The 112298-nt window shown below is 57.3% G+C and carries 111 protein-coding genes, 1 tRNA gene and 1 riboswitch (2 of these 113 only partly in view); of the genes, 51 read left to right on the top strand and 61 right to left on the bottom strand.

The features are described from left to right. From ccmB to yajC, 7 genes are all read right to left on the bottom strand, one after another. Positions 1-375, bottom strand: the 5' portion of a protein-coding gene (gene ccmB / locus AC2FJW_RS06255) for a heme exporter protein CcmB (protein WP_282021834.1). The gene continues 282 nt to the left of window position 1, outside the view; only the first 375 of its 657 coding nucleotides appear in the window; its start codon is at positions 373-375; its stop codon lies beyond the left edge, outside the window. Further along, positions 372-986 (bottom strand): heme ABC exporter ATP-binding protein CcmA, encoded by a 615-nt coding sequence (ccmA, locus tag AC2FJW_RS06250; protein WP_142633088.1) that lies wholly within the window; start codon positions 984-986, stop codon positions 372-374. The genes ccmB and ccmA overlap by 4 nt, the downstream gene beginning before the upstream one ends. A gap of 113 nt (positions 987-1099) precedes the next feature. After that, positions 1100-1453, bottom strand: a complete 354-nt coding sequence (locus AC2FJW_RS06245) for an Mth938-like domain-containing protein (protein WP_142635082.1) — start codon at positions 1451-1453, stop codon at positions 1100-1102. A gap of 9 nt (positions 1454-1462) precedes the next feature. Continuing rightward, on the bottom strand, positions 1463-2209 hold the full coding sequence (locus AC2FJW_RS06240) for a sulfite exporter TauE/SafE family protein (protein WP_496676192.1): 747 nt from the start codon (positions 2207-2209) through the stop codon (positions 1463-1465). After that, complete coding sequence (gene secF / locus AC2FJW_RS06235) at positions 2202-3176, bottom strand: protein translocase subunit SecF (protein ID WP_496676195.1); 975 nt, start codon at positions 3174-3176, stop codon at positions 2202-2204. Before secF ends, AC2FJW_RS06240 begins: the two co-directional genes overlap by 8 nt. A 1-nt stretch (position 3177) precedes the next feature. Next, a complete protein-coding gene (gene secD / locus AC2FJW_RS06230; RefSeq protein ID WP_496749517.1) occupies positions 3178-4839 on the bottom strand; it encodes a protein translocase subunit SecD in 1662 nt (553 codons plus the stop codon). Between the two features lie 33 nt (positions 4840-4872). Then, on the bottom strand, positions 4873-5160 hold the full coding sequence (gene yajC, locus AC2FJW_RS06225; protein WP_142633080.1) for a preprotein translocase subunit YajC: 288 nt from the start codon (positions 5158-5160) through the stop codon (positions 4873-4875). A gap of 202 nt (positions 5161-5362) precedes the next feature. Between yajC and AC2FJW_RS06220 the strand changes: the two genes are divergently transcribed. Both AC2FJW_RS06220 and serS read left to right on the top strand, forming a co-directional pair. After that, positions 5363-7024, top strand: a complete 1662-nt coding sequence (locus AC2FJW_RS06220) for a mechanosensitive ion channel family protein (RefSeq protein WP_496749516.1) — start codon at positions 5363-5365, stop codon at positions 7022-7024. Positions 7025-7096: 72 nt separating this feature from the next. Further along, a complete protein-coding gene (gene serS, locus AC2FJW_RS06215; protein WP_496749515.1) occupies positions 7097-8389 on the top strand; it encodes a serine--tRNA ligase in 1293 nt (430 codons plus the stop codon). A gap of 57 nt (positions 8390-8446) precedes the next feature. Here serS and AC2FJW_RS06210 read toward each other — a convergent pair whose 3' ends face one another. The 5 genes from AC2FJW_RS06210 to AC2FJW_RS06190 all read right to left on the bottom strand — a co-directional run bounded on the left by AC2FJW_RS06210 (position 8447) and on the right by AC2FJW_RS06190 (position 13722). Continuing rightward, on the bottom strand, positions 8447-8986 hold the full coding sequence (locus tag AC2FJW_RS06210; protein ID WP_496692365.1) for a helix-hairpin-helix domain-containing protein: 540 nt from the start codon (positions 8984-8986) through the stop codon (positions 8447-8449). A gap of 39 nt (positions 8987-9025) precedes the next feature. Next, entirely contained in the window at positions 9026-10012 is a 987-nt protein-coding gene (locus AC2FJW_RS06205; RefSeq protein ID WP_496749514.1) for a fatty acid desaturase, read from the bottom strand. A 165-nt stretch (positions 10013-10177) separates the two neighbouring features. Then, entirely contained in the window at positions 10178-11641 is a 1464-nt protein-coding gene (gene der, locus AC2FJW_RS06200) for a ribosome biogenesis GTPase Der (RefSeq protein ID WP_142633070.1), read from the bottom strand. 48 nt (positions 11642-11689) lie between these two features. Then, entirely contained in the window at positions 11690-13012 is a 1323-nt protein-coding gene (locus AC2FJW_RS06195) for a PQQ-like beta-propeller repeat protein (protein WP_496749513.1), read from the bottom strand. Positions 13013-13050: 38 nt separating this feature from the next. Then, positions 13051-13722 carry a hypothetical protein gene (locus tag AC2FJW_RS06190; protein ID WP_142633066.1) on the bottom strand — a complete coding sequence of 224 codons (672 nt, stop codon included), beginning with the start codon at positions 13720-13722 and terminating at the stop codon, positions 13051-13053. Between the two features lie 225 nt (positions 13723-13947). Between AC2FJW_RS06190 and AC2FJW_RS06185 the strand changes: the two genes are divergently transcribed. After that, the gene (locus tag AC2FJW_RS06185; RefSeq protein ID WP_496700555.1) at positions 13948-15180 is read left to right on the top strand and encodes an efflux RND transporter periplasmic adaptor subunit; all 1233 of its coding nucleotides are present in this window, start codon (positions 13948-13950) and stop codon (positions 15178-15180) included. Next, positions 15177-18956: an efflux RND transporter permease subunit gene (locus tag AC2FJW_RS06180; protein WP_496749512.1), complete on the top strand. Its 3780-nt coding sequence runs from the start codon at positions 15177-15179 to the stop codon at positions 18954-18956. The genes AC2FJW_RS06185 and AC2FJW_RS06180 overlap by 4 nt, the downstream gene beginning before the upstream one ends. Before the next feature lie 32 nt (positions 18957-18988). On the opposite strand, the gene AC2FJW_RS06175 is transcribed toward AC2FJW_RS06180, so the two are convergent. The 3 genes from AC2FJW_RS06175 to AC2FJW_RS06165 form a co-directional block, all read right to left on the bottom strand. Beyond that, positions 18989-19393 (bottom strand): DUF2147 domain-containing protein, encoded by a 405-nt coding sequence (locus tag AC2FJW_RS06175; RefSeq protein ID WP_496692368.1) that lies wholly within the window; start codon positions 19391-19393, stop codon positions 18989-18991. A 51-nt stretch (positions 19394-19444) separates the two neighbouring features. Continuing rightward, positions 19445-21250: an ABCB family ABC transporter ATP-binding protein/permease gene (locus AC2FJW_RS06170; protein WP_496692369.1), complete on the bottom strand. Its 1806-nt coding sequence runs from the start codon at positions 21248-21250 to the stop codon at positions 19445-19447. Positions 21251-21327: 77 nt separating this feature from the next. Next, on the bottom strand, positions 21328-22581 hold the full coding sequence (locus AC2FJW_RS06165; protein WP_496749511.1) for a LysM peptidoglycan-binding domain-containing protein: 1254 nt from the start codon (positions 22579-22581) through the stop codon (positions 21328-21330). A gap of 126 nt (positions 22582-22707) precedes the next feature. Between AC2FJW_RS06165 and AC2FJW_RS06160 the strand changes: the two genes are divergently transcribed. Further along, positions 22708-23271, top strand: a complete 564-nt coding sequence (locus AC2FJW_RS06160; RefSeq protein ID WP_496749510.1) for an LOG family protein — start codon at positions 22708-22710, stop codon at positions 23269-23271. 36 nt (positions 23272-23307) lie between these two features. Here AC2FJW_RS06160 and AC2FJW_RS06155 read toward each other — a convergent pair whose 3' ends face one another. The 3 genes from AC2FJW_RS06155 to AC2FJW_RS06145 form a co-directional block, all read right to left on the bottom strand. Then, entirely contained in the window at positions 23308-23760 is a 453-nt protein-coding gene (locus tag AC2FJW_RS06155; protein WP_271947746.1) for a host attachment family protein, read from the bottom strand. Positions 23761-23970: 210 nt separating this feature from the next. After that, positions 23971-24852 carry a metallophosphoesterase gene (locus AC2FJW_RS06150; protein WP_496749509.1) on the bottom strand — a complete coding sequence of 294 codons (882 nt, stop codon included), beginning with the start codon at positions 24850-24852 and terminating at the stop codon, positions 23971-23973. Positions 24853-24856: 4 nt separating this feature from the next. Then, entirely contained in the window at positions 24857-25456 is a 600-nt protein-coding gene (locus AC2FJW_RS06145; RefSeq protein WP_142633050.1) for a superoxide dismutase, read from the bottom strand. A 102-nt stretch (positions 25457-25558) separates the two neighbouring features. Here AC2FJW_RS06145 and AC2FJW_RS06140 point away from each other — a divergent pair, with 102 nt between their 5' ends. Both AC2FJW_RS06140 and AC2FJW_RS06135 read left to right on the top strand, forming a co-directional pair. Then, complete coding sequence (locus AC2FJW_RS06140; protein ID WP_496749508.1) at positions 25559-26320, top strand: FkbM family methyltransferase; 762 nt, start codon at positions 25559-25561, stop codon at positions 26318-26320. Between the two features lie 101 nt (positions 26321-26421). Then, a complete protein-coding gene (locus tag AC2FJW_RS06135) occupies positions 26422-26820 on the top strand; it encodes a hypothetical protein (RefSeq protein ID WP_496749507.1) in 399 nt (132 codons plus the stop codon). A 42-nt stretch (positions 26821-26862) separates the two neighbouring features. On the opposite strand, the gene AC2FJW_RS06130 is transcribed toward AC2FJW_RS06135, so the two are convergent. From AC2FJW_RS06130 to AC2FJW_RS06115, 4 genes are all read right to left on the bottom strand, one after another. Further along, the gene (locus AC2FJW_RS06130; protein WP_496749506.1) at positions 26863-27429 is read right to left on the bottom strand and encodes a sarcosine oxidase subunit gamma; all 567 of its coding nucleotides are present in this window, start codon (positions 27427-27429) and stop codon (positions 26863-26865) included. Beyond that, complete coding sequence (locus AC2FJW_RS06125) at positions 27422-30436, bottom strand: sarcosine oxidase subunit alpha family protein (protein WP_496749505.1); 3015 nt, start codon at positions 30434-30436, stop codon at positions 27422-27424. Before AC2FJW_RS06125 ends, AC2FJW_RS06130 begins: the two co-directional genes overlap by 8 nt. A gap of 43 nt (positions 30437-30479) precedes the next feature. Then, complete coding sequence (locus AC2FJW_RS06120) at positions 30480-30809, bottom strand: sarcosine oxidase subunit delta (protein WP_142633040.1); 330 nt, start codon at positions 30807-30809, stop codon at positions 30480-30482. Between the two features lie 88 nt (positions 30810-30897). Beyond that, complete coding sequence (locus AC2FJW_RS06115) at positions 30898-32142, bottom strand: sarcosine oxidase subunit beta family protein (RefSeq protein ID WP_271947765.1); 1245 nt, start codon at positions 32140-32142, stop codon at positions 30898-30900. Between the two features lie 195 nt (positions 32143-32337). Between AC2FJW_RS06115 and ccmI the strand changes: the two genes are divergently transcribed. The 3 genes from ccmI to AC2FJW_RS06100 are packed head-to-tail and all read left to right on the top strand — an operon-like array spanning position 32338 to position 34272. Next, complete coding sequence (gene ccmI, locus AC2FJW_RS06110; RefSeq protein ID WP_496749504.1) at positions 32338-33561, top strand: c-type cytochrome biogenesis protein CcmI; 1224 nt, start codon at positions 32338-32340, stop codon at positions 33559-33561. Continuing rightward, positions 33558-34022, top strand: a complete 465-nt coding sequence (ruvX, locus tag AC2FJW_RS06105; protein ID WP_142633033.1) for a Holliday junction resolvase RuvX — start codon at positions 33558-33560, stop codon at positions 34020-34022. Before ccmI ends, ruvX begins: the two co-directional genes overlap by 4 nt. 16 nt (positions 34023-34038) lie before the next feature. After that, positions 34039-34272: a DUF1289 domain-containing protein gene (locus AC2FJW_RS06100; protein WP_142633031.1), complete on the top strand. Its 234-nt coding sequence runs from the start codon at positions 34039-34041 to the stop codon at positions 34270-34272. 257 nt (positions 34273-34529) lie between these two features. Here the strand turns inward: AC2FJW_RS06100 and AC2FJW_RS06095 are convergent, their stop codons facing one another. The 5 genes from AC2FJW_RS06095 to AC2FJW_RS06075 all read right to left on the bottom strand — a co-directional run bounded on the left by AC2FJW_RS06095 (position 34530) and on the right by AC2FJW_RS06075 (position 38669). Further along, complete coding sequence (locus AC2FJW_RS06095; protein ID WP_496700567.1) at positions 34530-35258, bottom strand: SpoIIAA family protein; 729 nt, start codon at positions 35256-35258, stop codon at positions 34530-34532. A gap of 35 nt (positions 35259-35293) precedes the next feature. Continuing rightward, a complete protein-coding gene (locus AC2FJW_RS06090) occupies positions 35294-36049 on the bottom strand; it encodes a hypothetical protein (RefSeq protein WP_496749503.1) in 756 nt (251 codons plus the stop codon). Between the two features lie 23 nt (positions 36050-36072). Continuing rightward, positions 36073-36897: a sulfite exporter TauE/SafE family protein gene (locus AC2FJW_RS06085; protein WP_281971883.1), complete on the bottom strand. Its 825-nt coding sequence runs from the start codon at positions 36895-36897 to the stop codon at positions 36073-36075. 38 nt (positions 36898-36935) lie between these two features. Continuing rightward, the gene (dusA, locus tag AC2FJW_RS06080) at positions 36936-37931 is read right to left on the bottom strand and encodes a tRNA dihydrouridine(20/20a) synthase DusA (RefSeq protein ID WP_496749502.1); all 996 of its coding nucleotides are present in this window, start codon (positions 37929-37931) and stop codon (positions 36936-36938) included. 126 nt (positions 37932-38057) lie between these two features. Continuing rightward, positions 38058-38669: a TetR/AcrR family transcriptional regulator gene (locus AC2FJW_RS06075; RefSeq protein WP_496749501.1), complete on the bottom strand. Its 612-nt coding sequence runs from the start codon at positions 38667-38669 to the stop codon at positions 38058-38060. 139 nt (positions 38670-38808) lie between these two features. Here AC2FJW_RS06075 and AC2FJW_RS06070 point away from each other — a divergent pair, with 139 nt between their 5' ends. The 6 genes from AC2FJW_RS06070 to AC2FJW_RS06045 all read left to right on the top strand — a co-directional run bounded on the left by AC2FJW_RS06070 (position 38809) and on the right by AC2FJW_RS06045 (position 46303). Further along, positions 38809-39273 (top strand): (2Fe-2S)-binding protein, encoded by a 465-nt coding sequence (locus tag AC2FJW_RS06070; RefSeq protein ID WP_142633020.1) that lies wholly within the window; start codon positions 38809-38811, stop codon positions 39271-39273. A gap of 3 nt (positions 39274-39276) precedes the next feature. Beyond that, positions 39277-41463, top strand: a complete 2187-nt coding sequence (locus AC2FJW_RS06065; RefSeq protein ID WP_496749500.1) for a molybdopterin cofactor-binding domain-containing protein — start codon at positions 39277-39279, stop codon at positions 41461-41463. Positions 41464-41574: 111 nt separating this feature from the next. Continuing rightward, positions 41575-42894 carry a glutamine synthetase family protein gene (locus tag AC2FJW_RS06060; RefSeq protein WP_496749499.1) on the top strand — a complete coding sequence of 440 codons (1320 nt, stop codon included), beginning with the start codon at positions 41575-41577 and terminating at the stop codon, positions 42892-42894. Between the two features lie 59 nt (positions 42895-42953). Next, complete coding sequence (locus AC2FJW_RS06055) at positions 42954-43634, top strand: type 1 glutamine amidotransferase (protein ID WP_496749498.1); 681 nt, start codon at positions 42954-42956, stop codon at positions 43632-43634. Further along, a complete protein-coding gene (locus AC2FJW_RS06050) occupies positions 43634-44992 on the top strand; it encodes a glutamine synthetase family protein (RefSeq protein ID WP_496688525.1) in 1359 nt (452 codons plus the stop codon). Before AC2FJW_RS06055 ends, AC2FJW_RS06050 begins: the two co-directional genes overlap by 1 nt. A 6-nt stretch (positions 44993-44998) precedes the next feature. Continuing rightward, complete coding sequence (locus AC2FJW_RS06045) at positions 44999-46303, top strand: NAD(P)/FAD-dependent oxidoreductase (RefSeq protein WP_496749497.1); 1305 nt, start codon at positions 44999-45001, stop codon at positions 46301-46303. Positions 46304-46324: 21 nt separating this feature from the next. Here AC2FJW_RS06045 and AC2FJW_RS06040 read toward each other — a convergent pair whose 3' ends face one another. Continuing rightward, on the bottom strand, positions 46325-47302 hold the full coding sequence (locus AC2FJW_RS06040) for a formylglycine-generating enzyme family protein (RefSeq protein WP_496749496.1): 978 nt from the start codon (positions 47300-47302) through the stop codon (positions 46325-46327). A 212-nt stretch (positions 47303-47514) separates the two neighbouring features. On the opposite strand from AC2FJW_RS06040, the gene AC2FJW_RS06035 reads away from it, so the two are divergent. After that, positions 47515-48729, top strand: a complete 1215-nt coding sequence (locus AC2FJW_RS06035) for a DegT/DnrJ/EryC1/StrS family aminotransferase (protein ID WP_496749495.1) — start codon at positions 47515-47517, stop codon at positions 48727-48729. Positions 48730-48791: 62 nt separating this feature from the next. Here the strand turns inward: AC2FJW_RS06035 and phaR are convergent, their stop codons facing one another. From phaR to AC2FJW_RS06020, 3 genes are all read right to left on the bottom strand, one after another. Then, positions 48792-49346 carry a polyhydroxyalkanoate synthesis repressor PhaR gene (gene phaR / locus AC2FJW_RS06030; protein ID WP_496749494.1) on the bottom strand — a complete coding sequence of 185 codons (555 nt, stop codon included), beginning with the start codon at positions 49344-49346 and terminating at the stop codon, positions 48792-48794. A gap of 136 nt (positions 49347-49482) precedes the next feature. Further along, complete coding sequence (locus AC2FJW_RS06025; protein WP_142633002.1) at positions 49483-49929, bottom strand: phasin family protein; 447 nt, start codon at positions 49927-49929, stop codon at positions 49483-49485. 134 nt (positions 49930-50063) lie between these two features. Next, positions 50064-51866, bottom strand: a complete 1803-nt coding sequence (locus AC2FJW_RS06020; protein WP_496749493.1) for a PHA/PHB synthase family protein — start codon at positions 51864-51866, stop codon at positions 50064-50066. Positions 51867-51977: 111 nt separating this feature from the next. On the opposite strand from AC2FJW_RS06020, the gene phaZ reads away from it, so the two are divergent. Further along, entirely contained in the window at positions 51978-53249 is a 1272-nt protein-coding gene (phaZ, locus tag AC2FJW_RS06015) for a polyhydroxyalkanoate depolymerase (RefSeq protein ID WP_271947865.1), read from the top strand. Between the two features lie 5 nt (positions 53250-53254). Further along, on the top strand, positions 53255-53839 hold the full coding sequence (locus AC2FJW_RS06010) for a DUF6151 family protein (RefSeq protein ID WP_496749492.1): 585 nt from the start codon (positions 53255-53257) through the stop codon (positions 53837-53839). On the opposite strand, the gene AC2FJW_RS06005 is transcribed toward AC2FJW_RS06010, so the two are convergent. The 4 genes from AC2FJW_RS06005 to AC2FJW_RS05990 form a co-directional block, all read right to left on the bottom strand. After that, positions 53830-54546, bottom strand: coding sequence for an alpha/beta fold hydrolase (locus AC2FJW_RS06005; RefSeq protein ID WP_142632994.1), 717 nt, complete (start codon positions 54544-54546; stop codon positions 53830-53832). The two genes, AC2FJW_RS06010 and AC2FJW_RS06005, sit on opposite strands and share 10 nt — an antisense overlap. Positions 54547-54630: 84 nt before the next feature. Then, entirely contained in the window at positions 54631-55245 is a 615-nt protein-coding gene (locus AC2FJW_RS06000; RefSeq protein ID WP_496692460.1) for a hypothetical protein, read from the bottom strand. 28 nt (positions 55246-55273) lie between these two features. Beyond that, positions 55274-56254, bottom strand: a complete 981-nt coding sequence (locus AC2FJW_RS05995; protein ID WP_496749491.1) for an alpha/beta hydrolase — start codon at positions 56252-56254, stop codon at positions 55274-55276. Beyond that, entirely contained in the window at positions 56254-57003 is a 750-nt protein-coding gene (locus tag AC2FJW_RS05990; protein WP_496749490.1) for an alpha/beta fold hydrolase, read from the bottom strand. Before AC2FJW_RS05990 ends, AC2FJW_RS05995 begins: the two co-directional genes overlap by 1 nt. Before the next feature lie 218 nt (positions 57004-57221). Here AC2FJW_RS05990 and thrS point away from each other — a divergent pair, with 218 nt between their 5' ends. The 5 genes from thrS (at position 57222) to AC2FJW_RS05965 (ending at position 61909) form a co-directional block, all read left to right on the top strand. Further along, the gene (thrS, locus tag AC2FJW_RS05985) at positions 57222-59180 is read left to right on the top strand and encodes a threonine--tRNA ligase (RefSeq protein ID WP_496749489.1); all 1959 of its coding nucleotides are present in this window, start codon (positions 57222-57224) and stop codon (positions 59178-59180) included. A 221-nt stretch (positions 59181-59401) separates the two neighbouring features. Further along, the gene (locus AC2FJW_RS05980) at positions 59402-59704 is read left to right on the top strand and encodes a BufA1 family periplasmic bufferin-type metallophore (protein WP_142632987.1); all 303 of its coding nucleotides are present in this window, start codon (positions 59402-59404) and stop codon (positions 59702-59704) included. A gap of 74 nt (positions 59705-59778) precedes the next feature. After that, positions 59779-60636 carry an MNIO family bufferin maturase gene (bufB, locus tag AC2FJW_RS05975; protein ID WP_496749488.1) on the top strand — a complete coding sequence of 286 codons (858 nt, stop codon included), beginning with the start codon at positions 59779-59781 and terminating at the stop codon, positions 60634-60636. Then, positions 60633-61394, top strand: a complete 762-nt coding sequence (locus AC2FJW_RS05970; RefSeq protein ID WP_496749487.1) for an HvfC/BufC family peptide modification chaperone — start codon at positions 60633-60635, stop codon at positions 61392-61394. The genes bufB and AC2FJW_RS05970 overlap by 4 nt, the downstream gene beginning before the upstream one ends. Further along, positions 61391-61909, top strand: a complete 519-nt coding sequence (locus AC2FJW_RS05965; protein ID WP_496695928.1) for a hypothetical protein — start codon at positions 61391-61393, stop codon at positions 61907-61909. Before AC2FJW_RS05970 ends, AC2FJW_RS05965 begins: the two co-directional genes overlap by 4 nt. Position 61910: 1 nt before the next feature. On the opposite strand, the gene AC2FJW_RS05960 is transcribed toward AC2FJW_RS05965, so the two are convergent. Further along, positions 61911-62279, bottom strand: a complete 369-nt coding sequence (locus AC2FJW_RS05960) for a hypothetical protein (RefSeq protein WP_142632981.1) — start codon at positions 62277-62279, stop codon at positions 61911-61913. Between the two features lie 41 nt (positions 62280-62320). Then, a complete protein-coding gene (locus AC2FJW_RS05955; RefSeq protein WP_496749693.1) occupies positions 62321-62638 on the bottom strand; it encodes an ArsC/Spx/MgsR family protein in 318 nt (105 codons plus the stop codon). 216 nt (positions 62639-62854) lie between these two features. Between AC2FJW_RS05955 and AC2FJW_RS05950 the strand changes: the two genes are divergently transcribed. Next, positions 62855-63061 (top strand): cold-shock protein, encoded by a 207-nt coding sequence (locus AC2FJW_RS05950; protein WP_496749486.1) that lies wholly within the window; start codon positions 62855-62857, stop codon positions 63059-63061. Between the two features lie 435 nt (positions 63062-63496). On the opposite strand, the gene thyX is transcribed toward AC2FJW_RS05950, so the two are convergent. Then, the gene (thyX, locus tag AC2FJW_RS05945; protein ID WP_281971864.1) at positions 63497-64408 is read right to left on the bottom strand and encodes an FAD-dependent thymidylate synthase; all 912 of its coding nucleotides are present in this window, start codon (positions 64406-64408) and stop codon (positions 63497-63499) included. Positions 64409-64583: 175 nt separating this feature from the next. Between thyX and AC2FJW_RS05940 the strand changes: the two genes are divergently transcribed. The 3 genes from AC2FJW_RS05940 to AC2FJW_RS05930 are packed head-to-tail and all read left to right on the top strand — an operon-like array spanning position 64584 to position 66438. Then, positions 64584-65012 carry a VOC family protein gene (locus tag AC2FJW_RS05940; RefSeq protein WP_142632976.1) on the top strand — a complete coding sequence of 143 codons (429 nt, stop codon included), beginning with the start codon at positions 64584-64586 and terminating at the stop codon, positions 65010-65012. After that, on the top strand, positions 65009-65713 hold the full coding sequence (locus tag AC2FJW_RS05935) for a DUF1194 domain-containing protein (RefSeq protein WP_281994409.1): 705 nt from the start codon (positions 65009-65011) through the stop codon (positions 65711-65713). Before AC2FJW_RS05940 ends, AC2FJW_RS05935 begins: the two co-directional genes overlap by 4 nt. Then, positions 65710-66438 (top strand): DUF1194 domain-containing protein, encoded by a 729-nt coding sequence (locus AC2FJW_RS05930; RefSeq protein WP_496749485.1) that lies wholly within the window; start codon positions 65710-65712, stop codon positions 66436-66438. Before AC2FJW_RS05935 ends, AC2FJW_RS05930 begins: the two co-directional genes overlap by 4 nt. On the opposite strand, the gene AC2FJW_RS05925 is transcribed toward AC2FJW_RS05930, so the two are convergent. The 3 genes from AC2FJW_RS05925 to AC2FJW_RS05915 form a co-directional block, all read right to left on the bottom strand. Further along, positions 66432-66929, bottom strand: coding sequence for a MarR family winged helix-turn-helix transcriptional regulator (locus AC2FJW_RS05925; protein ID WP_271947897.1), 498 nt, complete (start codon positions 66927-66929; stop codon positions 66432-66434). The genes AC2FJW_RS05930 and AC2FJW_RS05925 overlap by 7 nt on opposite strands. 77 nt (positions 66930-67006) lie before the next feature. Next, on the bottom strand, positions 67007-67264 hold the full coding sequence (locus AC2FJW_RS05920) for a succinate dehydrogenase assembly factor 2 (protein WP_496749484.1): 258 nt from the start codon (positions 67262-67264) through the stop codon (positions 67007-67009). Next, the gene (locus AC2FJW_RS05915) at positions 67264-67653 is read right to left on the bottom strand and encodes a helix-turn-helix domain-containing protein (RefSeq protein WP_142632968.1); all 390 of its coding nucleotides are present in this window, start codon (positions 67651-67653) and stop codon (positions 67264-67266) included. The genes AC2FJW_RS05920 and AC2FJW_RS05915 overlap by 1 nt, the downstream gene beginning before the upstream one ends. Before the next feature lie 92 nt (positions 67654-67745). Between AC2FJW_RS05915 and AC2FJW_RS05910 the strand changes: the two genes are divergently transcribed. Both AC2FJW_RS05910 and AC2FJW_RS05905 read left to right on the top strand, forming a co-directional pair. Then, positions 67746-68948 (top strand): pyridoxal phosphate-dependent aminotransferase, encoded by a 1203-nt coding sequence (locus AC2FJW_RS05910; RefSeq protein WP_496749483.1) that lies wholly within the window; start codon positions 67746-67748, stop codon positions 68946-68948. A gap of 11 nt (positions 68949-68959) precedes the next feature. Next, entirely contained in the window at positions 68960-69361 is a 402-nt protein-coding gene (locus AC2FJW_RS05905) for a hypothetical protein (RefSeq protein ID WP_271947903.1), read from the top strand. 7 nt (positions 69362-69368) lie between these two features. Here AC2FJW_RS05905 and AC2FJW_RS05900 read toward each other — a convergent pair whose 3' ends face one another. Together AC2FJW_RS05900 and ppk2 are read right to left on the bottom strand one after the other, a co-directional pair. Next, positions 69369-70733, bottom strand: a complete 1365-nt coding sequence (locus tag AC2FJW_RS05900) for an MATE family efflux transporter (protein WP_496705857.1) — start codon at positions 70731-70733, stop codon at positions 69369-69371. A 104-nt stretch (positions 70734-70837) separates the two neighbouring features. Beyond that, positions 70838-71764, bottom strand: a complete 927-nt coding sequence (gene ppk2 / locus AC2FJW_RS05895) for a polyphosphate kinase 2 (protein ID WP_142632960.1) — start codon at positions 71762-71764, stop codon at positions 70838-70840. Between the two features lie 110 nt (positions 71765-71874). On the opposite strand from ppk2, the gene AC2FJW_RS05890 reads away from it, so the two are divergent. Continuing rightward, entirely contained in the window at positions 71875-72750 is an 876-nt protein-coding gene (locus tag AC2FJW_RS05890; RefSeq protein WP_496749482.1) for an alpha/beta fold hydrolase, read from the top strand. 3 nt (positions 72751-72753) lie between these two features. Here AC2FJW_RS05890 and AC2FJW_RS05885 read toward each other — a convergent pair whose 3' ends face one another. Both AC2FJW_RS05885 and AC2FJW_RS05880 read right to left on the bottom strand, forming a co-directional pair. Beyond that, positions 72754-73362 carry a carboxymuconolactone decarboxylase family protein gene (locus AC2FJW_RS05885; protein WP_496749481.1) on the bottom strand — a complete coding sequence of 203 codons (609 nt, stop codon included), beginning with the start codon at positions 73360-73362 and terminating at the stop codon, positions 72754-72756. A gap of 162 nt (positions 73363-73524) precedes the next feature. After that, entirely contained in the window at positions 73525-74013 is a 489-nt protein-coding gene (locus AC2FJW_RS05880) for a hypothetical protein (RefSeq protein ID WP_271947912.1), read from the bottom strand. 234 nt (positions 74014-74247) lie between these two features. Between AC2FJW_RS05880 and parE the strand changes: the two genes are divergently transcribed. Then, complete coding sequence (parE, locus tag AC2FJW_RS05875; protein ID WP_496749480.1) at positions 74248-76206, top strand: DNA topoisomerase IV subunit B; 1959 nt, start codon at positions 74248-74250, stop codon at positions 76204-76206. A 284-nt stretch (positions 76207-76490) separates the two neighbouring features. Here parE and AC2FJW_RS05870 read toward each other — a convergent pair whose 3' ends face one another. The 10 genes from AC2FJW_RS05870 to AC2FJW_RS05825 form a co-directional block, all read right to left on the bottom strand. After that, positions 76491-77096, bottom strand: a complete 606-nt coding sequence (locus AC2FJW_RS05870; protein ID WP_496749692.1) for a DUF3644 domain-containing protein — start codon at positions 77094-77096, stop codon at positions 76491-76493. A gap of 396 nt (positions 77097-77492) precedes the next feature. Then, positions 77493-78257, bottom strand: coding sequence for an alpha/beta hydrolase (locus AC2FJW_RS05865; protein ID WP_496749479.1), 765 nt, complete (start codon positions 78255-78257; stop codon positions 77493-77495). Between the two features lie 59 nt (positions 78258-78316). Beyond that, positions 78317-79462: an iron-containing alcohol dehydrogenase gene (locus tag AC2FJW_RS05860; protein WP_496749478.1), complete on the bottom strand. Its 1146-nt coding sequence runs from the start codon at positions 79460-79462 to the stop codon at positions 78317-78319. Next, on the bottom strand, positions 79459-80841 hold the full coding sequence (locus tag AC2FJW_RS05855) for an aldehyde dehydrogenase family protein (RefSeq protein ID WP_496749477.1): 1383 nt from the start codon (positions 80839-80841) through the stop codon (positions 79459-79461). The genes AC2FJW_RS05860 and AC2FJW_RS05855 overlap by 4 nt, the downstream gene beginning before the upstream one ends. Positions 80842-80971: 130 nt before the next feature. After that, positions 80972-82333: a glutamine synthetase family protein gene (locus tag AC2FJW_RS05850; protein ID WP_271947924.1), complete on the bottom strand. Its 1362-nt coding sequence runs from the start codon at positions 82331-82333 to the stop codon at positions 80972-80974. 57 nt (positions 82334-82390) lie between these two features. Further along, complete coding sequence (locus AC2FJW_RS05845; RefSeq protein ID WP_496749476.1) at positions 82391-84076, bottom strand: Na/Pi cotransporter family protein; 1686 nt, start codon at positions 84074-84076, stop codon at positions 82391-82393. A 146-nt stretch (positions 84077-84222) separates the two neighbouring features. Beyond that, complete coding sequence (locus AC2FJW_RS05840; protein WP_496749475.1) at positions 84223-85257, bottom strand: TRAP transporter substrate-binding protein; 1035 nt, start codon at positions 85255-85257, stop codon at positions 84223-84225. Between the two features lie 52 nt (positions 85258-85309). Beyond that, a complete protein-coding gene (locus AC2FJW_RS05835; protein ID WP_271947929.1) occupies positions 85310-86629 on the bottom strand; it encodes a TRAP transporter large permease in 1320 nt (439 codons plus the stop codon). Further along, complete coding sequence (locus AC2FJW_RS05830) at positions 86626-87198, bottom strand: TRAP transporter small permease subunit (protein ID WP_496749474.1); 573 nt, start codon at positions 87196-87198, stop codon at positions 86626-86628. The genes AC2FJW_RS05835 and AC2FJW_RS05830 overlap by 4 nt, the downstream gene beginning before the upstream one ends. An 8-nt stretch (positions 87199-87206) precedes the next feature. Further along, on the bottom strand, positions 87207-87962 hold the full coding sequence (locus AC2FJW_RS05825; RefSeq protein WP_496749473.1) for an N-formylglutamate amidohydrolase: 756 nt from the start codon (positions 87960-87962) through the stop codon (positions 87207-87209). Positions 87963-88118: 156 nt separating this feature from the next. Between AC2FJW_RS05825 and AC2FJW_RS05820 the strand changes: the two genes are divergently transcribed. Continuing rightward, on the top strand, positions 88119-88988 hold the full coding sequence (locus AC2FJW_RS05820; protein ID WP_142632930.1) for a MurR/RpiR family transcriptional regulator: 870 nt from the start codon (positions 88119-88121) through the stop codon (positions 88986-88988). Between the two features lie 838 nt (positions 88989-89826). On the opposite strand, the gene AC2FJW_RS05815 is transcribed toward AC2FJW_RS05820, so the two are convergent. Then, positions 89827-90501: a TIGR04283 family arsenosugar biosynthesis glycosyltransferase gene (locus AC2FJW_RS05815; protein WP_496749472.1), complete on the bottom strand. Its 675-nt coding sequence runs from the start codon at positions 90499-90501 to the stop codon at positions 89827-89829. A 73-nt stretch (positions 90502-90574) separates the two neighbouring features. On the opposite strand from AC2FJW_RS05815, the gene ygfZ reads away from it, so the two are divergent. Together ygfZ and AC2FJW_RS05805 are read left to right on the top strand one after the other, a co-directional pair. Then, entirely contained in the window at positions 90575-91312 is a 738-nt protein-coding gene (ygfZ, locus tag AC2FJW_RS05810) for a CAF17-like 4Fe-4S cluster assembly/insertion protein YgfZ (RefSeq protein ID WP_496749471.1), read from the top strand. A 106-nt stretch (positions 91313-91418) separates the two neighbouring features. Further along, positions 91419-92357 carry an ABC transporter transmembrane domain-containing protein gene (locus AC2FJW_RS05805; RefSeq protein ID WP_271947939.1) on the top strand — a complete coding sequence of 313 codons (939 nt, stop codon included), beginning with the start codon at positions 91419-91421 and terminating at the stop codon, positions 92355-92357. A gap of 63 nt (positions 92358-92420) precedes the next feature. Here the strand turns inward: AC2FJW_RS05805 and efp are convergent, their stop codons facing one another. Beyond that, positions 92421-92984, bottom strand: coding sequence for an elongation factor P (gene efp / locus AC2FJW_RS05800; protein ID WP_142632922.1), 564 nt, complete (start codon positions 92982-92984; stop codon positions 92421-92423). 218 nt (positions 92985-93202) lie between these two features. Between efp and AC2FJW_RS05795 the strand changes: the two genes are divergently transcribed. Next, positions 93203-93523 (top strand): DUF6280 family protein, encoded by a 321-nt coding sequence (locus AC2FJW_RS05795; protein WP_108785849.1) that lies wholly within the window; start codon positions 93203-93205, stop codon positions 93521-93523. 204 nt (positions 93524-93727) lie between these two features. Then, a complete protein-coding gene (locus AC2FJW_RS05790) occupies positions 93728-95185 on the top strand; it encodes a cobyric acid synthase (RefSeq protein WP_496749470.1) in 1458 nt (485 codons plus the stop codon). Positions 95186-95188: 3 nt separating this feature from the next. Here AC2FJW_RS05790 and AC2FJW_RS05785 read toward each other — a convergent pair whose 3' ends face one another. The 3 genes from AC2FJW_RS05785 to AC2FJW_RS05775 all read right to left on the bottom strand — a co-directional run bounded on the left by AC2FJW_RS05785 (position 95189) and on the right by AC2FJW_RS05775 (position 98148). After that, positions 95189-95905 (bottom strand): hypothetical protein, encoded by a 717-nt coding sequence (locus AC2FJW_RS05785; protein ID WP_496701428.1) that lies wholly within the window; start codon positions 95903-95905, stop codon positions 95189-95191. Between the two features lie 75 nt (positions 95906-95980). Continuing rightward, positions 95981-97399, bottom strand: coding sequence for a TolC family outer membrane protein (locus AC2FJW_RS05780; RefSeq protein ID WP_496749469.1), 1419 nt, complete (start codon positions 97397-97399; stop codon positions 95981-95983). Between the two features lie 95 nt (positions 97400-97494). Continuing rightward, on the bottom strand, positions 97495-98148 hold the full coding sequence (locus tag AC2FJW_RS05775; RefSeq protein WP_142635071.1) for a protein-L-isoaspartate O-methyltransferase family protein: 654 nt from the start codon (positions 98146-98148) through the stop codon (positions 97495-97497). A 228-nt stretch (positions 98149-98376) separates the two neighbouring features. Here AC2FJW_RS05775 and AC2FJW_RS05770 point away from each other — a divergent pair. From AC2FJW_RS05770 to cobJ, 8 genes are all read left to right on the top strand, one after another. Beyond that, positions 98377-98450, top strand: a tRNA-Cys gene (locus AC2FJW_RS05770). A 351-nt stretch (positions 98451-98801) separates the two neighbouring features. Continuing rightward, a riboswitch (cobalamin riboswitch) is annotated at positions 98802-99008 on the top strand. Positions 99009-99102: 94 nt separating this feature from the next. Beyond that, complete coding sequence (locus AC2FJW_RS05765) at positions 99103-99477, top strand: DUF1636 family protein (protein WP_496749468.1); 375 nt, start codon at positions 99103-99105, stop codon at positions 99475-99477. A 2-nt stretch (positions 99478-99479) separates the two neighbouring features. Next, positions 99480-100535, top strand: a complete 1056-nt coding sequence (cobW, locus tag AC2FJW_RS05760) for a cobalamin biosynthesis protein CobW (protein ID WP_496749467.1) — start codon at positions 99480-99482, stop codon at positions 100533-100535. Positions 100536-100538: 3 nt separating this feature from the next. Further along, on the top strand, positions 100539-103832 hold the full coding sequence (gene cobN / locus AC2FJW_RS05755; RefSeq protein ID WP_496749466.1) for a cobaltochelatase subunit CobN: 3294 nt from the start codon (positions 100539-100541) through the stop codon (positions 103830-103832). Next, on the top strand, positions 103829-104956 hold the full coding sequence (cobG, locus tag AC2FJW_RS05750; protein ID WP_496749465.1) for a precorrin-3B synthase: 1128 nt from the start codon (positions 103829-103831) through the stop codon (positions 104954-104956). The genes cobN and cobG overlap by 4 nt, the downstream gene beginning before the upstream one ends. Further along, a complete protein-coding gene (locus AC2FJW_RS05745; protein ID WP_496749464.1) occupies positions 104956-105585 on the top strand; it encodes a precorrin-8X methylmutase in 630 nt (209 codons plus the stop codon). The genes cobG and AC2FJW_RS05745 overlap by 1 nt, the downstream gene beginning before the upstream one ends. Next, positions 105582-106310 carry a precorrin-2 C(20)-methyltransferase gene (locus AC2FJW_RS05740; protein ID WP_496749463.1) on the top strand — a complete coding sequence of 243 codons (729 nt, stop codon included), beginning with the start codon at positions 105582-105584 and terminating at the stop codon, positions 106308-106310. Before AC2FJW_RS05745 ends, AC2FJW_RS05740 begins: the two co-directional genes overlap by 4 nt. Then, positions 106307-107059, top strand: a complete 753-nt coding sequence (cobJ, locus tag AC2FJW_RS05735; protein ID WP_496749462.1) for a precorrin-3B C(17)-methyltransferase — start codon at positions 106307-106309, stop codon at positions 107057-107059. The genes AC2FJW_RS05740 and cobJ overlap by 4 nt, the downstream gene beginning before the upstream one ends. On the opposite strand, the gene AC2FJW_RS05730 is transcribed toward cobJ, so the two are convergent. Continuing rightward, positions 107032-107781 (bottom strand): cobalt-precorrin-6A reductase, encoded by a 750-nt coding sequence (locus AC2FJW_RS05730; protein ID WP_496749461.1) that lies wholly within the window; start codon positions 107779-107781, stop codon positions 107032-107034. The two genes, cobJ and AC2FJW_RS05730, sit on opposite strands and share 28 nt — an antisense overlap. Here AC2FJW_RS05730 and cbiE point away from each other — a divergent pair. The 6 genes in view from cbiE to cobF are tightly spaced (each overlapping or abutting the next) and all read left to right on the top strand, a layout consistent with a single transcriptional unit that may run on beyond the window. Next, positions 107780-108979 carry a precorrin-6y C5,15-methyltransferase (decarboxylating) subunit CbiE gene (cbiE, locus tag AC2FJW_RS05725; RefSeq protein ID WP_496749460.1) on the top strand — a complete coding sequence of 400 codons (1200 nt, stop codon included), beginning with the start codon at positions 107780-107782 and terminating at the stop codon, positions 108977-108979. The two genes, AC2FJW_RS05730 and cbiE, sit on opposite strands and share 2 nt — an antisense overlap. Beyond that, complete coding sequence (locus tag AC2FJW_RS05720) at positions 108976-109344, top strand: cobalamin biosynthesis protein (protein ID WP_496749690.1); 369 nt, start codon at positions 108976-108978, stop codon at positions 109342-109344. Before cbiE ends, AC2FJW_RS05720 begins: the two co-directional genes overlap by 4 nt. Next, entirely contained in the window at positions 109341-110135 is a 795-nt protein-coding gene (gene cobM / locus AC2FJW_RS05715) for a precorrin-4 C(11)-methyltransferase (protein WP_496749459.1), read from the top strand. The genes AC2FJW_RS05720 and cobM overlap by 4 nt, the downstream gene beginning before the upstream one ends. Next, positions 110122-111444 carry a cobyrinic acid a,c-diamide synthase CobB gene (locus tag AC2FJW_RS05710; RefSeq protein WP_496749458.1) on the top strand — a complete coding sequence of 441 codons (1323 nt, stop codon included), beginning with the start codon at positions 110122-110124 and terminating at the stop codon, positions 111442-111444. Before cobM ends, AC2FJW_RS05710 begins: the two co-directional genes overlap by 14 nt. Further along, a complete protein-coding gene (gene cobA, locus AC2FJW_RS05705) occupies positions 111441-112169 on the top strand; it encodes a uroporphyrinogen-III C-methyltransferase (RefSeq protein ID WP_496749457.1) in 729 nt (242 codons plus the stop codon). The genes AC2FJW_RS05710 and cobA overlap by 4 nt, the downstream gene beginning before the upstream one ends. Next, positions 112162-112298 carry the 5' portion of a precorrin-6A synthase (deacetylating) gene (gene cobF, locus AC2FJW_RS05700; RefSeq protein WP_281971820.1) on the top strand. 607 nt of this gene lie beyond the right edge of the window, so the window shows 137 of its 744 coding nt (coding positions 1-137); its start codon is at positions 112162-112164; the stop codon falls past the right edge of the window. The genes cobA and cobF overlap by 8 nt, the downstream gene beginning before the upstream one ends.

Below are 112298 nucleotides of genomic sequence, written 5' to 3'. Positions count from 1 at the left end.
GAAAAAGCCGGGCAAAGGCAAATTAAGCAGAACGCCCAGGAAGGGCGCGGCCAGAACCAGTGGCAAGCCCGTAGTCAGCCAATGCGCCAAAGACTTGATCGTTACGACCGCTTCTAACGGCAGGGGCGCCGTCGCCAATAGGTCGAGCGAGCCGTCCTCCCAATCCAGCGCAAGCAGCCGGTCAAGTGACAGAAGGCAGGCCAAAAGTGCCCCCAGCCACAGCACGCCAGGTGCAATCGTGGACAACAATGCGGATTGCGGGCCAACTGAAAAAGGCACCAGCACGGTGACGATAAGAAAAAACGCCAGGCCAAGGCCAAACCCTCCGCCCGCACGGAAGGCCAGTTTCAAATCACGTAATAGCAGGGCGATCACAGGAAACCTCCGTCGAGATCATCGACAGGTTTCGGTTTAGCCTTGTAGGGCCCCACATCCAGGACCTCTCCGTCCAGACCAAGGTCGATATGGGTGGCAATCAGGGCAGACCCACCCTGCCCCAGATGCGCGCGCACCGCGTCAGCAAACATCTGCACTGCATTCTTATCCAGCGACACAGTGGGTTCATCCAACATCCAGATCGGTCGTTCGGTGACCAACATCCGCGCCAACCCCAATCGACGTTTCTGGCCTGCCGACAGATTGCCTGCATGGCGATCCGACAGCTCAGTCAAAGCAAACGCGTCCAGGGCCGGTTGAATGCTGTGACTGCCGAAGACCTGCGCCCAGAACGACAGGTTTTCCACCACGGTCAGAGTCGGCTTGAGTCCGTCGGAATGTGAGGCATAGGCGATCCGGTCCTCAGCCCCGTCGATCTGCCCCTCAAGCGGAGGCTGCAGGCCTGCCAGCGTTCGCAGCAGCGTTGTTTTACCGATCCCGTTCGGCCCGCGCAGGATAAGCGCCTTTCCGGGCTCCAGCGAAAAGCTGAGATTTTCCAGCACAGGAACGCCCCCTCGGGCGATCGACAGGTCGGTCACGGTCAATGTCATGAATCCCGCTTATCCTATTGCCGTCAGAGGCAAAAGGCGGGATTTGCCGCAGCATACCGACAGCAACGTATTTGGGTGGCATCTAAGCGCAAGGCCAGAGGAAAAGAATCCGATCAGACCGGTAGCAGCGCCAGTGCAATACGGCGCCCTTCGGATAACAGGATATTGTATGTGCGGCACGCGGACGGAGAGTTCATGATCTCAACCCCGATCCCCGAATCTTCCAAGGCGGCGCGCAGATCAGAAGGAATATGGGCCAGCTCAGCGCCGGTTCCAATAAACAGCACATCGACCTGACCCGCCAATTTCAACAGACCATCCCTGTCGTCGTACCCGCCCCATTTCGCTGATCCTGCAGGGCCGGTCAGCACCGACCCGTCATAGACCTGACCACCGATGCGGAAAAATCCAGGACCATATCCGTCAACAGGGGCCGCATTGTCATAAGAGATTTCATTCATACGCATAGGGGGCATCTAGCCCCAAAGCGGTAGGCCCGACAAGGCTGCAAGCGCTATCGCCAGATACGCAGCGGCACGATACAGCTTTTCCCGCTCGGGCCGGAACATCCAACCACCCAGCCAATTACCAGCCAGATTGGGGACCGCCAGAGCCAGACCCAATATCACAGCAGGCAGCGTAATACGGTCCATGCCAGTCAGGTACCCGAGCAGCAGAAAATCAAAGGCGAACAGGTATAACAGGATCGTCGCACGGATCACGGCCACGGGCAGAGGTCGAGACATATAGAACAAGATAACGGCCGGTCCCGGCAGGCCCGCGACACCGCCCAAAAACCCACCAGCGCCTCCTATTCCCAAAACCATTTTGCGGCTGACATGACCGTGATAGCGCAGACCGAACACCAGAATAGCCAGCATAAGAAACGCCAACAGGCTAACGGTATAGCGAAATACGTGTGGATCGACCGTGGTCAGCAACCACAGCCCCAATGGCAGAGCGAGTGCGCACCCTCCCACCAGACGGACCAGATCACCCCTGTCGACCTCGCGCCAGGCCCGGCGAAGGTTGGGCAGCGGGCCCAGAATATCCATGATTGTCAGGCAGGTCAGCGCCTTGAAAGGATCAAGGAATGGGGTTGCGATAGGCAGGAAAATCAGGGCGGTCCCAAATCCGGAAAAGCCGCGCACAACACCGCCAAGAAAGGCAGCAAATACTATGATGGCCAGCCCTGTGGGGGACTGGCCAAAATACTCAGGCATCGATGTTGGCAAACTGGTTGCCAGAGGTGTTTGATGGCTTGGACCAGTCGCGCTTGACGCCCAGCCACAAAAGGATGGTTGATGCCACAAAGACGGACGAATAGGTACCTACGATCACACCCCAGATCATAGCAAAGACAAACCCGCGGATCACATCCCCGCCCAGAACATAGAGCGAAATCAACGCCAGCAAGGTGGTGACAGAGGTCATGACTGTCCGGCTGAGCGTTTCGTTGATCGAAAGGTTCAGAACCTCCTTTAGGTCCTTTTTCTTGTATTTCCGCAAGTTCTCGCGCACCCGGTCGAACACGACCACCGTATCATTCAACGAATAGCCCACGATGGTCAGCAGCGCAGCGATGATCGCCAAATCAAAGCGGATCTGCAGTTCGGAAAAGATGCCGATAGTCAGGATGACGTCATGCACCAGCGCAGCGACAGCCCCCAGCGCAAACTGCCATTCAAACCGCAGCCAGATGTAGACAAGCACCGCCCCAATGGCGAGCACCACCGCGATCACGGCGGTCTGGATAAGCTCTCCCGAGACTTTGGGTCCAACAGATTCGACGCTTTCGAAGGGCAGTTTCAACCCAGGGTCCGCTGCGGCAAGAGCTTCACCAATTTGTTTAATCGTGGCCGCATTGACAGCCTCAGCATCATCCTGCGCCTGAATGCGGATCATCGCGACATGTTGATCTGGCCCGAAGCTCGGATCGAAAATCTCGGTGATCGTCACGTCGCCAAGTCCAAGCGGCGCAATAGCGTCACGATATGTGCCGACATCGATTTCCTGCGCGCTTTGGGTCCGAATGGTGGTCCCTCCACGGAAATCAATGCCGAAGTTCAGGCCCTGCAGCATGAAGGACGTAAACGCGACAATCATCATCAAGGCCGAGATACCCAGCCAGATCTTCCAGCGACTGAAGAAATCGAACGAGGTATTCTGGGGTACGAGTTTCAGTCTCATGTCAAACCTCGATCGTTTTCGGACGGCGGCGTTCGAACCAAATCACGATCATCAGGCGCGTCACGAAGATCGCGGTGAAGACCGAGGTCAGAATACCCAGACCCAAAGTGATTGCGAACCCGCGCACTGGCCCGCTGCCCATAGCAAACAGGATTACAGCGGTAATGAAGGTGGTCACGTTGGCGTCCAGAATGGCCGACAGCGCTTTTTCATAACCCAGCTCAATCGCGCGGGCAGGACCTTTGGCAGATTTCAGTTCCTCTCGGATACGCTCGAAGATCAGTACGTTGGCATCCACCGCCATACCTACCGTCAGAACGATCCCCGCGATCCCAGGCAGGGTCAACGTCGCCCCAATCAGGGAAAGCAGACCGAACAACAGGCCAACGTTGATGATCAGCGCAATATTGGCGAAGATACCAAACAGGCCATAGCTGAGCGCCATGAATGTCAGCACCGCGACAAAGGCCACGATGGTTGCCACCTTACCCGCGTCGATACTGTCCTGGCCCAGCTCGGGACCGATGGTTCTTTCTTCCAGAAACTCCAGCCCGGCGGGCAGTGCCCCTGCGCGCAACAGGACAGCCAGATTTGTACTTTCCTCAACGGTGAAATTACCGGTGATGATACCAGACCCACCGGGGATATGACTTTGGATCACCGGGGCTGAGATCACTTCGTCATCCAGAACGATGGCAAAGGGTGCCCCGATGTTTTCCAGCGTGTAATCACCAAATTTGCGCGCGCCTGAGGTGTTAAAGCGGAAACTCACCGCCGGGCGGCCATTCTGGTCAAACGCGGGCTGCGCATCGACCAGTTCCTCGCCCGTTACAACAGGCGCGGCATCCAACGTGTAATAGACGCCATTTTCGTCAATCGACGGCACCACCTCTTCGCCAACGCCCGCTATCGCATCGGGGTCGGTTCCGCGCCCAACGACGGGGTTAAAGGTCAGTTGCGCGGTCGTGCCGATGATCTCTTTCAACTCTCCTGCGCTGCCGATACCTGGCACCTGGATCAGGATACGGTCGGTGCCTTGCCTTTGGATGGTCGGCTCGCGGGTGCCCACCTCGTCAATCCGGCGGCGAATGATTTCCAGCGATTGACGCACGGTGCGGTCGTCTGAGGCCAGCTTCTCGGCCTCAGAAAGTTGCACAATGATCGTATCACCTTCGGCGCGAGCCTCGATATCCGTGGCCCCTACACCGCTGAGGGTCTGCACCTGACGGGCCAGACCGCGGACAACCTCCAGCGCGCGGGACATGCCCTCGGGCTGACTGATGCGAAGGCGAATCTCAGCAGGCGCCGAGTCCTGGCGACGGATGGTGCCCACGGTGGCACGTTCGTCCCGCAGCGCATCCCGAATTTCGGGCCACATGGCGTCCATGCGGGATTCGTAGACGTCACCCACCCGAACTTCGGCCAAAAGATGCGCGCCACCACGCAGATCCAGCCCTAGATTGACCAGCGACGACGGCAGCCAGTTCGGCCATTGCGCCGCCTCGGCCTGCATTTCAGGAGTGTCGACGCCAAGCTCAATCGCCGCCTTGGCGTCATTGGATTGTTCAACGCGCGTATAAAACGCATTCGGCAGGGCCATCAGCAAGCCAGTCACGCAGACCAGCCAGATCAGAACCCGCTTCCAGGTATCAATTTGCAGCATTACCCTGCCTTTTCAAGGGATTATATCGCGAAGTTACTTCGCCGGCTCAGTCTTGTTCAGAACCTGCGAAATGGTCGATTTAACCACGCGGACTTTGACTCCCTCGGCGATTTCGACTTCGATCTCGTTATCGCCTTCTTTGACCTTGGCCACTTTACCAATCAGCCCACCCTGGGTAACGACCTGATCGCCCCGGCGCACGGCCTCGACCATGGCTTGATGTTCCTTCATTTTCTTCTGCTGTGGACGGATCAGCAGGAAATACATGATCGCAAAAATCAGGATCAGCGGGAGAAACTGGGCGATTGCGCCACCTTCCATGGGATATTCCTTTTGGTTTGGTACTGCGAAAATGCTCCGCAAATTTTGCGAGAACCTATTCTCTGAACCACCTGTTTGCAAGGAATGGCAGCACAGGTTTTTACAATGATTGGCTCATAATGATCAAAGAAATACGCCGGGGTCGCAGATCGGTCCTTTGATCCGGGCTCGGCTGGGATATAGTTGGCCGGCAGGAGGACCGATGATTCAATTAATCCAAACGCTTGGCACGCTTTCGCGCATCTGGTTCACGCTTGTCTGGATTATGTTCAGCACAGCGATGGCGCTAGCACAGGATGCGCCAATCGAAACGCCTGAAACCTCTGAACAATCAGAGAATTTCAAAGCACCGGTCATCATCGACGGCGAAAGCCTGTTTTTCCTGCGCGGATCCAGCGCCCTGCCCGCGCCCGAACGGGCCGAGACCGTTCAGAACAACATTATCCAAGTGGCCCTATCCTCGGAAAATCCTGAGGTTACCGTTACTTATGAGGATACGGAACTGGGCACGCGTATTTTAGTTGATGGCGTGCCGGTATCGACGGTCACCGTCGCCGATGCCGAAATGGACCAGATGGAGCTGGACGTCATCACCTATCTCCATGGCTCGGCCATCCATGATGCGATTGTCGCCTACCGCGCAAACCGAACCGAACAGGCGCGTGTATCCGGCGCGTTTGAGGCTTTGGGCTGGACGTTGGGGTTTGCCGTATTCATCGCCTTTATTCTGTGGCTGCACCGGCGCATCAGACGGCGTACCCTGAAATTCGTATCGCGCCATCTGAAGGACGTGGAAACGGCAACAGCCAAAAGCGTTCAAGCCGAAGCCATTGCAGCCCTCGTCAGTTACGGTCTGAACTTCATATTGCTGGTCGTCTTCTTTCTGGGCTTTTACTACTACCTGTCTTTTGTTCTGCTTTCCTTTGCCGAAACCCGGTATTTCGCTCAGCTGTTGCTGACCTATCTGACCGAACCGGTTCTGCTGATCTTCAAAGGAGTGGTCAGCTATATCCCCAACCTTATCATGCTGGCGCTGATCGCCTGGTTGGCGATGTATATCATCAAAGGGATGCGCGTGTTCTTTGACGCGGTCGAGGCCGGCACATTCGAGCTGGGCGATTTTGAAAGCCATTGGGTAAACCCGACATTCAACATTGCCCGCGTTTTGGTCATCCTGATCGCATTGGTGTTTGCAGTACCCTATATCCCAGGCTCGGATTCCGCAGCGTTTCAGGGGCTGACTATTCTGGTGGGTGCGATGCTATCGCTTGGTGCGAATTCGGTGGTCTCCAACATGCTGGCTGGGCTGTTTGTGATCTACCGCCGCTCAACCTCGATTGGCGATCGCATCCAGATTGGCGACCACATCGGCGACGTTGTACGGATCAAACTGATGGAGACCCACCTGAAGTCTATCAAGAACGAGTTGATCTCGATCCCAAATGCGCAGTTGATGAATTCGGATGTGATCAATTTTTCAAAGAAAACAGATGGTAGCGGGCTGTTGCTGCATACGACTGTTGGTATCGGCTATGAGGAACCTACGGAGAAGGTCGAAGCGATGCTGATCGAAGCCGCACGCCGGACAAAGGCAATCAAGGCAAAGCCAGAACCATTCGTTTTGTGGACCGCCCTGGCCGATTATGCGATCAACTATCAGATCAACGGCTATACCACACGGGGCAGCATCATCCCGAAAATCCGGTCAGACCTGCATCGCAATATCGTGGCCGTGTTCAACGAGAACAATGTGCAGATCATGACCCCGTCTTACATCGCCGATCCACCCGAGCCGAAAATCCCCACTGAAGGCTGGGATGGCCATCTGGCACATGAAGCACACGAGGGAACGGATAAGTCGTAACCGGTGCTACACCCTGCCTTTCATATGGTGCATAAGCAGGTTCAGTGATTCACGCATTTAAGGACCTGAACCATGCACGACATCCGCGCCATACGCGAAAACCCAGCCGCTTTCGACGCCGCCCTAGCGCGCCGTGGGGACGCGCCGGTGTCGTCGGACCTGTTGCGCCTGGATGAAAGCCGCCGTGCCAAGATTCTGGCCGCCGAAACCGCTCAGGCCGAGCAGAACAAAGCCTCCAAAGAGGTGGGTGCGGCCAAGGGTCGTGGCGATGAGGTCGAGTTCGAGCGCCTGCGCGCGCTGGTCGCCGAGAAAAAGGCCGAGATTGCCCAGATGCAGACCGAGGCCAAGGATCTGGACGCCCTTCTGACCGATCAACTGATCCGCATCGCCAACCTGCCCGCCGAAGATGTGCCCGAAGGCGCGGATGAAAACGACAATGTCGAAGTCAACCGCTGGGGCACTCCGCCCACGCTGGATTTTGCGGCCAAAGAGCATTTTGAGATCGAAGCCGTCCAGACCGGTATGGATTTTGAGACTGCCGCGAAACTGTCCGGCTCGCGTTTTGTGCTGCTGTCCGGTGGTATAGCCCGCATTCACCGCGCATTGGCGCAGTTCATGCTGGACACACATATCAACGAAAACGAACTAACCGAGGTCAACGGCCCGGTTCTGGTTCTGTCCGAAATGATGCAGGGCACCGGGCAACTGCCGAAGTTTGGCGAGGACAGCTATCAGACCCGTGAAGGCTGGTGGCTGATCCCAACCTCCGAAGTGTCGCTGACCAATATCGTCAATGAAACGCTGATCGAAGAAAGCTATCTGCCCCGCCGCTATACCGCGCATTCCCTGTGCTTCCGGTCCGAGGCTGGCAGCGCTGGCAGAGACACCCGTGGGATGCTGCGCCAGCACCAGTTCGAAAAGGTCGAGATGGTCTCGGTCACCCATCCGGATAAATCGGATAAGGAACAAAAGCGCATGTTACGCTGCGCCGAAGGTATTCTGGAAAAATTGGGCATACCCTATCGCACCGTGATCCTGTGTACGGGCGACATGGGCTTTGGCGCGCGCCGTACCTATGACATCGAGGCATGGTTGCCCGGACAGGATACCTATCGCGAGATCAGCTCGGTCTCGACTTGTGGTGATTTTCAGGCCCGCCGCATGAACGCGCGGTTCCGCCCCGAAGAGGGTGGCAAACCGGAATACGTCCATACACTGAACGGCTCCGGTCTGGCTGTCGGTCGTTGTCTGATCGCCGTACTGGAAAATGGTCAGAACCGCGATGGCACCGTGACCTTGCCCAAGGTTCTGTCCCCCTATCTTGGCGGCAAACTGACCTTACAGCGGGACGGCACGCTGGCATAAGAAAACCGGCGCTAACCAACTGCGCCGGTCCTGAGAAAATCAAAAGGTGGAGGAGGTCTACTTCTTCGCCTTTTTCTTATCTTTTTTCTTACTCTTCTTCTTGCCGACTTTCTCTTTGGCGTCCTGTTTCTTTTGATCTTTTTTCTTGTCGTCCTTTTTGGACTTTTTATCCTTTTTGGCTTTGGCTTTCACCTTGTCCTTTGCCTTTGAGAATGCGGCCTCCATTTCCAGAAGCTTTTTGGCAGCTTTCTCAGCCTTGGCTTTTGCCTTGGCCTTTTTTCGCGCTTTGGCTTCAGCAGCGGCTTTCTCTTCAGCAGCCTTCTGGGCGGTTTCCTCAGCCCGCTTCCGGGCGGCGGCAGTAACGCCCTTCCGAGCAGCTGGGCGCTTGGTTGCCGCGCGCGCAGTCGTGGTTTTGGCTGAAACAGCTGCTTTCGCCGCCGCTATAAGAACCGGTGCCCGTGCCACACCAATGCGGGGAACTTTGACGAGCTCTGCGGGTTTCGCGCTCGCAAGGTCTTCTGCGGTCTTGAAGCCATTGGCAATCAACGCTTGCCCAAGCACCTCGCCTACACCCTTTACATCGGTCACTGCGGTCATCAGAGTTCCTTTCCTTCTCACATCGGGCCGGAATACCGGCTAGCTGCTATGGGCCAGCCCCCGGGATTGATCCTTAGGAGGGAAAGGCACAAGCCGTTTGTTGTCCTCATCCCAAAGTTTCAGATTCAAAGCCGCTACCGCCTCGGGGAATTTGATCCGGCGCGGCGTATACTCGGACGGGAGGTTATAGTGGCATTCCCGCAGCCGGTAAGAGGGGATGCGCGCGTTGAAGTGGTGTATATCGTGCAATGTGATGCAGGCCACCGCATTATCAAACCACCAGCCGAAATCCAGCGCCGACGACCCCTGCAGCGCGGCCAATTTCGGATCCAGATCTGGGCGACGGTCCCAGTATGTGTCTTCGAAATTATGCTGAAGATAGACTAGGAAAACTCCCAGCATCCCGCCAAGGAAGGAAAAGGCCACCCAAACCAAAATACCGGTCGCACCGGCGATCAGATACAGCAGGCCCAGGAAAATCAGGATCGACAGGTTGTGCAGCAGCACGCCTTTGACGCCGAACCGCACCGTATTCTTGGGCCAGCGGTAGCGAATGAAATAAGTAAACAATGCTCCGACCGGTACCAGCACAAAAGGGTTGCGGTATAGGCGATAATACAGCCGCGACCACCAGTTCGCCGCATTCCATTCCCTCACGGTCATGGTATGAATTTCGCCGGTCTCACGATGTTCCAGATTGCCGATGCCGGAGTGATGCAGGTTGTGGTTTTGCTTCATCACTTCGAATGGAGCGAAAGTGAACGGGGACAGCCCATGCCCTGCCCATTCATTCTGTGCACGCGTTTCAAATAGCGAATGATGCCCGCAATCGTGCTGCAGCACGTAAAGGCGAACAGCGGAAAACGCGAAAACCACCCCGGCCGGCATCATGACATACCAGCGGTCCACATAGATGATGGCTAATGCCAACGATGAGAAATAAACCGCGAAAGTCCCAAAGTAGCTGATCGCGGCCAATCCATTATCCTGAACCGCGTATTGACGTGTGTATTCTCTCAAATCCATTCCGTCGGCTCCCCACAATGGCCCGTTGCAATGTGATTCTAAAAATGGGTGCGGTCTTCCCGCAAACAAGCGACACGCTTGGAAACAAAAGCGCGCCAGCGAATGCTAGCGCGCCATCAAAGGGCTGTCACGCCCCGAGATGAAAAATGCAACAGATTGGCGCAGTTACGCGCGTCCCTTCAAATGTTTGGCCAAGGCACCTGCGTTTTTCTTACGCCGTCCCTTATAAGGGTTCTTGTCTCCCTGTCCGCGCAAGGTCAGTCGGATGGGGGTCCCGGGCATATCGAAACTCTCACGCAGGCCGTTGACCAGATAACGGTTATAGCTTTCAGGCATCTTGTCGGGGTGCGAACACATAACCACGAATCCAGGGGGGCGGGTTTTGGCCTGAGTCATATACCGCAGCTTGATCCGGCGACCCTGCGGCGCTGGCGGCGGGTGCTGTTCCAGCATTGCGATCAACCAACGGTTCAAAGCAGCAGTCGGCACACGTCGGTTCCAGATATCATGGGCGCGTAGGATAGCAGCTCGCAGGCGCTCAAGCCCCCGCCCTGTTTTGGCCGAAACCGTGACCAGTGGCGCGCCGCGCAACTGCGGCAGAAGACGTTCGAACGATTCTTTCAGATCGCGCAGTTTTTCCTGCTTGTCCTCTTCGATATCCCATTTGTTAATGGCGACAACGACGGCTCGGCCCTCGCGTTCGGCCAGATCCGCGATGCGCAGATCCTGCTGTTCAAACGGAATCGCCGCATCCAGCAACACCACCACAACCTCGGCAAATTTTACTGCACGCAAACCATCCGATACAGAAAGCTTCTCAAGTTTTTCCTGTACCTTGGCTTTTTTGCGCATCCCCGCCGTATCGAAGATCCGCATCGGCGTGCTTTCACCCTCGGGGTCGGCCCAGTCGATCCGCAGGCTGATTGCATCGCGTGTGATCCCGGCCTCGGGTCCGGTCAATAAGCGATCTTCGCCAACGATCTTGTTGATCAGGGTGGATTTTCCGGCATTCGGGCGACCAACAACGGCAACTTGCAACGGCTTGGCGTCAGTGATCAACGGGGTTACGGCTTCGCCGTCTTCATCAAGCTCGATATCAGTTACGGGCGCTTCTTCGATCGCTTTTTCCGCAGCAGCATCCGCCAGAGGCATCAGATGTGCGTAAAGATCGGTCATCCCCTCGCCATGTTCACCCGACAGGCGGACCGGCTCGCCCAGACCCAGGTTATAAGCTTCGAGCACACCGGCATCAGCCGCCGAACCTTCGGCTTTGTTGGCCGCAAGGATCACGTGTTTCGATCGTTTGCGCAGAATCTCGGCAAACATCTCATCTGTGGGCGTCAACCCCACACGCGCGTCGATCATGAACAGGCACACATCAGCCATGTCCACGGCGCGCTCGGTCAGGCGTCGCATCCGTCCTTCAAGGCTGTCGTCTGTCGCATCCTCAAGACCCGCCGTATCAATAACGGTAAAGCGCAGATCGCCCAGACGCGCTTCGCCTTCGCGCAAATCGCGCGTAACACCTGGCTGGTCGTCGACCAATGCCAGTCGTTTGCCGACGAGGCGGTTGAACAAAGTGGATTTGCCCACATTGGGGCGCCCCACGATAGCGAGGGTCAGGGACATGTTACTCAACTTTCAAGACTCAGACGCGCCCTTTAGCGCATCTTGTCGTCAACGGAAAGCGTGCAGTTCACCTTTGGTCGAAACGACGTACAAGGTTTGCCCGGCAACAACTGGCGCCGTAGTGGCACCGCCGGGAACCTCGACGCGGTGAACCAGCGTGCCGTCGAGCGGGTTATAGAACCTTAGATAACCATCGTTCGATGCGACAACGATACGCCCACCAGCCATGATCGGCCCGTAATGCGCATAGATTGCGCCACGCCGACCGGGCTTGTCCTTGACGAATCCAGGCAAGTCCTGCGCCCACACAATCGAGCCATCCGAGGCATCCAGACGCACCAACTGACTGCGGTCACTAATCAGGAAGATGCTGTTTCCAGCCGGCCAAACCGTATCAACGGCACCTTCATCCGCGGTCCATCTCCGCTCACCCGAAGTGGAATCGAATGCCACGGTGCGGCCCGAATGGTTGCCGATATAGATGGTATCGCCGACCACCATCGGGCCGCCTGTTACGTCAACGATCTGCGCTGCGGCGCGCCCGCGACGCCCACCAGCAACCGACGCGTTCCAGCGGCGAATACCACCTCTGCGGAACGTTGCAGCTATATCGCCCGAGCCAAATGCAAACACCGAGAAATCCGAGGCAATCACCGGCGCAGGCGCGCCCAACACATTGCCAACGCTTGGGGTGCCCTGAACCTGCCAGAGGATGCGCCCATCTTTTGTATCAATCGTCCATCCGATTTCATCTCCGGCGACAAGATACAGCAGGCCATCATTGATCAGAGGTGAGCCGCTGCCCGTAGCATTCAGGCGCTTTTGCCAACGAATGGCACCGGTTTTGCCATCCAGAGCGGTCAGGCGACCAAAACCAGAAGACACATAAAGAACGCCATTGGCATAGGCCAATCCACCGCCGGTTGCATCTGAATCCCCGTCGGTGCCAGGGATTAGATCTGTACTCCAGGCAACCTGCCCCTGCGGTGAGACCGCTGAAACGGTCGCTCCGGAATCCAGCGTGTAGACCAAACCACCTGCAACGACCGGCTCGGCCGTGATGCGCTGCTTGCGCGAATCTCCATCACCGATCGACGTTGACCACAGTTTCTGTGGAGTATTACGCAAAGAGGCATTTGTCGTCCGATACGCCGCGGTTCCCGGGCTTTGTGACCAGTTGGCATTGGCCGTCTGGGCAGGAAGGCTGATCGGCTTGGCCCCCTGGGTCTCAACCGTTTCATTGTCGGATGTGGGTCGGATGTCCTCACGAGCTCCGGGCAGGATGACCTCGGGTTCCTGACAAGCCGCCAGCAATGTCAGGGAAACAACCGCGACCGGCAACCCAATACGGGGGAAGAGACTAATCAACATGATACTCCGAACTTGCCTGTCATTTATTTTCTACCGGTTCAGCTTTGCCGTGCGACCAGCGGTTCCGGTTCACCACCCAACGCAACAATCAACTGTGTTGCGCGTTGCTGCAGATCTACGCCGATTTCAGCGTCCTGCCGCATTGCCTGCAAACGGGAAATGGCGGCATCGACTTGACCTTCGGACACTTCGATCAGTGCCAGTTGCTCCTCTGCCAGCAACCGCAATGGGGCTCCCGGCACGGCCAGCGCTTCGAATTGCTGACGCCGGTCTGCTACCGGCATTGTCTCGCTTTGCAGCAGCAAAGCCTTGAAGGTCGCGATGGCCCGGTAAATTTCAGGCAGATCACCCTGAACCGCAATGGCGTTCAGACTCTCAACAGCGCCCTGCCCGGACTCGATTTCGGTCTGCGAGGCAGAAAGCAGCATCTTTACAATCGCATCTCCACCGGGTGTTGGTGCAGGTACCAAGGCAAGATCATCGGCACGATCGGCGGACTCATTCTGTGCCATAGCGGCCAGAATCGCATCTCCCAGATCCTGTGCCTGACTGGTTGCGCGCGCTTTGCGCAGTTCGTTGAACGCGGCACCACCAACGATCAGAACAACCGCCACTACGCCAACCCAACCCCAACGGCGCAAAAGCAAGAACAGACGGTCGCGGCGCACCTCTTCGGTCACCTCATCAATGAAACTGTCGACGTCGCTCATCCCTGCTCCCCGGGCTTGTGTTCTTTGATATTGGGCAATGTCATACCCCGCTGCCATTGCCAAGCCAAGGGTCCGATTTCATACAATTCCCCCACCTGCGGATACCCTTGCAGAAAAAAGTGAACCGAACTATTCAGTTTAGTGTGGAAAAGATGAGGCCCCGCCCCCATTTCTAAGCATGCGCGCCGAGGGACAGTCGGCAAAGAATTCTGGGAGAGACCCTGTATGCGTTTGATTTCATTCGTAAACGCCTTTTTGGTGATTGTTGCCTTATTCTATTTGGTATTCGAAAGGGATGCATTATTAGCATTCGCCGGCCGCGATGATTCAAACCCGGGCACTACGTCCGAGGCAGAATCTTCTGAAATTCCCGCAGAGGATCGGCACGTAATCCGTGTAGTTGCACAGCGCTCTGTCGCCCGCGAAGTAGACAGCGCAGTGACTCTGCGTGGACAAACCAGAGCAAACCGCGAGGTCGAAGTTCTGGCCGAAACGACGTCAACTGTCGTATCAGAACCCAAGCGCAAGGGCAGTTTTGTCGAAGCCGGTGATTTGTTATGTGAGCTGGATCCAGGCACCCGTCCGGCAAGCCTGGCCGAAGCAGCAGCCGCCAAGCTTGAAGCCAAAAGCCGGGTGCCCGAAGCCGAAGCGCGTCTGCTGGAGGCACATGCACGCGTAGCCGAAGCCGAAATCAACTTGAAAGCCGCACGAAAGCTATCAGAGACCGGTTTTGGGTCGGAAACCCGCAGGATTTCCAGCGAGGCAGAAATGAGTACAGCCCAGGCTGGTATCAAAAGCGCCGAAGCCGGGCTGGAAGCAACACGCGCCGGTATCGAAGCGGCATCAGCCGAAGTCGAGGCCGCCGAACGTGAAATCGAACGCCAGACGATCGAAGCTCCATTCAAGGGTCTGTTAGAAAGTGACACAGCTGAGCTTGGAAGCCTTATGCAACCAGGGTCGCTGTGTGCGACTGTGATCCAGTTGGACCCAATCAAGTTGGTCGGGTTTGTTCCCGAGGCAGATGTGAACCGGATCATCGTAGGGTCCGAGGCTTCGGCCCAGCTGATCTCGGGGCTTCAGGTCTCTGGGCGGGTCACCTTCCTTAGCCGGTCGGCCGATGAGACCACCCGGACCTTTGAGGTCGAGATTACCGTTCCTAACCCCGACCTGACAATTCGGGACGGTCAGACTGCGGACATCCGAATCTCGGCTGAAGGGACCAAGGCACATCTGTTGCCTCAGTCCGCACTGACGCTGAATAACGATGGCAAAGTTGGTGTACGGACCGTTGGAAATGGGAACATTGTGGATTTCCTGCCGGTCACTTTGTTGCGCGACACTTCCGAAGGTGTCTGGGTCGACGGGTTGCCGGAAACGGCGGACATCATCATCGTCGGGCAAGAATTCGTGACTCGCGGCGTGATGGTTGAGCCAACTTATCGGGATGCAGCGCAATGACCGGAATAGTAAGCTGGGCCGCTGGCCGAGCCCGAATGGTTCTGGCATTTATCGCGATTTCCTTGATCGTAGGTGGATACGCCTATGTTGGCCTGCCGAAAGAAGGTGAGCCGGATATCGAAATCCCTGCGCTTTTCGTCTCGGTTCAGTTCCCCGGCATTTCCGCTGAAGACTCGGAAAACCTGCTGGTCAAGCCGATGGAAACCGAGCTGGCTGATCTGGACGGTCTCAAAGAAATGACGTCGACGGCTGCCGAAGGCTATGCCGGTGTCGCGCTGGAGTTCGATTTTGGATGGGACAAGACGGCGATCATGGCCGATGTCCGCGACGCCATGAACAGCGCCCAGGCCGATTTTCCTGAAGGGGCTGAGCAATATACCCTGACCGAGATCAACTTTTCTGAATTCCCTATTGTGATTGTCAATCTGACCGGGGCTGTTCCTGAAAGAACAATGGCCCGTGTCGCCAAAGACTTGCAGGATGATCTGGAAGCATTGGATTCCGTGCTTGAGGCAGGGATAGCCGGCAATCGAGACGAATTGCTAGAGGTGATCATCGACCCGCTGCGGCTGGAAGCGTATAACGTTACCGCCGCCGAGCTGATCAATGTTGTTCAGAACAACAACCAGCTGATCGCCGCTGGTGAGGTGGAAACCGATCAAGGCACCTTCTCGGTCAAGATCCCTTCGTCTTTCAAGACCGCCCAGGACGTGTATGACCTACCCGTCAAGGTCAATGGCGACCGCGTCGTGACCATGGGCGAGCTGGCGCAAATCAACTATACTTTCGAAGATCGCGAAGGCACCGCCCGCTTCAACGGCGAGGCCACCGTGGCACTGCAGGTCGTCAAACGCAAAGGCTATAACCTGATCGACACGGTCGACGAGGTCAAAGCCTCTATCGCAGCGGCCCAATCCAAATGGCCAGCCGAGATGCAGGCGGCGATCAAACTGGGCACCTCGAACGACCAGAGCCGGATCGTAGGGTCGATGGTCAGCCAGCTTGAGGGTTCGGTTCTTACCGCTATTGCGCTGGTTATGATTGTCATTCTGGCCTCGCTTGGGACCCGTGCCGCCCTGCTGGTGGGTTTTGCGATTCCAACCTCATTCCTGCTGTGCTTTGCATTCCTTGCGGTGATGGGGGTCAGCATTTCGAACATCGTCATGTTCGGTTTGATTCTTGCGGTCGGAATGCTGGTCGACGGGGCCATCGTGGTGGTTGAATATGCCGACAAGCGGATCAACGAGGGCGTGGGTCCCATGCATGCCTATGTCGAAGCCGCACAACGGATGTTCTGGCCGATCGTATCCTCGACAGCTACGACATTATGCGCCTTCTTGCCTATGCTCTTTTGGCCGGGCGTTCCGGGCGAATTCATGGGGATGCTGCCAGTTACGCTGATATTTGTTCTGTCGGCATCGTTAATCGTTGCACTGATCTACCTGCCCGTGATGGGCGGCGTTTCCGGCCGCCTCAGCCGCGTGTTTGACCGGTCGTCGAACTGGCTGAGGGCGCGAACAGCCTGGTGGGTTCGGGCAGCGATGGTTCCCCCGTCGTTATACCTGATCTTCCTGGGGGCGATGCAGACACTGAACCCTAATTACCTGGTCGATTCAGGTAGTTCGGTTCTTGGAATGATCCTGTTCATGCTAGGTGCGTTTGCCGGGTCGGTCACCCTGAGCGCGGCAAAAATCGAACGCGCCCCGGTTGAGCATGTGCAGACCAGCCGCGAACACACACGCTTTGGGCATGTGGTGAAGTTCCTTGTGGGCAACCCGGTCATGCCGCTTGTGTCAATCCTTGTGATTGGCTTCGCCGTGTATCTGGTCATGACGGCATTTGGGGAAAACAACCGCGGAGTTGAATTCTTCGTTGAAAGCGAACCAGAGCAGGCCACGGCCTATGTCCGAGCGCGCGGCAATATCTCTTTGGCCGAAAAGGACCAGATGGTACTCGCCGCAGAAGAGATTATCAGTGCGCACCCGGCTGTTATCAACGTCTTTGCATTCGCTGGTGAAGGTGGTTTGGACACCGGTGGACCTGGTGGCCAATCCCCGGCGGATACCGTTGGTCAGGTTCAGTTCGAAATCATCCCTTGGGAAGACAGACCGAACGTCTCGGAACCGATTTTCGGAGGATTGTTGGACCGGCACACAGTGGCGCCAGACTATGACGGCGACTATGTTCTGGAAGAGTTGAACAGGGAGCTTGCGCAGCTACCGGGGATCATCGTTGAGACCTTGCCGCTTGAGCAAGGGCCAGGCTCTTCCAAACCTGTCCATCTGCGGATCAAGGCCGATGGCTGGCAAGAGCTGACATCAGCCACTTTGGCCGCACGTGAGGCATTCGACGCCACCCCGGGCCTTATTAAGATCGAGGACACGCTGCCCCTGCCCGGTATCGATTGGCAGATTGACGTTGATGTCGCCAAAGCAGGCCGGTTTGGCGCAGACGTAGCCACCGTCGGTGCGATGGTACAGCTTGTTACGCGTGGCCTTTTGCTGGGCGAAATGCGCCCGGACAACGTGGATGATGAAATCGAAATCCGTGTTCGCCTGCCTGATCAGGATCGTGTCTTGTCAACGCTTGACACGCTCAAGGTCCGCACGGTCGATGGTTTGGTGCCACTGTCCAACTTTGTCTCGCGCAAACCAGTCGCCAAACTGGCCGAAATCAACCGTGTCGATCAGGAACGTTATTTTGACGTGAAGGCGGATGTTGAGCCCGGCCTGAGCAATGTTGTGGTCACAGGACCGGATGGCGCCGATCAAAGATTGGCAGTGGTGCGCGAACTCGCAGAGGATGAAAGCCCCACAGCTAGCGCATTGGCATTTCCCGATGGCACTCAGTTCGAACTGATCATGCTGACCGAGGCAGAAAGCACCGATGCTTTGCGCACACTGATCGAATCCGGTGACGCGCGCACCAGTCTGATTAACCCGAACGAACGGATTGTTGTGTTGACTGAATGGCTGGAAACCGATCCTTTTGGCAGTTCCGTCAGCTGGACATGGACAGGTGATCAGGAGGATCAGGCCGAATCCGGGGCGTTTCTTGTGAATGCCTTTATGGGCGCGTTGGGGCTGATGTTCGTTATTCTGCTCGCGCAGTTCAACTCGTTCTACAATTCGATCCTGGTTCTGCTGGCCGTGGTACTGTCCACAACAGGTGTTCTGATCGGTATGATGGTGATGCAACAGCCCTTCTCGATCATCATGACAGGAACGGGTATTGTGGCTCTGGCTGGGATCGTGGTGAACAACAACATTGTTCTGATCGACACCTATCAGGAATATAGCCAGTACATGCCAAGGATCGAGGCGATCATACGCACTGCCGAGGCACGCATTCGTCCGGTTCTGTTGACCACACTCACCACGATGGCTGGCCTTACCCCGATGATGTTCGGGCTGTCGCTGGACTTTATCAACGGCGGGTATTCGATCAACAGCCCCACAGCGCTGTGGTGGAAACAGCTGGCAACCGCAGTTGTCTTTGGCCTTGGTATCGCGACGGTACTGACGCTGATCGTGACGCCTTCGCTTTTGGCTATGCGGGTCTGGGTGACAACCTATGCCATCTGGTTGGGTAAGATTTTGGCTCGCGCCACAGCGGGAAAATCCAGCCAGGTGGCGCTGGATATGGCCATCGGTAAAGCCGCGATGAATGCTCAGGCAACCGAAATGGTCTGGGATGATGAGCTGCGTACCGACGATCCGAGCGCTGACAGTTCCGGGAAAGAACCGACCGGTTCACCGCTGAAAGCAGCCGAATAAAGAGCAACAGGGTTGGGCAATCCAGCCCTGTTTTACTCGCGCGTCCAGGTTTGATGCGCACAAATGTGATGTTCACACCCTTTGACCATCAGAGTGTCACCCTTCAGCGTCATTTGCGGAACTGCATCAACATCCACTAACGGTACCCAGAATTCACCCCCGCCATATTTACCACCGCCTTGGCTGCCGACATCCCAGAACAGTTTCTTTCCGATATTCGGCGTCTGTACTGCTTTTCCGCTGGCGTCATATGCAGATAAAATCTGACCACAGAACTTGTCACCGCAGGCTGTAATTTTGATGTCAGAGACGAGGTTCTTCCGGTCCGGCTCGGTCTTCCAAATTCCGATGATGGGGTCTCCAAGCGCATAGACCGGTGTAAGTGTGGCAACTGCCGCTATGGCTGGCACAATGAACTTGCGGAAATATTTATGCATAACAAAACCTCAGATGAGTGATCTGTAGTGTAACATAGTTTGGGCCGCCTATCAGGCCGCCTGCATATCCGATTGCTGGCGATTCCAAAGCTGGGCATAACGCCCCTCACGTTTCAGCAACTCATCATGCGTGCCTTGCTCCAGGATTTTGCCACGCTCTAGCACTACAATACTGTCTGCCTCGGCGATTGTGCTCAGGCGATGGGCAATCGTCAGAACCGTACGCCCCTCGCCCGCATGGGCCAAAGCATCCTTGATGTCTTGTTCGGTATCTGTGTCCAGCGCCGATGTCGCCTCGTCCAGCAAAAGGATCGGCGGGTTTTTCAGCAGCGTTCTGGCAATACCGACCCGCTGCTTTTCCCCACCCGACAGCTTTAGCCCGCGCTCACCGACTGTGGTGTCATAGCCTTCGGGCAACGTAACTATGAAATCGTGGATCTGGGCAGCCCGGGCGGCGGCTTCGACATCTTCCTGCGTGGCTCCGTCGCGTCCATAGGCAATGTTATAGCGAATGGTATCGTTAAACAGCACGGTATCCTGTGGCACCACTCCGATTGCCGCGTGCAGGCTGGTCTGCGTGACGTCGCGCACATCCTGCCCATCAATTTTCAGCGCGCCCCCGGTGACATCGTAGAACCGGAACAGCAACCGACCGATGGTGGATTTACCCGACCCCGTCGCACCCACAATCGCTACGGTTTGGCCCGCAGGAATGGTTAGGGAAACACCTTTGAGAATTTCCCGCTCAGCATCATATCCGAATTGTACATCATGCAAGGTAACCTCACCTCCTGTTACATCCAGATCCAGTGCATCGGTCTTGTCGACCACTTCGGCGGGTTGTTCCAACAGGTCAAACATCTGGCCCATATCGACCAGAGATTGGCGGATTTCCCGATACACCGTACCCAAAAAGTTCAGCGGTACGGTAATCTGGATCATATAGGCGTTGACCATAACGAAATCGCCCACGGTCAGCGTCCCGGCCTGCACCCCGATGGCTGCCAAGACCATTACACCGATCAATCCGCAGGTGATCAGAAAGGACTGCCCGAAATTTAGAAACGCCAGAGAATACGCCGTCTTGAGAGCCGCCCCCGCATAGGCTTTCATTGACACATCATACCGTTCAGCTTCACGCGTTTCAGCATTGAAATACTTGACGGTTTCAAAATTCAGCAGGCTGTCAATGGCGCGCTGGTTCGCCTCGGTATCCTGATCATTCATCTCGCGGCGCAGTTTCACGCGCCACTCGGTCACCGCAAATGTGAACCAGATATACAGCGCGATCGTTGCCGCGACGACCACCAGATACCAGACATCAAACAGCCACATCAGAATGATCGCAACAAGCAGCAGTTCAAGGATCAAAGGCCCGATGGAAAACAGCAGGAAACGCAAGAGGAACTCGACCCCCTTTACGCCGCGCTCGATAATACGGCTCAGACCGCCCGTGCGCCGCGTCACGTGATAGCGCATCGACAACTGGTGGATATGCTGGAAAGTCTCCAATGCCAGTGCGCGCAATGCTCGCTGCCCGACAGGAGCAAAGGCCGCATCCCGCAACTGCTGCAAACCAACAGTCATCATGCGCGCGACACCATATGCCACCGTCAACCCAACAGCACCCAACGCAACGGGGGGAACGCCCTCGCCCGCCAGGCTATCAACCGCGCCTTTGTACAAAATCGGGGTGTAGACCGCGATCAACTTGGCCAGAACCAACATGCCCATTGCAATCAGAACGCGGCGCTTTACCCAGGGTTCATCCTCGGGCCAGAGATAAGGCGCAACTTTCCGGATTGTACGCCAGCCAGAGCTGCGCGCGTCCAATTTTGGGATATTGTCGGAATTCATCGGGGCTACTCGTCTCTTCACGTACCGGAACTGCGGTCAGAGAGTGCCCCTGACCCCGGAAGGTCAGAGGTACAGGATTATTCCGGAATGGTGAATACCTGCCCCGGATAGATCAGATCCGGGTCGCGGATCGCGCCTCGGTTGGCCTCGAACAGTTTGACATACAAGACACCATCGCCAAATCGTTCCCGAGAGATAGCCCAAAGCGTATCACCCTTTTGTACTGTAACCGAACGGATGGCCGGTGTTTCCTGAGAGGGTGCTGGCCCATCGTCCACTTCGGCCACGCTCAGAACTTCTAGAGGCTCACGCTTGAACGGGGTTTCCAGACGGCTTTTAACCGTGCCGTCCGAGGCAACCTCATCCACACGCAACGTATACACACCGGGATCAATGCCTTCGATCTCGCTGCGCCATTTTCCATCATCTGTGGGCTGCATATCGGCGACCAGTTGGTTGTCCAGGTACACGCGTACCGCGGAACCATCAGCCACGCGGCCGGTCAGCTCGACCTCACCCGTGTCTGAATACCCGATCGTATCCAACGCGACCTGATCAGGTTCGGTGCTCTGAGGCGTCGCAGGTTGGACAAGCTCGACCCCGTCTTCCCCCGATCGCAGGATCGCAACCTGTTGCCCTTGCGTGGAATCTGTCGTTTCTTCAGAAGATGTGTCGCCGGTTTGAGCGACCTGCCCCGCCTCGGTTTCATCGCCGCCTGCGGATTCGTCGGCTGGGATGGTTTCTGCAGTATCGACCGATGCGACCTCTGGTTCAGGTTCGGGCAATGCCGCAATCAGATAGTCATCAGAGCGTACAGGTTGATCGCCCCCATCGGTTTCCAGCGTCAGACCGCGTGCGGCGGTGGAAAAGGGAATGGACACGAATTCTGCAAACTGGCCGCTGTCATCGACGGTAAAGCTGTGCAGTGTTTCGCCATCCAGCAACACTCGCACCTTAACGCCAGGCTCTGCGTTACCGGACAGAACCGCATTCCCATCAGGCTCGACGAAGATCTGGTCAAGGGCCGGAGGTGCAACTTCGGCAACATCCGCAACCGGTTCAGAAGTTTCGTCCACCCCTTCTGTCGACGCCCCGGCTTCTACCGTATCCGTGTCCGTATCGGCAGTCTGCGGGGCATCCCCTGTGTCGGAGGCAACAGAGGCGTTCTCTGACGCATCCTCCGCCACATCTGCTTGCGGCGCTGGGTCCAGAGGTGTGCGATCAAACGCGCCGGAAAAATACGCGCCGCCTGCGCCTAACAGAACCAGCAAACCGGCGATCACCCCCCAGGTGAAAGATCCGGAGCCTTCGCTACCCGAATTGGAATCCATACTCTTCCTTTCACTCCGCAGCGCAAATGCCTTATCTACAACGCATTCTGCCTGACGGTTGAGCCAATCTATCAATACCGCTATCACGGGTCAAAACCCCAGATACAACCCCGGAGAAGCCTCTCGATGTCTCAGAAATCCGTCTGTGTGTATTGCGGGTCACGCAATGGCGCCCAAACCAGCTATTCCGACGCCGCCCGGACCTTTGGCCAGCTTCTGGCGCAGGAGGGCTGGCGACTGGTCTATGGTGCTGGCGATGTGGGCCTGATGGGCGAAGTTGCGCGCGCAGCGCAATCCGCCGGAGGCGACACATTCGGCGTAATTCCCGTTCACCTGTTAAAGCGCGAGGTCGGCAAGACCGACCTGACCCGTTTCGTGATTACCGAAACGATGCACGAGCGGAAAAAGGTCATGATCATGAACGCCGATGCCGTGGTCGTCCTGCCAGGTGGTCCGGGTTCACTGGACGAATTGTTCGAAGCCCTGACATGGCGACAGTTGGGTCTGCACGACAAGCCCATTCTGGTCATGAATGTTGATGGATATTGGGATGCCCTGCATGATCTTGTGCAGCAGGTCATCGGCCAGGGATTTGCGGACACATCTCTGGCCGATTTCATAACGTGGGTCGACAGCCCGGAAACGGCGATGTCGACCCTGAGAGCGATGTTGGTCCCGCATAAGGGCTAGTCGGGCGGTGTGACCCGCCCGCAGATTGCCGCAGACCTAGGTGGCGGGTTTTAGACGGCTGATCAGAACCTGTTCCACTTTGTTCAGCGGGTGGTTGGTCAGGGTCTTATCAACCTCGGCCACCACTTTCCTTAGGACTTCGCTGTGCAGGCGGCGGCGCAGAAGCCCCAGAACATGAGGGCTGGCGACCAGTACCAGGCGCTTATATGCCCCCTTCAGGCCTTTGCGATTCAACAGATTTGCCACATCCTGCACGAACAGAGACTTGGCCTGCGATTTCCACTTGGGTTCCTCAACGGCTGATTTCTGATTTGGGCCATTGTCCGAGCGCCGCCCCGCCCGATCAGAGGGCCTAGCGTTTGGGACATCGCTTTCTTCGACCGAGACAACCACCAGATTGGGGTCTTCGGCATCTGTGATATTCTCCATGAACAGCGCCTTTTCCCCGTCGGCGATGACAATCCATGTTCCCTGCGTTAATGCGACCATTGCGATCTCCTGATTTGGTTTTTCTGAGACCATCCCTCATCTTTCAGGCACGGCTAACCATCTGCGCAACTTTGTTTTTCGCTGCGCCGCCTGGAATTTTTTTCAAGTGATTTGCGGCTCTCTCCTCCGCCACACTTAAAGTAAGCACTGCGCGCCGTCTTACAATCCGGCCGGACCGCGAAACTGCGACGATAGGCGGATTTTCACCGGTTAGGAGAACAGTTCGATTACCGTAATTTCGGGCGTTACACCAAAACGCACGGGCAGGATCGAACATCCGATACCCCCGGACACGACCAGATCACGATTGCCTTCGCGCACGTGACCATAGGCATAGCGATTGCCGAATTTCGAGGGCACCACTGGCGACCAGCCAAACAGCCGTACCTGCCCTCCATGAGTATGACCTGACAGGGTCAGGGCCACGCGATCAGGAACTTTGGGGAAGATATCCGGTTCATGCGCCATCATCACCACCGGTGCATCATCCGTGATCTGCCCAAGCGTCGCAGGCAGGTCATCCAGCCCTTGGTATCGACCATTGCCAGTATAAATCGCCAACTGATCTTCGAGGCCTGCAAGCCAAATCCCGGCACCATCCAGTTTGAAGGCCTCGTTTGAAAGCACCCGGATACCATTCCGCCTCAGCGCTTCACCATACAGATTCGGCCCGCCCCTGCGCTTTTGGGCTGACCGGTCATCCCACCAATCGTGATTTCCCAGAACCGCATAGACACCGTGCTTTGCCTGCAACCCGGACAACACCGGCGCCAGATCGGCAATTTTAACCGGTTGTATATTTATCCTGTGCCCGGCGGCATAGTCACCCAACAGCAGGATAAGGTCAGGTGATAGAGCGTTTGTGCGCCGAACGATCTGCTGGACTCTTTTCAACCCCACATAGGGCTCACCCACATGCAGATCAGCCAGCACCGCGATCCGCAGCGGCGGTGCGGTCCAGTCCGCGCGCCGGATCCGCCACTTACGAACACGCAGGCGCAGCGCGGGTTCGATGAAAAAACCATACGTGGCAGCAAAAAGGCCTGCCAGCATCACTGCCAGCAGGCCCTTTATGAACCCTCTACGGGTCACTGGATCACATCCGCGAAGCGACGTTTTCCCAGTTCACCAGATTGTCGAGGAAGTTCGACAGGTACACCGGACGCTTGTTGCGGAAGTCGATGTAATAGGAATGCTCCCACACGTCGCAACCCAACAGAGCAGTCTGACCAAAGCACAGCGGGTTCACGCCGTTTTCGGTCTTGGTCACTGCCAACGAACCGTCCGCATTCTTGACCAGCCACGCCCAGCCCGAGCCGAACTGACCGGCACCAGCTGCGCTGAACTGCGACTTGAACTCGTCAACCGAGCCAAAGCATTCGACCAGCGCCTTTTCCAGCTCGCCAGGCATGGCGTTGTCGCCGGGGCCCATCATCTCCCAGAACTGGTTGTGGTTCCAAAGCTGACTGATGTTGTTGAAGATGCCGTTTTGCGCGACGGCATTTGCGTCGTAGGTGCCGGTGATGATCTCTTCCAGCGACTTGCCGTCCCACTCGGTACCGGCGATCAGCTTGTTGCCGTTGTCGACATAGGCCTTGTGGTGCAGGTCGTGGTGAAATTCCAATGTTTCGGCGGACATGCCCTTGGCTGCCAGCGCGTCGTGTGCATAAGGAAGATCAGGAAGTTCAAAAGCCATCTCGGCCCCCTGTTGAAAATGAATGTTGCGGTTTCCAAAGGTTAAATGCTTTGGCAAGTGCCGCAGGTCAAGGGCAGAGATCATAAAACCCGGAGGTCCGCGATGCTAACTCAGGCGCGCAAGATGTTTTACCGCGCCCGCGGATACTATGCGGGCAGCCTGAATGGCGAGCCTTTCCGGCTGGATCCCTACCACTCGAAGTTCTGGCGCAAGGCCTCGGCCGGCGCCTGGGAGCCCGAGACTTTTGCCGTGCTGGATAGATATCTAACGCCGGACAGCGACTATCTGGACATCGGGGCATGGATCGGCCCAACGGTGCTGTACGGTGCCCGCAAAGCCCGCCACGTATGGTGTTTCGAACCGGACCCTACCGCGTTTCGGCATCTGGCGTGGAATCTGGACCTGAACGACATTCGCAATGTTTCGGCATTTGGCGTCGCATTGTCGGATCAATTCGGCGTGGCCCGTATGGCATCCATTCGCGGTGAACCCGGGGATTCCACCAGTTCACTGTTGCATGACGGGGTGCATGGGATAGATGCATTGACCATCGAGTGGGATCAGTTCGAGGCCGTAAATGACCTATCGGGTGTATCTCTGGTCAAAATGGATATTGAGGGGGCTGAGTTTTTTGTACTGCCGACGATCCTGCCCTGGTTGAAACGGACGCGACCCACTCTGTACCTCTCACTCCACTCACCGCTTTTGGCTGAAGAGGACAGACATCAGCGGACATCCGACCTGCTGAACAGCCTCTCCTTTTATTCTAAAATTACTGACGAAACCGGACGCCCGCTGGATGTTCAGAAAGCGCTCAGCCCAACGGAAATGACACGGTACCGTACGGTTTTGTTTACTGGCTAGAATGCGGCCATTAGCCCTGTCGAAGTAGGTGTTTCCCCACTTGCAACCCAAGCGTGAGCTGGTTGAAGTGCACCCACGGAATAGTTTGAAGGATAACAAAAATGAAAGCTTCGCTTTCGGCGATTGCTGCGATGATCGTTTCCGCGCATTCAGTTTTAGCTGGTACTGTCGAATACAAATGTGAAATCACGAAGCCGGACGGCCACGGCTGGATCGCGCCCGAATATTTTTTTCAAGTAGATACTGACACGCGTGAGGCCAAAGTTGTCAGCGGCCATCACGATTGGACCAGCGCCCAACTTAAAGTGAAAAAAAGTGGCGAATATCGCTTGCTTTGGAACGTCACCCTCCGGTCAAGCGAAGGACAAAATCTGCGCATGAAATATCAGGCAAATCTTAATTCAGCAAAAAACACTGTCAAAGTTCGCGCCAGTTTTGCTCATATAAGCGCTGCCAACAAGCCATATGGATCCGGAGTCTGCAGCGTATTCACCGGGTAAAGAAAGCCCCGGTGTGACCGGGGCTTTTTAGTTCACTTCGGTTCAGTAAATCCCGACGCCGCTGCCGGGCTGCGCCGCAACTTTAAGCAGTTTGAACACGTAGTCTGCGGTTGACCGGAAGCAGACGACGCGGAGAGTTTCGGCGTCATCCATCCAGAACGCACCGGCAACCTGCGCCAAGCGCGAACGGCGGATTTGGCCGGGTTGGAAGGCGTCAGCCGACAGATCTACCGGGGCCAGTTTGCCCAGAACTTCGCGAGCGTTCGCGCCCGAGATGCTGAACACCGCGCGGGCATCCGAGACGTTGACCGCCAGGGCATGCACACCGCTCAGCGCGTTGGTCATCGCGGCCAGTTTGGCCTCGACCTCGGCATATGGGACAAGCACAAGCAATTCGTCGGTGGACATCCAGCAAACACCGCAGTCTCCGTCGACAAATGCCTCGCGCTGGCCGGGTACTTTCTTGCCGGTGGCGTCTTTGACGGCCTTGGCCAGAACCTTGTCGGACAGGTCGCCGCGCAGGGTGATCATGCCCTGCAGGCCGCATTCTTCAACCTTGGCGATGCCCTCATAGCTGGCGTGGTTCAGTGCGCTGATGGGTTCAGACATTCTGCTTCTCCCCGTCCTTGTCGAAGAAGATCGGATCCACGATCTTTGCTTTGTAGGATTTGCCATCGGTGCCCGGGAACTCGACAATCTCGCCCATGCGGTCAGGACCATGCTTGATCAAGCCCATGGCGATGCCTTTGCCCAGATTGGCCGAATAATAGGTTGAGGTCACACGACCGATCATGTTGCGCTGACCATTGGCGTTGACGCCCTCGCCCACTGCGTAAGCCCCATCCGGGATGACAGAACCATCCACAGTCTCAAGACCCACCAGTTTCCAGCGCTCTGGATCGGCCATATGGCTGCGGGAATGAGCGCGCTTGCCGAGGTAATCCTCTTTCTTTTTCGACAGCGCCCAATGCAACCCCAGATCCTGCGGGATCACGGTGCCGTCGGTCTCATCGCCGATCATGATAAAGCCTTTCTCGGCACGCAGAATGTGCAGACATTCAGTGCCATAGGGCATCACGCCGAATTCCTTGCCTGCATCCATCAGCGCATTCCAGAAGGCCTGCCCTTGTGATGCAGGGACGGCGATCTCGTACGACAGCTCACCCGAGAACGAGATGCGATAAGCCCGGCAATCAAAGTCGCCGATCTTGCCATCGCGCCACTCCATGAAGGGCAGCGCCTCTTTCGACACATCCATGCCGCCGAGCTTTTCAAGCACCTTGCGGGCGTTGGGGCCAACAACGGCGACCTGCGCATATTGCTCGGTCACGTTGGCAACATAGACTTTCCAGTCCCACCATTCGGTTTGCAGCCATTCTTCCATGTGACCGTGGATACGTTCGGCCCCGCCGGTGGTGGTGTGGCACAACCATGTGTCTTCGTCGATCCTGGCAACAACACCGTCATCGATCAGAAAGCCATTTTCGGAACACATCAGGCCATAGCGGCATTTGCCGATCTTCAGCGTAGACATCATGTTGGTGTACATCATGTCCAGGAACTTGCCTGCGTCCGGCCCTTTTACGATCAGCTTGCCCAGGGTCGAGGCATCCAGCAGACCGAGGTTCTCGCGGGTGTTTTTCACCTCACGGTTCACGGCGTCATGCACGGATTCACCCGGACGAACATAGGCATAAGTCCGGCGCCAGTGGCCGACCGGCTCCCAATCGGCGCCGTTCTTGTCGTGCCAGTTATGCATCGGAGTCTGGCGGATTGGCTGGAACACCTCACCACGTGCCTCACCGCCGATAGATGCCATTGAAATTGGGGTGTAAGGCGGGCGGAACGTTGTTGTTCCAACCTTCGGGATTTCGGAGTCCAACGCATCAGCTAGGATCGCCAATCCGTTGATGTTACTCAGTTTACCCTGATCCGTTGCCATGCCCAGAGTGGTGTAACGCTTGGTATGTTCAACGCTCTCATACCCCTCACGCGCGGCAAGTTGCACGTCCGAAACTTTGACGTCGTTTTGGAAGTCCAGCCAGGACTTCATCCGCAGTTGAATATCCGCGTTCGCAGGCATCAACCAGACCGCAGCCATAGGTGCCTCGGACGTAGTTTCCCCGACAGGCGCTTTGGTGCGTTTGATTTTGAATCCAGCCGCTTTGGCTGCGGCCTTACCAGCTGCATCGGCATCGGCCAGCACATCGACCAGCGCCATCGGGCCATTCGATGCCCCGGCGGCTACGACGAACCCTTCGCCATCGGCCCCAAGCGGGGGTCGTGCAGGATCCGGCCGGAAATGCGCATTGGCATCGTCCCAGATCAGCTTGCCGCCGCAATGCGACCACATATGCACGACCGGAGACCAACCGCCCGACATCGCAACCGCATCGCATTCCACCTCTTCACGGGCGCCACCGATGCCGTCCTGATTGCAGATGGCAACTTTCTTGACGCGTTTGCCGCCTTTGACTTTGGCAATGGCCTTGCCCACATCGACGCGGATACCCAGTTGGCGCGCCTCTTCAGCCAGAGGGCCCGAGGTAGCCCTTGCGTCAACCACACGCAAGATATCCACACCGGCCTGTTTCAGGGTGATCGCAGTCCGGTAGGCGTCGTCATTATTGGTGGCCACAATCACCTTTTCACCGGGTGTCACACCCCAGTTCACGACATAGTCCCGCATGGCCGAGGCCAGCATGACACCTGGCACATCATTGCCCGCAAAGGACAACGGACGCTCAATCGCACCGGTAGCAGTCACGACCTGTTTCGCCCGAATACGCCACAGACGATGGCGCGGGCCCTGTGCACCAGGCTTGTGGTCTGTCAGGCGTTCATAGCCCAGCACATAGCCATGGTCATAGACCCCTGCACCCATGCAGCGATTGCGCAAGATGACGTTGTCCATTGTTTCAAGTTCGGAAACAATTTGTTCCACGAAATTATCCACAGGCTCATCATTGATTGTGCCGCCATCAACTGGGGCACGGCCACCCCAATGCGCGGTCTGCTCAATCAACATGACCTTTGCACCGGACTGAGCGGCCACTTTGGCAGCCTGCAAACCGGCCACACCGCCACCGATCACCAACACATCGACGAAGTTGTAGAAATGTTCATAGGTATCCGCATCACGGCTGTCCTTGTCGGGGGCTTTGCCCAGACCGGCAGATTGGCGGATGAACGGCTCGTAGACATGTTTCCAGAACGGCTTGGGATGAATGAACATCTTGTAATAGAAGCCAGCCGGCAGGAACCGCGACAGGTGCGTATTGATCGCACCGATATCAAATTCCAGGTTCGGCCAGTGGTTCTGCGAGATCGAGGTCAGACCGTTGAACAGCTCGGTCGTGGTGGCGCGCTGGTTCGGCTCGAACCGATTGCCCTGCCCCAGACCGACCAGAGCGTTGGGTTCTTCCGCACCACTGGCGACAACACCACGCGGGCGGTGATACTTGAACGAACGGCCCATCATCATCTGATCATTAGCCAGCAAGGCCGAGGCAAGCGTGTCGCCTTCGTAGCCCTGCATCGAAGTGCCGTTGAAGGAGAATGTGACCTGTTTCGACCGGTCAATCAGCCGGCCTTGATTTGCGAGACGGGTGCTCATGATGCGGACCTTTCGCAGGCGGAATTACGGGTGGTGGCGCGGATCATTTGTATTCTCTCCACGTCCAGCCAGGGCGCTTGGCGGTGATCGCCTCGCGAATTTCTTTGGGCGGCTCAAACACCTGGGCAGAGTAGGTGCCGAAAACTTCGAGCGTTTGCGTGCAGCGCGCCGCGTGGAACCACTTGCCGCATCCGTTCGCATGACGCCAGCGTTCGAAATGAACGCCTTTAGGGTTTTCACGCATGAACAGGTAATCGTGGAAGTCACCATCCGACGAGCCCGGACCGAAACGCTTCAGATGCGCCTCGCCACCGGCGGCCAGTTCGGTTTCTTCGGCATCGACGCCGCAGTAGGGGCAATTTAGGATCAGCATATGTTCATCCTCTCGGCAGCAGGCGAGACCATGCTGCATGCGAAATCTGAGTAACGGGCGCGCGAGATTTTTCGCCGAAAAATCTGCATCAGTGCGCCACCCCGGCCGCGACGCTTTCGTCGATGAAGCGGCCTTCTTTGAAACGATCCAACGAGAACGCCTCGGTCAGCGGTGAATGACCCGTGGCCATCAGCTGTGCCATGCCCCAGCCGGACCCCGGAATGGCCTTGAAGCCACCGGTGCCCCAGCCACCGTTGATGAAACAGTTCCCCAGGGGTGTTTTTGACAGGATGGGCGAGCGATCGCCGGTCATATCCACGATCCCGCCCCATTGCCGCAGCATTTTCAGGCGTGAGATCATCGGGAAGGTCTCGACCAGCGCGCGCACAGTTTCTTCGATATGGTGGAAGCTGCCGCGTTGGGTGTAGTTGTTGAACCCGTCGGTGCCGCCACCGATCACCATCTCTCCCTTGTCGGATTGCGACATGTAGCCATGCACCGTGTTGGCCATCACGACCACGTCCATGCAGGGTTTGATCGGCTCAGACACCAGCGCCTGCAGAGCAATCGCCTCAAGCGGCAGACGGAAGCCCGCCATTTCGGCCAGTTGACCGGAATGGCCCGCAACCACGATGCCCAGCTTGTCACAGTCGATCGCACCTTTGGTGGTGTCGACACCGACAACACGACCATCCTGTGACCGAACCCCGGTCACTTCGCATTGCTGGATGATATCCATGCCCATGGCGGAACAAGCGCGCGCATAGCCCCAAGCCACCGCATCGTGACGGGCGGTGCCACCGCGTTCCTGCCACAGCGCACCCAGAACCGGATAGCGCGGGCCTTCGAGATTGATGATTGGCACCAGTTCCTTGACCCGTTCAGGTGTGATCCATTCAGTCTTTACACCCTGCAGCGCATTCGCATGAGCCGTGCGCTGATAGCCGCGGATTTCATGCTGGGTCTGCGCCAGCATCATCACGCCGCGCGGGCTGAACATGACGTTATAATTCAGGTCCTGGCTCAGATCCTCATAAAGGCTACGCGCCTTTTCATAGATCGCGGCAGACGGATCCTGCAGATAGTTCGAGCGGATGATGGTTGTGTTCCGGCCGGTATTACCACCGCCCAGCCAGCCTTTTTCGATCACAGCGACATTCTGGATGCCATAGTTCTTACCCAGGTAATAGGCGGTTGCCAGACCATGGCCACCCGCCCCCACAATGATGGCGTCATAGCGTTTCTTGGGCTCGGGCGAACGCCAGGCGCGTTCCCATCCGGTATGATAGCGCAGCGCTTCGCGCGCCACAGCAAAGGCTGAATAGTGTTTCATAAGCGAATCCATCCGGTTCGGTGATTGGCGCAGGTATGCCGTGTAACCGCCTTTGGCCCCTGCCGTGCAACGCCATAATATCGCACTATTGCGACATCGCCCTTATTTTTGCGACATGAAGCCCCCTCGCGGCCATTTGTCCCTTTTTTCCGCCCCGCCACAGGTCTAAGTCAGGACAGCCATCTTGGAGTTATCATGACCTTCTGGGCCCTCATCATAACCACCGCTGTTCTGATAGCGGTTTTTCTTGGGATTTCGATACTGCGTAGGCGAGATACGCGCGAACCATCCACAGCGTATGACTTGCAGGTCTATCGTGAACAGTTGGCCAGCGTAGATCGAGACCTGGCCCGTGGTGTCATCGCTGACGCAGATGCCGAGCGAGTTCGCACGGAAATTTCACGCCGCATTCTTGCGGCTGATGCGCAGATGCAATCTTTGTCTGAACCGCAAGGGCCGTCCAAATGGATCTCGGTTGTGGCATCCGTATTTGTCGCGGCCATCCTAGTTGGCGGAGGATCCTGGATGTATCTGAAGCTTGGTGCAGCCGGGCTCCCCGATCAGCCCCTGTCATTGCGGCTAGAAATGGCCGATGCCCTGCGCACGGAGCGCCCCAGTCAGGCCGAGGCAGAGGCCGCCACGCCACCCGCACCACTGCCACAGCTTGACGAAAGCTATGCCTCTCTTCTCGGGCAACTACGCGAAACCGTTTCCGGTCGTCCTGATGACCTACAAGGACATATCCTTCTTGCCCAGCACGAGGCGAACGCAGGTAACTTCCATGCCGCCTACAAAGCGCAGCAACGTGTAATCGAACTGTCCGGGAATACTGCACCCGCAGATGCCTATTCGCATCTTGCCGAGATGATGATCCTTGCTACCAACGGATATATCTCGCCCGAAGCTGAAGACGCATTGAAACAGTCATTGCAGCGTGATCCACGCCATGGTCCGGCCTTGTATTACCTGGGACAGATGATGGTACAGGTCGGACGACCTGATATCGGTTACAGGATCTGGGTGGAAGCACTTGGAAGCGCGCCGACAAATGCCCCCTGGGCAACGGCCATTCGCGCACAGATGGACGATCTGGCCTTTCGTGCGGGTGTGTTCAATGCCGCCCCTATACCAGCAGGGAACCCAGGCCCCGGTGAGGATGACATCGAGGCCGCTGCATCTCTGACCGCACAAGAGCGACAAGAGATGATCCTTGGCATGGTCGAGCAACTGTCAGACAGGCTTGCAACCGAAGGCGGCTCCCCCGAAGAATGGGCCCGACTGATCGGTGCCCTTGGGGTGGTTGGCGACATCGACCGGGCCACCGCGATCTACGCCGAAGCCCAATCCGTATTCTCGGACAATGACAACGCACTGGCTATCCTTGGTGCGGCAGCAGCTCAGGCTGGGGTGACCCAATGATCCATGACATTTTTGAGGAATTTGCAGGCGCGCTTGCGCCTATGAGCGCGTTGATCGGTCTCGATCTGGGAGAAAAGACTATCGGGGTTGCAGTCTCGGACCGGATGCGCGGTGTTGCAAGCCCGCTGGAGACCGTAAGGCGCAAGAAATTCACTCTGGATTCTGCCCGTCTGCTGGAAATCATCGCCGACCGTGAGATCGGGGGCATCCTACTGGGTCTGCCGAAAAACATGGATGGCAGCGAAGGGCCGCGCTGCCAGTCCACCCGTGCCTTTGCCCGAAACCTGTCCCGTTTGACCGAAGTTCCGATCGGGTTCTGGGACGAACGGCTCAGCACGGTTGCGGCAGAAAAGGCACTGCTTGAGGCGGATACGACACGAAAGCGTCGCGGACAGGTTATCGACCACGTCGCGGCAGGCTATATTCTGCAAGGCGCGCTGGACAGAATGCGCTTTCTTTAAGGATCGGAAAACGCTGATGTCGAACATGGTTTGGAAAAGGAACGAGGTCGAAAGCCCGTGCATCCAGATCTGCGTTGTGCACCCGACCGAGCGTATTTGTACCGGTTGCTACCGCACGATCGACGAAATCTCTCGCTGGTCGAAAATGGACAGCTCTGAGCGCGCCGATATCATGGCAGACCTACCGTCTCGCAAACCGCTGCTTGCCAAACGGCGCGGCGGCCGGGCGGGGCGGCTCAACAAGGCCTGAGATTTCCACAAAAGGATGTGATTGCTGAATCTGCACCGCTGCGGGCTGGTCTGAACTACGAGGGGGTCAAGTTCGTTGACAGCTGGTGAGTGAGTGGCAACCCACAGCGGCGCGTTTCAACAATCGATCCTCTGCAGTGGCTCGGCAGAGGAGTTCGATCTGTGTACGTCTTTTTTGACCAATCGATCAAGAAAAATCCTCGCTGATATTTCTGTGCCCTGACGTAAATGTCACAGCAGGCTCAAGCCGCTGCGTTTCTACCCAGACGCAAGCCATGTTTTGGCGTTCTGAATTTCCTCGGCGGGAAAGAACTGAGTTCGTGTGCCGAGGATGTGGCTGGCCACCCGTTGGGCCAGATGTTGCCAGGCTTTGTCGCCAACAACCGCTGCCCGATCCAGATTACCAATATGCCCCCGGGCCAGCCGAAAATGCGAGGCAAGCGCCGTAAGGCCTTGCCATCCGTCAAACTTGGACAGATCAATCAGCAGGCGAAACCCCTGTTTCTCCTGCAAAATGTAGTCCAGATCGGTTTCGGCCTTTTTGAATTCGCCAGGGTCGAGTTTTCCCATCAGGCTGACCTGCACGCAGGGGCCGCCCAGATCCATAACGTGAATAGAGCCCAGAGATTCGCGCAACCATCGGCGCGCTTCTTCAATATTCGCGTGATCGAATACCTGCACAGGGCAAGGGAAAAGCGGAGCCGCAAGCCGGATACTGGTCTGAACCCAACCCTGATCCGCCACCACTCCAATTCGGTCAAAGCCGCGCCAGTGGCTGAGGCCCAATTTTGTATCCGACCAAACCGCATTCAGATCGTACCCTTTGAACTCTGGCTGCACGATCGCCAACAACCGCACCGTATCGTGTTCGGCCAGTGCGGCCTCAATCGCCGGGATCAATGTTGTGGAATAGTCCGTACCTGTCACTTCGCCGGAAAGCTCGATTTCAATCAATGCTCCGTCAGAGTTTTTGTGGACAGCAATCATCAAAAAATCCTCCAAATCTGTATAATGACAGAACGTTAGGAGGATTTGATCCATTCGGCCACACCGCCAGCGCATTCAGGCCGAAAATAGGCGATCATCCGGCCATCCGACCCAGCCTCAGCCCCGCTGCCCCATGGCGCTACCCCGTGCAGGCAGTGGCGGTGCAGCAGATAGGCCTCGCCCGGACGTGCGGGCAATACGATGCGACGGCAAGTATCAAAGACCTCACGACGGGCAGCCTGATAAACATCTGTTATGTCCACCTGATCCAGAGTTTCCGGGCGCTTGTCTTCAAGTGCATCCGCAAATGCAGCCTGCATGATCTTGTGGCTACCTTCCCAAAGAACCATCGGGGACGCATTCTCGCTGGCATCAGTCAATGGAATGCCCAGAATCCACGCATGCGGTTCCTCGACCCTGCGGCGCCTATCCGGGCCGGACGGGCGTAAACCATCCACATGGGCCGCATCCCGCTTTGCTCGATACTGGGCAGCAGCCTCGCCCTCTCCGCGTCGGGGCAACGGGTAGCCGGGGTAAATGACCGAGACCTGGGCTTTGTGCAATGGCAACGACCCATAACGCGACACTATGAAATCCATGACGGCCCCGGTCAGAACCGGGGACCCCTGGACCCTGCCCTCGGTGTCGTTGTTCAGCGCGTCGACCCCAATGAACCAGGTCCCTTCACAGTCCAGCCAATGCGCGAATTCCGGATCCGCCGCAGCAGCGCGTGCTGCGGGCAGCGCATAAGATACCCAGTCCAGAATAGCCCGGTCGTGGGGAAATTTCACCCAGCCCTTTTCCTCGAAAGAACTCAAAAACCCAACGCCTTGCGTAACATATTCAGGGCGACCAGAGTCAGGAAGACCGCGAATATCCGCTTGAGCGGCTTTGGATCCATCGCATGGGCCAACTTTACGCCCCAAGGCGCAGTGATCATGGTCATGGCGACCACAATCCCAAAGGCAATCAGATTGACGGCGCCGATGGTAAAGGGCGGGCGGTGTTCAGGGGCAATTTCGAGAAACAGGAACCCCATGACCGAGGGCACAGCGATGATCACGCCAAACCCGGCAGCCGTGGCCACAGCCCGGTGAATTGGCGTGTTGAACAAGCTCATTAGCGGTACGCCAAAGCTGCCGCCGCCGATACCCATCAGAACGGATAGGAAGCCGACCGAGGGCGACAGGAGAGCGCGTTTCAGGCCCTTGGGCATGGCGTCTCCAAGCCGCCATTCGGATTTACCCAGACCAAGATAGGCGCCAATCACCATACCCAATACACCGAACAGGGCTTGCAATGCCTCGGTCCGAAGAGCGGATGCCACCATCACGCCCAACACCGCACCGATGGCGATGCCCGGACCCCAACTGCGCAGGATATCCCAATCAACGGCACCCTTTTTGTTATGTGCCAGAACCGACCGCAGTGAGGTTACGATAATCGTTGCCAGTGAGGTGGCGAGGCACAGCTGCATCAACTGCGGACCGCCATACCCAAGGGTCTGAAACGCATAGAAAAAAGCAGGGACCAGCACGATGCCTCCGCCGACACCCAACAGACCCGCCAAAACGCCCGCCAGCGCTCCGATCACCAGCAGAAGAACCAGCATCTGAGCAAGCAACATTACTTCGGGCATCATTCCCCCCAACCGACCTTTTGCCGTATTGCCACCATTCAGGCCTCGGTCAGAGGCGCGACATGATCCAGTGCCTGCAACATAACCTCGGGGCCCGCCCCGTCATGCACTGCACCTTCAGACAGGGTCCGCCGCCAAGCCCGCGCACCCGGCCGCCCTGCGAACAGGCCCAGCATATGTCGCGTAATCTGGTGCAAGCGCCCCCCGCCAGCAAGATGGCATTCGATATAAGGCACCATTTTCCGGACAACAGCAAACGGGTCGGCGGCCTGACCGACCCCAAAAATCACAGGATCCGCTGTGGACAGAACATCTGACGGCTGATGATACGCAGCCCGCCCGATCATGACACCATCCAACCCTGCGTCCAGATGCCCGCGCGCCTGTTCCAGATCAGCAATGCCACCATTTATCGAGATGTGCATATCCGGGAATTCCGCCTTCATCCGATGCACGAGATCATAATCCAGGGGTGGAATATCCCGGTTTTCTTTGGGGCTGAGCCCTTGCAGCCAGGCTTTGCGCGCGTGGATCGTGACCCGTGTGCATCCCGCTTGCCTGATCTGGCTCAGAAACTCAGGCAAAATGTCTTCGGGCTGTTGGTCGTCGACTCCAATGCGGCATTTGACCGTGACATCTACGTCCACGGCTTCGCGCATTGCGGCAACACAATCCGCAACGCGGTCAGGGGATTTCATCAGCACCGCACCAAAAGTGCCAGATTGTACTCGATCAGACGGGCAGCCACAATTCAGATTGATCTCATCATAACCAGCATCCGCCCCCAACCGGGCCGCTTGTGCCAATTCCTGAGGGTCCGACCCGCCCAGTTGCAGGGCCACGGGATGCTCCTGCGGGTTGTGGTCCAGCAAATGCAGCGCGCCACCCCGAACTAACGCAGGCGCTGTGACCATTTCAGTGTACAGCAGCGCCTCGGTGCTCAGCAACCGATGCAGATAGCGACAATGCCTGTCCGTCCAATCCATCATAGGGGCGACGCTCAGGCGTGCGGCTTGTCTTACCTTGTCATTCAATGCTGAGCCCTCGTCGCACCCGGTATCCAATCAGACGGATCGAAACCGCAAATTCCTGCCCCTCGAATCGGGCAGCCTGGGGTTTAGCATATTCGAAAGGGGTCGTCCCTGTGCCTGCCAACCGCGTCACCGATTGTCGACACCGTACCGGCAAATCATCATTTCGACGCTGCGCTGAATGGTATCAGACATTTCTTCCTGACTAAGTACGGACCCGCAAAAAACCATAGGCCAGAATGCCCTGCTCTTGATCAATCCGATGAATTCACGGCCTGCGACCTCAGGGTTGTCGATGCGCAGCTGACCATCTTCCGCTGCTTCTTTCAGCATGACTGAGAAAATAGCGGTTTTGTCCAGCTTACCCTGCGCGGCGACCGCAAGGTCGGGATTGCGCAAGGTTTCGCTGATCACCATACGCGACATCGCCATCACCTCGGGTGACATCAGAATGCGACCCTCGGCCCAAGCCAAATCTGTCAGTTGCGCGCGGATATCTCTGCCCTTTTCATATCTGATATCCTGAACCTCAGAGAAGCGGTTCGACAGCTCAACCACGATCGAGCGGAACAGGTTTTCCTTACTTTCGAAATACTTGTACAGTGTGCGCTTGGAGACCTCGGCCCGTGCCGAGATGCGATCCATACTGGCCGCCGAGAACCCCTTTTCCTGGAATTCAGCTACGGCAGCCTCGATGATCTGGGCATGCTTTGATGCTTTCGGTGCGCTGAGGTCATTCATGCTCCAAAGCTATAGACCCTTTGATATGAGCCGGTCAAACGCTAGGTAAACTCTCGGGTTTACAACGCCCTGCCCCCTGCCTAAGGTAAACCCGCGAGTTTACCGATTCAGGTAGCCAGCCCAACAGGAGATCCCCCCAATGGCTTTGACATTGAAACTGAACGGCCAGACCCACACGGTTGAGGCCGAGCCCGGCACGCCCCTGCTGTGGGTAATCCGGGACGAACTGAAGATGACAGGAACCAAATTCGGCTGCGGTGTCGCCTCGTGCGGGGCCTGTACCGTGCATCTGGACGGAGAGCCGGTGCGCTCGTGCCAGACATATATCGAGGATGTCGAAGGTGCCGAAATCACCACGATCGAAGCGGTGGGCGAAAATGATATCGGCGCTGCTGTCCAGCAGGCTTGGGTCGAGCTGGACGTGGTTCAATGCGGCTATTGCCAGTCGGGTCAGGTGATGTCGGCGGTCGGATTGCTGTCCGAGAATCCAAAGCCCAGCGTTGAAGAAATCGACGATTACATGTCCGGCAACGCCTGTCGCTGTGCCACCTATCAACGCATCCGCGCCGGTATCCAGCGCGCATCCGAAATTCTGGAGGCCTGATCCATGACCATCAACACCTCTCGCCGTAGTTTTCTGAAAGGCGCTGCTGCTACCGGTGCCGTCTTGCTGATTGGCGCCCGCCCCGATGGCGTTCTGGCTGCGGCCTCGTCCGAGATGACGCAGCTCAACCCATTTGTGAAGATTGACGCGGACGGCACTGTGACTGCCATCGTCAAACACTTCGAAAAGGGTCAGGGGCCGGCGACCGGCCTGCCGACGCTTATCGCCGAGGAAATCGGCGTCACAATGGACCAGATAGACTACGAATTCGCGCCGTCGAACCCCCAAGTCTATAACAACCTGCTGTTCGGCCCGTTCCAGGGCACCGGCGGCTCGACCGCGATGGCGAATTCCTGGCTGCAATACCGTCAGGCTGGCGCTGCCGCCCGCGAGATGCTGATCAATGCCGCCGCCCAAAGCTGGGGTGTGGATGCGTCCGGCATCACCATTGAGGAGGGCATCGTCAAAGCAGGCGACAAATCCGCCCCGATTGCCGATTTTGTGGCGGCCGCTTCACAGATGGAAGCGCCGAACGAGCCACGCCTGAAAGACCCCTCGGAATTCCGCCTGATCGGGAACGAGGCCGTGCGTCGCACGGACTCGGCCATCAAGGGTAACGGGCAAGCCATGTATGCCATGGATGTCCACCTGCCCAACCAGATGGTTGCGATGATCAAACGTCCGGAGTCGCGCGGTGGCGTTGTCATCAGCTTTGACGACAGCGCCTCGAAAGAGATCAAAGGATATATCAGCGCCGCCGCACTGCCCAATCAGGCCGGTGTCGCGGTCTATGCCGAAGATACATGGGCGGCGATTCAGGCGCGTGACGCGCTTGAGGTCGAATGGGACATGTCTGGCGCTGAAACGCGCGACTCGGATCAGATCAAGGCCGAGATCATGGACGCGCTGAATGCCCAGCCGACCTATAACGTGAACAAGGCAGATGTTGCCACGGTTTCGGCGGCGATCGACGCGGCGGATACGGTCGTAGAAAAAACTTTTTACTACCCGCTTCTCGCCCATGCTCCGATGGAGCCACTGAACTGCACAATCGAACAGACAGCAGAGGGTGACATCGTTCTGCATGATGGCGCTCAGATGCCAACCGGCCCGCACATGGCGTATCGGCAAATCTTTCAGCTGCCACCCGAGAAAATCCACATCAGAACGATGCTGGCCGGCGGGTCTTTCGGGCGTCGCGCAACACCGGATGCGGACTATCAGGTTGAGGCCGCGTTGGCCTTTGTTGTCACCGACCGCTCGCGCCCGGTCAAACTGGTCTGGACGCGGGAAGACGACATTCGCAGCGGGTATTACCGCCCGGCCTTCGGCCACAAAGTTCGTGTCGGGTTGAATGCGGAGGGGAATATCGTCGGATGGCAGCATCAGGTCGCTGGGCAATCGATCATGAAGGGCACCCCGTTCGAAGCGGTTGCAGTGCATGACGGCGTCGACCACAGCTCGATCGAGGGCATCGCAGACAGCCCCTATGATATTCCGGGGATGGCGCTTGGACTGACCGACACACCCAAGGCCACGTCAGTTCTATGGTGGCGGTCGGTAGGACATACCCACACTGCCTATACGATGGAAACAATGATGGATTTGGCCGCCACCGCCGCGGGCCGTGACCCGGTTGAGTTCCGTCTCGCACATCTGGCGGATGCGGGTAATGCAGACCAACAGCGCAAGGCCTCAGTTCTGAAACTTGCGGCCGAGAAAGCAGATTGGGGCAACGTCCCTGCCGGTCGCGCGCAAGGTATTGCGGTGCACAAATCCTTTGGTTCTTATGTGGCTGAGGTGGTCGAAATCTCGGGCGATCCGGATGACGGCATCAAGATCGAAAAGGTTACCTGTGCTGTCGATTGCGGTATCGCGGTGAACCCCGACGTGGTGCGTGCCCAGATGGAAGGTGGGATTGGCTATGGCATCGGGCATGTGATGCGCGATCAGATCACACTGACCGGCGGTTCCGTGGATCAATACAACTTCCCGGATTACGAGCCCCTTCGGATCGGCGATATAGCAACAATCGACGTCCACATCCTGCCCTCGGCCGAGGCCCCTACGGGCGTGGGCGAACCCGGCACGCCTCCCTCGGCCCCCGCGCTCGCGAACGCAATCAAGGCAATGTCCGGGACCTTGATTGCCGATCTGCCGATGGCCGAGAACGGCATAAGCTTTGCATAAGGTCCCGACCCCGCGCCGAAAAAATACGGCGCGGGGATAATTTGATCAAATTTCGTGACAAGGCGCTTTGTGTCGATTAAACCTCGGGGTACCAGAGTGATGGAGACGCCGATGGACCTGAACGCCCTACACAGTTTTCGCGTAGCGGCCTGCGACCTTAACGGTCAGCTGCGCGGCAAACGCGTGCCTCCTTCTTATGCTGACAAGCTGAGTAAAGGTGTGGTGCGGATGCCCTTTTCGGCATTGAATGTTGATCTGTGGGGCGCGGATATCGAGGATAGTCCGCTTGTGTTTGAATCAGGCGACGCGGACGGCATATTACTGCCAACCGAGCGTGGCCCCGTCCCTGTTCCTTGGCTTGAAACCGAAACAGCGCTGGTATTGATGTCCCTGTATGACGATCAGGGCGCGCCCTTTGCCGGCGACCCTCGCCATGCTCTGACCTCGGTGCTGCAACGCTATGCCGAGCGTGGCTGGTCTGTTGTTGCGGCGACCGAGCTGGAATTCACGCTATTGGACTCATCAGGTGCACGACCGGTGCCTCCGATCAATCCTTTGACGGGGCGACGGCTGGTCGACGAGGCAGTCCTGTCCATGGCGGAAATGGATGCGTTCGACGCCTTTTTCACAGACCTCTATGACGGATGCGAGGCAATGAGCATCCCGGCTCAAACCGCCATTTCCGAAAGCGGGATTGGCCAGTTTGAAATCAACCTGAACCATCAGGACGCCATGCGCTGCGCAGATGATACGTTGCTTTTCAAGGTGTTGACTCGTGGCCTTGCACGCAAACATGGGTTTACCGCAACTTTCATGGCCAAACCCTATGCCCAGGATGCGGGCAATGGGATGCATGTCCATTTTTCGGTCGTCGACCAGGATGGGCAAAATATCTTTGACAATGGCGGGCCTGAAGGCACTGATCATTTGCGCTCGGCCATAGCCGGATGTCTGTCTGCAATGCCTGGTTCAACTCTGATTTTTGCACCGCACGGGAACTCCTACACCCGGCTTGTCCCCGGCGCCCATGCCCCAACTGAGGCATGCTGGGCTTATGAAAATCGCACTGCCGCGCTGCGCGTTCCCGGCGGCGCGCCCTCTGCCCGCAGGATCGAACATCGCGTTGCTGGTGGTGACATCAATCCCTACCTCATGCTGAGCGCCGTGCTCGGTGCGGCGCTGAACGGCATCGAGGACGGAACTGAACCGCCAGCTCCGATCACGGGCAACGCATATGAGATCGACGGCCTGCCGCAACTCGCTGGCGACTGGGCTTCAGCCATCACCGCCCTTGAAACCGATCCGCAAGTTGCGCGCATCTTTCCCGCCCCGCTGATCAGCAATCTTGCCATGACAAAGCGACAAGAGATCCTGCGCTTTGACGAACGCCCACCCGAGGAGCATTGGCTAAGTTATCTCGAGGCGGTTTGAGCCCCCTTGCCCGCTTCGTTCTGCTCAGCTAGAATAAATTTGATCAAATTTGGTGACCCATGAAAATCGGTATCCTTGTAACCGGCCACCCCCCTGACGAATTGCACGATCAGTTCGGTGAGTATGACGGCATGTTTCGCGCGCTGCTGGATGGCAACGGCTTTGAGTTTGTGACCTATGCGGTTGTCGACGATCACTTTCCGCAAAGTTTTGACGATGCTGATGGATGGATCATCACCGGCTCGCGCTATGGCGCCTATGAGGACCATGCCTGGATTCGCAAGCTCGAAGCGCTGATCCGCGACATCCATCAAAGCGGCAAACCACTGATCGGCATATGCTTTGGTCATCAAGTCATTGCGCAAGCCCTTGGCGGGAAAGTTGAAAAGTTCAAACAGGGCTGGGCCGTGGGGCGGACGGACTACGATTTGGACGGACAGACCGTCACTTTGAATGCCTGGCATCAGGACCAGGTGGTAGAGCTGCCCGCCGGTGCACAAGTAACCGGTTCGAACGCCTTTTGCCAGAATGCCATGCTGGCCTATGGCGACACGATCTGGACCGTTCAGGCCCACCCGGAGTATGGCGACAGCTTCATCGAAAGGCTGATGGACACTCGCGGCAAAGGTGTCGTTCCAGACAATCTGATGCAGGCCGCCGCCGACCGCCTGCCCACCCGCGACGACAGTCCGAAGATCGGACAGTTCATGGCAGAGTTTTTGAAGAAAGAGAGGGCCTGATGGCCGATTGGACAGAACAACTGCCACAGGCAGCCCGTACCTATTTTGAAGGTCACCGATTGGATGAGGTCGAGTGCATCATCTCTGACCTGCCCGGCATCGCGCGCGGGAAAGCGGTTCCGGCCACCAAATTTGCACGCCAGTCCTACTTCCATCTACCCGATAGTATCTTTTACCAGACTATCACCGGGGACTGGGGCGAAGCCGCCGGAGAGGACGGCTTCATTGAACGGGACATGATCCTTAAGCCTGACTTTTCGACTGCTTCCGCTGCTCCTTGGACGGGTGACTGGACGCTGCAGGTGATCCACGACGCCTATGACCGGGACGGAGAGCCGATCCCGTTCAGCCCACGCAACGTGTTGAAGCGCGTCGTAAAAATGTATCACGACAAAGGCTGGAAACCGATTGTCGCGCCAGAGATGGAGTTCTTTCTGGTCGCCCCCAATGTCGACCCCGCGCAGGGGATCAAACCGATGATGGGCCGTTCGGGTCGTCCGGCGGCCGCGCGGCAGGCCTATTCGATGACAGCGGTGGATGAATTCGGCCCGGTGATCGACGACATCTATGACTTTGCCGAACATCAGGGATTCGAGATTGACGGCATCACCCAGGAAGGCGGCGCCGGACAGCTTGAAATCAACCTGCGCCATGGTGATCCGGTCAAGTTGGCAGATGAAGTGTTCTATTTCAAACGCCTGATCCGCGAAGCCGCGTTGCGACACAACTGCTTTGCGACCTTCATGGCGAAACCGATTGCGGATGAGCCCGGATCGGCCATGCACATCCACCACTCGATCACCGAGATCGAAACCGGACAGAATATCTTTTCCGGACCTCAGGGCGGCGAAACGGATGCATTCTATAACTTCATTGCAGGGCTGCAAAACCACTTGCCTGCAGGCCTGGCAGTCATGGCACCTTATGTGAACTCGTACCGCCGCTATGTGAAAGACCATGCCGCGCCGATCAATCTGGAATGGGCTCGTGACAACCGCACGACCGGCATCCGTGTTCCCCTGTCCGGCCCCGAGGCGCGGCGCGTTGAAAATCGTATCGCAGGCATGGATTGCAACCCTTATCTGGGCATCGCCTTGTCGCTTGCCTGCGGCTATCTCGGCCTGACCCAGCAGGAACGCCCGCGCCGTCAGTTTTATGGCGACGCCTACGAAGGTGACGGTGATATCCCGCAGGTCATGGGCAATGCGCTGGACCTGTTCGACGAGGCCACCGCCCTGCACGAAGTGCTGGGTCCGGAATTTGCCCGCGTCTATGGCATTGTCAAACGTGCCGAGTATGAAGAATTTCTACAGGTCATCTCTCCGTGGGAGCGTGAGCACCTGCTCATGAACGTTTAAGCCGCGATGAATCTCCTCTATTCCAACGACCGCAAGGCCGAGTATCCGGCCAGCTGGTATGCCGCGACGGCCAACACGCTCGACCGTTTTCCAGCGCTTGCTGGGGATACCAAAGCTGATGTCTGTGTGGTCGGTGGCGGCTATACTGGCCTGTCCGCCGCGCTGCATCTGGCCGAGGCCGGGTTCGACGTCGTGCTGCTTGAGGCGCATCGCGTTGGTTTCGGAGCGTCAGGCCGCAATGGCGGGCAGCTGGGCAGCGCCCAGCGGATGGATCAGGAAGACCTTGAACGCCTGGTCGGCGATGACGATGCCGCCAAGCTGTGGGATCTGGCCGAAGATGCCAAGGATCTGGTCAAATCGCTGATCGAAAAGCACAAAATCGACTGTGATCTGAAACCGGGCGTGGCGGTTCTGGGCCTCAGCGCCGGGGATCAGAAAGACCTCCACGATCACGCCGCGCATCTGTCGGCGCGATATGGCTATGACCATATGGAGCTGCTGGACGAAGGCGCGGCGCATGGCTTGTGCCCATCCCCAACCTATCGCGGAGGTTATCTGGACATGGGGGCGGCCCATCTGCACCCGCTGAACTTTGCCTTGGGGCTGGCTGATGCCGCAGCCAAGGCCGGCGTGCGCATCTTTGAGGGTACCGAAGTCACCGGGATCGACGAGACCGATCCGGCCATCGTGCAAACCCCACAGGGAAAGGTGACGGCCAACCACGTCATATTGGCCTGCAACGGGTATCTCGGCGATCTGAACGGCAAGGTGGCGTCGCGCGTCATGCCGATCAACAATTTCATCGCCGCGACCGAGCCTTTGGGCACCGATGCCGCCCGCGTCCTGACCCGGGATGTCGCCGTCGCCGACACCAAGTTTGTGGTGAACTATTTTCGCCTCAGCGCCGACAACCGCCTGCTATTCGGCGGCGGGGAAAGCTATGGCTACCGTTTCCCGACAGATATCGCCTCCATGGTGCGCAAACCGATGATCGAGATTTTCCCGCATCTGCGCGATGTGAAGATCGACTATGCGTGGGGCGGTACTCTGGGCATCACCATGCGGCGAATGCCCTACCTGACACGGGTTGCCCCGAATATCCTGTCAGCCTCTGGCTATTCGGGTCACGGTGTTGGCACAGCTACACATGCCGGGCAACTGATGGCGATGGCCATTCAGGGCCAAGCCGAAGGGTTCGACACCATGTCCCGCGTACCCGCCTTGCCCTTTCCAGGCGGCGCAGCCCTACGCAGCCCGTTGCTAGTGCTGGCGATGACATGGTTTTCCCTGCGGGACCGGCTGGGATTCTGATTTCGAGATTGTCAGAGAAACTCACTTAAACTCTCTCAGGATACGAAAGCCCGTCAATTTTGACCGCCAATCAATGCCCGCCCCACCGCGACTTGCAGCGCGCGAAAAATCCATAGCAAATGGATAAGAACCGCCTTTTACAACCCGCCTGTGACAATCGACTGATCTTGCCATCTCTAAGTGCTGGCTGGAAGTCGACCAACCCGGGTGCGTCGCTGTCCAGCAGGACATCGTTTTTTCCCCGACATTCCCCGACATATGCCGAAGACCCCAAGCATTGGAGGCATCAAGTTCATCAACGCGAACTGGGTAACCGCGCCACACTAAATCCTGCCGCTTTTCACCAATCATCTCTTCTGTCGGTTTGGCATGGAAATTGGCCTGATCCGTCGTAACTTCCTCTCCTTGCGCAAAAGGAGTCTGCGTTCCGGCACGGGCGGCATATTCCCATTCGGCTTCCGTTGGTAAGCGGTAAGCATCTATCCCGAGTTTTTTGTTCAGCCAATCCGTGTAAGCCAAAGCATCCAAATAAGACACATCATTCACTGGATGATTGCCCGTAAGTTCTATGCGCTCAAAACTATCGCCGATTACAAAATCTTCCGGCACATATTTGCTACATCCCCCATCTTCAACGCAGGCCATCCACTCATCACGGGTAACCTCGTTACGCCCCATGGCAAAGGACAGATCTATCCTGACGCTATGAACCGGACCTTCACGATGCGCGATATACGGCTCTTCCGGTGTCGCGGGTCGGCGCCCTTTTTCATCCCAATGAAAGTTTCGTTTCGATTCTCCCGGCGGTCCACCCATCATGAACTCACCCAAAGGCAAGACAATCATCTCAGGGCAAACATCGCATTCCTGAAACATCTCAAGCGGCGCAACTTCAGTGCCATCCGACAGAAGATAGTCTGCGTGAACCGCCGAAGCGAAAGTTGAAAGCGCGCCCCAGAGGGCCAAACGAATGATAGTCAATGCAGTGATCCAACCCATCATACGAGAGCAACGTCAAAGAAGATCCATTGCCACCTTACTTCCCCCAAAGTTGCAAGTTCAAAAGAATTTCCCGCTACGCGGGGTAAGCCAACCTGTGTCTCTCTGACTACGACAGAACAGTGAAATTTCGCCACCCTGAAGATTAAGGGCTTGGATTGACACTTCATTAGCTTTATCTTTCCCAAAGATAGAATTCAGGAATGCCAAATATGACGCTGCCTCCGAACGTCCATGACGCCGAACCCATCCCAGCGGTCGCCCGCGACGCCATTGATGCCCTGATGCAGTCAGGCGACCTGTTCCGCTACACTGCGCCGCAGGACGCTCCGGTTGCGCTGCTCGAGTCGGAATTCGCGGAACTGCTGGGCACGAAATACGCGCTGGCTGTATCGTCCTGCTCGGCAGCACTGTTCCTGTCGCTCAAGGCGCTGGGTTTGCCGCGGGACGCGCGGGTGCTGATACCGGGCTTTACCTTTGCGGCGGTGCCCTCATCGGTCATACATGCGGATTGCATCCCCGTATTGTGTGAGGTGGGTGACAATTATCGCATCGACATGGATGACTTTGCCGCCAAACTGGATAACGTGCAGGCCGTGATCATTAGCCATATGCGCGGACATACTTCGGATATGGACGCGATCATGACTCTGTGCAGCGCGCGCGACATTCCGGTGATCGAGGACGCAGCCCATTCGCTGGGGACAACTTGGCATGGCCGCAATATTGGGACGATTGGCAAGATAGGCTGTTTCTCGTTTCAGTCCTACAAGATGATCAATGCGGGCGAAGGTGGCATTCTGATAACCGACGACGCTGATCTGGTGGCGCGTGCCGTGATCATGTCCGGCGCCTACGAACATAACTGGAAGAAACACAAAGGTCCGCGTGGCGACAACTCATCGGAACTCGAAGAGGCCTTTGGCCGCTGGCAGAACCAGTTGCCGCTGTATAACCTGCGGATGAGCAACCTGAGCGCTGCAGTAATCCGTCCCCAGATGCCTGAATTGGCACGCCGTGTCCGCGATGGGTTGCAAAACCACGACTATGTGGCAGAGCGCCTGAACTCATCGCCCTATATCAACGTGCCTGCCCCGCTGGTGCCAGAGCGCCGGGCGCCGGACTCGATCCAGTTCAATCTGGTTGACCTAAGCGATGATGATATCCGCGCCTTTGCCGCAGCATCCGAAGCACGCGGGGTGAAAGTTCAGGTATTCGGCCTGAGTGAAGACAACGCCCGTGCCTTTTGGAACTGGCAATTCCTGCCGGAACAGATCGAACTGCCACAAACGCGAAACATGCTGATGAAAGCTTGCGACGTGCGCCTGCCTGTACGCCTGACACGCGCGGAACTGGATGTGATCGCTGATATTCTGTTGGCTTCAGTAGGGGAAACTACCGCCCCGAAAATCGCATTTGGAACCTGAACAAGTTGAATTCAAACGAAAAGGCCCGCCAGCGGCGGGCCTATTTCATTGTGTGGACAAATTCAGTTCAGTTTAGACAGCTTTTGCTGCAACTCCGCCAACTGCTTCTTGATGTCGTCCAGATCCTCACTCGACTGGGGTTTGGCCTCGCTATCCTTTTCGGGACCGGACCAACTGCCGGAAATGCCGCTGGTCATCGCCTTCAGAAATGCCTTTTGCTGCGCTTGCAGTGCGTCGAAACCCGGAATCTGGGTCATCGGATTCATCGCAGACATGTTTTCCATCATTTTGCTTTGGCTTTCGCGCAGCATTTCGAACGAGCTTTGCAGGAATTGCGGCATCACTCCTCCGCCCGGCAACATATAGCTGCGCACAAGATCGTTCAGCACGTTCACCGGCAGGACATTCTCACCGCGGCTTTCATGCTCGGCAATGATTTGAAGCAGATATTGCCGTGTCAGATCATCCCCAGTCTTCAGGTCTATGATCTGAACTTCGCGACCGTCACGTATGAATGCCGCAATATCTTCGAGCGTGACATAGTCACTGGTTTCAGTGTTATACAGCCGACGGCTGGCATATCGTTTGATTAGCAACGGTTTTTCTTGTTCTGACACCGTCTACCCTCCCCAAGGAATGATGCATTGCAGCAGAGATTATGCGAGTGCAGAACAAAAAGAAAGGGCAGGTCTTTCAACCTGCCCAACGCGATTGCACCAAATGGGAGGAGTGGGTGCGCCTCGCTATTTTACCTTACTTGGCGCCAGCTGCTTTTTTCGCAGCAGTGGACACGTCGTTGGTTGCTTTTTTGACAACGGCAGTTGCGTCTTCTGCAGCGTTTTTGCCAGCAGCCATCAGCAGCTCAACGGTTTCCGACTGAACTTTTTTCGCGATTTCAGCGAAAGCAGCCAGGTTTTCAGCAGCAACTTCAGCCGACGCGCTTGCGTAGTCGGTTGCAGCTTTTGCGTAATCTGCAGGGTCAGATTTCGCTTTCGACATATCGGACAGTTTGGCCAGGGTTTCCTTGGTCCATTTGTTCGAAATCTCAGCCGATTTCTCAGCCGCTTCCAGAGCAACGCCCGACAGCTTTTCGTTCAGGGTCGCGGTGGTGTTGAACGCACCTTCCAGAGCAGTGGTGTCAACAGGGAATGCACCCATCATGTCTTTCAGGGTCGCGGTAAAGTCTTGAGTCTTTGCCATTGTCCAAATCCTTTGCTTGCCGATCCGGGCCAACCCCGGGCTTCATCAGCTTGAGGATAATATCGTTGCTGCATCGCAGCATTGCAAGTTTTTTCTTGCTGCACTGCAGCAATATTTTTCTAAACTGTTAAAAATCAATCTGTTGCCTTCACCAAAACATAGGTTCCTGGTGCCTCGGCCAGGGAAGCGTATCCCGAATCGCCCACTTGGCGCGCCGAGATCTGCTTGCCGGATCTCTTCTTCAGCCAAGCTTCCCACTGCGGCCACCAGGACCCATTATGAAAATCGGCCTCTTTCATCCATGTATCGGCATCCGCATTCAGATCAGGGTTGGTGTAGTGGCCGTATTTCTTCTTGCTCGGCGGGTTCACGATGCCTGCTATGTGACCGGATTCCGAAACGACAAACGTCTTCGAACGTGACCCCATCTGCTGCACACCCCGATAACAATCTTTCCAGGCGGCGATATGGTCGGTTTCACAGCTGATGGCCATCAAAGGAACATCAACGTCGCGGATATGTAGTTTGTGCCCAAGCAAATCGAAACCGTCGGTCACAAATTGATTTTTCTGACAAAGCCCCCGCAAATACTCGATTGCCATTTTGCCCGGAAGATTTGCGCCATCCCCGTTCCAGTAGAGCAAATCAAACGCCGGAGGGGTCTCGCCCATCATATAGCTTCGAATGGCGGGGCCGTAGATCAGGTCATTCGATCGCAGGAACGACATGGTACGACCTATGACCCATGCTTTTAGGATACCGTCTTTAGTCACTTGTTCTTGAATGCCATCGACAAAGTCATTCTGTAGGAACGGCGTGAATTCCCCCTGTTCACCGAAATCGGTCAAGGTTGTAAAGAAGGTCGCCGATTTGATGGATTTGTCGCCACGCTGTTTCATCAGGGACAGGGTCAGGCTCAACGTGGTGCCGGCAATGCAATATCCTACCGCATTGACCTGCTTGACCTTACAGATCGACTTGACGGTCTCGATTGCGGTCAGAAATCCCTCTTCGACATAGTCGCCCATACCGACCTCGGTATGAGAAGCATCCGCATTAACCCAACTCACAACAAACAGGGTATAGCCCTGCTCGGTCACCCATTTGATGAGGCTGTTCTGCGCCTTAAGGTCCAGAATATAGTATTTGTTGATCCAGGGCGGAAACAGAACGATCGGGGTTTCGTGTACGGTCTCGGTCGTGGGTTTGTACTGGATCAACTCCATAAGCCTGTTGCGATAGACCACGTCGCCCGGAGTTGTTGCGATATTCTCGCCAAGCTTGAACGCGGATTCATCCGCCAGTCTGACAACCATTTCACCATTATTGGCTTCAAGGTCCGCAACTAGATTCTCTAGCCCTTTGATCAGCGATTGCCCTTCCGTCTCGACCGCCTTTTCCAGCGCGTCGGGATTGGAGGCCAGGAAATTCGTCGGAGACATCAAGTCAATGATCTGTTGCGAAAAGAAATGCAGCCTCTGCTTGTCCTTGCCGTCCAGATCGTCGACCGAAGCAACCGCCTGCGCGATTGCATCGGCATTTGTCTGATACTGCTGGCGAATAAACCGGAAATAGGGATTGGTGTCCCAAAGAGGGTTTGAGAACCGTTTATCCTTGGGTCCGGGTTCGCTGTCCTCGACCCCGCCGGCGGCCAGCGCCTGCTGAGCCTCAGCAAAGTTCATAACGGATTGTCCCCAGAAGGCGACCTGATGTTCCAGAAGCTTGGCGGGATTCTGCCACGCTTCGGCGAAATACGAAGTTGCTGCTCTTGCGAAAAGATCTTGATTCGGACCGTCCAACGCGGGAGTGTGCGCCTCTTTGCCAGCCATCACATCGATCAGCCTTTTCGACAATTCTTCGACTTTCGTCATATTTTCTCTAATCCGTTCAAGGTGTTCCTCGGACAGCTCTGGCGCGTTATCTTCACTTGTTGTCATTTTAACAATTCCACCCTAACCTCGCTGCTATGCAGAATAACGTCGTGGGCGTCGGGGGGCAAAGCGACGAATGGTCCGAATTATCAGGCTGACACTCAGGAGGCCCATTTCATGCGCTACATGATGACCTACGATCTGATGGAAACGATGCGCAACACCAATCAGTGGATGGGTGCTACGGCAAGTGCCATGGCTTCTTATCCGCTGTTTTCGATGGTGCCCAACCCTGCGTTCAGCATGATGGCCGCCTGGGGCGAGGTGACTGAGCGGACGTTCCAGCGCATGGTTGTAAAACCCGACTGGGGAATCCGTACATTCACTTGCGAAGACGGCAAGGATCATCTGGTCGATATTGTCCCGGTGATCGAACGCCCTTTTGGTGATTTGATACATATACGTGTCAATGGCCGCGCCGAACAGCCCCGCAAGGTGCTGTTGGTCGCCCCGATGTCTGGACATTACGCCACTTTGCTTCGGTCCACCGTAAAAAGCCTCTTGGTAAATTGCGAAGTTTATATCACAGACTGGCATAATGCGCGCGATATCCCCGTGTCCGAAGGTAAGTTTGATGTAGAGGATTATACACTTTACCTTGTCGATTTCATGAAAGAATTGGGACCGGACACCCATGTTGTAGCCGTCTGCCAACCGGCGCCGCTGACTCTGGCCGCCACAGCCTATCTGGCCGAGGTCGAACCCAAAGCCCAACCCAGCACGCTGACTTTGATCGGTGGACCTGTTGACCCGGATGCCACACCTACCGACGTGACCGATTTTGGCCGTCGCGTGACAATGGGGCAGCTGGAAGAAACCATGATTCAGCGCGTCGGCTTCAAGTATAAGGGCGTCGGGCGCATGGTGTATCCCGGCCTGCTGCAGCTGGCCTCGTTCATGTCGATGAATTCGGACCGGCATTCTCAGGCGTTTTCCGAGCAGATCCAGAGGGTTATGCGGGACGAGGCTTCGGATCACGATGCCCATAACAGATTCTACGACGAATACCTCGCCGTCATGGACATGACCGCCGAGTTCTACCTTTCGACCGTCGAACGCGTCTTCAAAAACCGCGAAATCGCCCGCAACGAGTTTGTTGTTGCAGGGCACAAGGTGGATATCGGCAAAATTACAAACGTTGCAGTCAAAACAGTCGAAGGTGCGAATGACGACATCTCGGCCCCTGGCCAGTGCATTGCTGCGCTCGAGCTGTGTACAGGGCTGCCGGATTCGAAAAAAGCCAGCCATGTCGAACCTGGCGCAGGTCACTATGGCATCTTCGCCGGCCGCAGCTGGCGCGACAATATCCGCCCATTGGTGATCGAATTTATGAACGCCAACGCCCGCAAACCCTCGCGCAAAGCGGCCAACCGCAACAAAGTGGCCTAACGCCGATGGGAAAGAAAGTCGCCAAACAGACGGCTTTCGCCTGCAACTGTGGAAAACTCTTTGGCAGCATTACAGCCAGAGGCGTTCAGTACGGCACGCATGTAGTCTGCTTTTGCCGTGATTGCCGGGCCGCGCAGATATATTTCGGGCAACCGGACCCTGCGCCGGAACCGGTGGACATTTTCCAAATGGCCCCTGAAGAAATAAGGATCGACGGCGGCATCGAACACCTGGCCGCGATGCGCCTTGGCCCCAAGGGGATGCTGCGCTGGTATGCCAACTGCTGCAATGCGCCGCTGGCGACGACATCAAATACTCCAAAATTTCCGTTTGCGGGCTTTGATGTGAAACGAGTTTCCGATCCGGACTGTTTAGGGCCGGTTACGACCCAAGGGTTCATTCCCCAGGCCGATGGAAAACACAAGCACAAGCGACTGGGTTACGCTGTCGCCGGGATTGTTACGCGGGTACTAAAATCCCGGTTTTCTGGCAGCTGGAGGGACACCCCGTTCTTTGATCAGAATACGGGCCAGACGATCTCAACCCCGGTCATTCTAAGCAAAGAACAGCGTAAAGCGCTCTACGCGTAATCCAGCGCAGGCTTCACGCTGAGCCAGGTCTTCAGCGCCTCGGTGACATTTTCAGGCGATTCCAACGTAGGCAAATGTCCTGCATCCTTGATGACGTGCAGTTCTGCATTTGGGATCAGGTCCGCCATGAACGCATGCCTTCGCACCGGAACAACCGTGTCATGCGCCCCGCATAGCACCAAAGTCGGGGCCGTGATCCGGCGCAGGTTGCCCTGCTGATCCGGGCGACGCTGCAGCGCGCGAATCTGACGCTCGAACACCTGCGGGCCCAAATCCAACGCCATCGAGATGACATCAGCAAGAATGGGAATACGTCGAGGCCCCGGGGCCAGCGAATCCGATCCAATCAGCCGACGCATCACTTCCTCTAACCGACCCATCTTGGCGGCGACCAACAGCTCCTCCCGCGCAGCTGCGGTCTGGGGCGATTCCGAATGCGCATCCGAAGCCATCAGACACAAGCGCGACACCCTCTCGGGTGCATATCGGACAATTTCCAAAGCGACTACGGCGCCCAGGCTTAGGCCCGCCAATGCAAAGCGTTGTGGCAACTGAACCAATAGGCCCCGCGCGATCTCTTCAATCCGTTCAGCAGTCGAAACCGAAGCGACCGTCACGGCGCGATCACGTGACAGGGCGCGCATCTGATGCTCAAATACCCGCGCATCACACATCAAACCGGGCAAAAGAACCAACGGCTCGATCAAACAACGCCTCCTTTGGAAAAGTCACTCAAATCGTCGTCATTAGTTTCAGGATGAGAGGTTTTGTATGGTTCGGCAAGTTAAAGTTCAGGGGTAGCGGATACTGCGAAAAGCGGGGAAGTCCGCATATCGTTTTTGCCGCTCAAGGTCACCATCGCCAGGCGCGCCTCCTGGGCGCAGAAGGCAGCCCCGCGGTGCAATATAACTGTCGATGCGCTTATAAGGCACAGGCCTCCAGACCAGATTGAAAGCACAGAGTTTTGGAAAGAACCAGATTTCGGAATATTCAAGATGGTCGTGCATCCACCACGCCAAATCCCGCCAATCCCGCCCCGCCTCATATTGATCCGCAAACCATGGGATCACGATCGATGCCCCGGCAATCCGATCATCACCCACAGCGCGATCCCAGATGTGACATTCAAGCGGGTTATCATTTCGCGCGCAATTCAGCCGGTTTTCATTACCGAAATGGTTCAATGATGCCGAGCGATAGCCGGATCGTACGGCAATCCGGCCAAAGGTCTCCTCAAGCGGGTCCAGCAGGGTTTCGCAAAGCGCCTTTCCGGTTTCGATGGCAAGGTCGGGATCGTCAGGAAAATTCTGCTTTTCGTGAAAATTGCCTATTTCCGAATACAGAAAATCGCGCATGAAAAAATGACGGGACAGACGCACACGACCGAGGGTTTCAAGGCTCCACATACTGCCTGGTCTGCGCATTATTTCTTCCTCACTCGATCCCCAAGGTTTTCAGCCATCTCAGGATACCAGCCACCACTTCGTCGGTCTGCCCCGGAGACATCAACCGCCCGGCGATCACATGGGAATTAGGATCGTCCCCGGGCCCCATTGTTACCAGCTCAACCGACGCAGGGGCGCCCCATGCCTTGGCAATCTCGTGGGTCAGGTCGGCACGCACGACCTGATCTTCATTCGAGAACCAGAACAACGCGGGAACCTTTGCGTCTGAAAAATCCAGCGCATAGACCACATCCACCAGCACTGTCATCGGCACCACAGCCTGCCAAGGGTAGACCGCCGACCAGAATTTGTTCTTTTCCGGGTTCACCCCTGCGACGCCCCGGGTTTCACCCATCATCAGGGGCAACCAAATGCGCGCCCAAGGCAATCCGGGTATCCATGCTCCGGCCGCTTTAACGCCGAAATTCGGAGAAACAAATACGATCCCTGCAACGTTTTGGCTCAGCTCTTCATTCAGTGCGGCTGCCGCTGCCAACGTGCCGCCGGTTGATGTCGAAATCACCACGACCTTATCCCCAACCGCCCGTGCGGCAGCCAGCCCTTCAGCAAGATCCTGCATCCAACCCGAGGCCGTCGCCTCACCCATTGCATCCCCGCCGCGACCATGACCCCGCAGCCGCGTGTAGACCAGATTGGCGCCCAACGTTTCGGCGAGCAGATCGGGAACCGGTCGGATCTCTTCGGATGATGCAGAAAACCCGTGCAGATACAGAATCGAAACAGGTGTTCGCTGCTCTTTATAGCCCTCTTGCCAAATAACTCGCTTTTCGACCCCCGGAATGATGTCGGCGAATGCAGATTCCACACTTTCGAAATAGACCTGCACCCCTTCACCGAATTTGCGCGCGTCAAATGTTGGGGCCAGATCAACCTTCTCACGCGGGCCAAACCAATAGATCAGGCCAAACGCAACGATCAATGTCAGAAAAACGCGACCCAATATCCGCATTATTGGGCTGCCATCACATCGAGAACGGCTTGTTCGATCAACCCCAGGCATGGGCCATCCGAAAAGCGATGATCGGCGTGCTTGATCAATGACAGGCGCATATCGGGCCCGAACGCATGTTCAATCAGGCGCACTGCTGTTCCGGCTGAAACTGCTGTGTCTTCGGTACCTTGCAAAAACCGCACGGGAAAAGGCAGATGCAGAGGCCTGCGCAGGACCAAATGTTGGCGACCATCTTCGATCATCCGTTTGGTCACGATGTATGGCTCCATATAGTCCGAAGGCAGCTCGACATGGCCAACAGTTTCCAGTGCCTGTTTCTGGTTTTCCGAGAATGAAGCCCAATACCCGTCCTCAGTAAAATCCGGCGCAGCAGCGATGGTCACCATTCCCTGAATCCGATCTGGCAGCGCTTTGGCCAACAGAAGCGCCTGCCACCCCCCCATGGACGAGCCGACAACAATCAGCGGCCCATCCGTCAATTCCGTGATCGCGGCCAGCGTATCCTCATGCCAGTCACCAATGCATCCTTCTACGAACGTGCCCCCGCTTTCACCGTGACCTGAATAGTCGAACCGCAGAAATGAATGGCCTCGCCCCTGCGCCCAGACCTCCAAATGCACCGCCTTGGTGCCCTCCATATCGGATTTGAGCCCGCCCAGAAACACGATGGTTGGCCCGGTGCCCTCGCTTTTGTGATAGGCCAGCCGCCGTCCCTGCGCCGTTTCCAGAAAATTCGTCGCTGCCATGACACCCTCTTTTCTTTTTCCGACATCATGCACGCCCCACCCCCAAGTGCAATTCCAAGATCCCCCTTCATCTGGCCAAAAATACCTCGGGGAGCGCGAGGGGCTGGTCCCTCGCGCCGGCCCTTGACAGGTCCACCACCACCTGACAAATGAAGCGAACACAACATAACCCGCAACCGGGCGTTCAGTGGGCGCCAAACCGACGAGGAGAGCCAGCCATGGCCTTGGACGCACAGTCAATCTCTCTCACTTTTCCTGACGGCAATGCACGATCCTATGACGTGGGTGTAACCCCTGCGCAGGTGGCCGCCGACATCTCGACCTCACTGGCCAAAAAGGCCATCTCAGCCACGGTGAATGGCCAGCATTGGGATCTACAATGGCCCATTGAATCTGATGCCGAAATCGCCCTGCACACCATGAAAGATGAAGATCAGGCAAACGAGCTGATCCGCCACGACCTCGCCCATATCATGGCCCGCGCCGTGCAGGAAATCTGGCCCGATACCAAAGTCACCATCGGCCCCGTCATCGAAAACGGCTGGTACTACGATTTCGACCGGGCCGAGCCATTTACGCCCGAAGATCTCGGCGCGATTGAGAAAAAGATGAAGGAAATCATCAACAAGCGCGACACCGTGACCACCGAGGTCTGGGACCGTCAGCGCGCGATTGATTTCTACACCGAAAACAACGAGCCCTATAAGGTCGAATTGATCGACGCCATCCCGGGCGACGAGCCGTTGCGCATGTACTGGCATGGCGACTGGCAGGACCTGTGCCGTGGCCCGCACCTTCAGCATACCGGCCAGGTTCCGGGCGATGCGTTCAAGCTGATGTCCATCGCCGGGGCCTATTGGCGCGGTGACAGCGACCGCGCGATGCTGCAACGCATCTATGGCGTGGCTTTTACCGGCAAGGAAAAGCTCAAGGCGCACCTGCACATGCTGGAAGAGGCTGCCAAGCGTGACCACCGCAAGCTGGGCCGCGAAATGAACCTGTTCCACATGCAGGAAGAAGCTCCCGGCCAGATCTTCTGGCATCCGAATGGCTGGAAGATCTATACCACCCTGCAGGACTATATGCGCCGCATGCAGGAGCGTGACGGCTATGTCGAAGTCAACACACCGCAGGTTGTTGACCGCAAATTGTGGGAAGCCTCGGGCCACTGGGACAAGTATCAGGAAAACATGTTCATCGTCGAAGTCGACGAGGAACATGCCCGTGAAAAGGCCGTGAACGCCCTTAAGCCGATGAATTGTCCCTGCCACGTGCAGGTGTTCAATCAGGGTCTGAAATCCTATCGCGATCTGCCTCTGCGCATGGCCGAGTTCGGGTCTTGCGCGCGGTACGAACCCTCTGGCGCGCTGCATGGTATCATGCGGGTGCGCGGCTTTACCCAGGACGATGGGCATATTTTCTGCGCCGAAGATCAGATCGAATCTGAAACTGCAAAATTCATCGCGTTTCTGTCGAAGGTCTATGCCGATCTCGGTTTCCATGATTGGACCATCAAGCTCTCGACGCGCCCGGAAAAACGCATCGGGTCGGATGAAAGCTGGGATCTGGTCGAAAAAGCCCTAGGTGACGCCTGCAAGGCCGCAGGATACGACTATGAGCTTCTCGAAGGCGAAGGCGCCTTCTACGGACCCAAGCTTGAATTCACCCTGACCGACGCGATCGGCCGTACCTGGCAATGCGGCACCCTTCAGGTGGACCCCAACCTGCCCGAGCGGCTGGACGCCAATTTCATTGGCGCGGACGGATCGAAGCACCGCCCCTTCATGCTGCATCGTGCAACGCTGGGTTCGTTCGAACGGTTCATCGGCATCCTGATCGAAGAACACGCGGGCAAATTGCCCTTCTGGCTGGCCCCGCGTCAGGTCGTGGTCGCTTCGATCACCTCCGAGGCTGACGGTTACGTGCAGGAAGTGGTTGAGATACTCAAGGGCGCAGGTATCCGAGCCGAGGCGGACATCCGCAACGAAAAGATCAACTATAAGGTTCGTGAACACTCGGTCGGCAAAGTTCCGGTCATTCTGGCCGTCGGTCACCGTGAAGTTGAGGACCGCACGGTCAGTGTCCGTCGTCTTGGTGAGAAACAGACACAAGTGCAGCCGCTTGAGGCTGTAACAAATGAACTGTCGCGGGCCGCTACGCCGCCCGACCTGCTGTAACAATCAGCGGCAAATTGCACAAAATCCGGCCCCCTCTGAGGGGTCGGATTGAAACATTTGCGTTTTATCTCTTCTAAAACAAACTATTAGTTTGCAAGATGTCATGACAGTCATTGACGGGCTCGTGAGACACAGGCTCGTGAATTCAACTGTGACCTGCAACCCATTACCTTTGTCATTGTCGAACACAGACATACGCAGTCATCAAAAGGATAACCGAGATGTCGAACACCGCTAAATCCCTTGTCATCGCAAGCGCCGTAGCCGCAGCCGTTTCAGGCATGGCCACAACCGCATCCGCACAAGCCAAAGAAAAGTGCTATGGCGTTTCTCTGGCCGGTCAGAACGATTGTGCCGCCGGTCCTGGCACCACGTGCGCGGGCACCTCGACTGTTGATTATCAGGGCAATGCCTGGACGCTGGTAGATGCCGGCACCTGCGCCGATATCGACCTGCCTCAGTCAGCTGACGGCGCTGCCCGCAAGGGATCGCTCGAGCCGCTGGAGCGCGACCTGCCGGCATAAGCCTGAGTTTTTGCCAAATCTGAGGGGCGGGCAAGAATCGCCCGCCTCTTTTTTCAAGACCGCGAGGTTACCAGATGTTGGACAGCACAATCCGATCGAACAGGCTGCCTACGGCACCAGGCGTCGGCTATAAGCCTCAGCATTTCCAGCAGATTCTGGATCACCCGCAACCGGTCACATGGCTGGAAATCCACGCCGAGAATTACATGGGCGATGGTGGCCGCCCGCTGGCACAGCTGCGGCACTTGTCGGAACACTTCCCGATTTCCGTCCACGGCGTTGGCCTGTCCATCGGCGGTGAAGGCCCGCTGGATACCGACCACCTGGCCCGCTTGAAACACCTTGTCGGCTGGCTCAACCCCGCCAGCTTTTCCGAACATCTGGCCTGGTCGACACATGACAGCCACTTCCTGAATGATCTGTTGCCCCTGCCCTATACCGACGCAACCCTTGCACGGATTTGCGATCATATCGACCAAGTTCAGAATGTCGTTGGGCGACAGATGCTGCTTGAAAACCCGTCAAGCTATCTGGCGTTTGATGAAAGCACGTGGTCCGAACCCAACTTCCTGCGCGAAATTTCGGGCCGCACCGGATGCGGGCTCTTGCTGGATGTGAACAACGTTTTCGTATCGGCGACAAATCTCGACTTCTCACCGCAGAGCTATATCGACGCCTATCCGCTGGACAAGGTTGGTGAGATCCACCTTGGCGGGCATGATGAGGATGAAGACGACCACGGGCATCCCTTGCTGATCGATAGCCACGGGCGAGAAGTGGTTGATCCGGTTTGGGCTCTTCTGAACTATGTGCTTGAACAATCGGGACCAAAACCTGTTCTTGTGGAATGGGATACCGACGTCCCTGATTGGCCTGTCTTGCGTGCCGAAGCCGATCGCGCCCAAGCGGCACTGGACCGCATTCCAGCATGAGCGTGTCGCAAGAAGAGTTTCACCTGGCTTTGCTGGATCCAGCCATGTCGGTGCCTGAGGGCCTTGTGGACGCGTCGGATCAGCCGGCGGGACGGCGTTTCAGTGTCTATCGCAACAATGTTGCCGTTTCGCTGACCGAAGCCATGCATCAGGCCTTCCCGGTTATCGCCAAGTTGCTGGGTTTGCAAAACATGGACGGGTTGGCCGGGCTTTTTCTGCGCAGCCACCCACCAACCTCGCCGTTGATGATGTTCTATGGCGAAGCGTTTCCGGATTTCCTGGCCGGGATGGATCAGCTGTCGCATATCGGGTACCTTCCCGATGTGGCGCGACTGGAGCTGGCCCTTCGCCGATCTTACCACGCGGCGGACAGCGTGCCAGCGTCGGACGACGCGTTAGCCGTGCCACCCGAAGATCTGTTCCGGGCCCGATTGGAATTCGCACCTTCGATGCAGATCTTGCGCTCGGACTGGCCCATCTTTTCGATATGGCGGTTCAATACCGAAGACGGCGCACCGAAACCCCAAGCTGGTGCTGAAGATACCCTGATCACGCGCCGCGAATATGATCCTGTTCCTCAGGCCCTGCCGCAAGGCGGGGCGGGTTGGATCGCCGCGATGCAGGCCGGAAACACAATCGGACAGGCATTTGAAAACACTACCGAAACCACCCCGGATTTTGATCTTGGGGCCACTCTGGCGCTGCTGTTACAGGGCGGCGCTATCACTTCTGTGACTATTGAAAGGCTGGCAACATGACTGCCCTGATCTCTCTTCATAACAACGTCCTGGGACGGATCGACAGCTCGGCCAACTGGCTGACACCAACCCTGGCGCGTCTTGTCTTTGTTGCCGTGTTGCTTGTCTACTACTGGAACTCAGCCACCCTGAAAATCGACGGGTCGATTTTCTCTCCGTCAGCGGGGGCGTTTGGGCAGATTTTCCCCAAAGCGGCAGAGGCCGTACTTTATGACGTAACCCAGATGACTTTTTTCCAACGCGTCGTAATCTTTCTGGGAACAGTCGCCGAATTTGTCCTGCCAGCCTTGTTGCTGGTCGGCCTGCTGACCCGGGTGGCAGCCCTTGGGATGATTGGGTTTGTTTGGGTCCAGACCATTGTCGACGTGACCGGTCATGGCGTCAAATTGGGAGGCCTGTTCGACAACGCACTTACTTTGATGGATCAGCGCGTGATGTGGACTTTCCTGTTTCTGGTCATCGCGATAAACGGCGCAGGCCCGATCTCGATCGATCGCATCCTGCGCCTGAAGTAACTCAGAAATGTGCCTTGGGCTCGTCCGGTTTACCCGCGGCCAGCCCAAGGAGACCCGCCACGGCGGCAAAGGCGACCGGGAACATGGTGAACACATTGAACCCGAACGCATAATACATCCCAGCCGCAGAAATCAGCAGCAACACGCCACCAATCAGAGCGCGGGCATGTGCCATCGCCCCGCCCGCAATAGCCAATAAAGGCGCAAGGATCGCCGCGGTTCGGATCAACTGCGCATTGTCCACCTGCTCGGCAATCCCGTCGATTTCGCCAAACCTGTCGATCAACTCGACATATCCATAGCCAACAAACCCGACCAACATGCCGATCAGACCGGCAACTACCCCTAAAATCATCGCTGCGTTACGCATTTAGAACCCTCTAGCTTGCGACCAACCACATAAGTACCCACTCAGCCAACGCCAAGGGCTGCCTGCGTTTCAGCCGTCCAGCCCAGATAAAGTGCACCGTCTTTCTCAACAAGCGGTCGCTTCATCAGGGTGGGGTGTTCCTGCAACAGCTCCAGCGGCTCTTTTTTGCGCTGCTCTGCATCTAACCCCCGCCATGTTGTTGATCGAATATTGAGCAAAGCCTCGCCGAAGTGATTCAGGGCCTGAGCCAGCACCGCCGCTGGCACGCCCTGCGCCCGGACGTCTATGAATTCTGCATCTGGAAGCGATTTCAATGTCTTACGACAAGTATCACATGTTTTCAGTCCATAAACGCGCATTTTCGGGCTGCTCCTGTATTGATTTTGGTCGTCGGCAAATTCGCCAGTGTATTCCGGTATTTCTTGATTTTTTACTTCACCGTGCAATGTTGAAAAAGACGAAACACGTAATTCGGGCCGTGTCGTGAGCGCGAGACGGTGATGTGTTGTGGTGACGTCAATTCCTACCCCCACCAATTTTGTGGGACAACGTGCAAGTAGAAGGAGACACGGGAAATGCCAATTGGCACCGTGAAATGGTTCAACACCACCAAAGGCTATGGGTTTATTGCCCCTGACGAGGGCGGCAAGGACGTATTTGTTCACATCTCGGCCGTTGAAAGATCCGGTCTTACCGGACTCGCTGACAATCAAAAGGTCGCTTACGAACTGGAAGACGGACGTGACGGCCGGCAAATGGCTTCAGATTTGAAGCCACTGTAAAATCCCGTTACTGCGGGTACGAAAATCAGGACAACGGCCAATTTCAGGCCGTTGGCCATCGAAAGTGATGTGCCTATTCTCGCACCCTGCTGCTTTCGGGGCGCGTGGTTCAATTTTGCCACATGGCACGATACAGGACGTACTGGTCGCATAGGTGACCACCATCGTCCAGTTGCCGGATTATCTAGTCCACACTTCCATCAGTTGTTCAGGATCGCAAATCCCGGCTCTTGCCCGGTCAGAGGTGAACTGGAGCGCAAGTTTTTGGTGCATGTAGCCGTGGGTTCGCAAATCACCATCGACGATGGGTGGACTCGGCCTGTGCCACGCAAGGCATGAACAGGGTCAGACAACCGGTTTTGATCAAAACTGAAAGTGTCATGAAACGATCGCAACCATTTCATGACGCCCCGTATAGACAAACGGCAAGCGCACTCAGCTTTCCTTGATGATCGCCTCGAACTCACGCCATTCCCGCCCGGTCATGCCCGAGTTTTCCTGAGTGACCGTCTCTCCGGCCAACATCCGACGCAGGCTGTCGACCATCTGGGCGGAAAGATTGACCGCACCCAGGCGGTAATCTTCAAACGCCTTATAGGCGGCCGGCACCCAATCAGCGACGATCTTGCACATGGCATCGGCGTAAACACGAATTTCGTATTGGGCATGAGGATCCGCGCGCAGACGCAGGAAGTGGAACAGGTTGTGCAGGTCAACCTTCCAGTACCATTGCGTGTAGATATTCGCCGGAAGGTTCATCCGCGCCAGTTCACGCGCAAGCCCTTGCTGCCCGTCCTGACCCATCATCGCCTCGTAATTGTCATAACAACGCGCGCTATCAGCTTTCAATATCTCAAGGACGCGCGCGGCTTCTTCGCCCTGCAACGTATCGCCGCGACCCTGATTGTTGATCTCGGACTGCGCGGACACGTGCTCGGGTGCCGGGATATAGAATTCACGGTCCAAAATCGAATAGCGCGCCGAATATTCATTCACATTCGCTGTCCGGTGCCGAATCCACTGTCGCGCGACAAAAACCGGTAACTTGACGTGCAACTTTATCTCGCACATCTCAAACGGGGTCGAGTGCCAGTGCCGCATCAGATAGCGGATCAACCCTTCGTCATTTTGCACTGATTTGGTGCCCTTGCCATAGGACACGCGTGCGGCCTGACAAATCGCAGCGTCATCACCCATATAGTCGATCACGCGCACAAAACCGTGGTCCAGAACCTGATGCGCCGTGTACAGGTGTTCCTCCATCCCCGCAGCTACAACACGGCGTGTTGGATGCGATTGCGCCCGTTGCGCTTCGATCTCGGCCAGTTGGTCAGAGGACAGCGGCATGAAATTTCCTTTCCAGCAATGAGTCGCCTGCCACTATATATCGCCAATCAAAAGACAGGAACCGCGATATGTGCGCCCACATTTGCATTTTCAGAATTGTGTCCGCGCGGCCTCTCGACACGTGATGTACGCGCGCTAAGGTGCAGGGCATCACCGGAACAGAAAGGAACCCGCAATGGGGCTCACTTACCTCCACACCATGGTTCGCGTGAAGGACCTGGACAAATCCATGGCGTTTTACAAGTTGCTGGGCCTTAAGGAAACGCGCCGCTATGACAGCGAACAGGGGCGGTTTTCCCTGATCTTCATGGCTCCCGCTGGGCAAGAGGATCGACCAATCGAGTTGACCTATAACTGGGATGGGGATGACGATCTGCCCAACGACAGCCGCCATTTCGGCCATCTCGCCTATGGAGTCGACAATATTTATGAAACCTGCCAGCACCTGCAGGACAATGGAGTCGTGATCAACCGGCCACCGCGCGACGGCCGAATGGCGTTTGTGCGGTCACCCGACAATATCTCGGTCGAGTTGCTACAAAACGGTGATGCGCTGGAACCGGCCGAACCCTGGGCCAGCATGGAAAGCACCGGGCACTGGTGATCCGCTGGTTGATCACACTGGGCCTAGCCTTTTTAGCCAGCCCCCTGCGGGCCGAGCCCTGTCGCCTTGCGCTTGCGCTGGCAATGGACATTTCAACATCGGTAAGCGCAGAAGAGGACGCGCTGCAAAGGCAGGGCCTTGCCGCAGCGTTGGTTGCCCCCGAGGTGACCGAGGCCTTCTTTTCCTCGTCGATGCCGGTCGCGCTGGCTGTTTATGAATGGAGCGGCCGGGACGTTCAGCACATCATACTGGGCTGGACGATGATCAACACGCAGACCGATTTGCTGGTGGCAGCGACCACGATACAGCAATCGGTCCGATCAGACAGCGACTCGGCCACGGCGATGGGGTATGCGCTGGCCTTTGGGGCGACGCTGATGCAGCAGGCCCCGACATGTCTTTTTCAAACCATTGATCTGTCAGGTGACGGTTCGAACAACGATGGATATGGCCCGGATTCCGCCTATCGGCATTTTCCCTTTGAGAATACGATTGTGAATGGCCTGGTCATTAATGCCGCCGACTTCGAAGGCGAGCTGTACCTGATTCCCTTCTTTGAAAACAATGTCCTGTACGGCCCCGGGGCGTTTCTGGAAATCGCCGACGGGTTCCAGGATTTCGAACGCGCCATGCGGCGCAAACTTGAACGCGAACTAAAAGGTATGCAGATCGGTGCATTGTCGGGCCCCGGCCAGCGATGATACGTGCGCTTGCAACGATAGTCAGCATATTGGCCACCTCTGCGGCATCAGAATGCCGCCATGCTTTGGCTTTGGGCCTGGATGTGTCGGGATCAGTCGACAGCTCGGAATACCGGTTGCAGCTTGGCGGCTTGGCAGGTGCTTTGCGCAGGCCCGAGATTAAGCAACTCTTTCTTTCAAACACAGCAAACCCGGTACACATCGCGATTTATGAGTGGAGCGAACCCGGCCACCAACGCCTGTTACTGGGCTGGACCGCAGTACAATCGGACCTCGATCTGGGGCGCATAGCCACCCTGCTCGACCATGTGAAACGCAGCGGCGCTCCGCAAGGAACCGCCGTCGGGTCCGCCATGCTGTTCGGTGCCGAGCTTTTGGGCCAGAAACCCGATTGCTGGAAGCGGACATTGGATCTGTCGGGGGACGGAAAGCACAATATCGGCCTGCATCCAAGAAATGCGAAACAGAAGCTCTCTGGCGACGGTATCACGATCAATGGACTGGTCATCGGTGCCGACGACCGTGACATCGGAAGCACCCGCTATGTTCAGGTCGGAGAGCTGCTGGCCTATTTCAAAGCATGGGTCATCCTTGGTCCTGGCGCCTTTGTCGAGGTTGCCCTGGGCTTTGACGATTACGAAGAAGCAATGACCCGTAAACTGATCCGCGAACTTGAAGGCCTGACTCTATCAGATGCGGGACAGAGGCCGGCCAAGCATCAGTAGATATAGCGGATCTGATCCGTCCAATACCGTTCTACCCGCCGCAATGCTCCGGTAATGTCTTCGATCCCTTCCTGTCCAAGCACGCCGCGCGATTGTAGACCTTCGGCATGTCTCGAAAACAGCTCGGAGACGATATCGCGGATTTCCCGGCCCTGTGGCGTTAACCGGACACGCACCGAACGGCGGTCTATTTCGCAACGCTGGTGGTGCATATACCCCATCTCGACCAATTTTTTGAGGTTGTAGCTGACATTGCTGCCTTGATAGTAGCCGCGGCTTTTCAATTCACCAGCGGTAACCTCATGATCTCCGATATTGAACAAAAGCAACGCTTGAACCGCGTTGATCTCAAGAACACCGACCCGTTCAAACTCATCTTTGATGACGTCCAACAACAAACGATGAAGCCGCTCAACCAGAGCAAGTGCCTCAAGATAGCTGGTCATGAAGCCTTTGACCCCCGGCGCGGAGACCTGCATTTCCAAACTCATACGATCCTCCGATTCATTCGCGCAGTTTCAGGCAGAATGAAGCGAAAAGCCGAAAAATCAGTTAAGCCGGATAATCTTTATTTTTGAAAGGTTTGTGCGATTTCGGAAATAAGGTCCGAGAATTGGGTAGGTGGCAGGACCTGGCCGGTGACCCATTGATACAGGTCCTGATCATTCTCGTGCAACAGGGCGTCGTAAACATCCAGCCCTGTTGGATCCATGGAGTCCAGATTGCGGTCTGCATAGGCAGCCAGAATCAGATCCATCTCTTTGATGCCGCGTCGCATGGAACGCATTTTCATCCGTTTGATCCTGACATTGCGCGGTTCGGTCACTATTCCGCCTCCAGCATCATGCGCACACGTTTCTCCAGCCTTGCAGCCCGCTCGGCGCTGGCGCGCATCTCGCCTCGGATTGAACGAAGCTCGGATACGATTCCGGCCAGGTCAGGTGCGTTTTCTCCAGCCTCGACAGGGGCGTCCATCCCGTCGCCCTCGCCGGTGAGAAGCCACATGATCGAAACGTTGATCATGCCTGCCATCATCGACAGTCGGTTGGCCCGGGGCTCAGACAGATCATTTTCCCAGGCGGCAATCGTAGACTTCTTGACACCCAGCCTGCGGGCCAGATGTGCCTGCGTCATCCCCGCTGCTTCACGCGCCCCTGCCAGCCGGTCTCCGAATGTCGCCGCGTCGGGTCCGTACCAGTCATTTTCGTCGTTCATTGGGGTCTCCAAATCTCTTGTTTTATATCGCTTGATCGTCGTTCGGGCGCACCCTATGACAGTCAGGCTAAACATACAAACTGAGGCCGACCATGAGTTTCCTGTCTGCGACACTGTCACGCGTAAAACCATCTCCAACAATCGCGATGACAGCCAAGGCGGCCGAATTAAAGGCAGCCGGACGAGACGTAATTGGCCTAAGCGCCGGAGAGCCAGATTTCGACACGCCCCAGAACATCAAGGATGCTGCGGTGGCGGCCATCGCCGCTGGAAAGACCAAATACACCGCGCCCGATGGCATACCAGAGCTGAAGCAGGCGGTTTGCGCCAAGATGAAACGTGATCATGGACTGGACTATTCGCCTGCTCAGATCTCGATCGGAACCGGTGGCAAGCAGACGTTGTATAACGCGCTGATGGCCACCATGAACACGGGCGATGAGGTGGTCATACCTGCGCCCTATTGGGTCAGCTATCCCGATATGGTTCTTCTGGCAGGGGGAACGCCTGTGACAGTTGAAACGACCTTGGAGAACAGTTTCAAACTAACCGCTGAACAGCTTGAGGCAACTATTACCCCAAAGACCAAATGGTTCATCTTCAACTCTCCGTCCAACCCAACCGGTGCAGGGTATAGCCGGGCGGAATTGAGAGCTTTGACCGATGTCCTGATCAGGCACCCGCATGTTTGGGTAATGACAGATGATATGTACGAGCATCTGGCCTATGACGGGTTTGAATTCTGCACACCGGCCGAAGTCGAGCCCAGGCTTTATGACCGCACCCTGACCTGCAATGGTGTATCCAAAGCTTATGCGATGACTGGCTGGCGGATTGGCTATGCAGCAGGGCCTACCGAATTGATTGCGGCAATGCGCAAGGTTCAGTCGCAATCGACCTCGAACCCCTGCTCGATCAGCCAATGGGCGGCGGTAGAGGCGCTGAACGGTACACAGTCCTTTCTGGCCCCGAACAATGAAACGTTCAAACGCCGCCGTGATCTGGTCATCAGCATGCTGAACCAGATCGAAGGAGTGACCTGCCCAACTCCGGAAGGTGCGTTTTACGTCTACCCTTCCATTTCCGGGTTGATCGGAAAGACCACGCCTGCTGGCACTTTGATCGACACAGACGAAGCCTTCGCAACCGCGCTTTTGGAAGAGGCTGACGTTGCAGTCGTCTTCGGCGCTGCGTTTGGGTTGTCCCCCAACTTCCGCGTCAGCTATGCTACGTCAGATGAAGCGCTGACCGAAGCCTGCACGCGCATTCAGAGGTTTTGTGCTTCGCTGACCTGATCGGAGACCTTATGACTGCCGAATTGCCTGAGTACTATTTCCGCATACGCGAAAACGGTGCCGCGGTTTTCCGGATCGACACGGAAAACCGCCAACGTCGGATTGAAATGAACCAGATCGCGGTCATCAACATCCGCAATGGAGAGGTGAAGCCGCAGGGTCAGCGCGCTCTGACTGAGGCGGATCAGGCCGAAATCGAGCGCTGGATGGCAGAACGTAAAGATCTTCTGGCGCAGCGCGATATCGACGATATTCACCGCGCGGTGGACTATCTGAACCTAACCACACAGTGGGCCCAGTCCAAAGCGACTGACCAACAGCTCGAGGACGTTACGGACCGGCTACTACTGGCGATGCATGATCTGCGCAGCGTATTGGTTCGGAAGAAAGCCGACCGGCTGAACAAAGGCTAATTTGCCTTCACGCTGCCGGTTCAGCGATCATACGCACTGATCGTAACCAGAAGCGCGCCATCAACAGTACGGCGGCACAGGCAAGACCCAGCACAAGGCCCAACCAGACACCGACGCCCTCCATGCCGCGGATGAACCCAAAATAGTAGGACGCCGGAATTCCGACGACCCAATAGCTTAGCCCCGCCATGACCATTGGCACCTTGGCATCCTGCAATCCGCGCAAAAGGCCCAACGCGATCACCTGTGCACCGTCCACCAGCTGGAACAACGCAGCCATGGCCAGCAATCCGGTACCTATGGCCAGAATCTCGGGGCGTTTCGGATCCTGCGGTTCCACAAATACGGAAATCAGAGGCTCGGCGCAGGTCAGGAACAGGATGATTGTCAGGATAGACACCACAAGGGACATCCCTGTCACGGCGACGGCTCCTTTTTCCAGATGCGCGCGGTCCTTGCGGCCAAGCGCATTGCCCGCCCGGATCGTGGCGGCGTTGGACAGGCCCAGATGCACCATGAATGTCGCCGAGGCGAGGTTCAGAGCGATCCCATGCGCCGCCAGCGGCACCTGACCGATCCAGCCCATCATAAAGGCCGACATCGCGAACAGAGACACTTCGGCCAGCAGGGTCAGCCCGATGGGTATGCCTAGCTTCAGAACGCTCAGCAGCATCTCCCAGTCGGGCCGCCAAAACCTTTGGAACAGGCTATGCTCGGGCAGAACTTTTACAGCATAGATGATAACCGCAATTAACGACACGGTCTGCGTCACGACCGAAGCGATAGCGGCGCCCATCACGCCCAGTTCAGGCGCACCCCAGTTGCCAAAGATCAAAGCATAGTTGGTCAGACCGTTCACCACCGCAGCTGCAACAGTGATCCACAAAACAACCTGGGTTCGCTCCAACGCCGCAAGGTAGGACTTCAAGACCATTACCACCAGAGCGGGGAACAGACCCCAGCCTGCAACCCGCAGGTATTCCGATGCAGTTTCCGCCACCTGTGGATCCTGATCTGTGGCGATCAAGATCGGGTATGACCACCACAGCAATGGCATTACCACTGCTGCATATAGCAACGACAACCAGAGCCCCATGCGGGTCGAACGGCGAATGCTGGTTTCATCGTCTTCGGCAGCGGCTGTTGCCACCATCGGCATAACGGCCAGACCGAACCCGCCCCCGAACAGGAACAGGACAAAGTAAAAGCTGCTGGCCAACGTGACCGCCGCCAGAGCTTCGACCCCGTACCAGCCAAGCATGATCGTGTCCGTCAGACCGATTGCGAACTGCGCCAGATGCCCGCCAACCAATGGCAGGCCCAGGACGGCAATGGCACGGAAATGGCCTTGATATGTCATCACCTTATTCATTCCACCAGCCATAGGCCCGAGGAAAGGCCGGGACAAGACCGGAACAGAGAAATTTCAGAGTGAGACATGGATCCGGGACAGGTACCCTGCCCCGAACCTTAGGCCTAGCAGCGGGCGTCAGGATGCAGCGCGTTGCCCAGAATATGCTCGGATCGGTGGATCACATGATGCGCCTGACCCACGATCAAAGGATCGGGCTCGCCAACAATGCCGTGATCCTTGTCCGGGTAATCAAGTGTCGACAGAAAGTGGCGCATACAGTTCAGACGAGCGCGTTTTTTGTCATTCGATTTCACGATAGTCCAGGGCGCATCAGCGGTGTCTGTATAAAAGAACATCGCCTCTTTAGCCTCGGTATAGTCATCCCATTTGCCAAGGCTTGCCTTGTCGATCGGAGATAGTTTCCATTGCTTCAACGGATCGGTCTCACGGCTTTGAAACCGCCGCTGTTGTTCGGGTTGCGTGACCGAAAACCAGTATTTGTAAAGCTGAATTCCCGACCTCACCAACATCCGTTCAAGCTCTGGCGTCTGGCGCATAAACTCTAGGTACTCGTTCGGAGAACAGAACCCCATCACCCTCTCGACCCCGGCGCGGTTGTACCAAGAGCGGTCGTAGAACACCATTTCACCAACGGTGGGAAGCTCGTGCACATAGCGCTGATAGTACCATTGGCCCTTTTCTTCCCAGGTGGGTTTGTTAAGGGCGACCACGCGCGCCTGACGGGGGTTTAGGTGTTCCATAAACCGTTTGATTGTACCGCCTTTACCAGCCGCATCGCGCCCTTCGAACAGCAATACGAACCGTTGACCGGTTTCCTGCGCCCACAGCTGAACCTTAAGCAACTCAGCCTGCAGTTTGGCCTTCTCGGCCTCATAGACCCGCCGGGGCATCTTGCGATGATAGGGATATCTTCCGCTTTCGAATGCCTTGCGGATCTTTTCCGGGCTTGGCTCGGAAACAGCACCTGCAACAGGTGTTTCGTCATTCACGCGTGGTAGATTTTGCTCGGGTTGCGCAGCTGCATCCATTCATATTCTCCTTTTTTCACTGTTCGAAAAAACGGCTAGCAGAACCGAAGCTTTCGCGCTTTGATTGGGGTCAAACCAAATTCACTTATACGGCGAAAAGGCCAAGAAACATGGAAACCCGATTTCAGATCCTGAATGGCCAGAGGTTTCATATTCGCCGTTGGGGGTCATCCGACCTGCCACCCTTGCTGTTGCTACACGGCTTTCCGGAATATGGTGGGGCATGGGTCGATCTGGCGCCACATCTGGCATCTCATTTCCATTGCATTGCCCCTGATCAACGCGGTTACGGCCAAAGCTGGGCACCAGAGGGTGTCGGCCAATATGCCACGTCCGAGCTGGTCTCGGATATGATCGCACTTGTCGAAGGTCTGGATACGCCAATCAGTGTTCTGGGCCATGATTGGGGCGCCGCGGTCGCCTATGGCCTGGCCATGTTCCGCCCAGATCTCGTCGGTCGTCTGATTATCGCAAACGGCGTTCACCCGGTGCCCTTCCAACGGGCTATGGCATCGGGCGGCGCACAATCCGCGGCCTCTCAATATATTAACGCGCTACGGGCCCCTGATGCCGCAACACACTTTGCCGCGAACAATTTTACCCGCTTAGAAAGTTTCTTTCGCCACGGGATGGGCTTGGACTGGCTGTCCGATGACCGGATGGAGGACTATCGCACTGAATGGGCCCGTCCCGGTCGTCTGAATGCCATGCTGAACTGGTATCGGGCATCTCCGCTGGTTGTGGCGAAACCGGGCGAGCCCTGCACAGACCTGCCCCGGCTTCCGGTCGAGCGGCTGATGGTTCTTTGCCCACATCTTTTGCTATGGGGCTCCGATGACAAAGCGCTGCTGCCCGAGACGACAGACGGTCTGGAAGATTTCGCGCCCGACCTCACACGAGTCGATATTCCGGGCACAGATCACTGGTTGCACCACCAGAAGCCCGAAGCATTGGCACAGGCAATCATCGAGTGGACAGACGGCTGAGGCCTATTTATGCTCCCAATCGGCAGGATCAGCCGAGTTATTGGGGGACAGCCCCAGAATGTCACCATCGGTGGAACATCCCAGCCCCAGAACGGTGCGGTTAGCATAGGCGAAATAGGCGCAGACCTGATTGATCTCGAGGATTTCTCCATCATCCCACCCCGCCTTGCGTAGGGCGGCGATGTCACCTTCCACCAATTCTGCAGGGGCCTGCGTCAGCTTGCGCGCATACAGCATGGCCGCAACCTGAGCAGCCTCCAATGGTGCGCTTTCAGGTGTCCCAGCTTCGATCGCGGCACGGATTGCATTACCGCGCACTTCGTCGCCTAACAGCCTTTGCAACCCGTTGAAATGATGCTCGACACAGTACCCGCAGTGGTTCAGAGAACTGACCCAGACACCCAGAGTTTCGAGAAACCACTTGGGAATCTGATTGGCCGAATGGTGCAGCACATTCTTGTACAACGCCATATGTCCTTCCATCGAATGCGGCCGCAAGGAATGCGCCATCATGATGTTGTCGACATTGTTGTCGGGGCCGGTGATGCGGTCGTAGAGTTTCTTCAACCGACCAGTGGCCGTATCGTAGGGGATGGTTTTTATCCAGCTCATTTTAAGATTCCTGCTGTCGCTGTGATTTGTTATCCGCAGCCTAAGAGGCCTTAGAACAGGTCGCGAAACGAAATCGTCGAACTTCTGCTCTGAGCCCTTAGCTAGTTGGGAGCATCGCACCGAATGGCTGGATTTTGGCCCCAAAAAGCAACGGCCTTTTACCTATTGCCCTCTTGGTACCCGATCACCTGCTTTGTAGAAGGAGGGTAACTCAATGCCTTTCGGAATACAGAATTCAACAAGAGATGATGAATTTTCACCGACCCAAATGATAGCGTCACTACCTTGGCGTATATAGCCCGTTTGTTCGCAATAGGCTTGCGCTGCGGCTATCACGGCGCGAACATCGCTTTCCGCATCGAAGTCGCCGCTCATGAAGTCAGCGATGTCCAGAACAGAAGATACTGAAACAACATAGGTATTTCTGTCTAATGTAGTGGCGACTGGAGCGAAATGATAAATAACTCTAGAACCGTCTTGCTCGAAGTGAAAAACAGATCCCTTCACTATCTGAACATCGTGTTGCAACGTGACCTGTTCCGTTGGTCGGTCGGCAAATGGGAAGAATGCTTCAACGACTTCGTTTTCAGATGATGGTGAGGCACAACCGAGCAACAGGAGCAAAAGCGAGATTGAGATTGCTTCGCGCAATGCAGAGTCCTCCTTTAGGTTGCCAGTTGCCCAAAGCTATTCAAAACCTGACATGACCTCAATGTCCGTTTCGTCCGCATCGCTTCCATTAGTGATAGCTGGTGCCGCAACCATATTGATTATCCTCTAATCGGCCAACCAGCCCCAAACCATCCACAACACCTCGCGTCCCTCTTCCCCCGGACCACATCACCTGCCATAATGGGGGGAAACTCAAAAACAAGAGCAGCCCATATGCCCGACGATCTGTTGACGCCCGAAGCGACCAATACCTATGACGCCTCATCCATTGAGGTGCTCGAAGGTCTTGAACCTGTTCGCAAACGCCCCGGCATGTATATCGGCGGCACGGATGAGCGTGCGCTGCACCATATGGTCGCTGAAATCCTCGACAACTCGATGGACGAAGCGGTGGCAGGCCATGCCAACCGGATCGAGGTCGAACTGCACGCAGATTACGCCCTGACCGTGCGCGACAATGGGCGCGGCATTCCGATCGATCCGCACCCGAAATTCCCCGACAAATCCGCGCTTGAGGTCATCCTGTGCACATTGCACGCGGGCGGCAAGTTCTCGGGTAAGGCGTATCAGACCTCGGGTGGTCTGCATGGGGTTGGTGCATCTGTGGTCAATGCTTTGTCGGATTCCATGGTTGTTCAGGTGGCCCGGGACAAACAGCTGTTCGAACAACGCTTCTCGCGTGGAGTACCTCAGGGCCCCGTCGAAAAGGTCGGCGCAGCGCCCAACCGGCGCGGCACCACTGTGACCTTCCATGCCGATCCCGACATCTTTGGCCACCACAAATTCAAACCCGCGCGGCTGTTCAAATCCATCCGCTCCAAGGCCTATCTGTTCTCGGGCGTCGAAATCCGCTGGAAAACCGCCATCGACGACGGCGAAACCCCCACCGAGGCGACGTTCCACTTTCCCGGCGGGTTGTCGGATTACCTGAAGGAAACGATGAACGGCTCGTCGACCTATGCCGACCAGCCCTTTGCCGGCACCGTGGATTTCCGCGAAAAATTCAATGCCGCTGGCAAGGTCGAATGGGCGATCAACTGGACGCCCTCGCGCGACGGGTTCATCCAATCCTATTGTAACACCGTCCCCACCCCCGAAGGCGGCACCCATGTGGCCGGGTTCTGGGCCGCTGTCCTCAAGGGCATCAAAGCTTACGGCGAGCTGATCAACAACAAAAAGGCCGCGCAGATCACCCGCGACGACCTGGTTACTGGCGGCTGCGCCCTGGTGTCCTGCTTTATCAGCGAGCCTGAATTCGTCGGCCAGACCAAAGACCGCCTCGCCACGGTCGAAGCACAGCGACTGGTCGAAAACTCGGTCCGTGACCATTTCGACAACTGGCTGGCCGCGGATAACAAATCCGCCGGAGCGATCCTCGACTTCCTCATTCTAAGGTCCGAGGAACGTCTACGCCGACGGGCCGAGAAGGAAACACAACGCAAATCCGCCACTAAGAAACTTCGTCTCCCCGGCAAGCTGGTGGACTGTTCCAGTTCAACCCGCGACGGCACCGAATTATTCATCGTCGAGGGCGACTCGGCGGGCGGCTCGGCCAAGATGGGCCGTAACCGCAAAACACAGGCGCTGCTGCCCCTTCGCGGCAAAATCCTGAACGTGTTGGGCGCGGCCAGTTCCAAGCTGGGCACCAATGCCGAGATCAACGATCTGACCCAGGCGCTGGGTGTCGGGCTTGGCACCCGTTTCAACGTCGATGACCTGCGCTATGATAAGATCATCATCATGACCGACGCGGATGTCGACGGCGCGCATATCGCGGCGCTGCTGATGACGTTCTTCTTTACCCAGATGCGGCCGATGATCGACGCGGGGCACCTGTATCTGGCCTGCCCGCCGCTGTACCGCCTGACCCAAGGGGCCAAACGCGTCTATTGCCTGGACGAGGCCGAGCGCGACGAGTGGATGGAGAAAGGTCTGGGCGGCAAAGGCAAGATCGACGTGTCCCGCTTCAAGGGTCTGGGTGAAATGGACGCCAAGGACCTGAAAGAAACCACGATGGACCCGGCATCCCGCAAATTGATCCGGGTCACGATAGACGAGGACGAACCCGGCGAGACCGGCGATCTGGTCGAGCGTCTGATGGGCAAAAAACCCGAACTGCGGTTCCAATACATTCAGGAGAACGCGCGGTTTGTGGAGGAGTTGGACGTTTGAGGCTATTCTAGACTTTTTGCTATTAAACCAACCCATGCATCGTTGTATGTATGGGCTTTGAATGTTGGATTGTAATAGCAATAATCTAGGTTAGTTTTCTCCGGCTTGTTTGAATTTCCATCAGGCCGAACTCCATGAGTCTTCCACATCTGAGTGTGCTGGTGCTGGTTAAAGTTCTTCCCAGACAATTCTCGAACCTTTTGGATAACCTGATCTGGTTTGTAAGGGTGCGAGATCGCTGAAGGTTTATGTTTAACAAGAACATTAGCAATCTCTTTGCCTTCCTACGTATTTGGTGAAACAAACTGGAACGCTGCATTCGATTTGGAGCTTTCAACGGTCGTGTAGACCACGGAAAACTGAAATTCTAAGTCATCTTTTTGCTGTTCGGACAAACCACCGAAAATCTCTGCGTTGATGGACTTAATTTTTGCAGGGCGTTCTGACTGCGCAAGCTGGCTGACCTGACCAATGGACAATCCAGAAAACTGTAAGGCAAAGGAAATCTCACTCGATAAAGATAACCGTTCCCCAAACCAATTTGAAATTTGCCGCTCGTAGTTCAAACAGTTGGCCTGAAAAATGCCTATCCAACTTTCATCGTAAGGGCCCAATACTGTATGCTCAGTAGCGTCTCGAATCTTGATTAGAGCACCAAGGTTCTTCTTCACGCCGTCAGTAAACGGACATCCCTTGTTTTTAATGAAATCATTCAAAGAAACTGCTTTTCCATCTTTCCGACTAAGTGGCAAGCTGTTTCGCGCCGAGTATTCAAGTACCAAGTATGTCCAAGCGACATTGGCCAACATCGAGAAATTCTCGGCCCTGAATTGAAATGATGGGTTGTTAAAAACACTAACCGCGAGCTTCATAGCTTCTCTGGACTTTATTAGCCGTTCATCGACGAATGGATTTAGTCCGGTTTTCAGATCGAATGACCTTTTAAATCTTTGATACTCGTCGAATTCATCCTTTGAGCATGGAACAATACTCGGATCGTCTTTTACACCAGAGATCCTTCCGAAGTTGATTGTGGCGGGCCGTTCTAGGTTAATAAGCGCCTGGATGTCTTGGTTAGTCCAACCTTCTATGACTAAGAACTTTATAATCTTTTTTTTTTACTATTAAGACCGCCCGTGGTTCCTTGCAGAAACATGCATTTCCCTCGTCTAATTTCTGTATGAAAATCATCATCCAATCTAAAACTGATTACAAAGTATTATCTTCGTAGGTTAGCGCAAGTAGTTGCTTCGATCGTAACTTGAGCACGGGTTTTGGAGCTTAACTCACACCCCATCCAACCACTCCGCAATCTGCCCCGCAGGCCCCTCCCACCCCTGTTCCATGAACAAAAAATGCGCGTGGTTTTCGACGGGCAAAAACGTCGCGCGATCTCCGTAGAGCTTCGCCAGCGCGCGGCAGGTGTTGGGGTTCACGGCCCGATCCTCGGTGCCCGAGACGATCAGAACCGGGCAGTCGACCTTGTCGATCTCCACCTTCATCGCGTGGTGATCGTCGAACATCCAAAAGAACATCTCGAACATCACCCTGCCGCTTTCCGGGCCAAGCTGGTCGAACACCTCACGCTGCTGCGCCTCGGGCATTTTGTTGAGTGCAAAGGGCGCCATCAGATCGAAATCGACCCGCATGGGCTGTTTCCAGAACGCCCCGCCCTCCATCAACGCGCGCGGCACGGCGCGTTCGTCGTCGGTTTCGGGCAGCGTGCCCCATGGCGCGTTCGGATTGATCAGAACGATGGCGCTGGCCAAGCCGCGCGCTGCCACCTGCTGCGCCACAACGCCTGCGATGGCGTGACCCAGCAACACCGGTTTGCTGTCCAGCCCCTGCACGAACGCCGCGATGTCGTCGGCATAATCCGCCACGCTGGTGTCCGTCAGCCCCGGATCAGGCTCGGCCTTCGGGTCCCCGCCATGATAGCGCAGCGCCGGTATGTGCACCGTCCACCCCCGGGCCCGGAAGAACCCCGCGTAATCGGCCATACACCACGGTCCGGCAAAGGCTCCGTGGATCAGAACAATCTCTTTGGTCATGGAAACGCCCCCTCACCTGCCTTCACTATGAGAGATGAGGGAGCGGATCGGCAAGAGGCTTACAGCGCCGCTTTGAACAGCGCCGTCAGGTTGTCCTCGGACAGTTCAATCGGGTTACCGCCGCAAGAGGGGTCGATGATCGCCCCCTTGACCAGTTCGGGGATTGCCGCATCGGTCACTTTCATATCCGAGAGTTTGCGGGGGATACCCAGCGAGTCATTAAACTCCTGCACAAAGGCGCGGAACCCGTCAAAGCCTCCATCGATGCCCAGATAGGCCGCGGCCTGCTGGAACCGGTCGGCGATGGCGGGGGCGTTGAACTCTAGCACCGCGGGCATACAGACCGCGTTGGTCGTCCCGTGATGGGTGTTGAACACCGCGCCAATCGGGTGGCTCATCGCGTGGATCGCGCCGAGGCCTTTCTGAAACGCCGTAGCACCCATCGCTGCCGCGCTCATCATTTGCGCCCGCGCTTCGATATCGGTGCCATCGGTATAGGCGCGCGGCAGGTAGTCCTTGACCAGCCGCATCCCCTCGAGCGCGATGCCGTGTGACATCGGGTGGTAATGCGGGCTGGAGAACGCCTCGACACAATGCGCAAATGCGTCCAGACCAGTGCCAGCGGTGATGAATTTCGGCATTCCCACGGTCAGTTCCGGGTCACAGATCACCACGGTTGGCAGTACCTTAGGGTGAAAGATAATCTTTTTCGCGTGGGTTTCCGAATTGGTGATGACGCTGGCGCGCCCCACCTCTGACCCGGTGCCAGCGGTGGTCGGAACCGCAATGATCGGAGCAATGACATCGGCATCGGCGCGGGTCCACCAGTCGCCAATATCTTCGAAATCCCAGACCGGGCGCGTCTGACCGGCCATGAAGGCCACCATCTTACCCAGATCCAGCCCCGAGCCACCGCCAAATGCGATCACCCCGTCATGATCGCCTGCCCGATACGCCGCAACGCCAGCCTCAAGGTTCTTCTCATTAGGGTTCGGGTCCACTTCGCTAAACAGGCCACGCCCCAGACCCGCAGCCTCAAGAATATCCAGCGTCGCCGAGGTGATCGGCAGATCAGCTAGCCCCTTGTCCGTGACCAGCAGAGGGCGTTTCATTCCGGCGGCAGCGCAGGCTTCGGGCAGTTCCTTGATGCGGCCAGCGCCGAATTTGATCGCGGTCGGATAAGACCAGTTTCCAGACAGGCTCATGGTGTCACCTTCTTCAGATGGTAGGATTTGGGGCGGGTAAGGTTGTGATAGCCGATGACAGAAAGACCTCCGCCACGCCCGGTATTCTTGCAACCGGTCCAGCACAGGCCCGGATCCAGATAATCGGCGCGGTTCATGAAGACGGTGCCAGTTTCAATCTGGTCCCCGACCTGCGCGGCCCGGTCCACGTCGCGGGTCCAGAGGCTGGCGGTCAGGCCAAACTCGCTGTCATTCATCAGCGCGATGGCTTCGTCATCCGACGACACTTTCATGATACCAACTACGGGGCCGAAACTCTCATCCCGCATCACCCGCATGTCGTGTGTGACATTGGTCAGGATTTGCGGGGTCAGATATGCCCCCCCATCATCCTCGGGGAAAGTGTCGATATGGGTAACTGCGCCATCCGCGACTGCCTCGGCAATCTGCGCGCGGACCTCATCGGCAAAGCGTACACTGGCCATCGGTCCAATCGTCGTCTCTGCATCCAGCGGATTGCCCAGCTTATAGCCCTGAACAATCTCAACCGCTTTGGCAACGAACGCATCATACAGGCTTTCGTGCACATAAATCCGCTCAATCCCGCAGCAGCACTGGCCCGCGTTGAACATCGCACCGTCGATCAGCGTATCAACAGCTGCGTCCAGATCGGCGTCGTCCATGACATAGCCTGGATCCTTGCCGCCCAACTCGGTACCGACCCCGGTGAATGTGCCCGCCGCCGCACGTTCCATCGCCTGACCACCACCGACCGAGCCAGTGAAGTTCACGAAATCAAACGCATTTCCAGCGATCAAATCGTTAGTCACATCATGACTCAGGAACACATTCTGGAACACATCCTCAGGAACACCTGCCGAATGGAAAGCCTGCGCCATCCGCTCACCCACCAACAAGGTCTGGGTCGCGTGTTTCAGCACCACGGTATTGCCCGCAATCAACGCCGGGGCCACCGTATTGATCGCAGTCATGTACGGGTAGTTCCAGGGCGCCACGACAAAGACCACCCCGTGCGGAATGCGTTTGATATAGCGCCTGAAGATCTCATCCTCGCCCACCGCAATATCGGCCAGTGCACCCTGCGCGATCTCGGCCATATGGCCGGCGCGCTCGTTGAACCCGCCGAACTCTCCGCCGTAGCGCACTGGCCGCCCCATCATATGGGCCAATTCGAGCACGATTTCGTCATTCATCGCACCAACAGCGGCGACACCCGCCATCACAAGATCAATTCGCTCTTGTATTGGGCGTGCTGCCCAGGCTGTATGCGCTTCCCTGGCCCGCGCAGCCACCTCAAACGCTGCTTCGCGCGATAAGGTTTCGCGCTCAGCATAAACCGATCCATCGATCGGCGAGATGCATTTCAACATCTGCCCCATCTCCATTCCATCCTCTAAAAAGCAGAATCTCCTGCTTTATCTGGCCAACACAAACCTCGGGGGCCGTCATTGATGCGCCATTGGTTCAAGCACCAATAGCGGCAGGCAGGGCCCCCAACTTCGTCCACCCTCAGGCCCGTTCGAACCCGCGGGCAATTTCCCAATCAGTAACCACGCTTTCGAATTCCTCGATTTCTACCTCGGCGGCGCGCGCATAGTGATCAACAACTTCGTCCCCCATAGCGGCCCGCAACATGGTTGAGCCAAGCAGGGCATCCCGCGCAGCGGGCAGGTTGCCGGGGATCATGCCGGACTCGCTCTGATACGCATCGCCTTTGGTTGGTGGTTCAAGCTCCAACCCCTCCTCGATGCCTGCGATACCCGCCGCCAACATACCAGCAATCGCCAGATACGGGTTCATATCCGAGCCCGGAATACGGCATTCCACGCGAACCGATTTGGTTCCATCACCACACAGTCGGAAACCGGCGGTGCGGTTGTCGACCGACCAGATGATCCGCGTCGGCGCAAAACTTCCTTTTTGGAAACGCTTGTAGCTGTTGATGTAGGGGGCCATGAAACACGTATAATCGGCAGCGTATTTCAACAACCCGGCCATATAGCTTTTCATTACTGCCGACATGCCGAGCGGATCTTTTTCGTCGAAAAAGATTGGCCTTCCCTCAGACCACAGCGACTGATGCACATGGGATGAACTACCAACCTTGTCATGATGCCATTTCGGCAGGAACGTGGCCGCATGCCCGTGCTGCCAGGCGATTTCCTTCACCGCATTCTTGGCGATCGAGTGATACTCGGCCGTTTCCATGGCGGCGGCGTATTTGATGTTCAATTCTTCCTGACCGGTCTCGGCCTCGCCCTTCGTATTCTCGACCGGGATGCCCGCGTTCCACAAATGATTGCGGATGGGACGCATCACATGCTCTTCCTTGGTGGTCTGCAGGATATGATAATCCTCATTATAGCCCGAGATCGGCGCCAGATCGCGAAACCCTTCCTTGCGGATCTGGTCAAAGCTCTTCTCAAACAAAAAGAACTCCAACTCAGTGGCGCACATCGCGTCGTAACCCATGGCTTTCAGGCGTTTGACCTGTTTCTTCAGGATCGACCGGGGCGCGTGCGGGACCTCTTCATGCGTGTGGTGATCCAGAACATCGCACATCACCATCACCGTGCCCTCAAGCCACGGCACCGGGCGCAAAGTGCTGAGATCAGGTTTCATGACGTAATCGCCATAGCCCCGCTCCCAGCTGGTCGAGGCATATCCGTCAGGCGTGCCCATTTCCAGATCTGTCGCCAACAGATAATTGCAGCAATGGGTCTCTTGCCAAGCGCCTGCCACAAAGTGACCGGCGTGAAACCGTTTGCCCATCAGCCGCCCCTGCATGTCCACCATGCAAACAAGAACGGTGTCTACTTCACCTGCTTCAACCTTGGTTTTGAGGTCCGCCAACACAACATCATGGCCCATCATGTTCATCCTTCATCACAATCGGGCCCACCGCGCCCCTGTTCCCATCGACGGCCGTTAGTCTTCGGCCGCTTCTTTCTCCATTTCCATAACCAGCCGCGTTTCCAGAACCTGTCCGCTTTTGTAGAGGATCGGATAGGCGATGGCCGCGATATGGCCGTGCAGATCGCGCATAGCGCGCAGTGCCTCCAGATGCAGATCGCTGGACTGGAAACTTTCCGTTTGACCACGCTCCAGCCGCTTTAGATGCGCCTTGCGGCTGTCGCGGGACATCCTTTTGATCTCGGCCTTGTCCAGAACAAGACGGCGGGCACAGTCGACGTCATCCACCAACAAAACGTGTCGCGCCAGCGAAAAACTTTCCAGAATGGTGGCGTGTAAATCCTTGAGTTCTTTCCACCCCTGGGCGGAAAACTCGGCCCTTTCCATGTGTTTAATCTTTGCTGAACGCGTCATTCTGTTCGACACGACATCTCCAGCGGCCTCGAGCCGAATAGCGTATTCCACCAAACCACGGGCGGCCTTGATCTGAGACTTGCTCATATTCTGCCGCGGCAACCGCGCGACAAAGCGTCGGATTTCCGTCAACTGGGCGTTTACCATTTCATCCTGCTGCGACAGGGCGGCAATGGTATCAATGTCGTCACGCTCATAGATATCCAGCACCGGGCGGAACATGCGTTCGACCTGCGTGACCATCTGCAACAATTCGTGGCGCACCGAGGACATCGCAACATCAGGGCCTGTGGCACTGGGGTCGCCTAGCGGATTAAGAGCACCCGAGAACTGATCTGCCACACCAGATTCAGGGTCGGTCTCGGGCATGAGCAATGCCATCGGCGCTTCCATCCGGGTGACGAATCCGGTTGCCAGCAGAAACACCACGAGGTTGAAACCGATATGGGCAAAGATCAACGATTGCCCCGGCCCGCTGATCATCAATGCGGCATGGGTCCCGGTGACGTTGACAGCAAACAGCATCACAAGCGCCGCACTGCCGCGCAGCAACAGGTTGGCTATCGGTATCCGGCGGGCCGAAACGATCTGGTCGCGCGTCAACCAGATCGGAATAAAGGCCGAGCCCAAATTTGCCCCCAATACCAACGACAAACCCGCCGCGAATGGGATTGCCCCGATCTGTACCAGCGTCACGCACATCAGGATTGTCGCAACCGAGCTGTGCATGACAAAGGCAAGCACAGCTCCAACGATGAAGGCACTGAAATAGTCGCTTTCAAGATAGCCCGCGATGGCCGGCAAAAAGGCGCTTTCGCGGATCGGATCGACAGCATCGCGCAAAAATTGCAGTGATACCAAAATGAAGGCTACACCCAGAACAATCCGCCCCATCAGGCGAACATTTGCCCGATCGGATTTGAGGTAGAGCCACCCGCCCAGCGCCAGCAACACCGGCTGCAACCATCCCAAATCATAAGACAGTATCTGAATGACCAGAGCCGATCCCAGATCGGCCCCCAAAACCCCCGCCAGGGCGATCCCAAAACTGACCATTCCGGCCGCCGCAAACCCTGTCAGCAAAACCGCCACGGCGGCTGAACTTTGCAGGATCGTTGCCAGAACCATACCCGCGCCACCGGCGACAAAACTGTTTGAATGTCGGGTCAAAAGCGATTGAAATAGCGCGCCAAATCGCCGCTCAATCCCCGTACGAACCAGGCGAACGGCGAAAAGCAGCAACATGGTTGCGGCAAAAATCTCGATCAGAAAACCAGCGATGGCCATGTGTTCATACCCCGTCCGACCGGTGAGCAGCACTGTGCATCCGGTTTCGCATCTCTGTTATTGGGATTGATATGAACATAAGAGGTGTCGCCAGGTGATGTCCAAACCCGACGCGAGAGGAGTTACCCGCGTCGGGAAGTTGCTTATTATCCGTAACGATAAGGCCGTCCGGCCTTGAGCATGTCGGCGTTGTATTGCTTGAATATCTCAACAACCCTCGCCTTGATCTCAGATTCTGCCGCAATCTCATCCCAGAATGCGATTGCCGCGCCTTCGACCTGTGCCCATTCCTCATCTGGGATCGTGGTCAGCTGCATCTTGTCGCCATTGACCCGCAAGCTGGCCTCGCCGCCCCAGTACCACCACTGGCGGTAGTAATGCGACTGATCACAGCAAACACGGAACAGCGTTTGCAGATCTTCCGGCAACTCGTTCCAGCGATCCATGTTGGCAAAGAAAGACCCGGCCCAGGCGCCTGAGATGTTGTTGGTCAGGAAGTAGTTGGTCACATCCGCCCAGCCGACAGTGTAATCCTCGGTGATGCCCGACCATGCGATGCCGTCCAACTCGCCGGTCTGTACGGCGACCTCGATATCTTCCCATGGCAGTGTAACTGGTACCACACCGAACTGGCTGAGGAAGCGACCCGCTGTTGGGAAAGTGAAGACACGCTTGCCTTGCAGATCCGCCAGGCTGTTGATTGGGTCCTTGGTGGCGAAATGGCACGGGTCCCAGGCGCCCGCCGAGATGTGCTTGACCCCGACTTTCGAGTATTCTTCGTCCCAGATTTCGTTCAGACCGTACTGATTGAACAGAACCGGTACATCCAGGGAATAGCGCGAGGCAAACGGGAAATAGCCGCCGAACACTGTGACATCGGTGGGCGACGCCATCGAGTCATCGTCGGACTGTACCGCATCAATGGTGCCTTTCTGCATGGCACGGAACAGTTCGCCTGTCGGAACAAGCTGGTCAGCATAGAACAGCTCGATCTGCATCCGATCACCGGCGATCTTATTGAACATCTCGATTGCCGGGTCGATCACATGCGCCGCCAGCGCAGGACCGGCATAGGTCTGCATGCGCCATGTGATCGTGCTTTGCGCCAATGCGGGCGTGGCCAGAGGTGCAGCGGCTACGCCTACCCCGGCTGTTTTCAAAAACTTACGTCTTGTCGTCATGTCAATTTCCTCTCCGTTGAAGTGCTTCGTGCCTCTTCGAAAGGCATTCTTGTTAATTTCCATAGACATAGCCGGGCAGCCAAAGAGCCAGTTCCGGGAAGATCATGATAATCGTAAGCGCCAGAACCATTACGGCGACGAACGGAAAGATCGAGCCATAGATATCCCTCAGCGTGATTTCTGGTGGGGCCATCGCGCGCATCAGAAATAGGTTATAGCCGAAAGGCGGTGTCATATAGGCGATCTGTGTGGTGATCGTGTACAGAACCCCGTACCAAATCAAGTCAAAGCCCAGCGCACCAACCAGCGGTACATAAAGCGGGGCGACAATGACCAGCATCGCGGTGTCGTCCAGAAACGTGCCCATGACAATAAAGCTGAGCTGCATCAAGATCAGGATCATCCAGGGTGACAGGCCCAACTGGTCGGTGAACAAGTTGTCGATTGCCTTCACCGCACCAAGCCCGTCGAAAACCGCGCCAAAGCCCAGTGCAGCCAGGATGATCCACATGAACATACAGGATATCGCCAGCGTATGCTTGGTGCAGGATTCGAAAATCGCCCAGGTCATCCGGCGTTTGGCGATTGATACTACCAGCGCCGCCAGCGCCCCGATGGCCGAGCTTTCAACCAGTGACGTCCATCCGTTCACGAATGGGACCATCATCGACGCAAAGATTATCAGCGGCAGCGCTCCAGCGGCCAGCAAACGGATCTTCTCGGCCCGCGGGACCTCATGCGCGTCTTTCATCGCTGGGCCGAGCTCGGGCTGAATGCGGCAGCGGATCCAGATGTAAAGGATGAACATACCAGCCATCATCAGCCCGGGCACGATCCCCGCCAGCCATAACTGTCCCACAGGTTGACGGGCGATCATCGCATACAGCACCAGAACCACCGAAGGTGGTACAAGAATACCCAGACTGGACCCGGCCTGAATGACACCGGTCACCATGGTTTTGTCATACCCGCGTCTCAACAGTTCAGGCAAAGCAATCGTGGCTCCAATGGCCATCCCGGCCACGCTGAGGCCATTCATGGCAGAAACCAAGACCATCAAACCAATCGTCCCGATGGCAAGCCCGCCATTCACCGGCCCCATCCAGACATGGAACATGCGATACAGGTCATCCGCCAGCCTGCTTTCGCTGAGCACATAGCCCATGAAAATGAACATTGGCAGGGTCAGCAGCGGATACCACTTCATCAGCTTCATCGCGGCTGAAAACGTGATGTCCTGCCCTCCGGTTCCCCACAATGAAAGCGCCGCGATCGTCGCAACCGCACCGATCGCACCAAAAACGCGCTGACCGGTGAACAGCATCAGCATCATCAACGCGAACATGAAGATGGCGATATATTCCTGGCTCATGCCCGCTGTACCCCGATTTCCTGCCCGTTGATCCGCGCAATGTCTTTGAAAAATTCCGAGACTGCCTGCAGCAACATCAGGAAGAAGCCGAAAACCATGATGGATTTGACCGGCCAGATATACGGCCGCCACGCAGTCGACGAACGTTCAAGCCGACCGATCTCTTCACTGCCGGTCAGCAGTCCGGTGAAGTAGGAAACGGGTTCGTCGCCCCAATAACCAAGGCTATACGCCGTCGAGCCAAGCCCACCGTAGAACAGCACACCCAAATAGAGGATCAGCAAAAGCACGGTGAACGCATCGAACCACGCTTTTCGTTGAGGGCTCCAGTTGTGGTAAAACAGGTCCATGCGCACATTCGACCCTAGCTGGATCGAATATGGCCCACCCATGATGTAATAGGTCACCATCGCAAACTGTGCCATTTCAAGTGTCCAGAGCGACGGTAGGAAGAAGGTCTTTGATATCGAAGACCACAGCAGGATGCCCATCATGACAAACAGGCCCCACATCATGACCCGCCCGATCCGATAGTTGATCGCATCCACGATACGGACATATACGCTCATCGCTTTGATCACGCTGACGCCCCTTCCTGAAAACCGGACAGAACACGCGCAATCCAGGGCACCAGGCAATCGGCCATCTCTGCCTGCTGCTTAGGCGTGCGGATCAAGTCATTGCGGATTTCGATCATCACGTTCAGCAAGCGGTGGGGCAGCGCCTGGGTATCCAGTGTATGAGCTACTCCATCCGCCGCAGAATAAGGCTCATTCAGCCTGATGATAAAGGGGCTGCCGATAGCTTCGTCAGCCATCATCGCTGTGGCAAACTGGTTGTCCACTCCGTGCAGAATACCCAGTTCGACCTGCCGTTTCTGCCCCAGATAGACCGGCGTGAAACTGTGGATTGTCACCATCAACCTAAGTGAAGCGCTGTGCTGATCGATCAAATCCGACAGAGCGGCGCAAAACGGCTGATACACGTTTTCGATTCTGGCCACTCGGTGCTCGGGCGACATGTTGATGTTCGCCGGGATTTCGTAATCCTCGCTGCGGATCGGCATTGCACCCGCCGCCTCGGGCGGGCGATTGCAGTCATAGACCAGCCGAGACACCCCGCCATGGACCAAAGGTGCTGACATGCGTTTGGCCATAGCCTGCGCCACGGCCAGTGCGCCTGGATCCCAGGCAATATGACTTTCGCGTGCTTCAGCGCTTAGCCCCATATCACCCAGAAAAGCCGGGATACGATTAGACGCATGTTCGCACACCAGCACGACCACAGGCGCATTGCCCGCCAAATCCGTATGAACAACTTTGCCGAAGTCCAATCTACCGTCCTGCGATTCCAAAATGAGACATTGTGGAAAAATTTCCACAGACCGCATCATCCTGTCAATATTTTTTCTGTATAAATTTTTCCAAGCTTGATCTTGCTGAAAAATTATTCACATTATGGTCTGGTCGCATAATAGGAGGACACGCCAGTGCGGGTGACAGACAGGCTTCTGGCCCATCGGGACAAGATGACCCCGTCTGAACGGCAACTGGTCAGCGTTCTGCTGGATGATTACCCGATGGCCGGGCTGGGTAGTATTACCGAATTGGCCAGTACCGCCTCAGTCTCGACCACTACGGTTGCACGGATGCTGCAAAAGACCGGTTTTGACGGATATCCTCAATTTCAGGCCGCGCTGCGTGGTGAGGTCAAAGAAATGATCTCGGGGCCAGTAGCCAAACGTGATGTCTGGCAGAATGACCTGCCCGAAGAACATATCCTCAACCGCTATTCCCAGCGTTCTCTGGCCAACCAGAAGCGCACAATCGACGAGATCGACCCCGACGAATTCGATAGCTTCTGCAGCCTGCTGAGCGATCAGAACCGGCGTATTTTCATCACCGGTGGCCGCATTACCGGAACACTGGCGCAATACCTGTATCTGCACCTGCAAATGATCCGACCGGATGTCCGCCTGTTGCCGGTCGCCGCATCCTGGACCCATGATCTGTTGGACGTGCGTCAAGGGGATGTGCTGATCGCGCTGGATGTCCGGCGCTATGAGAACGCGAGCCTGCTGATTGGTCAGCTCTGCCACGAGCGCGGGGCCGAAATCGTGCTGTTGACCGATCAGTGGCGCTCGCCAATCCACCGGCTGGCCAAACACACATTCGCGGCGCGCATCTCGGTGCCTTCTGCCTGGGATTCGATGGCTGCGATACTGACCCTGATGGAATGCGCCATAGCCGAAGTTCAGGAACGGCTTTGGGATTCGGTCAAAGATCGCACGGTCGAACTGGAACAGGCCTTTGATCGCACCAAGCTGTTTCGGAAATTCGGTCAAAGTTCAGGCTCTTAGCCTCGGATTGTTCCAAAACTACAACTGCCCGTGAGGAGTGTTGCCACTTGACCGGCGGTTGGTCACTTTGTTTCCATGACATTTATTACCGAAAACCAGCTGCCGCTGCTGATTCTGTTTTTTCTGATCGGCACAGTTGGCACAGCGTTCCTGTTTCGCAAACCAGCCGGGCATCGCGCATGGAAACTGGCTGATCTGGTCTGGGTGGTTCTGGGCGGGGTCGGCGCATTGGTTGCGGTGATGGCCGGGCTTTATACAGCGGACAGTTCCCGTCTGGACCGGCAGATTGACGTTGCCTATGCCGCAACGCTTGCCTTTGACCGCGACGCCGCGCGGTTTCGTTTGCGGTTCTGCGACCCGGCCTATGACAAGGATATCGGAGCGCTGTGCGAAAAAGTTGAGTTCCTTTCAGCCTCCACCGCAAGCAACGCTGACCTGCCCTTGTTTATTGCCGTAACAAACGAAGTCGCCCCTCTGAGGGGGTTACAATTCCTGTTTGGACGGCAGGCCCAGGAAGAGCGCGATGACATGCGCGCGATGACATCGAAGGTGCACTCATTCGACGTCGACCAGTTTCTGGTGTTCACAACGCTGGATGACCCGACACAGGAAGCTATCGACAATCTGCGCAGGAAAGTTCCCGCAATCGCAGGCGACTATTTGATCTTGGCCCAAAGTTACGATGACCTTGTCACTCAGGTCGGCAAGCTTAAGGATGAATGGGAGTATTTGCGGGAAAACGGGCATATTCTGGTGCTTCAGATCATTGCGTTGTGCCTTGTCAGTTTCGCCGCCCCGTTCCGGCTGGGCAAATCCATTGTCGAACTCAGAACGACGCTTACTGCCGGTACGCCCGCGCCAACCGCTCGGGATCAGCGCCCAGAAGATAGCGGGTCAGAGTCCACAGATTCCGACCACCACGACGCAACCACCCCGCCCGTTCATACCGGTCCGCACTCGTAAAGGCGCGGGCGGACAAGAGCGTGATACGGCGCAACTTTTTGGCAAGCGCCACGTCCTCCATCAAGGGCTGTTCCGGGAAACCGCCTGCATCTTGATATTCAGAACGCCGGACTAGCAAGCCCTGGTCACCATAGGGCAACCCAAAGATCCGGCTACGAAGATTGGCCCATCCGGCAACCCAGGATGGCGCAAACCCCGCGGCCACGAAGGCCAGTCTGAACGCCGCAGGTCGCCCCGAGGGCAAATGATCCCGCACAACATTGCTCCACCCGTCCTGCAAAACCGTATCCGCATGAAGTACCAACAGCCAATCGGCTTTGGCGGCTGCACAGCCACGGCGCAGCTGCCCCCCGCGCGAGGCTTCTCCTGTCACGATCCTGGCCCCGGCATTCTCGGCGATTTCATGGGTTTTGTCGGTAGAGCCTGCGTCCGACACAATCAATTCGTGGATCAACCCTGCGCGCAGCCCCTCCATCAGCGCTCCAAGTGTAGCAGGCAAGGTTTCGGCCGCGTTCAGGGTTGGAATTACAATACTGATCGGTGCCGGCACGTCGGATATCCTCTGGTCTTATGAGCGACTTCTCATATATCACGAGCACCATGGAAAAGACGAGGACTCTGCCATGCCCAATCGCCGCATTCTGCGCCTAACCGGTGCCGACGTTGACAGCTTCTTGCAGGGGCTGGTGACCAATGACATTGCCGGGCTTGATAATGGTCTGGTCTACGCGGCCCTACTGACCCCACAGGGCAAGTATCTGGCCGATTTCTTTTTGAAACGCCAGGGCGACGATATCTTGCTGGACGTCGCCGAGGTTATTGCCGACGGATTGGTCAAACGTCTGAGCATGTACAAGCTGCGCGCCGACCTGACGATCGAAGCCAGCGGCCTGAATCTGCAACGCGGCACTGGCCTGGCACCCGATGGGGCCCTGCCCGATCCGCGCCATTCAGATATGGGCTGGCGCGCATATACCGAAGATGCCGAAAGCGAGGACGGAACCGATTGGAACGCGATCCGCGTGCTCCATTGCATTCCCGAAACCGGAATCGAGTTGACCGAAGACAGTTATATTCTGGAATCAGGGTTCGAGTTGCTGAACGGCGTTGATTTCAAAAAAGGGTGTTATGTCGGTCAGGAAGTGACCGCGCGCATGAAACACAAGACCGAGCTGCGTAAAGGGCTGCGCACGGTAAATGTCGCGGGCACCACGCCTGTCGGAACCGAAATAACTGCTGACGGGAAATCCGTGGGGCGCCTGTTTACCCAAGCGGATGGCCAGGGGATCGCATATCTCAGGCTCGACAGGGCCAAGGGTGATATGCAGGCGGGCGACGCGACCGTGCGCCTGAAGGAATGAAAATTCTCGAATACAGCCTGGTCATGGCCCCGCCAGCCCCGGAACCATTTGATCCGCCCAGCACAGGCTGCCAAACTAGGTTTGGTTCAGTGATCCGGGTGAGTTGATGTTTCGTCTGTATAAAGCAATTTGGCGTGCCAGTTCCGCCCGGCAGATCATCCTTATCATCCTGTCTATTGCGGTTGCCGCTCTGGCAGCCGTCCCGCTGGAGTTTCAGCGCGATATCATCAACCACCTGACCTCGGACGATGTATCTGTGGACCGAATGATCCTGCTTGGTGCGGGTATGATGGTGGTTATCTTGCTGAGCCTGGGGCTGAAATGGCTGCTCGGCTATCGGGCGGGGACATTGGGCGAGGATATGATCCGCCTGATCCGGCAAAGGCTGCTGGTCCGGTCCGCCGATCTGGATGAAACCGGCGAGACCATGCGCAAGGGGACCATGACTACCGCCATTTCTGCCGAAGCAGAAGAGCTGGGTAAATTCGCAGGCGGTGCCTTTTCCGACCCGGTGGTCCAAATCGGCACTCTGATCAGCGTGATTGGCTATATCTCGTCTACACAGCCGGGGTTGGGTTTGATCGCTTTTTCGATGGTCGCGCCGCAGATCATCATCGTTCTGGTTTCGCAACGCAAAGTGAACGTCTTTGTCGCCGAACGCGTTCGTATACTGCGCCGCGCCACCGACAGTTTGACAGCAGAAAAGATTGACGCGGCCGCGCACGAGATCGAAGCGGAATTCGACAAAATCTACGAAACTCGCAGAAAGATGTTCATCTGGAAGCTCTCGGCCAAATTCCTTCTAAGCGTGATCAACGGCGCCGGGACGGTTGGGGTTCTGATGCTGGGTGGCTGGCTTGTCCTTCAGGGCAGAACCGATGTCGGCACAGTTGTTGCCGCCACCAGTGGGCTCAGCCGCATTCAAGGCCCCACGGCTTTTCTGATCGCCTATTATCGCCAGGTCAGCGCAAACCGGATCAAATTCGAACTGATGCTCGAACTATTTGGCCCGAACCCAGAAAAATACCGACGCGTCAAAGACTAAAAATAGAAAGAACCGCGCAGCGCGGGCTGTCGCGGTTCTCGTTGTCTTGAAGCAGAAGTGCAGTTACGCGCGTTCCGAATAGTCCATGGTTTCAGTATTCACCACGATCATTTCATCTTGGCCCACAAATGGTGGCACCATGACTTTTACACCATTGTCCAGAACGGCCGGTTTGAACGAGTTCGCAGCGGTCTGACCTTTGACCACAGGCTCGGTCTCGACGATCTTGCACGTCACTTTCTGTGGCAGTTTGGCGTTCAGTGCCTCACTTTCGTAAAATTCTACGACGATAGTCATGCCGTCCTGCAGAAACGGGCGGCGATCACCCAACAGATCAGCGGACAGTTCGATCTGCTCATAGGTCTCGGAATCCATGAACACCAACATGCCGTCGGATTCGTATAGAAACTGCTGGTCTTTCTGTTCCAGGCGAACACGCTCGACCTTGTCAGCTGAGCGGAAACGTTCGTTCAGTTTGGAACCATTGCGCAGATTGCGCAGTTCGACCTGTGCAAAAGCCCCGCCTTTACCGGGCTTTACATGATCAACTTTGACAGCGGCCCATAGCCCATCGTTATGCTCAAGCACATTGCCGGGGCGAATTTCGTTCCCATTTATCTTGGGCATGACTTAAATCCTTCACAAACGGTTGATGCGTCAGTCGCGCACCCTATATCTGGCGTGGCCGCACCTGACAAGACAACGACACCTTGTGCTGCAGCCGCAGCAAGCTATGCGCGTGACGCAACGCAACTATGCACATTAGGTGTATCCGAATCGCACTTAATAGGTCATAAGAACCGTCACGCCGAAAATGCAAGAGCAAGAACAACAAGGAAGACGAGATGAGAGATTTCGTTGACGGCACCGCCTTTAACAATGAGCAAGGCAACCGTGCTCGTAAACTTTTCGCAGCCGTCGTTTTGGCTGCGCTGGATGATGCTATCGCCGACGACAAAAAGTATGGCAATGGCCCAGAACAGATCGCCCGCTGGGCACGCTCGCGCGATGGGCGCGAAGTGCTGTCTTGCGCGGGTATCGACCCAAATGAACGGGTTGTCAGCGGATTGATGGATTTCGTTGGTCGCGGTGTGCGGACTTCGGTCGCTCTTTCGCGCGAAGAAAGCGAGCGCCGCAACGCCGCCCAACAGGCCGAAGCCGCCTGATCACCGACACGAGTCTGTTTGAAAAAACGCGCCTCCTATTGATGGAGGCGTGTTTTTTTGTTGCATAGACCCCGAATATGAATTCCGGTGCGAAACTGCGCCCTCACCCGATGACTGAAAAATGATGACAATGCCGCGTCATCCGGGGCTTTCCCTTCACCGTCAAATCAGGTCATCTGCGCGTTAGCTAACAGGAGACACGGCATGGTTCGCGCCATCATGATTCAGGGCACAGGCAGCAATGTTGGAAAATCGGTTCTGGTGGCCGGATTGGCACGCGCCTATACGCGCCGAGGCCTGCGGGTTGCCCCGTTCAAACCGCAGAACATGTCGAATAACGCCGCAGTAACCGAAAATGGTGGCGAGATCGGGCGCGCGCAAGCCCTACAAGCGTTGGCGGCACGACGCGCCACACATACGGATATGAACCCGATCCTTTTGAAGCCTGAAACAGATACAGGCGCGCAGATCGTCATTCAGGGCAAACGCGCCGGAACGATGCAGGCTGGCGATTACCGCAAGGATAAATCCAAGCTGATGACAGCCGCGCGCCAGAGTTTTGACCGGCTCTGCACCGACGCTGATCTGGTGTTGGTTGAAGGGGCCGGAAGCCCGGCCGAGACCAACCTGCGTCAGGGTGATATTGCCAATATGGGCTTCGCCTGCGCCGCGGGTGTGCCGGTCGTACTTGTCGGCGATATTCACCGAGGTGGGGTAATTGCTCAGATCGTCGGGACTCAGGCCGTGCTGGATGCTGGCGATCTGGCAATGATCCGAGGCTTTGCCATCAATCGCTTTAAGGGCGATGTATCCCTATTCGACGAAGGTCGCGATGACATCGCCGCTCGAACAGGCTGGGCCTGTATCGGTGTTGTGCCCTGGTTCGACGATGCATGGAAACTGCCAGCCGAAGATATGATGGACATCCGGTCCCACAGTGGCGGTTCCTGCAAGGTTGCAGTACCTCAGTTGGAACGGATGGCCAATTTTGATGATCTTGATCCGCTATCGGCAGAACCCGGCATCACGGTCGAGATCGTGCCCGCTGGCCGTGCGCTGCCCGGCGATGCGGATTTGGTCCTGCTTCCCGGAAGCAAATCAACCATTGGCGATTTGGCTTACTTTCGTGCGCAGGGCTGGGATATCGACCTTTATGCCCATGTGCGACGTGGCGGTCACGTGTTGGGATTATGCGGTGGCTACCAAATGCTAGGTAACACCATTGCTGATCCCGATGGTGTGGACGGGCGGCCAGGTACAGTCGATGGATTGGGGCTGTTGGATGTGGATACCGTTATGGTCGGCGAGAAAAAGGTGACCCTGCGGACTGCACGCGCCCTGCCGGGGCACCAACCGCTAACCGGATATGAGATCCATATGGGCCGCACCGAAGGCAATGATTGCACCCGCGCCTGGCTGGAGGTCGAGGGCCGCCCGGAGGGCGCAACTGATCGGACTGGCCGGATACGCGGAAGCTACCTACACGGTATATTCTCATCCGATCAATTTCGGGCCGACTACCTACAGCTTTTAGGAGTCTCTTCCACCCTGCACTATGAGGACGGTGTCGAAGATACGCTTGATCGTCTGGCCGACCATCTGGAACGGCATATGGATCTGGATCGCTTGCTGGAACTGGCTGAAACGCCGATTAAAGGCTGACTTTCACTCGGCTTTTTGCTCGGCCAACGCACGGTAGATCTCGCGGCGAACCATTTTTCGAACGTTCCGCGTAATGCGTTCACCCAGTACGCCCTGCAGTTCTTCACGAACAACCTGCGCAATCAAAGAGCGCAAGCCATCTTCATCAAGCCGGGACATGGCAGCATCTGCTTCTGAACCTGTTGTATCCGCGGCAGCCGATACCTCTGGGTCCCGTACAAACACTGCCTTTTCAACAGTCTCAGTCTCTGCATCTGGGGCTTCGTCTTGGGGTTGCCATTCCAACGGTTGATTTGGCGTTCCTGAATAGGCATCTACGCTGTCACCGTCGGGCTCCCACTGATCTTCGGTCCTGGCGATCGCGGCTTCCAGCGCCTCAATTTTGGCACTTAGACTTTTGGCTATGCCCTCTTCCGCAACTGGATCAGGTGAATGCTCTGTAGCCGACTCCGCTTCATCACCCGCAACAACATCGCAGGCGCGCAAAAGCATCGGTTTCACCGATTTTTCAGCGCTGTACTCAGCATCCAGCTTGAAAGGCTGCGTCTCGACACCTGTTTGCTCGCCAACCCTGAGCGCATCAGTCAGAACAAGCCGCCCTGGCTTTCGCTCTGACTTGGAACGCACCAGATCGGGAACTTTTCGACCTTCTTCGCTGACCAGCCGCTTGACCGATGACAGTACGTCTTCGATCCCGGAGTTCACGACATTGTCTGTCATTGTTTTCTACCGCTCTAACCTCAGGTCCGAGTGTAGCCAAACAATGCAGACCTCACAACAGGCAGTATTGGGTGTTTAGTCCCGACGCAGTGCTTTCAGGACCCGATCCAGATCTTTGCTCTGCTTGCTGACCTGCGCGGGGGCTTTCTTCACCAGATTATAGTAAAGGGTCGGATCGTAAATCTGAACCGCCAGACCCAAACGCTCGGCCGTGAGCAAACCTTGGGCCTGCAGCAACTGATAAGCCGCCAGAGATCGCTCGGTTCTGGAAGCAATTTCGGCAAGCTGCGCGTCCAGCAAATCCTGCTGAGCAGCCAGCACGTCCAGAGTGGTCCGCGCACCCAAAGTTGCCTCTTCGCGGATACCATCAAACGCAACTTCCGAGGCGCGCACACGTTCCGAAGAGGCCCTCAGGCTTGCGCTTGCAGTTTGAAACCGGACATAGGCATCAGACACACCCTGCGTAATGTTCTTTTGCACATTCAGCAGATTGGCACGTGACCCATCCCGCGAGGCCATTGCGCGGCGCACGCTTGCCGCAAGTCGACCACCCGCATAGATCGGCTGGCTGAAGTTCAGCGAGATACTCGCATCATTCACATAATCGTCGTCATCATAGCTCTCGGTGACGCCCGCATCAGCGTTCAGGCTGACATTCGGACCCAGGCCCGCGCGCTGCTGCTGAACGACCAGATCAAGGGCGCGCACCTGATGCTGGGCGGACAGAATGGATGGGTGATTGCGTTGGGCCAGGCTGACGGCCTCGCTCTGGGACCGGGGCAAGTTTGGCAGGCTGGGCTGACCAGCAGTACGGCCCGGCAGTTTGCCAACTGCGTTCACATATTCCGCCTGAGCAGTGCTCAGATCGCCGCGCGCATTCGCCAGATCGGCCTGCGAGCTTGCAAGCTGAGCCTGAGACAATGCGACGTCTGTGCGGGTAACTTCCCCAACTTCGAAACGATCCTGCGAGGCGCGAAGCTCTTCTGCGGACAGTTCAACGTTGTTTTTACGAATCGATACGGTCTCTTCCTGCAGCAGAACACTCAGGTAAGCGGTCGCCGCGCGGAATAGGACCTGCTGTTCGATATCGATCAGCGCCTGCCGGGTCGACAGCACCGTTTCCTGCGCTGATTGCTTGCCCAGAATCGAGGCTCCGCCATCGTATAAAAGCTGGCTCAGCGTCAGGCCCGAGAAGAAGTTCGAAGGATCAACACTGTTCGTAACACCACTGTTTCTGCTGCGCGTATAGTCTTGGCTAACCGCGACGGTCCAGTTGATAATAGGGCGCAATGCCGACAGCGCGATCGCCACATCCTCGTCTGCAGCCCGAAGCAGCGCCCGGTTCTGTTCCAGCAAACCGCTGGTATTATAAGCTCCGATGAACGCATCAGTCAGGTTATCGGCCCAAACCGCCTTACCGGGCAACGTGCCCAGAGCAATACCCGCAGTCACTGCCAGAGTCCTGACCAGCTTGCCTCCTGCTGCAAAACGCATGGCGAAATCCTCTCAAATCAAAATAACGCAGCCCTCAAGGCAGTTTGCGTCTTTGTGTTGAACTAATCAAGGCAGCAGATAAATCTGCCCGCCGACTATAGCGAAAATGCACTCTCGGCCGAGAAAGCCTTCAGAACAGGTGCACTGGCGTTGAATGCCTGGCGCCAGGTAACGCGATCGCCTGATTTGTGGCCTATACGGACTGTCCCAAGATCACCTTCCATGAACAGGCAGGCGATACGCCCATGATCCTTAAGCTGGTCAATCAATGCAGACGGAACCTCTTCTACGCCGCCCTGGATCATGACCACGTCATAAGGCCCATGCTCGGCAGCGCCCTCATCCAGCGGCCCCACGTGAACAACCACATTATCCGCGTCAGCCTCCATCAGCAGCGTTTGCGCTTCGGCAGCTAGCGCTTCATCCGCTTCCACCGCTACGACCAACTGCGCCATACGGGCTGCAACAGCCGTCGAATATCCCAGCGCCGGAGCAATATCCAGAACAACCTCATCATTGGTAATGTTCAGCACATCCAACATCTTGGCCAGTGTTCTCGGTTCCAGAATGCAGCGTCCAGCCTCAAGTTCTATCAAACCCTCGACATAGGCGGCTTCGCGTTGCGCGTCTGGCACAAAATTCTCGCGCTTGACGGACAGCATGGCATCAATGATCGGGAACTTGGTAACGTCCGAAGGCCGGACCTGCGTATCGACCATGGTGCGGCGGCGGGCTGCGAAATCTGTCATTGGATCGCTCATTCATTTCCCAAGGTTGCTGGGCTTGTGCCACATCCCGGGCAAACCAGCAACGGCCCGCAAGCGGAAACTTTCGTCTGTCGTGAAGATTTTAGAGTGATCCGATTGGGTGATCCAATTTTCAGTTCGTCAAATTTAGACCGAACCCACTGGACGCCCCGGATTAAAGCTGCTAAAACGCCTGTCACACCACGGCAAGTATTTGATATTACTTGAAAAGGCGAGTTGGCGGAGTGGTGACGCAGCGGATTGCAAATCCGTGTACACCGGTTCGATTCCGGTACTCGCCTCCAATACTTTCAAACAGTTGCTTCGCATTCGGCTTTTCGAGCCTGCGACATGCCGTCTCGCTACGGCAGTGCTCTGCTGAGTGAAGCTTGACACCGGATTGATCAGAAGGCGGTGAACTCACTGGCTCGGCCGGTAAATTTGACCGCTCTATCGATTCCACGCGATATGCCCTTTGAAGTAACGGGCCCGCGAATCCTTTCGTCTGGATATCTTCGAGGTGCAAAGCCCAAATTCGCCTGCGGTCATTTTGCAAATGGCTGACCAAACATGCCGCTGACAGGCATTGGCAGGTCGCTTTTCCATTCTCGATGATTTCCGTGCGTCGGCCGCGCTTGACAAGCCCCCTGCCCGTGCCGCATGTCCCATCCGTTGGTGTCTGCATATGCAGATGAAAAGGGAATGCGTCAGCGGTCATCCGTCAAACGCAGCCGCCCCCGCGACCGTGACCGGAGAGGGTGCCCAAAGCCACTGGCCAGACAGGCCGGGAAGGCGGGACATCTGCCAGAGGCCAGCCTCTGACATCCGCAAGCCGGGAGACCTGCCAACATCCGAAGTTGAAACCGGACGGGGTGATCCGGTGTCGGGCCCATGTCGCAATACGTGGCCCGCATGAAACCCCGTCCCCCGCGAAGAGGATTTGGGGGGATGAGAGACATGACCGAGACCACACCTGTTGAACTGCTGGTGTGCACGACCTGCCGCCGCGGCCTGCCCGTCGAGAATGATGCAGATCGTCCTGGGGCGTTGCTGCACAAGGCGTTGGAGCAGGCAGAACTTCCTGATGGCGACACTTTGAAGGCAGTAGAATGCCTTTCAAATTGCGATCAGGGCTGCTCGATTGTGCTGCGTGGCGGACCCAAACGTTGGACCTTTGTCTATGAGCATCTCGATGAAACCGATCATGTCGAGACCATTGTTGAAGGCGCGACCAAATATCTCGCGACCCAAGATGGCCTCGTTAAATGGCGCGAACGTCCTGAACATTTCCGCAAAAACTGTGCGGCCCGCATTCCCCCGATTGGAGCTTAGATATGAGCAATCTCGAAAAACTGCCCGTCACTGTGATCACCGGCTTTCTGGGCTCGGGCAAGACCACGCTGGTGCGTCATCTGATGCAGAACCCGCAGGGCAAGCGCCTGGCCATTGTGGTCAACGAGTTTGGAGATGTTGGCGTCGATGGCGATATCCTCAAATCCTGCGCGATCCCCGATTGCCCGGCGGAAAACATCATGGAATTGGCCAATGGATGCATCTGCTGCACCGTGGCAGATGATTTCATCCCGACCATCGAGGCGCTGATGGCGCTAGAGCCGCGCCCCGATCACATTCTGATCGAAACCTCTGGCTTGGCCCTGCCCAAGCCGCTGCTGAAAGCGTTCGACTGGCCCGATATTCGCTCGAAAATCACCGTGGATGGCGTAATTGCTCTGGCCGATGCCGAAGCTGTGGCCGCAGGTCGCTTTGCCCCGAATGTCGCTGCGGTGGATGCCCAGCGCCTGGCCGATGACTCGATTGATCACGAAACGCCGCTATCCGAGGTGTTCGAGGACCAGATCTCCTGCGCCGACATCATTCTGCTGACCAAGCCTGATCTCGCTGGCCCCGAGGGTATCGCCAAGGCCAAGGAAATCATCGCAGCTGAAGCCCCGCGCCCTCTGCCCGTGGTCGAAGTGGCCGAAGGCGCTGTGGATGTACGTATTGTGCTGGGGCTTGAGGCCGCTGCAGAAGATGACATGGAGGCGCGTCCCAGCCATCACGATGGCCATCACGATCACGAGCATGATGATTTCGAAAGCATCATTGTCGAGCTGCCGGAACAGACCGATCCGGCCCAGCTGGTCGCCAATATCGAACGTCTGGCGAATGAACTGAACATCCTGCGGGTCAAAGGCTATGCCGCTGTTACCGGCAAACCCATGCGCCTTTTGTTGCAGGCAGTCGGGGCCCGTGTGCGTCATCAGTACGACCGCCCGTGGGAGCCAGGTGAAGAGCGTCGCTCGCGTCTGGTGGTCATCGCCGAGCATGACGACATCAAAGAGGCTGAAATCCGCGAAATCCTCGTGGGTGTGACCGGGGCTGCCGAGTAAACCATGCACGTCGTCTTCCGCGAAAGCCATGGGTTAGAGGAAACGGAGACCCCGACCGATCTGGGCCAGAGCCCGGCGGATCTGGTGGTGCTGTCCTTTTCCGACAGTGACCTTGGCGCTTTCGCGGCAGGCTGGCATCGTGGTGGTGGACCCGAAGGCCGGATGCCGACCCTGCGGCTGGCCAATCTAACGGCGCTGAAACACCCGCTTTCTGTCGACACCTATGTCGAGCAGACGCTGGAGGGCGCCAAAGGTATCCTGATCCGCCTGATCGGTGGCGTGCCCTACTGGTCCTATGGCTTGCAGCAGGTTCTGGCACTGGCTCAAGCCAAGGGCATTGCCGTTGCTGTGCTGCCTGCGGATGGACGTGAAGATACGCGGCTGGATGACTATTCTACCCTGCCCGTTTCAACCCTGCGGCGGCTGGCGCATCTTTGCGACACAGGCGGTGAGGTCGCAGCGCAGGCTGCGCTGGCGCAAATGGCACTGGCCGCGGGGCTTTATTCTGGCCCGGTGATGGGGGCCAAGACGATCCCGGAATGTGGCGTATGGTGCCCGGATCGCGGTGTGATCCCGGCGGATACCGCATTCGCCGGTGATGCCAAGCGCATCCTCGTGACCTTCTATCGCGCCTATCTGACCTCGGCAGACACTGCCCCGGTCGCGGCCCTGATCCACCGTCTGCGTGCGCGTGGGTTTCAGGCTGTTGGCCTATTTGCGCCGTCGCTCAAAGCCCCTACCGCCGCTGACTGGCTGCGCGAACAGGTCGTAGCGCTGGCCCCCTCGGCAATCATCAACGCCACCTCCTTTTCGGGCAAAGGCGCCTCGGGAACGTCCCCGCTGGACGCCGCCAATGTGCCGGTATTTCAGGTCGCCTTGTCCACCGCACGCCGCAAGGCTTGGGTCGATGCGGAACGCGGGCTGTCCCCCGCCGACCTCGCAATGCATGTGGTCCTGCCCGAGGTGGATGGCCGCATTTCGGCGGGCATCGCTTCGTTCAAGGAACCGGGCAAGCGCGACCCGTATCTGGAATATTCCCGTTTTGCTCACTGCCCCGAGCCGGAACGGATTGAGGCGATCATTGACCGGGTCGACGGCTGGCTGGGCCTGACCGATAAACCCAAAGCCGATCAGAGACCGGGGCTGGTGCTGTCCACCTATCCCGGCAAGGATTGGCAGATGGCCCATGCGGTGGGCCTGGATGCACTGGCCTCGGCCGAGGCGATGCTGTCCGATCTGCAGGCCGAAGGCTATGACACCGCACCCGGCGCGCCGATTGCCGAGACGCTTTTGGATGCGCGACTGTCTTGGCCGCTCGCGGCCTATCAAACCGCGCTGGCGGACCTGCCGGAGCAGCTGCAAACGGATCTGCAAACCGTTTGGGGCAAGCCCGAGGACGACCCGTTTTTTGCCGATGGTGCCTTCCACTTTACCGCCCTGAACCGGGGCAAGACGCTGATCGCGCTGCAACCCGAACGCGGCACGCCCGAGCTGCGCGATGACGACTATCACGACCTGTCCCGCACCCCGCGCCACAGCTATGTTGCCTTCTATCTCTGGCTGCGTAAGGGGCATGGCGCGGACGCGCTGATCCATATCGGCGCGCATGGCACGTTGGAATGGCTGCCAGGCAAATCGGTCGCCCTGTCCCAAAACTGCTGGCCTGAGGCGTTGGTCCGCGATCTGCCGGTGATCTACCCCTTTATCGTGAATGACCCCGGCGAGGCCGCACAGGCCAAGCGCCGGATCGGCGCGGTTACACTGGGCCATATCCCACCCCCGATGCGAACAAGTGACACGCCGGACCGTATGGTGCGGCTGGAATCCCTGCTGGACGAATTCTCGAACGCCGACGGGCTGGACCCCAAACGCCGCGACCGACTACAAGAAGACATACGGGATGAGGCGCAGGCCATTGGTCTGGAAAGCGATCTGGGTCTGAATCAGGCAACCTGTACCGCCGAAGCGATCACCCGTATCGACCGATTTGTCTGCGACATCAAAGAAAGCCAGTTCGGCGACGGCTTGCACGTCTTTGGCCGCGTCCCCGAAGTGACCGGCAATTTTGATGCCACGCCTTCGGCGCATGCGGAACGTCAATCACTTTTGGACGCACTGGCCGGGAAACGGATCGAGGCTGGCCCGTCTGGCTCACCCTATCGCGGGCGCTCGGACGTGCTGCCGACAGGGCGAAATCTTTACACCACCGATCCGCGTTCGGTTCCAACACGCGCGGCCTATACCCAAGGTGTCAAACTGGCCGAGGAACTAGTGCGACGGCATCTGCAGGAAGAAGGCGATTACCCCAAGGGGCTGATTGTCGACCTCTGGGGCTCGGCCACGATGCGCACTGCGGGTGAAGAATTCGCCATGGCGCTTCACCTGCTGGGTGTGAAACCGGTTTGGGACAAGGGGTCGGAGCGGGTTTCCGGTATCGAGGTGCTGCCAATCACTGATCTCAGCCGTCCACGGCTAGACGTGACCTTGCGTGTCTCGGGCCTGTTCCGCGATGTATTCCCGACGCTTTCTGCGCTGTATGGCCAGGCAGTGCGAGCATTGTGTGAACGGGACGAGGCAGGAGACTGGAACCCATATGCCGGGCAGGCACCGGCCGCCCGTGTCTATGGCCCCGCCCCCGGCAGCTATGGCCTGAACATGACGCAGCTATCCGAAATCTATACGGACGAAGCGCGCGCACAGGCCGGTCAGGCTTGGCTGGATGCCAGTTCCTTTGCGCTTGAGGGCGAGCAAATTGCACGAGATGTCGATGGTATTACCCAACGCGTTGCCCTTGCCGACAGCTTTGTTCACCTTCAGGACCTGACCGAAACCGATCTGCTGTTGGCCAATGACTATGCCACGCATGAGGCCGGTTTTGCCGCCGCCAAGAAAGTCACTGGCGGTACTGCGCAGCTGTACCATCTGGACAATACCAACCCAGACACCCCCCGCGCCCGAACCCTGTCTGAGGAAATCAGCCGCGTTGTCCACGCGCGCGCGGCTAATCCTGACTGGATCGCAGGAATGCAACGGCACGGATTCCGCGGCGCCGCCGAGATCGCGGCAACGCTGGATCATATGGCAAGCTTTGCCCATCTGTCGGGAACCGTTGCACCGCATCTGTTTGACATCTACCACGATGCCACACTGGGTAACGCCGAGGTTGATGCCTTTCTGCAAGAGAAGAACCCACAGGCGCATCAGGCCATGCAGGATCGGTTCCGTGCGCTGCTCGAGGCTGGCCTGTGGAACACGCGCCGAAACTCGATCCGAGCCGATCTGGAGGGGTTGGGATGAGTGCACCGATCGTTCAGGGCTGGTGCCCCGGCGCCCATCGCCCGATGATGTCGGGGGACGGGTTGGTCGTGCGGGTTCGGCCGCGGCTGGCGCGCCTTGAGGCTGCGCAGATGTTAGGCCTGTGCGAACTTGCCGACCGTTTCGGCAATGGCACCATTGACCTGACCAACCGCGCCAATCTGCAACTGCGCGGTGTGGCCGAGGCCGATCACCAACCTTTGCTAGAAGAACTCGCTGCGCTGAACCTTTTGGATGCGGAACCGGGTATCGAGGTGCGGCGCAATATTCTGGTGACGCCGCTCTACCAATCCGGCGATCTTACCGCACGGCTGACGCAGGAACTGACCGACCGGTTGGGTGAATTGCCGTCGCTACCAGCCAAGTTTGGGTTTGCCGTCGACACCGGACCAAATCGCCTGTTGGTCGGGGATTCGGCGGATATCCGGCTGGAGACAGGCCCCGACGGGCTGATCCTACGCGCTGATGGGGCCGAAACAGGGCGTCGCGTGACCGAAAAAATCGCCATCGACCACCTGATCGCGCTGGCCGAATGGTTCGCGGATCACCACACTCCCGAGGCCCGGCGCATGGCCCGCGTGGTTGCGACACAGGATTTGCCGTCAGAATGCCAAGGCAGCGCACCGGGTGATGTTGGCGCTCTGCCTGAGACGGGCATCGTGGAACTGGGTGCGCTATACGGAGCCGCGTTCGGTCAGTTGCCAGCGCGCGCGCTTGCGGGGCTGATTGAGACCTGCGGTGCCTCTGCGCTGCGGGTCACCCCTTGGCGGCTGTTCCTGATGGAAGGCGGGGCGGCGATACCCGCCCCAGCGTTCGTCACCGATGGCACCGACCCGCTGATGACCACTGACGCCTGCCCCGGCGCCCCGCTCTGCCCGCAGGCGCAGGTGGAGACCCGCGATATCGCCCGCGCGCTTGCCTCGCGTATTCCCGGCCACTTGCATGTCTCGGGCTGTGCCAAAGGATGCGCGCGCATGGGACCAGCTGATGTCACCCTGGTCGGCCACGATGGTCGATTTGATCTTGTCAAACAAGGCCGCGCGGGAGATGAGCCAAACCTGCGCGGGTTAAGCCCCGAAACACTTATGACCATGGACTTCACCTGATGCCCTATGAATACGAAACCGACGGCGCCGCGATCTACAAACAAAGCTTTGCCACCATCCGGTCCGAGGCCGATCTGGCACGGTTCGACGCCGATGAGGAACAGGTCGCCGTCCGGATGATCCACGCGGCAGGTATGGTGGGGCTGGAAGAGTTCGTGCATTTCTCACCCGGTTTTGTGACCTCGGCCCGTGCCGCGTTGGAAGACGGCGCACCGATCCTGTGCGACGCCCGCATGGTCAGCGAGGGTGTGACCCGGTTCCGCCTGCCCGCCGATAACGAGGTGATCTGCACCCTGCACGACGAACGTGTGCGTCCGCTGGCTGCCGAGATGAGCAACACCCGGTCCGCCGCTGCGCTGGAGTTGTGGCGCCCGCATCTGCAAGGTGCCGTGGTGGCCATCGGTAATGCGCCCACCGCCCTGTTCCACCTGCTGAACATGCTGGAAGACCCCGACTGCCCGCGCCCTGCGGCCATCATCGGCTGCCCGGTGGGCTTTGTCGGTGCGGTCGAATCTAAAGACGCTCTGTGGGAGGCGCAGCCTGTGCCGTCCTGCATCGTCAAGGGTCGCCTTGGTGGCAGCGCCATCACGGTCGCCGCGGTCAACGCCATCGCGAGCCGCGCCGAATGAACGCGGGCAAGATATACGGTGTCGGCCTCGGCCCCGGCGATCCGGACCTGATAAGCGTCAGGGCCGACCGCCTACTGCGCACTGCCCGCCACGTGGCCTTTTTCCGCAAACCGGGTCGCAGTGGTCAGGCCCGCAAGATCGTCAATGGCATGATCCCAGAAGGCGCGGTGGAATTCCCGATGGAATACCCCGTGACCACAGAAATTCCATTGAGTGATCCGCGGTACAATGAGCTGCTCTCGGCGTTTTATGAAGATTGTGCCGCGCATCTGAAGACACTGTCGGATCAGGGCGAAGACGTGGTGGTCCTGTGCGAGGGTGATCCGTTCTTCTACGGATCATTCATGCATCTTTACAATCGATTACGCGGCGAATCTGAAGTTGAAGTCGTGCCTGCGATCACCGGTATGTCCGGCGCGTGGACCGCAACCGGCGACCCCATCACCTGGGGAGACGACGTATTGACCGTTCTGGTCGGCACATTGCCCGAAGACGATCTGGCCCACCGGATGGCCCAAACCGACGCGCTGGTGGTGATGAAGATCGGGCGCAATATCGACAAAGTGAAGCGGGCCTTGAAGACGGCCGGTTTGTATGACCGTGCTTGGATCGTGGAATACGCTCAGATGCCTAATCAACGCGTGTGCAAATTGTCGGAAAATTGCGAGGGGATCACCCCGTATTTCTCGATCATCATCGTTCACGGACAAGGGCGGCGGCCATGAGCGGCTGGGTCAAGATTGCAGGACTCGGGCCAGGAAACGAGGCTCTGGTGACGCCCGAAGTGACCGCTGCGCTGGCTGAGGCGACGGATGTCGTCGGCTACATTCCTTACGTCGCGCGCATCGCCGAACGCCCCGGCCTGACGCTGCATGCCAGCGACAACCGGGTTGAGATCGACCGTTCGCAGCATGCGTTGCAAATGGCGGCCGAAGGGAAGCGCGTAGTGGTCGTATCCTCGGGCGATCCGGGCGTATTTGCCATGGCAGCAGCGGTGTTCGAAGCGCTGGAAAACGGCCCCAGTGAATGGCGCGACCTACCGGTTGAAGTGCTGCCCGGAATCACTGCGATGCTTGCGGCCTCCGCCCGCGCTGGTGCCCCGCTGGGGCATGATTTCTGCACCATCAACCTGAGTGACAACCTCAAACCTTGGCCTCTGATTGAGAAGCGCCTGCGACTGGCGGCACAAGCCGATTTCGCGATGGCGTTTTACAACCCCCGCTCGAAATCTCGCCCCGAAGGCTTTGTCAAAACGCTGGAAATCCTGCGCGAAGAATGTGAACCCGAGCGGCTGATCCTGTTCGCCCGCGCTGTCAGCCGGGCGGATGAGGCAATCCGGATTTCGACATTGGTCGAGGCCACGCCTGATATGGCTGATATGCAGACCGTTGTCATCGTCGGCTCATCCCTGACCCGCGTTATCGAACGCGACGGCGACCCGATCGTCTATACGCCGAGGTTCACCCCGGAATGAGCCAGCCAGTCCAAAACCTGCGGAACGCTCGACAGTTCCAGCCGCTGCGGCAGGGCTGGACGGTCGATCATCAGCACCGGCACGCCCAGCGCCCGCGCCGCGTCCAGCTTGGCGCACGCGCCGGTGCCGCCCGCGTTCTTGGACACCACCAGCTGCGTGCCGTGGCGCTGCATCAACGCCCGGTCATCAGCCTCGGCAAAGGGTCCGCGCGCCACGACAACCTCGCAATTCGGCAAGGGCAGGACATCGGGTTCATCCACCAGCCGCAACAGGTAATGGTGCTGGGGCTGGCTGACGAAATCTTCGAGATGCATGCGCCCGACCGCAAGAAACACGCGCTGCGGATTACCGGACAAAGCGGCCACCGCTGCGGCGATATCCGGGACGCGCAGCCAGGTGTCACCGGGCTGCGGTGCCCATTCGGGCCGTGTCAGCGCCGCCAGCGGAATCTGTGCCTCATGGCAGGCCTCAATCGCGTTACGGCTCATCCCGGCGGCAAAAGGGTGGGTCGCGTCGATCACGTGGCTTATGCTGTGGTCATGGATATATTTCACCAGCCCTTCGGCCCCACCGAACCCGCCAACACGTACCGGCAGAGGTTGCGGGCGCGGGTTGTCCACACGTCCTGCATAGGAATAGGTCGCGGGAATACCCCGCTCAGCTATGGCTTTTGCCAGCTCGTTGGCCTCGGTCGTGCCGCCCAATATCAGGAGGTTGGACATGTCTGAAGCTCCATGGCTGACCGTTTTGGGTTTGGGCGAAGATGGACTGGATGGCTTGCCCCCCGCAAGCCGTCAAGTGCTGGAACGCGCCGAAATCATCATGGGGCCACCGCGACACCTGTCCTTGGTTCCCGATTTCGGGGCCCAGCAGGTGGAATGGCCCGTGCCCTTTGCCGATGGTCTGCCGATCCTGACCGGTTTTCGCGGGCGATCAACCGTGGTTCTGGCCTCGGGCGATCCGTTCTGGTTCGGCGCCGGATCCGTGATCGCGCGGAATTTCGAGGCCGGTGAATGGACCGCCCTGCCCGGCCAATCGACGTTTTCGCTGGCCGCTGCGCGGTTGGGCTGGCCGCTGGAAAGCACGCAGACATTTGGTCTGCACGCGGCCCCGCTGACCCGGCTGCGCCCGCATCTGGCCCCCGGCCTGCGCGCGATTCTGCTGTTGCGCGATGGTAAGGCCGTGACGGAACTTGCCACCTATCTGACTGACACCGGCTTTGCCGACACACACCTGCATGTGATGGAGGCCCTGGGCGGCCCGCGCGAACGGGCGCGCAGTGTCTCGCTGACCGAGGCGCTGTTGGGTGGGTTCGATCACCCGGTCTGCGTCGGGCTCGAGGTTGCTGGCGGCGGGCAGGCCTTTCCGCGCGCCTCTGGCAAACCGGATGAGATTTTTGAGACCGACGGCCAGATCACCAAACGCCCTATCCGTGCGCTGACCCTTTCGGCGCTGGCCCCGCAGCGGGACGAGCATCTGTGGGACATTGGCGGCGGCACCGGGTCAATCAGCATCGAATGGCTGATGTGTGATCCAACGCTCAGCGCCACGACGGTCGAACCCCGCGAAGACCGCGCCGAGCGTATTCGCCGCAATGCCGACGCTTTGGGTCAGGACCGGCTGCAGGTGGTGCATGGCACCGCCCCGGATGCGCTGGACGGCCTGCCCCTGCCCGATGTGGTTTTCATTGGCGGCGGGCTGAGCAGTGAGCTGCTACAATGGCTGCATACAACCCTGCCCTCCGGCACGCGGCTGGTGGCCAACGCGGTGACTTTGGAAAGCGAAGCTCTACTAGCGCAGTGGCAGGATAGGCTGGGCGGTGAGCTGCTACGGGTCGAACTGGCACAGGCTTCAGCCCTGGGGCCGCGGCGCGGTTGGAAATCGGCCTATCCGGTGGTGCAATGGAGCGTCACGCTATGATCGTCGCAGGCATCGGTTTTTCCTCGGCCGCTACGCTGGACAGCCTGCGCGCCGCCTATGATCAGGCGAGTGCCGGTCACGCTGTGGACGCGCTTGCCACGGTAGCCGACAAGGAAGGCCACGCCGCACTAACAGATTTTGCCTCGGCCATTGCCCTGCCCTTGCATTTCATTCCCCCCGCCGATCTGGCCGGGCAGCGCACCCTCACCTGCTCGACCCGCAGCCGCGCCACCTATGGCACCGGCAGCGTCGCCGAAGCATCCGCCCTTGCCGCCGCCGGAACTGGTGCGCGGCTGATCTCACCCCGACAGATTTCAGACGACCGGCTGGCCACCTGCGCCATCGCCATCGGAGGACAGACATGACCGTTCATTTCATTGGCGCCGGACCGGGCGCCGCCGACCTGCTGACCCTGCGGGGGCGCGATATCATCGCCGCTTGCCCGGTCTGCCTGTATGCGGGTTCGCTGGTGCCAGAGGAAATTCTGGGCCATTGCCCCGACGACGCCAAGATCGTGAACACGGCGGCGATGGATCTGGATCAAATCATGGCCGAGATCGAGACCGCACATCAGGCCGGTCTGGATGTTGCGCGACTGCATTCCGGCGACCTGTCGGTCTGGTCGGCGATGGGCGAACAAATCCGCCGCCTCAAGGAATTGGGCATCCCGGTCAGCGTGACCCCCGGCGTGCCGTCTTTTGCCGCTGCAGCCGCATCTCTGGGCACGGAACTGACCCTGCCCGGACTTGCGCAATCAGTGGTCCTGACTCGGACACCGGGACGCGCATCGTCGATGCCCGAGGGCGAGACGCTGAAAAACTTTGCCCGCACCGGGGCGACACTGGCCATCCACCTGTCGATCGGCAATCTGGATACGGTGATCGCCGATCTGACACCTGCCTATGGGTCCGACTGCCCGGTGGCCGTTGTCTATCGTGCCAGCTGGCCCGATGAGCGGATCATCCGTGCCACGCTGGCAACCCTAAAAGACGCGTTGGACGAGAGCATCTCGCGCACTGCGCTGATCATGGTTGGCCCGGCACTGGCTGGTGAAGGATTCGACGAAAGCTGCCTGTATTCAAAGGATTACGACCGCCGGTATCGCCCGCAAAGCGCGGACAGCCCTTGGTCAAGCTGGAGCCATGGTGATGACTAACCCTCCGGGTATTCTGATTTCGGCACCGTCTTCGGGGACTGGCAAGACCACCGTGATGCTGGGCCTGCTGCGTGCGCTGGCCGAGGATGGCCTGACCGTCCAACCATTCAAAAGCGGCCCTGACTATATCGACCCGGCCTTTCACCGGGCGGCGGCTGGGCGCGCCTCGTTCAATCTGGACAGCTGGGCGATGGGCGATCCTCTGCTGAACGCAATATCGGCACAGGCTGACGGCGCGGATATCGTCGTAGCCGAAGGATCGATGGGTCTGTTCGACGGTGTCGCCAAACCCGGTGAGATTGGCCATGGATCTAGCGCGGAAACCGCGCAGCGTATGGGCTGGCCTGTGGTGTTGGTTCTGGATGTCGGCGGTCAGGCGCAATCAGCTGCAGCCACGGCGCTGGGGTTTCGGATGTACAACCCCGACCTGCCCTTTGCCGGGGTAATTTTGAACCGCTGCGCCAGCCCGCGCCACGAGCGTCTGACCCGGTTGGGTATGGAACGTGCAGGCCTGCCGGTTCTGGGCGTTCTGCCACGACGCGGAGACCTGACACTTCCCGAGCGGCACTTAGGTTTGATCCAGGCAGTGGAACATCCCGATCTGGAAAGCGCCATTGTCGGCTATGCTGCGTTCCTGCGTGAACATGTCGATCTGGAGGCGATCAAGCGGGCGGCTTCCTCAAGCCCAAATAGGCCATCGTCAGCCGTGCTGCCCCGCCCTCCGGCGCAGCGGATCGCACTGGCCCGGGATGCTGCGTTTTCGTTCACCTATCCGCATTTGCTGGAAGGCTGGCGCGCGGCGGGTGCAGAAATCCTACCGTTTTCACCACTGGCGAATGAAGCCCCTGCCCCGGATGCCGATCTGGTCTGGCTGCCGGGTGGGTATCCCGAGTTGCACGCAGGCACATTGGCCGCCGCCAACACCTTCCAGACTGGGCTGTGCAAACATGCCGAGACAAGACCTGTGCATGGCGAATGCGGGGGCTACATGGCGCTGGGTCAGGCGTTGATCGACAAAGACGGAGTCCGGCACGAAATGGCGGGCCTTCTGGGCCTTGTGACCTCCTATGAAAAGCGCAAGTTCAACCTGGGTTATCGCAAGGCGGAATTACTGGCCTCGATGGCCGGATTTACCGAAGGCACAGCGCTACGCGGGCATGAGTTCCACTATTCCTCGATCATCGAACAGCCTGACGCCCCGCTGGCACGCGTGTTCGACGCCGAAGGCGCGGAAGGCCCGCAAACCGGATCGGTGCGAGACAATGTCACCGGGACATTCTTTCATCTGATCGCCGAGGCCTCGGCATGAGTGGTTTTGTGTCCTTCATCGGTTCAGGCCCCGGCGACCCGGAATTGCTGACGCTGAAGGCGGTAGACAGGATGCAGAAAGCTGATGCGGTGCTGTTTGACGACCTCAGCAGCGGCCCGATCCTGAGCCACGCCCGCGAGGATGCTGATCTGGTTGGTGTCGGCAAACGCGCCGGGCGCCCCTCGCCCAAGCAGGATCACGTCAGCCGCTTGTTGGTTGAATATGCACAAACCGGTCAGCATGTTGTGCGGTTGAAATCCGGTGATGGCGGCATGTTCGGCCGGCTTGAAGAAGAACTGGTGGCCCTGCAAGAGGCCGGGATCGACTATGAAATCATCCCCGGCATCCCCTCGGCGGTAGCGGCGGCGGCAGCGGCGGGCATTCCGCTGACCCGGCGACTGACCGCGCGGCGCGTGCAATTCGTCACCGGCCACGATGTCAGTGGCAAACTGCCCGAAGATCTGAACCTGGCAGCACTGGCTGATCCACAGGCTACGACCGTCGTGTTTATGGGCAAGCGCACCTTTCCCCTTTTGGTTGGCGCCCTGCATTCGCACGGCCTGCCGCTGGATACACCTGCTTTGATGGCCGAATCCGTCTCGACCCCCGATCAAAAACTGCAACGCTCGACCATCGGCGCCTTATCGCAGCAGTTGGAAACCGAGATCGGCACCGCCCCGGCCCTGATCCTGTATGGACCTCTGGCAGAGTTCGAAAATGATTGACTTGACGCTGATCGGTATTGGCACCGGCAACCCGGATCATGTGACATTTCAAGGGGCGCAGGCGATCCGCTCGGCGGACCTGATCCTGATCCCCCGCAAGGGCGAAAACAAGGCCGATCTGGCAGGGCT

The organism is Ruegeria sp. CDSA020, from assembly GCF_059612345.1.
The sequence above is the reverse complement of the archived record's forward strand: the minus strand, read 5'-3'. Positions and strand labels throughout refer to the sequence as shown.

What these genes read in the sequence shown, in the direction of transcription:
- ccmA (WP_142633088.1), bottom strand. Translation starts at nt 986, where the DNA reads ATGACATTGACCGTGACCGACCTGTCGATCGCCCGAGGGGGCGTTCCT.
- AC2FJW_RS06245 (WP_142635082.1), bottom strand. Translation starts at nt 1,453, where the DNA reads ATGCGTATGAATGAAATCTCTTATGACAATGCGGCCCCTGTTGACGGA.
- AC2FJW_RS06240 (WP_496676192.1), bottom strand. Translation starts at nt 2,209, where the DNA reads ATGCCTGAGTATTTTGGCCAGTCCCCCACAGGGCTGGCCATCATAGTA.
- secF (WP_496676195.1), bottom strand. Translation starts at nt 3,176, where the DNA reads ATGAGACTGAAACTCGTACCCCAGAATACCTCGTTCGATTTCTTCAGT.
- secD (WP_496749517.1), bottom strand. Translation starts at nt 4,839, where the DNA reads ATGCTGCAAATTGATACCTGGAAGCGGGTTCTGATCTGGCTGGTCTGC.
- yajC (WP_142633080.1), bottom strand. Translation starts at nt 5,160, where the DNA reads ATGGAAGGTGGCGCAATCGCCCAGTTTCTCCCGCTGATCCTGATTTTT.
- AC2FJW_RS06220 (WP_496749516.1), top strand. Translation starts at nt 5,363, where the DNA reads ATGATTCAATTAATCCAAACGCTTGGCACGCTTTCGCGCATCTGGTTC.
- serS (WP_496749515.1), top strand. Translation starts at nt 7,097, where the DNA reads ATGCACGACATCCGCGCCATACGCGAAAACCCAGCCGCTTTCGACGCC.
- AC2FJW_RS06210 (WP_496692365.1), bottom strand. Translation starts at nt 8,986, where the DNA reads ATGACCGCAGTGACCGATGTAAAGGGTGTAGGCGAGGTGCTTGGGCAA.
- AC2FJW_RS06205 (WP_496749514.1), bottom strand. Translation starts at nt 10,012, where the DNA reads ATGGATTTGAGAGAATACACACGTCAATACGCGGTTCAGGATAATGGA.
- der (WP_142633070.1), bottom strand. Translation starts at nt 11,641, where the DNA reads ATGTCCCTGACCCTCGCTATCGTGGGGCGCCCCAATGTGGGCAAATCC.
- AC2FJW_RS06195 (WP_496749513.1), bottom strand. Translation starts at nt 13,012, where the DNA reads ATGTTGATTAGTCTCTTCCCCCGTATTGGGTTGCCGGTCGCGGTTGTT.
- AC2FJW_RS06190 (WP_142633066.1), bottom strand. Translation starts at nt 13,722, where the DNA reads ATGAGCGACGTCGACAGTTTCATTGATGAGGTGACCGAAGAGGTGCGC.
- AC2FJW_RS06185 (WP_496700555.1), top strand. Translation starts at nt 13,948, where the DNA reads ATGCGTTTGATTTCATTCGTAAACGCCTTTTTGGTGATTGTTGCCTTA.
- AC2FJW_RS06180 (WP_496749512.1), top strand. Translation starts at nt 15,177, where the DNA reads ATGACCGGAATAGTAAGCTGGGCCGCTGGCCGAGCCCGAATGGTTCTG.
- AC2FJW_RS06175 (WP_496692368.1), bottom strand. Translation starts at nt 19,393, where the DNA reads ATGCATAAATATTTCCGCAAGTTCATTGTGCCAGCCATAGCGGCAGTT.
- AC2FJW_RS06170 (WP_496692369.1), bottom strand. Translation starts at nt 21,250, where the DNA reads ATGAATTCCGACAATATCCCAAAATTGGACGCGCGCAGCTCTGGCTGG.
- AC2FJW_RS06165 (WP_496749511.1), bottom strand. Translation starts at nt 22,581, where the DNA reads ATGGATTCCAATTCGGGTAGCGAAGGCTCCGGATCTTTCACCTGGGGG.
- AC2FJW_RS06160 (WP_496749510.1), top strand. Translation starts at nt 22,708, where the DNA reads ATGTCTCAGAAATCCGTCTGTGTGTATTGCGGGTCACGCAATGGCGCC.
- AC2FJW_RS06155 (WP_271947746.1), bottom strand. Translation starts at nt 23,760, where the DNA reads ATGGTCGCATTAACGCAGGGAACATGGATTGTCATCGCCGACGGGGAA.
- AC2FJW_RS06145 (WP_142633050.1), bottom strand. Translation starts at nt 25,456, where the DNA reads ATGGCTTTTGAACTTCCTGATCTTCCTTATGCACACGACGCGCTGGCA.
- AC2FJW_RS06140 (WP_496749508.1), top strand. Translation starts at nt 25,559, where the DNA reads ATGCTAACTCAGGCGCGCAAGATGTTTTACCGCGCCCGCGGATACTAT.
- AC2FJW_RS06135 (WP_496749507.1), top strand. Translation starts at nt 26,422, where the DNA reads ATGAAAGCTTCGCTTTCGGCGATTGCTGCGATGATCGTTTCCGCGCAT.
- AC2FJW_RS06130 (WP_496749506.1), bottom strand. Translation starts at nt 27,429, where the DNA reads ATGTCTGAACCCATCAGCGCACTGAACCACGCCAGCTATGAGGGCATC.
- AC2FJW_RS06125 (WP_496749505.1), bottom strand. Translation starts at nt 30,436, where the DNA reads ATGAGCACCCGTCTCGCAAATCAAGGCCGGCTGATTGACCGGTCGAAA.
- AC2FJW_RS06120 (WP_142633040.1), bottom strand. Translation starts at nt 30,809, where the DNA reads ATGCTGATCCTAAATTGCCCCTACTGCGGCGTCGATGCCGAAGAAACC.
- AC2FJW_RS06115 (WP_271947765.1), bottom strand. Translation starts at nt 32,142, where the DNA reads ATGAAACACTATTCAGCCTTTGCTGTGGCGCGCGAAGCGCTGCGCTAT.
- ccmI (WP_496749504.1), top strand. Translation starts at nt 32,338, where the DNA reads ATGACCTTCTGGGCCCTCATCATAACCACCGCTGTTCTGATAGCGGTT.
- ruvX (WP_142633033.1), top strand. Translation starts at nt 33,558, where the DNA reads ATGATCCATGACATTTTTGAGGAATTTGCAGGCGCGCTTGCGCCTATG.
- AC2FJW_RS06100 (WP_142633031.1), top strand. Translation starts at nt 34,039, where the DNA reads ATGTCGAACATGGTTTGGAAAAGGAACGAGGTCGAAAGCCCGTGCATC.
- AC2FJW_RS06095 (WP_496700567.1), bottom strand. Translation starts at nt 35,258, where the DNA reads ATGATTGCTGTCCACAAAAACTCTGACGGAGCATTGATTGAAATCGAG.
- AC2FJW_RS06085 (WP_281971883.1), bottom strand. Translation starts at nt 36,897, where the DNA reads ATGCCCGAAGTAATGTTGCTTGCTCAGATGCTGGTTCTTCTGCTGGTG.
- AC2FJW_RS06075 (WP_496749501.1), bottom strand. Translation starts at nt 38,669, where the DNA reads ATGAATGACCTCAGCGCACCGAAAGCATCAAAGCATGCCCAGATCATC.
- AC2FJW_RS06070 (WP_142633020.1), top strand. Translation starts at nt 38,809, where the DNA reads ATGGCTTTGACATTGAAACTGAACGGCCAGACCCACACGGTTGAGGCC.
- AC2FJW_RS06065 (WP_496749500.1), top strand. Translation starts at nt 39,277, where the DNA reads ATGACCATCAACACCTCTCGCCGTAGTTTTCTGAAAGGCGCTGCTGCT.
- AC2FJW_RS06060 (WP_496749499.1), top strand. Translation starts at nt 41,575, where the DNA reads ATGGACCTGAACGCCCTACACAGTTTTCGCGTAGCGGCCTGCGACCTT.
- AC2FJW_RS06055 (WP_496749498.1), top strand. Translation starts at nt 42,954, where the DNA reads ATGAAAATCGGTATCCTTGTAACCGGCCACCCCCCTGACGAATTGCAC.
- AC2FJW_RS06050 (WP_496688525.1), top strand. Translation starts at nt 43,634, where the DNA reads ATGGCCGATTGGACAGAACAACTGCCACAGGCAGCCCGTACCTATTTT.
- AC2FJW_RS06045 (WP_496749497.1), top strand. Translation starts at nt 44,999, where the DNA reads ATGAATCTCCTCTATTCCAACGACCGCAAGGCCGAGTATCCGGCCAGC.
- AC2FJW_RS06040 (WP_496749496.1), bottom strand. Translation starts at nt 47,302, where the DNA reads ATGGGTTGGATCACTGCATTGACTATCATTCGTTTGGCCCTCTGGGGC.
- AC2FJW_RS06035 (WP_496749495.1), top strand. Translation starts at nt 47,515, where the DNA reads ATGACGCTGCCTCCGAACGTCCATGACGCCGAACCCATCCCAGCGGTC.
- AC2FJW_RS06025 (WP_142633002.1), bottom strand. Translation starts at nt 49,929, where the DNA reads ATGGCAAAGACTCAAGACTTTACCGCGACCCTGAAAGACATGATGGGT.
- AC2FJW_RS06020 (WP_496749493.1), bottom strand. Translation starts at nt 51,866, where the DNA reads ATGACAACAAGTGAAGATAACGCGCCAGAGCTGTCCGAGGAACACCTT.
- phaZ (WP_271947865.1), top strand. Translation starts at nt 51,978, where the DNA reads ATGCGCTACATGATGACCTACGATCTGATGGAAACGATGCGCAACACC.
- AC2FJW_RS06010 (WP_496749492.1), top strand. Translation starts at nt 53,255, where the DNA reads ATGGGAAAGAAAGTCGCCAAACAGACGGCTTTCGCCTGCAACTGTGGA.
- AC2FJW_RS06000 (WP_496692460.1), bottom strand. Translation starts at nt 55,245, where the DNA reads ATGTGGAGCCTTGAAACCCTCGGTCGTGTGCGTCTGTCCCGTCATTTT.
- AC2FJW_RS05995 (WP_496749491.1), bottom strand. Translation starts at nt 56,254, where the DNA reads ATGCGGATATTGGGTCGCGTTTTTCTGACATTGATCGTTGCGTTTGGC.
- AC2FJW_RS05990 (WP_496749490.1), bottom strand. Translation starts at nt 57,003, where the DNA reads ATGGCAGCGACGAATTTTCTGGAAACGGCGCAGGGACGGCGGCTGGCC.
- thrS (WP_496749489.1), top strand. Translation starts at nt 57,222, where the DNA reads ATGGCCTTGGACGCACAGTCAATCTCTCTCACTTTTCCTGACGGCAAT.
- AC2FJW_RS05980 (WP_142632987.1), top strand. Translation starts at nt 59,402, where the DNA reads ATGTCGAACACCGCTAAATCCCTTGTCATCGCAAGCGCCGTAGCCGCA.
- bufB (WP_496749488.1), top strand. Translation starts at nt 59,779, where the DNA reads ATGTTGGACAGCACAATCCGATCGAACAGGCTGCCTACGGCACCAGGC.
- AC2FJW_RS05970 (WP_496749487.1), top strand. Translation starts at nt 60,633, where the DNA reads ATGAGCGTGTCGCAAGAAGAGTTTCACCTGGCTTTGCTGGATCCAGCC.
- AC2FJW_RS05965 (WP_496695928.1), top strand. Translation starts at nt 61,391, where the DNA reads ATGACTGCCCTGATCTCTCTTCATAACAACGTCCTGGGACGGATCGAC.
- AC2FJW_RS05960 (WP_142632981.1), bottom strand. Translation starts at nt 62,279, where the DNA reads ATGCGTAACGCAGCGATGATTTTAGGGGTAGTTGCCGGTCTGATCGGC.
- AC2FJW_RS05955 (WP_496749693.1), bottom strand. Translation starts at nt 62,638, where the DNA reads ATGCGCGTTTATGGACTGAAAACATGTGATACTTGTCGTAAGACATTG.
- AC2FJW_RS05950 (WP_496749486.1), top strand. Translation starts at nt 62,855, where the DNA reads ATGCCAATTGGCACCGTGAAATGGTTCAACACCACCAAAGGCTATGGG.
- thyX (WP_281971864.1), bottom strand. Translation starts at nt 64,408, where the DNA reads ATGCCGCTGTCCTCTGACCAACTGGCCGAGATCGAAGCGCAACGGGCG.
- AC2FJW_RS05940 (WP_142632976.1), top strand. Translation starts at nt 64,584, where the DNA reads ATGGGGCTCACTTACCTCCACACCATGGTTCGCGTGAAGGACCTGGAC.
- AC2FJW_RS05930 (WP_496749485.1), top strand. Translation starts at nt 65,710, where the DNA reads ATGATACGTGCGCTTGCAACGATAGTCAGCATATTGGCCACCTCTGCG.
- AC2FJW_RS05925 (WP_271947897.1), bottom strand. Translation starts at nt 66,929, where the DNA reads ATGAGTTTGGAAATGCAGGTCTCCGCGCCGGGGGTCAAAGGCTTCATG.
- AC2FJW_RS05915 (WP_142632968.1), bottom strand. Translation starts at nt 67,653, where the DNA reads ATGAACGACGAAAATGACTGGTACGGACCCGACGCGGCGACATTCGGA.
- AC2FJW_RS05910 (WP_496749483.1), top strand. Translation starts at nt 67,746, where the DNA reads ATGAGTTTCCTGTCTGCGACACTGTCACGCGTAAAACCATCTCCAACA.
- AC2FJW_RS05905 (WP_271947903.1), top strand. Translation starts at nt 68,960, where the DNA reads ATGACTGCCGAATTGCCTGAGTACTATTTCCGCATACGCGAAAACGGT.
- AC2FJW_RS05900 (WP_496705857.1), bottom strand. Translation starts at nt 70,733, where the DNA reads ATGAATAAGGTGATGACATATCAAGGCCATTTCCGTGCCATTGCCGTC.
- ppk2 (WP_142632960.1), bottom strand. Translation starts at nt 71,764, where the DNA reads ATGGATGCAGCTGCGCAACCCGAGCAAAATCTACCACGCGTGAATGAC.
- AC2FJW_RS05890 (WP_496749482.1), top strand. Translation starts at nt 71,875, where the DNA reads ATGGAAACCCGATTTCAGATCCTGAATGGCCAGAGGTTTCATATTCGC.
- AC2FJW_RS05885 (WP_496749481.1), bottom strand. Translation starts at nt 73,362, where the DNA reads ATGAGCTGGATAAAAACCATCCCCTACGATACGGCCACTGGTCGGTTG.
- parE (WP_496749480.1), top strand. Translation starts at nt 74,248, where the DNA reads ATGCCCGACGATCTGTTGACGCCCGAAGCGACCAATACCTATGACGCC.
- AC2FJW_RS05865 (WP_496749479.1), bottom strand. Translation starts at nt 78,257, where the DNA reads ATGACCAAAGAGATTGTTCTGATCCACGGAGCCTTTGCCGGACCGTGG.
- AC2FJW_RS05860 (WP_496749478.1), bottom strand. Translation starts at nt 79,462, where the DNA reads ATGAGCCTGTCTGGAAACTGGTCTTATCCGACCGCGATCAAATTCGGC.
- AC2FJW_RS05855 (WP_496749477.1), bottom strand. Translation starts at nt 80,841, where the DNA reads ATGGGGCAGATGTTGAAATGCATCTCGCCGATCGATGGATCGGTTTAT.
- AC2FJW_RS05850 (WP_271947924.1), bottom strand. Translation starts at nt 82,333, where the DNA reads ATGGGCCATGATGTTGTGTTGGCGGACCTCAAAACCAAGGTTGAAGCA.
- AC2FJW_RS05845 (WP_496749476.1), bottom strand. Translation starts at nt 84,076, where the DNA reads ATGGCCATCGCTGGTTTTCTGATCGAGATTTTTGCCGCAACCATGTTG.
- AC2FJW_RS05840 (WP_496749475.1), bottom strand. Translation starts at nt 85,257, where the DNA reads ATGACGACAAGACGTAAGTTTTTGAAAACAGCCGGGGTAGGCGTAGCC.
- AC2FJW_RS05835 (WP_271947929.1), bottom strand. Translation starts at nt 86,629, where the DNA reads ATGAGCCAGGAATATATCGCCATCTTCATGTTCGCGTTGATGATGCTG.
- AC2FJW_RS05830 (WP_496749474.1), bottom strand. Translation starts at nt 87,198, where the DNA reads ATGAGCGTATATGTCCGTATCGTGGATGCGATCAACTATCGGATCGGG.
- ygfZ (WP_496749471.1), top strand. Translation starts at nt 90,575, where the DNA reads ATGCCCAATCGCCGCATTCTGCGCCTAACCGGTGCCGACGTTGACAGC.
- AC2FJW_RS05805 (WP_271947939.1), top strand. Translation starts at nt 91,419, where the DNA reads ATGTTTCGTCTGTATAAAGCAATTTGGCGTGCCAGTTCCGCCCGGCAG.
- efp (WP_142632922.1), bottom strand. Translation starts at nt 92,984, where the DNA reads ATGCCCAAGATAAATGGGAACGAAATTCGCCCCGGCAATGTGCTTGAG.
- AC2FJW_RS05795 (WP_108785849.1), top strand. Translation starts at nt 93,203, where the DNA reads ATGAGAGATTTCGTTGACGGCACCGCCTTTAACAATGAGCAAGGCAAC.
- AC2FJW_RS05790 (WP_496749470.1), top strand. Translation starts at nt 93,728, where the DNA reads ATGGTTCGCGCCATCATGATTCAGGGCACAGGCAGCAATGTTGGAAAA.
- AC2FJW_RS05785 (WP_496701428.1), bottom strand. Translation starts at nt 95,905, where the DNA reads ATGACAGACAATGTCGTGAACTCCGGGATCGAAGACGTACTGTCATCG.
- AC2FJW_RS05780 (WP_496749469.1), bottom strand. Translation starts at nt 97,399, where the DNA reads ATGCGTTTTGCAGCAGGAGGCAAGCTGGTCAGGACTCTGGCAGTGACT.
- AC2FJW_RS05775 (WP_142635071.1), bottom strand. Translation starts at nt 98,148, where the DNA reads ATGACAGATTTCGCAGCCCGCCGCCGCACCATGGTCGATACGCAGGTC.
- AC2FJW_RS05765 (WP_496749468.1), top strand. Translation starts at nt 99,103, where the DNA reads ATGACCGAGACCACACCTGTTGAACTGCTGGTGTGCACGACCTGCCGC.
- cobW (WP_496749467.1), top strand. Translation starts at nt 99,480, where the DNA reads ATGAGCAATCTCGAAAAACTGCCCGTCACTGTGATCACCGGCTTTCTG.
- cobN (WP_496749466.1), top strand. Translation starts at nt 100,539, where the DNA reads ATGCACGTCGTCTTCCGCGAAAGCCATGGGTTAGAGGAAACGGAGACC.
- cobG (WP_496749465.1), top strand. Translation starts at nt 103,829, where the DNA reads ATGAGTGCACCGATCGTTCAGGGCTGGTGCCCCGGCGCCCATCGCCCG.
- AC2FJW_RS05745 (WP_496749464.1), top strand. Translation starts at nt 104,956, where the DNA reads ATGCCCTATGAATACGAAACCGACGGCGCCGCGATCTACAAACAAAGC.
- AC2FJW_RS05740 (WP_496749463.1), top strand. Translation starts at nt 105,582, where the DNA reads ATGAACGCGGGCAAGATATACGGTGTCGGCCTCGGCCCCGGCGATCCG.
- cobJ (WP_496749462.1), top strand. Translation starts at nt 106,307, where the DNA reads ATGAGCGGCTGGGTCAAGATTGCAGGACTCGGGCCAGGAAACGAGGCT.
- cbiE (WP_496749460.1), top strand. Translation starts at nt 107,780, where the DNA reads ATGTCTGAAGCTCCATGGCTGACCGTTTTGGGTTTGGGCGAAGATGGA.
- AC2FJW_RS05730 (WP_496749461.1), bottom strand. Translation starts at nt 107,781, where the DNA reads ATGTCCAACCTCCTGATATTGGGCGGCACGACCGAGGCCAACGAGCTG.
- AC2FJW_RS05720 (WP_496749690.1), top strand. Translation starts at nt 108,976, where the DNA reads ATGATCGTCGCAGGCATCGGTTTTTCCTCGGCCGCTACGCTGGACAGC.
- cobM (WP_496749459.1), top strand. Translation starts at nt 109,341, where the DNA reads ATGACCGTTCATTTCATTGGCGCCGGACCGGGCGCCGCCGACCTGCTG.
- AC2FJW_RS05710 (WP_496749458.1), top strand. Translation starts at nt 110,122, where the DNA reads ATGGTGATGACTAACCCTCCGGGTATTCTGATTTCGGCACCGTCTTCG.
- cobA (WP_496749457.1), top strand. Translation starts at nt 111,441, where the DNA reads ATGAGTGGTTTTGTGTCCTTCATCGGTTCAGGCCCCGGCGACCCGGAA.